Source organism: Promicromonospora sp. NPDC019610 (genome assembly GCF_044389365.1).
In the GTDB taxonomy this organism is placed as follows: domain Bacteria; phylum Actinomycetota; class Actinomycetes; order Actinomycetales; family Cellulomonadaceae; genus Promicromonospora.
Genome location: NZ_JBIRXX010000002.1, coordinates 1,477,345 through 1,590,024, shown reverse-complemented (window position 1 = coordinate 1,590,024; position 112,680 = coordinate 1,477,345). Strand labels below are relative to the sequence as shown.

Genomic DNA, 112,680 nt, shown 5'->3' with positions numbered 1-112,680 from the left:
GTCGAGCTGTACGGCGACCGCCGCGACGTGGTCGTCGTGCGCGTGGACGGCGAGCTGTGGGACCTCGACCGCGAGATCCCGGCCGGCCACAAGGTCGAGCCGGTGACCATCGGCGAGCCCGACGGCCTCGCCGTGCTGCGGCACAGCGCCGCGCACGTGCTGGCGCAGGCCGTGCAGCAGGTCAACCCGGACGCGAAGCTGGGCATCGGCCCGCCCGTCACCGACGGCTTCTACTACGACTTCGACGTCGAGACGCCGTTCACGCCCGAGGACCTCAAGGCCCTCGACAAGACGATGGCCCGCATCATCAAGGAGGGCCAGACCTTCCGCCGCCGCGTCGTCACCGAGGACGAGGCGCGCGCGGAGCTGGCGAACGAGCCGTACAAGCTGGAGCTGATCGGGCTCAAGGGCGGCGCGGCCGACGGCGACAGCACTGCCAACGAGAACGGCGAGGCCGTCGAGGTGGGTGGCGGCGAGCTGACCATCTACGACAACGTGCGCGGCGCCGGCCGCGAGAGCGAGACCGTGGTCTGGAAGGACCTGTGCCGCGGCCCGCACCTGCCGAACACCCGCCTGATCGGCAACGGCGTGCAGCTCATGCGCAGCGCCGCCGCCTACTGGCGCGGCAGCGAGAAGAACCCGATGCTCCAGCGTGTCTACGGCACGGCGTGGCCGTCCAAGGACGAGCTGAAGGCGTACCTGGAGCGCCTGGCCGAGGCCGAGCGCCGCGACCACCGCCGCATCGGCGCCGAGATGGACCTGTTCAGCTTCTCCGACGAGGTGGGCTCGGGCCTGCCGCTGTTCCACCCCAAGGGCGGTGTGATCAAGCGGGTCATGGAGGACTACGTCCGCCAGCGCCACATCGAGGAGGGCTTCTCCTACGTCGGCACCCCGCACATCACCAAGGACGGGCTGTTCCACACCTCGGGCCACCTGCCGTACTACGCGGACACGATGTTCCCGGAGATGGACCTCGAGGGGTCCAAGTACCGGCTCAAGGCCATGAACTGCCCCATGCACAACCTGATCTTCGCCTCGCGCGGGCGCTCCTACCGTGAGCTGCCGCTGCGCCTGTTCGAGTTCGGGTCGGTGTACCGGTACGAGAAGTCCGGCGTGGTGCAGGGCCTGACGCGCGTGCGCGGCCTGACCCAGGACGACTCGCACTCCTACGTGACGCCCGAGCAGGCGCCCGGCGAGGTCAAGCACCTGCTCGACTTCATGCTCAGCGTGCTGCGCGACTTCGGCCTGGACGACTTCTACCTGGAGCTGTCCACGCGCGACGACTCCAAGCCCGACAAGTTCGTGGGCTCCGACGAGGACTGGGCCGCCGCCACCGAGATCCTGGAGCGGGTGGGCCGCGAGACCGGCCTGGAGCTCGTGGCCGACCCGGGCGGCGCCGCGTTCTACGGCCCCAAGATCTCCGTGCAGGCGAAGGACGCCATCGGCCGCACCTGGCAGATGGGCACCGTGCAGTACGACTTCAACCAGCCCAAGGGCTTCGGGCTGGAGTACACCGCCGCGGACGGCACCCGCCAGCAGCCGGTCATGATCCACTCGGCCAAGTTCGGCTCCATCGAGCGGTTCATGGGCGTGCTCATCGAGCACTACGCGGGCCAGTTCCCGGCCTGGCTCGCGCCCGTCCAGGTGCTCGCCGTGCCCGTGGCCGACGCGTTCGACGACTACCTCAAGGACGTCGTCGCCCAGCTCCGCGCCCGGGGCATCCGCGCCGAGCTCGACCTGTCCGACGACCGGTTCGGCAAGAAGATCCGGAACGCGTCCAAGGAGAAGGTCCCGTTCGTGCTCATCGCGGGCGGGGAGGACGTCGAGGCGGGCGCCGTGTCGTTCCGCTTCCGCGACGGCACCCAGGAGAACGGGGTGCCGGTCGCCGAGGCGATCGAGCGGATCGTGAAGGCGGTCGACGACCGCGTGCAGGTCTGACCGGCCCGAAGGTCGTCCTCGGATGAACAGCGAGCCCCTTCCCGAGTCGCCGACGGCGTTCGGTCCCTCCGACGACGGCCTGCAGCGGCTCTGGACGCCGCACCGCATGGTCTACATCGGCGGGCAGGACAAGCCGGCCGACGGGACCACCCAGCAGTGCCCGTTCTGCCGCATCCCGGCGGGCGACGACGAGCAGGGCCTCGTCGTCGCCCGCGGGGAACGGTGCTACGTGGTGCTGAACCTGTATCCGTACAACTCGGGGCACATGATGGTGCTCCCGTACCGGCACGTCTCGGACTACACGGACCTCACCGAGGCCGAGACGGTCGAGCTGGCCCGGATGACTCAGCAGGCCATGCGCGTGTCGCGCGCCGTCCACGCGCCCGCAGGCTTCAATCTTGGTATCAACCAGGGCGAGGTCGCCGGTGCGGGCATCGCGGCGCACCTGCACCAGCACGTCGTACCGCGCTGGCTGGGCGACGCCAACTTCCTGCCCGTCGTGGGCCAGACCAAGGCGTTGCCCGAGCTGCTGGCGGACACCCGTCGTCGGCTCGCGGAGGCCTGGGAGACCGCGGGGGGCGGAGAGGAGAACTGATGTTACGGGGCCTGCGCTCCTTCATGACCACGCTGTTCACCCCGTTGGCGCGCCTGCTGCTGGCCCTGCGGGTCTCGCCGGACGCGGTGACGATCGCCGGCACCGTCGTGGTCACCGCGGTGGCCCTGACGCTGTTCCCCACGGGGCACACGCTCGTGGGCGGGCTCCTGATCGGCTTCTTCGTCCTCTTCGACTCGCTCGACGGGGTCATGGCGCGCCAGGCCGGGCGCTCGGGCCCGTGGGGCGCGTTCCTCGACTCCACGCTCGACCGCGTGTCCGACGGCGCGGTGTTCGCCGGCATCACCCTCTGGTTCGTGCTGCACCCTGCCGAGCACCACGGTCTGTGGGGCACGGCGGCCGCGCTGGCCTGCCTGGTGCTCGGCAGCGTCGTCCCCTACGCCCGCGCCCGCGCCGAGAGCGTCGGGGCAACCGCCCAGGTCGGCATCGCCGAGCGTGCCGACCGGCTCCTGCTGGCGCTGGTCCCGTTCACCTTCCTGCAGGTGGGCCTGCCCGTCGTCGTGCTGGAGGTCGTGCTCACCCTGCTGGCGCTCGCGAGCCTGGTGACCGTCTTCCAGCGCATCGCCACCGTGCGGGCGCAGCTTTCCCGACAGGGACTGGAGCAGCGCGACGGACCGCTGGCCGGGCAGGGCGCCTGATGGACGTCGCGGCGGCCTACACGTTCGCGTGGCGCAACGCCACGAAGATCCCCGAGCCCGTGCTGCGGGCCGTGTTCACCGCGGTCGCCGACGTCACCTGGCTGCGGCGCGGCAAGAGCGTGCGGCGCATGGAGAGCAACTACGCGCGGGTGCGGCCCGACCTGGACGCCGCCGCGGTCCGCCGGCTGTCCCGCGTCGGCATGCGCAGCTACATGCGCTACTTCCGGGAGGCGTTCACCCTCCAGGGCGTCACCTCCGAGAAGCTCCGGGCGCGCGTGCGCCTGGAGGGCTACGACGAGCACGTGCGGCCCGTGATCGCCGACGGCGGCGCGGTCTCGCTCGCCCTCGGCCACCTGGGCAACTGGGACCTGGCCGGCGCCTACGCCTCCCAGAACCTCGCGGGCGTGCTCACCGTCGCCGAGCGGCTCAAGCCCGACGAGCTGTTCGAGGAGTTCGTGCGGTTCCGCGGCTCCCTCGGCATCGACGTGCTGGCCCTCGGCAACGGCGACGTGCTGGGCGCCCTGGTGCGCGGCGCCAAGCAGGGCGGCCGGCTCATCCCGCTGCTCAGCGACCGCGACCTCACCTCGACCGGCATCGAGGTCGACCTCGCCGGGCACCGCGCCCGCGTGGCCGCCGGCCCGGCCCTCCTGGGCCTGGAGGCAGGTGTCCCCGTGCACGCCGTCGGCATCACCTACGAGCGGCTGCGGGGCGACCGCCGCCGGGCCGCCGGCACGCCGTGGGGCATCGTCATCCACTTCTACCCGCCCCTGCCCGTGCCCGACGTCGGGCTGCCGCGTGCCGAGCAGGCGCGGATCCTCACGCAGGGCTGGGTCGACCAGCTCACCGGGACGATCGTGGAGCACACCCACGACTGGCACATGCTCCAGCGCGTGTTCGTCGCCGACCTGGGCCCGGCGCGGCAGCGGGCGGCAGGGCGGGCGGCACAGCGGTCCGTGCCCCCGCCCGACCTGACCCCCGCGCCGGACGAGTCCGTGCCCGACCCGGCCCCCGCGCGGGACAACGGATGAGAGGCGCGCGGCGGCGCGGCCACCGCGCCCTGCGGGTCGGCATCGTCTGCCCCTACTCGTTCGACGCCCCCGGCGGCGTCCAGTTCCACGTGCGCGACCTCGCCGAGGCGCTGCAGGCCGCGGGCCACCAGGTCTCGGTGCTGGCCCCCTCCAGCGACGACACCGAGCTGCCCGACGTCGTCACGGCCGCCGGCCGCGCCGTCCCCGTGCCGTACAACGGGTCGGTCGCGCGCCTGACCTTCGGGCCCCTGACCGCGACGCGGGTGCGCCGCTGGCTGGAGGGCGGCATCGGCGGCAGCCCGTTCGACATCGTCCACCTGCACGAGCCGATGGTCCCGTCCCTGTCGATGCTCGCCCTGTGGCAGGCCACCGAGCCGGTGGTCGCCACCTTCCACACCTCCCAGGTGCGCTCGCGGGCGCTGCAGGTCGCCTACCCGCTGGTGCGGCAGTCGCTGGAGAAGATCGCGGCCCGGATCGCCGTGTCCGAGGACGCGCGCCGCACCCTCGTGGACCACCTGGGCGGCGACGCCGTCGTCATCCCGAACGGGGTGTACACGCAGGTGTTCGCGAGCAGCGGCCGGCGGCCGGAGTGGACGGGCACACCCGACGCGCCGACCATCGCCTTCCTCGGCCGGCTGGACGAGCCGCGTAAGGGGCTGAGCGTGCTGGTGCAGGCGGTCCCCGCGATCCTGGACCGGGTGCCCGGCGCGCGGTTCCTCGTGGCCGGGCGTGGCAACGGGATCGTCGCCGAGACGCGGGAGGCGCTGGGGGAGCGGGCGTCGTCCGTCGAGTTCCTCGGCGCGGTGTCCGACGCCGAGAAGGCGGCGCTGCTGGCGTCCGCCGACCTGTACGTGGCCCCGCAGACCGGTGGCGAGAGCTTCGGCATCGTGCTGGTGGAGGCGATGAGCGCCGGCTCGGTCGTGGTGGCCAGCGACCTGGGCGCCTTCCAGCGCGTCCTGGACGACGGCGCCGCGGGCGCGCTGTTCCGCACCGGCGACCCCGCCGACCTGGCCGCGACCGTGCTGGACCTGATCGCCGACCCGGCGCGGCGCGACGCGTACCGCGCCCACGCGGCGCAGTGGGTCCAGCGGTTCGACTGGTCCGGCGTGACCGAGCAGGTCCTGGCCGTCTACGAGATGACGCTCGACGCCGACCACGCCATCGCCGGCGACGCCGTGGGCCGCATCATGGGGCTGTTCCCGCGCCGGGTCGGGGGTGACGCGTGACCTGGTCGGAGATCGCGCTGATCGCCCTGGCGGCCGTCGTCGTCGGCCTGATCTTCGCCTGGCAGGGCGCCTCCCGGCTCGACCGGCTGCACCGCAAGGTCGCGGCGTCGCGCATCGCCCTGGACGCGCAGCTCGTGCGGCGGGCCTCGGCGGCGGTGGAGCTGGCGGCGTCGGGCGCCCTCGACCCGGCCAGCTCGGTGCTGGTGGCCGACGCCGCGTACACGGCGTCCGACGCCGGACCGGTCACCTCGCCCGCCGCCGCGCTGAAGATGGACGGGCTGGACTCGGCGCGCGAACGGGCCGAGTCGGGGCTCACGGCGACGCTCCGGGAGGCGTTCGGCTCGCCCGAGGCGGTGCGGGAGCTGCGGGCCGGCCCGGCCGGCGAGGTCGTGGCCGGCCTGGCGTCCGCCTGGTACCGGGTGACGCTGGCCCGGCGCTTCCACAACGAGGCCGTGGCGCAGGCCCGGCGGGTGCGCAGGCTCTGGTACGTGCGCCTGTTCCACCTGGCGGGCCGCGCGCCGATGCCGCGCACCGTCGAGCTCGACGACGCCCTGCCGCCCGGGCTGGAGCCGGCCGCCGGGTGACCGCTTTGTCCAGCAGGTGACCGTTCTGCGGGCGGCGGCGGGGACGCCGCAGACCGGGCGATAAGATCGAGCCAGGGCGCCGACCGCGCCCGGAACGACCGTCGTCGATCCCACCGGCGAGAACTATGCGAGGTAACCGTGACTGAATCCGTGACCGGCGAGAACACCGTGGGCACGGTCGGCACCGCGCGCGTCAAGCGCGGCATGGCCGAGATGCTCAAGGGCGGCGTCATCATGGACGTCGTCACGCCCGACCAGGCGAAGATCGCCGAGGACGCGGGCGCGGTGGCCGTCATGGCGCTCGAGCGGGTGCCCGCGGACATCCGTGCGCAGGGCGGCGTGTCGCGCATGAGCGACCCCGACATGATCGACGGCATCATCGAGGCCGTCTCGATCCCCGTGATGGCGAAGGCGCGCATCGGGCACTTCGTCGAGGCGCAGGTGCTGCAGTCGCTCGGCGTCGACTACATCGACGAGTCCGAGGTGCTGACCCCGGCGGACTACACGAACCACATCGAGAAGTGGAACTTCACCGTTCCCTTCGTGTGCGGTGCGACCAACCTGGGCGAGGCGCTGCGCCGCATCACCGAGGGCGCCGCGATGATCCGTTCGAAGGGCGAGGCCGGCACCGGCGACGTCTCGAACGCGACCACGCACATGCGGCAGATCCGTCAGCAGATCCGCCACCTCACGTCGCTGCCCGAGGACGAGCTGTACGTGGCCGCCAAGGAGCTGCAGGCGCCGTACGAGCTGGTCAAGGAGATCGCGACCACCGGCAAGCTGCCGGTCGTGCTGTTCACCGCGGGCGGCATCGCCACCCCGGCGGACGCCGCGATGATGATGCAGCTCGGCGCCGAGGGCGTCTTCGTCGGCTCGGGCATCTTCAAGTCGGGCAACCCGACGCAGCGCGCCGAGGCGATCGTCAAGGCGACCACGTTCTTCGACGACGCCGACGTGATCGCCAAGGTCTCCCGCGGTCTGGGCGAGGCCATGGTCGGCATCAACGTCGACGAGATCCCGGAGCCGCACCGGCTGGCCGAGCGCGGCTGGTGAGCTGAACCGTCGTCGAAGGGCCCCGCGGACCTGATGTCCGCGGGGCCCTTCTGCTTCGGGTCAGCAGGGCTCCGGGACTGTTGGCTGACTCGCGTTCAGCAGGCTGGTGCAGAGCCATAAGTCAGCCGATCACAGCCGTCTGGTGCCTGCTGAACCAAGGTCAGGGGGCACCGGGCAATCGGGGCTGCCCTCCTGTGCACCCTGACGTGTACGTCTGATGAGACGTGTCCGGCAGAACGACCACGATCCTTGCGGCAAAACGACCAGGCGAGCAGCGGCAAGACGACGACCTGTGTCCCGGACTCGGGCTGAGCTCTTCCATTACAGGACGCGGGACCAGGTTGAGGTCGACATCGTCCTGGAGAATCGCCGGGGCGAAGTGATCGCGATCGAGGTGAAGTCGTCGGCGACGCCGTCGACCAAGGATTTCCGCGGCATCCGGCACCTCCATGAACGGGGTGGGTGCCGACCTTGTTGCAGGCTACGTCCTCCACGCGGGACCGCACACGCTGCCGTTCGGTGACAAGTACCTGGCGGTTCCCATCAGCGCGATCTGGGAGACGGCGTCTGCCTGAGCCTGTTGTCCGAGCGCGGCGGCTCTGTCGAAGGAAGCGGTGCGTCCGCGGGGCCCTTCTGCTTGGGTCGGTCCGTCGGCTGACTCGCGTTCAGCAGCCTTGGCAGAGCAGTGATCGAGCAACCTGTGGCCGCCTGGCGCCTGCTGAATCAAGGTCAGGAGCCTGCTCCTACCAGGGCGACGGCTCGTAGTCCTTGAGGAAGCAGCCGTACAGGTCGGTCCCGGCCTCGCCCTGGACGATCGGGTCGTAGACGCGGGCGGCGCCGTCGACCAGGTCGAGGGGCGCGTGCCAGCCCTCGGCAGCGATCCGCAGCTTCTCCTGGTGCGGGCGCTCGTCCGTGATCCACCCGGTGTCCACCGCGGTCATCAGGATGCGGTCCTTCTCCAGCATCTCGCCGGCCGAGGTCCGGGTCAGCATGTTGAGGGCGGCCTTGGCCATGTTGGTGTGCGGATGCCCCGCGCCCTTGTACCGCCGGGAGAACTGCCCCTCCATCGCCGACACGTTGACGACGTACCCGCGCCGGGCCGTGGCCGTCGCGGCCCGCATCGCCGGCCGCAGCCGGGAGATGAGCAGGAACGGCGCGATCGCGTTGCAGAGCTGGACCTCCAGGAGCTCCAGCGGGTCGACCTCGTCCACGACCTGGGTCCACGAGTTGTTCTTCTGCACGTCGGGCAGGAGCCCGCCGGCGTCGACCGCCGTGCCGGCCAGGTGGGCGTCCAGGGAGGCCGAGCCGGCCCTCAGGGCCAGCGCCGTCAGGGACGCGGCGGTGTGCGTCGCGACGGCGTCGTCCTGCGACTGCCCCTCGTGGTGGGCGACCGACAGGGCGGCGAGCGCGCCCGCGATCGCCGCGGGGTGCGCCTCTGAGACGTGGTCGAACGTGACCATCTCCGGCGGCCGGAGGCCGAGGGGGAGCGGCGCGACCGGCGCCGACTCGCCCGTGACGAGCTGCGAGTAGGCCCCGGGGGAGCGGCGGACCGTCTGGCACGCGTTGTTGATCAGGATGTCGAGCGGGCCCGCCGCGGCGACGTCGTCGGCCAGCGCGATCACCTGGGTGGGGTCGCGGAGGTCGATCCCGACGATCTTGAGCCGGTGCAGCCAGTCGGCGGCGTCGGGCATCGCCGAGAAGCGCCGCACCGCGTCCTTCGGGAAACGGGTGGTGATCGTGAGGTGGGCGCCGTCGCGCAGCAGGCGCAGCGCGATGTACATGCCGATCTTCGCCCGGCCGCCGGTGAGCAGCGCGCGGCGGCCGGTCAGGTCGGTGCGCTGGTCGCGCCGCGCGTGGCTCTTCGCGGCACAGTCCGGGCACAGCCAGTGGTAGAACGAGTCGACCAGGGTGTAGTCCGTCTTGCAGATGTAGCAGCCGCGGGCGGTGCGCAGCTCCCCGGCGAACGCCCCCGGCGCGGAGGAGACCAGCGGGATGCCCGCGGTCTCGTCGTCGATCCGCGCCGCCGAACCGGTCGCCGTCTTCTCGATGATGCTCCGGTCGTGCGCCTGGATCTCCTCGCGGACCGCGGCCTTGCGGGACTTCTTGAGCAGCTTCCACATGTAGCCGGTCGCCCGTTTGACCGTCTGGACGTCGGGATGGTCGGGCTCGAGGTCATGGAGCTGGCCCAGCACCCGGAGGGTGGTCGCGAGCTCGTCCGGGTCGATCCCCGCTTTCGTTGGCACCGCCGAAGGATATCTGGCGCCCTGTGCCGCACGACCACCCGTTGCTAGGGTGCACGGGACGTTTGCGACAAATCGGCACCCCGATGTGACGAAGCTCCACCTGCCGCGACACTGCGCCGCCCTTCGAGAGGAACTCGCCATGAACCTGAGCCGCAAAGAGATGCTGAGACTGATCGGGACGGGCGCCGGGGCGCTGGCGCTCGGGTCCGCGGCGACGAGCACCGCAGCGGGCGCGGAAGCGGGCGGCGGAGGCGACATCGTGCGCGACGTCGTCGTGATCGGTGGCGGCGCGGCCGGGACGTACGCGGCGATCCGGCTGAAGGAGCTGGGGCAGAGCGTCGTCGTGGTCGAACGCAACGGGCGGCTCGGCGGCCACACGCAGACGTACACCGACCCCGCCACGGGCGCCACCGTCGACATCGGCGTCGTCGTCTGGCACGACCAGCCCCTGGTGCGGCAGTGGTTCGAGCGCTTCGACATCCCGCTGCAGAAGGCGTCGTTCAGCGCCGGGCAGACCATCTACGCCGACTACCGCACGGGCCGCGAGGTCCCGGGCTACTCGCCGCCGAACCCCGCCGCGGCACTGGCCCTGTACGGCGAGCAGCTCGCCAGGTTCCCCTACCTGGAGTACGGCTTCGAGCTGCCCGACCCGGTGCCGGCGGACCTGCTCCTGCCGTTCGGCGAGTTCGTGCGCCGGTACGGCCTCGACGAGGTGGTGCCGACGGTCGTCCAGTTCGGCCAGGGGCTCGGTGACCTGCTGCGCCAGCCGACCCTGTACGTGATGAAGAACTTCGGCTCGGACATCCTGCGCAACCTCCAGACCGGCTTCCTCAGCACCTCGCGCCGGAACAACAGCGAGCTCTACACGAAGGCGCGTACCGAGCTGGGCGACGACGTACTGCTGAACAGCCGGGTCGTGTCCACCGAGCGGGACGGGGCGCGGCACGCCGCCGTCCGCGTCGACACGCCCGCCGGACGGCGGACGATCCGCGCACGGAAGGTCCTGGTGACGATCCCGCCCCTGCTCGGCAACCTGGACGGGTTCGACCTCGACGGCCTGGAGCGCGACCTCTTCGGCCAGTTCCGCAACAGCGCCTACTACACCGGCGTGCTGCGCGACTCCGGGCTCCCCGACAACCTGTCGGTGCGCAACGTCGGCCTGGACACCCCCTACAACACGCCCCAGCTCCCGGGCGTCTACGTCATCTCCCCGACCGGCCTCCCTGGCCTGCACAACGTCAAGTTCGGCAGCCCCGTCGCGCTGTCGGACCGCGCGGTGCAGGACGAGATCCGGGCGAGCGTCCTCCGCCTGGGCGAGGCCGGCACCGTACCGACCACGCGCCCCGACTTCGCCACCTTCGCCAGTCACACCCCGTTCGAGCTGACGGTGCCGGCCGCCGCCGTCCGCGCGGGCTTCTACCGCCGGCTCGCCACGCTCCAGGGCCGCAACCGCACCTACTACTCGGGGGCGGCCTTCCACACCCACGACTCGTCCCTGATCTGGCAGTTCACCGAGACGCTGCTGCCGCGTGTCGCCGCCTGACCGGACGTCCGGGCAGGTCGGCGGTCCGGACCGGGATCAGCCCACCGGGACGATCCCGGTCCGTCCCGCCCACGTGCCGTGCTCCGCGAGCGGGCGGAACCGGAACGTCGCGAACTCGTGGTGGAAGTCGCGGCGCCGCCGCTCGACCATGGCGTCCGCGTGCCGCCGGTCCGCGGGCGCCTCACGGGGCGCGTGGGCGGCGCGGCCGTGCACCATGGACTCCATCTCGCGCACGGTGCGCCACACGGAGAACGTGGAGATGGTGCCCGGCGGCCGGTAGGCGGCCAGGGCGAGCGTGGTGCCGGGATGGTCGCGCACCTGGCGTTCGACGGGCCTGCCCCATCGCAGGAACCGGGGCACCTCGGGCAGGCGCATCCGCGCGACGGTCACCGCGACCACGGGCTCGTCCTGGTCCCACTCACCGGTCCGGGCGGGCAGCCCGGGCAGGGCCGCCAGCCGGGACCAGCGGCGCAGGTACTCCAGGCGGACGTGCCAGCCGGTCGCCAGGTGGCGGCCCAGGACGTCGTCGGACAGGAAGCGGTCCACGGCGTCCTCGTCGCGCCACTGCGCGAAGACCGCGATCCGCCGCAGCTGCAGCCGGTCCGGGGAGACGACGGGCGCCCCCAGGCGCATGAGCGCCAGGCACTCGGCGTGGTCCAGTCCGGGCGTCGTGCTGCCCGACGGCGGTCGCAGCAGGGCGCGGGCCGTCACGGCGCCGGGCAGCTCGGCGAGGTGGAAGGTGTGCATCATCGGGCGCGCTCCGTCGTGTCGCGGTCCATCTTGTAGTGCAGACGCATCATCCAGGTGCGCCACATCCGCAGCTCGTGGTCCGTGCGGAGCACACCGTACGGGTCGACGTACAGGCGGAACGTCTCGTGGAGCGGGACGCGCGCCGCGAAGTCCCGTCCGCCGTCGCGCGCGACGACGTACGCGCCGTCCTGCCCGAACCGGCCCGGGGGCGACTCCAGGACGAGCCCGCCCTCGGTACTGACGGCCGGGCGCAGGAACACCTGGACGTTGCCGGACTCGAGCGGGAACGCGACGTGGACGCTCGGCTGCGCGCTGCCGGGGAGCCGGCGCGCCGAGTAGCAGCCGCTGAACACGTAGCGGCCCGACGGCCGGAGCGTCCGCAGCCACGCGGCGCCCACCTGCGCGCCGTCCCGGTCGCGGAGCACGCGGACCCGGCTGTCCATCCCGTGCGCGACGTCGAGCGGGCGCATCGGGAGGGAGAGCTGCTCCACCCGGTGGGCGAACAGCCGCGCGATCAGCTCGCCGGCGGGCCAGAACAGCGGCGACCACCCGCTCCACACCTCCATGTGCCAGGCGGCGGTGTGCTCGTAGAAGTCGCGGATCCGGGGGTCCAGCCGGGCGGCGTCGAACCCGGGGCCGTCGAGCACCGACATCGCCGGGAGCAGGCCCGGCGCCCGGGCGGGCGGGGGATCGGCGGACGTCGCGTCGTCGTCGACCGTGCCGCCGTGGTGCGCGGCCTCGGCGGCGAGCCAGCCGTCCCCGACGGTGGACGAGCTGCTCACCGGGGCGCGCAGCCAGGAGTGTTCGCCGGCGAGGTCGACGGGCCGGCCGACCAGCCGCCAGAACTTCCGGGACCCGAGGTCCAGCAGATGGTTCACGAGAACGCATTGTCGCAGGGTGTCCGCCGGTTGCGGTCGGGAGTGCCGACCCGTCCGGAGCCGCCGTCGCCCCGTCGTCCTGCAGGTTCCTGCAACCTGCTCGCCGGCCCCGGGTATCAACTGTGGTCATGCGAAAAGACCGACAGATCAAGCGCATCCTGACCGCGGTTCTCGGCGTGGCCCTGGGGACGACCATGTTCGTCGCCTCGCCGGCGGTGGCGGCCGAGCAGATCGCGCACAGCTGCGAAGGGGACCAGTCCGGCGACCAGATCCTCCGGTGCGCCAACGTGGAGATGTCGTCCGCGGGGGTGTTCAACGCCCATGCCCGGGTGGCCGACCGGGCCGGCGGGAACAACTACAGCGTCCAGGTCGTCGAGGTCCGCCTCCAGTACAGCTCCAACGGCACCTGGTTGAACCTCCGGGACAGGTTTCCCGCAGACAGCTGGGCTTCCGAGCAGGATGTCGAGCGCACCACCTCGTGGTCGTGCGGTTCCTCCGCGCGCAAGCTCGTCCGGGCGCAGGCGTACGTGCAGTGGCAGCGGTCCGGCTCCGTGGGCGGGGACTGGGTCACCACGGGGTCGGTGTACGTCTGCCCGCGAAGCTGACCACGTCGCCGGGAACGCCCGGTCGCCCCGGACCGCGGCGACCGGGCGCTCCCGGCGCGCGGGAAGCTCAGGAGATCCGGACCGAGTCCGCGCTGTTGTTGAAGCCGTACACGTTCAGGTTTGCGGCCTGATCGATGAAGGGCGTCGAGCTGCCCGAGAAGTTGGTGCCGTTGTACAGCTTCACGTCGCAGCCGTGGTAGGTCTTCACCGAGTTGATGTCGTTCCGGTGCGCCGCGCCGAGGTTGAAGCGCCCTTCGTTGTCCCCGGTGCCGCTGGTGCAGCCGACGGAGTATCGCGGGTTGTAGATGACGATCTGGAAGCCCTCGACACCGTTCCTGGTGACGTTGAAGTCGCTGTACTGGTAGAGCCGCGCCACCACGAGCCCGCTGCCGACCGGGTAACCGCTCTGGCAACCGGTCGTCCCGTCGAGCACCGCGCAGTAGTAGTAGGTCTGGGCCTGGGTACCGACCTCGCCGGACGCTGCTTCCTTCGCCAGGACCTCCTCGATGGTGAGCGTCTCCGTGGCGGGCAGCGCCTGGGCTGCGCTCATGGGCGCGGCGAACAAGAAGGCGGAACAGAGGACGGCGATCGCGGCTGCGACGGGACGGTGGATCCGCATGGTGTTGCTCCTCGCATCTCGATGTATCCCCGCTGTCCGGGGAGACGGACGAGCAGCATCGTGGCGCAGCCCGGCACCGGCACCTTGCAGGAATCTGCAACGCGCGCCCCTCCTGGACCGGCGGCGTGCTTCGACGCCGTGGGTGCGGGTTCCCGGGTGATGATCGGTTAGCGTCAGGGCGTGCTGCTGCCCGAGTCGACGGTCCCCGGGGCGGACCTGCCCGTCCGGGCCGTCCTGCCCGCCACCGTCGACGCCGTGCGGTCGAGCGGTACCGCCGTGCTGGTCGCGCCGCCCGGGTCGGGGAAGACGTCGCTGCTGCCGCTCGCCCTCGCCGACGCCCTCGCGGGCACCGTCGTCGTGGCCGAGCCACGCAGGATGGCGACCCGCGCGGCCGCGACCCGGCTGGCGACGCTCGTCGGCGAACCGCTCGGGCAGCGGATCGGCTACGCGATGCGCGGCGAGCGCAGCGGCGGCAAGGGCCTGCGCGTCGAGGTCGTGACGACGGGGCTCCTCGTGCGGCGCCTGCAGCAGGACCCGGAGCTGCCTGGTGTCTCCGCGATCGTGATCGACGAGTGCCACGAGCGGCACCTCGACGCCGACCTGCTGCTGGCGCTCGCGATCGACGTCCGCGCGAACCTGCGCGAGGACCTGGCGCTCGTCGCGACGTCGGCCACGGCGGACACCGTCCGGCTGAGTCGCGCCCTCGGCACGGACGCGCCGGCGCCCGTGGTCACCGCGTCCGCCGCGCTGTTCGACGTCGCGGTCGAGTGGGCCCCGCCGCCGGTCCCCGCACCGCTGCTCCCCGGCGGGCGGGTCGACCCGCGCCTGCTGGACCACGTCGCCGCCGTCGTCCGGCGGGCGCTGGCCGAGAACGACGGCGACGTGCTCGTGTTCGTGCCCGGCGAGGCCGAGATCAACGGCGTGACCCGCCGGCTGGCCGGCGAGAACGTGCTGCCGCTGTTCGGCCGCCAGTCCCGGGCCGAGCAGGACCGCGCGCTGGCGCCGTCCGCCACGCGCCGGATCGTGGTCACGACGTCGGTCGCGGAGAGCTCGCTGACCGTGCCCGGGGTCCGGGTCGTGGTCGACTCGGGCCTGTCCCGGGAGCCGCGCACCGACCAGTCCCGGGGCCTCGGCACGCTGGTCACCGTCCGGGTCTCGCGATCGTCGGCCGACCAGCGGGCGGGGCGCGCCGGGCGGGAGGCGCCCGGCCGGGTCTACCGGTGCTGGTCCGCGACCGACCACGGCCGGCTCGACGACCACCCGGCGCCGGAGATCGCGATCGCCGACCTGGCCTCCTTCGCCCTGGACCTCGCGGCCTGGGGCGCGCCGGGCGGCGCCGGTCTGGCCCTGCTTGACGCGCCGCCCGCACCCGCGCTGAGCGCGGCCACCGAGCTGCTGGATCGGGTCGGCGCCGTGGACGACGCCGGACGGATCACCGAGCGGGGCCGGCGGATGGCCGCGATCGGGGCGCACCCCCGCCTGGCCCGTGCGCTGCTCGACGGCGCGGCGCGGGTCGGTGCCGACCGGGCGCGGGAGGTCGTCGCGCTGCTGTCGGACGACTCCGGTCGCGGCGCCGGCGACGACCTGCCCGCCCGCTGGCGGGCCCTGCGCCTGGGCGACGACCGCGGGGCCACGGCTCGCTGGCGGGAGGAGGCGAAGCGTCTCGGCCGGGGCACGCCGGCAGGCGGCGCGCCGGCAGGCGGCGCGCCGGACGGGACACCGGCGCGTGGGGTGCCGGACGATCTGGCGATGGGGATCGTGGTGGGGCTGGCGTACCCCGAGCGGATCGCGCGGGTCCGGGGGAGCGACTCGGCGACCTACCAGATGTCCGGGGGCACGGGTGCTGCGCTGGACCCGCAGTCGCCGCTGCGGTCCACGACGTGGCTGGCGATCGCGGTCGCCGACCGGGCGCCCGGACGCGCCGACGCCAGGATCCGGTCCGCGGTGCCGATCGACGAGGCCACGGCGCGGGACGTCGCGGGCGACCTCGTGGCGACGACCGACCAGATCCGCTGGACCGACGGCCGCGTCGTGACGCGCCGCGTCGAGACGCTCGGCGCGATCGTGCTGGCCGACGTCCCGCTGGCGAAGCCCGACCCGCTGCTCGTCCAGGCCGCCGTCCGCGACGGCATCCGGCGGGAGGGCCTGTCCGTGCTGCGCTGGTCGGAGGCCGCGCTGGCCCTGCGGGGACGCCTGGCGTTCTGCCACGCCCACCTCGGCGCCCCGTGGCCCGCCGTCGACGACGAGGCGCTGCTGGCCGGTCTCGACGAGTGGCTGGGCACCGAGCTCGCCTCGGTGCGGGCCGCACGCGACCTGGCCCGCATCGACGTCACCTCGGCCCTGCGGCGCCTGCTGCCCTGGCCGGCCGCGGCCCGGCTGGACGAGCTCGCGCCGGAACGGCTCCGGGTCCCGTCGGGCTCGCAGGTCCGGCTGGCGTACGACGGCGTCGAGCCGCCGGTCCTCGCCGTGAAGCTGCAGGAGGTCTTCGGCTGGACCGCCACCCCGGCCGTCGCGGACGGTCGCGTCCCGGTCGTGCTGCACCTGCTGTCGCCCGCGGGCCGCCCGGCCGCGATCACGAGCGACCTCGCCTCGTTCTGGAAGCAGGGCTACCCCCTGGTCCGGGCCGACCTGCGGGCCCGCTACCCGCGGCACCCGTGGCCGGAGGACCCGCTGACGGCGGCGCCGACCAGGCGGGCGAACCCGCGGCGGTGAAGCCGCTGGGCGGCGGTGTCGTGCTGTTGGTCGCGGGACCTGCGGAAACCCCGTTGACGCTCGGTCAGACGCTTCGGTTGACTGCGCGCATGCTGATCGCCCAGGTCCAGGACCTCGTGAGAACCCACTATGTCTTTCCCGACGTGGCGGTCGGCATCGCCGACGCTCTCGACGGGCTCACCACCGATGCGGCTGACGAGCCCGCGTTCGCCGAGGCCGCCACGACGGTCCTCCAGTCGGTCAACGGCGACCGGCATCTGCGGGTCCGGCACTACCCGGAGGGCGTGCCACCCGAGAAGGACGAGGACGAGGTGCGCGCCTACTTCGCCACCCTGGCCCGGGAGAGTGGACCCGCGATCAGCGAGGTGCGCCGCCTCGACGGCAACGTCGGGCTGCTGACGATCGGCCCGCTGATCCTGCCGCCGGAGTACGTCCGTCCTGCCGCGTCGGCGGCGTTCACGCTGCTGCAGGGCGTGCGTCGGCTCGTGATCGATCTGCGTGACTGCGTGGGTGGCGTGCCCGAGTCCGTGGCACTGCTGGTGAGCCACCTGCTCGGCGACGAGCCGGTGCACCTCCTCGACCTCGTGCACCGGGACGGCACCGTCGAGCCGTCGTCCACCACGCCGGACGTTGCCCCGCGACTGCCGGATGTGCCGGTCGTCGTCCTCACGAGCAGCCGGACGTTCAGCGGCGGTGAGGAGCTCGCCTACGACCTGCAGGCGCTCGGCCGGGCGGTCGTCGTCGGCGAGACGACGATGGGCGGGGCTCATCCCCGCGAGGCGTTCGACCTCACCGCCCACCTGCAGCTCCACGTGCCGATCGCCCGGTCGGTCCACGCCGTCACCGGCACCAACTGGGAGGGCGTCGGGGTCGTTCCCGACCATCCGTGTGCCGCGGAGCGGGCGCTCGACCTCGCGCTGGCGCTGTGACGCCGAGCCGCCGAGCCTGTGCGCTCGCCTCCGCCCGCCTGACGCGGGCGCGGGAGGTCCGGCTGGACCTCCTGCGGCGGCAGGTCGGACCGCGCTGCACCGACGGGTGCGGGGGGTAGTTTGTGGGGACCGGCCGGTCCGCCCGCGGCGGACCGGCCGGTCCCCACAAACGCTCAGCACCAGGAGGTCGCATGACCGGGTTCCCGTCGGAGACCGCCGACCAGCACCGGCCCGTTGTGCCGCCCGAGGTCGGGCCCGGCACCACCTCCCTGGGGGACGACTGGGTCCCGGGACCGGACGGCGTCCGCGAGCGCTCGGCGGCGCGCGTCATCCTGATGGACGACGCCGGCCGCGTGCTCGTGATGCGCGGGCACGACGTCAACCAGCCGGAACGGTCCTGGTGGTTCACGGTGGGTGGCGGCATCGACGCGGGGGAGACCCCGGTGCAGGCCGCGCTGCGCGAGACGCGCGAGGAGGTGGGCATCGAGCTCGCCGCCGGCGACCTCGTGGGACCGGTGCTCACGCGCACGGGCATCTTCGACTTCTTCGCCGAGACGTGCCGCCAGTTCGAGGTGTTCTACCTCGCGCGGATCCCGGACGCCGTCGAGGTCACGGCCGACGGCTGGACGGACGCCGAGCGTGAGCTGCTCGACGAGATGGCGTGGCTGACGGCGGCCGAGCTGCGCGCGCAGCCGCTGGAGGTCTTCCCGCCGGAGCTGCCCGACGTCGTCGACGCCCTGGTGGCCGGCTGGACCGGCGAGGTGCGGCACCTGGGCGAGCAGTTCGACGACTGAGGCCGGTGGGTCCGCAGCACGGCCGTCCCCTCCGACGGCTCGGGGGTCAGGGCCGGTGGCCATTTCTCGTGGCCTTTCGTGTTGCTGGACATATCGATGTCTCAGGCATTGTTCGCCGATAATGTGGTGCCGTTTGAATGTATATCGACGCCCGGTTTGGCGACCATCGGCGCAGGTCCATCCACTTTCATGGTGACGCCAAACCCCCTGAATGCGGGGTGGTTCCGGCGAGTCAGACGCCCTTGGCCGTGAATTGCGGGTGAAAAAATGAGAATACTGAGTTACGTCGCGCGCATTGGTGATGCGCTGCCTAACGTCGACGGCGCAGGGGGAATTCTGACGGAAGGCACCTGTCATGGAAAGACTCACCAAGGCTGCGCTCGCGACCGGCGGCGCCGCCGCGATCCTGCTCGGCGGAGCAGGGACGCTCGCGTTCTGGACCGACGAAGGAATCTCGACCGGGACCGACGTCACCTCGGGCACGCTGGCGGTGACCGACGGCGCGTGCGGCGACTGGACGCTCGACGGCGGAGGTGCCGTCACCGAGGGCATCGTGCCGGGGGACACCGTCACCACCGACTGCGCGCTGACGGTGGGCGGCACGGGCGACCACCTCGCGCTGGGCGACATCACGGTGACCGCGCCGACGTGGGCGGAGACCAACGCGCTCACGGCCGTGCTGGCGGTGGACGTGGCGAGCGCGACGCTCGACGGCGCGGAGCTTACCCTCCCGCTCGCCGACCCGGTGCCGGTGGAGGCCGCCTCCGACCTCGTGGTCACGGTCTCCGCCGAGTTCCCGGAGGACTCGGGCAACGAGACGCAGGCTCTCACCGCGACCTTGGACAGCGTGGCGGTCCAGGTCACGCAGGCGCACCTCGTCCCGGCGCCCTGATCGCTCAGAACGCGGCCGGAACCGTGCGGACAGCGACCCGGTTCGTGGGGCGCGCGCTCGCCGTCGTCGTCATCGCGGTGGCGGGCGCCGCGCTCGTGCTCGGGGTGATCGTGCCCCGGGTGGCGGGCGCGACCCCGTACGTCGTGCTCACTGACTCGATGGAGCCCACCTACCCGGTGGGCACGCTGGTCGTGTCACGGCCGGTGGCGCCCGAGCAGATCCGGACGGGCTCGGTGATCACCTACCAGCTGCGCTCGGGACAGGAGCAGCTCGTGACGCACCGGGTCGTGGGGGTCGGCATCACGGTCGGTGGGGAGCGGACCTATCTCACCCGGGGTGACTCGAACGACGTGCCGGACGCGCGGCCCGTGCGCGAAGCCCAGGTACGGGGGGCCGCCTGGTATCACGTGCCGTACGCCGGGTACGTCGCCGGCGCGTTCACCGGACAGCGGGAGGGGATCGGCCTCGCCGTCGCCGTGCTGCTGATCGGCTACGCCATCTGGCAGGTCCTGCGCTCCGCCCGCGAGCGTGCGGCTCGTGGGCGCAGCGCACCAGCAGGGACCGATGCGTCCCGGACAGGTTCGACCCAGGAGGGCATGCTGTGAGAAGACCGGCACGATGGACCGCTCTGGTGGCGCTGCTCCTCGTGGGAACAGCAGTCGGCGGCCCCGCGGCCGCGCGCCCGGGGACCGCGGTGGTCCCGGCGGACACCGGTGACGAGCTCCTCCTGAGCGTCGACGGCAGGACATGGGCGCCGGACGTCACGACGCCGCTCATCGACCCGGACCTCGTCTGGGTGCCTGGCGACGTCGCCACGGGCAGGCTGTACGCGCGCAACGCGTCCGTCGACGAGGCCAGCGCGGTCGCGACGGTGGTCCTCGGGACCGGCGAGGGAACCGCGCTCGCCTCGCAGCTGCACGTCAGGACCCGGCTGGGCGCGGGCCCGTGGACCGACGGCCTCAGGTCCGGTGCCACCGACCTCGCGCCGGGCGAGGTGGTCCCGATCGGGCTCGAGGTGGCGTTCGATCCCGCCGCGACCAACGCGTCGCAGCGACAGCGCGTCGAGGTCGACGTGGTCGTGACGCTCTCGGGCGCCGGGCAGGACGAGCCCGGACCGGGCGACGCCGGTGCGGACGGGCCGGGCGTCCTGCCGCGGACCGGGGCGAACCTCCTGCTGCCGACACTGGTGGCCGCAGGAGCGGTCGTGCTGGGCGTCCTGCTGCGCCGAAGGGCCCGTCGTGGCTGACCGGCGCCGGCCCGCGGGGCGGGGACTGGCTCACCGTGCCGTCGTGGTGGCACTGACCACGCTCGCCCTGTGCGTGGGCGGCGGCGCCGCATGGGCCTTCTGGGCCGACGGCGGGCTCGCCGCCGGTCCAGGAGGCCCGATCACTGCCGGCGTCCTGCCGGCCGCGGACACGGTCTGCACCGATACCGACGGTCAGCTGTTCGAGACGGCGCAGGTGACGTGGCCGGAGGTCAGCGCGCCCCGTGCGCTCGACTACACCGCGACGATCAACGACGAGCCGGTGGCGGTCACGGACAACGGGACGACCCGGGCCGTCGTGATCGACCAGACGGTCCTGGAGCAGCTCTTCGGCGGCTTGGCCGACGGCACCCTGACGGTCGAGGTGACGGGCTCGCTGCCCGGCACGGCCTGGACCGCGCCCGTCGCGACCGAGACGGTCCAGGCGGGCGTCGTCGTCCTGCCGCCGGGACTCACGCTGGAGTGCACCCCCTGACGTCCCTGCCAGGCAGGCCGCCGCCGTAAGATGGACGGTTGTGAGCAACCCGACCATCGGCGTCCTGGCCCTGCAGGGTGACGTCCGCGAGCACCTGGCCGCCCTCGAGTCCGTCGGCGCGCACGGCGTGACCGTGCGCCGTCCGGGGGAGCTGGCCGCGGTCGACGGGCTCGTGCTGCCCGGCGGCGAGTCCACGACGATCGACAAGCTGCTGCGCATCTTCGAGCTCCGCGACCTGCTGCAGGCCCGGATCAAGGAGGGCCTGCCGGTGTACGGCTCGTGCGCGGGCATGATCCTGCTCGCCGACCGGATCCTGGACGGGACCGCCGACCAGCAGACCGTCGGCGGCATGGACGTCGTCGTGCGGCGCAACGCGTTCGGCCGGCAGGTCGACTCGTTCGAGACCGACCTCGACTTCGCAGGGATCTCCGACGTCGACGACGGCGGCCCGGTGCGCACCGCGTTCATCCGTGCCCCGTGGATCGAGGAGGCCGGGCCTGAGGTCGAGGTGCTGTCCCGCATCCCGGCTGTGGATACGCAGGGCCGTCCTGTGGCGGCCGCCGGTAGGATTGTCGCAGCACGGCAGGGGTCGCTGCTCGCCACCGCCTTCCACCCCGAGATCACGGGGGACGCGCGCGTGCACGGGCTGTTCGTCAGCATGGTCGCGGGCGGCTGAGCGGGTTCCCTCGCCGTTCGTCAGCCAATTGATAAGAGCCATCGAAATGCAAGGAGTCAGGTAGAGGCATGTCAGGTCACTCCAAGTGGGCCACGACCAAGCACAAGAAGGCCGCGATCGACGCCAAGCGCGGCAAACTCTTCGCGAAGCTGATCAAGAACATCGAGGTCGCGGCGCGGACGGGCGGCGGCGACCTCGCCGGTAACCCGACGCTGTTCGACGCGGTCCAGAAGGCGAAGAAGTCGTCGGTCCCGAACGACAACATCGACCGCGCGCTGAAGCGCGGTTCGGGCGAGGGCGCCGACGCCGTCGACTACCAGACGATCATGTACGAGGGCTACGGCACCAACGGCATCGCCGTCCTGGTCGAGTGCCTCACCGACAACAAGAACCGGGCGGCCTCCGAGGTGCGCCTGGCGTTCTCCCGCAACGGCGGCAACCTCGCCGACCCGGGCTCGGTGTCGTACCTGTTCTCCCGCAAGGGCCTGATCGTGGTGCCGAAGGCCGACGGCGTGGGCGAGGACGAGGTCATGCTCGCCGCTCTCGACGCCGGCGCCGAGGACGTCACCGACCAGGGCGAGGTCATCGAGGTCCTCACCGAGGCGACCGACCTGGTGCCCGTGCGTACGGCCATCCAGGAGGCCGGCATCGAGTACGACTCGGCCGACGTGATCTTCCACCCCTCCATGCAGGTCGAGGTGGACGTGGAGGGTGCCCGCAAGATCATGCGCCTCATCGACGCGCTGGAGGACAGCGACGACGTGCAGAACGTCTACGCCAACTTCGACGCGAGCGACGAGGTCATGGCGGCGCTCGACGAGGAGGAGTAGGCACCTCCCGGCCGTGTCCGCCCGGGTGCCGGAACCGCACGTGAGAGGGTTTCTCCGTGCGCGTTCTCGGTGTTGATCCCGGTCTGACCAGGTGCGGCGTCGGCGTCGTCGACTCGCTGCCCGGGCGGCGGGCCCGGATGGTCGCCGTCGGCGTCATCCGCTCGGACGTGGACCTGTCCACGGACCTGCGACTGCTACGCATCGCGGAGGGCCTCGACGCGTGGCTCGACGAGCACGTGCCCGACGTGGTGGCGGTCGAGCGCGTCTTCGCGCAGCACAACGTCGGCACGGTGATGGGGACCGCCCAGGCGGCGGGCCTGGCCATGGTGGCCGCGGCCCGCCGCGGTGTGCCCGTCGCGCTGCACACCCCGTCGGAGGTCAAGGCGGCCGTGACCGGGTCGGGGCGCGCCGACAAGGCGCAGGTGACGACGATGATCACCCGCATCCTCGACCTCGACGAGGCCCCGCGGCCCGCCGACGCCGCCGACGCGCTCGCGCTCGCCGTCTGCCACCTGTGGCGCCCCGCCGGGGCCCTGCAGGGCGGCGACCGGCACGAGCTCACGCCCGCGCAGCGCGCCTGGGCCGCGGCCGAGCAGGCCGCCAAGCAGCACCCCCGCCGCTGACGGCGTGCCTCCCCGGAGGGCACCCCACGCTTGTTAGGCTCCTCGCACGAACGTTCGATACCGGAACATCCGGCGAGTGAACATCCAGCAAGGAGGGGGAGCCCGTGATCGCCTCGCTGACGGGGACCGTGGCCTACGTGAGCCTGGACCGCGCGGTGGTCGACGTCGGCGGCGTCGGCTACCTGGTGCACGCCACGCCCGCCACGCTGGCCGCGCTGCGCGTCGGCGAGACCGCCGGCGTCGCCACGAGCATGGTGGTCCGCGAGGACTCGATGACGCTGTACGGGTTCGGCGACCCCGACGAGCGGGACGTGTTCGAGGTGGTGCAGACCGTCTCCGGCGTCGGGCCGCGTCTGGCGCTCGCCATGCTCGCGGTGCACACCCCGGACGCCCTGCGCCGTGCCGTCGCCGGCGAGGACCTCGCCGCGCTGACCCGCGTCCCGGGCATCGGCCGCAAGGGCGCCCAGCGCATCGTGCTGGAGCTCGGCGACCGGCTCGGGCCGCCGTCCGGCACCGGCGTGGCGGAGCCCGCGCCCAGCGCCGCCGCTGGGGCCACCGACCACTCCGAGCGAGTCGTGGAGGCCCTCGCGGGCCTGGGCTGGCCCGCCAAGCAGGCCGACGACGCCGTGGCGAAGGTGCTCGCCGAGGCGGGCGCCGACACCGTGGCGGCCGACGAGGTCGCCTCGACGCTGCGCGCGGCCTTGCGTGTGCTGGGAGGCCACCGTGGCTGACGTCTCGACCGAGACGGAGGGCGGCGGCCGCATCGTCGCCCCGAGCGCCGACGAGATCGAGCGGGCCGCCGAGGCCGCGCTGCGCCCCAAGCGGCTCGACGACTTCGTGGGCCAGCGCGTGGTGCGCGACCAGCTCTCCCTGGTGCTGCAGGCCGCGATGGCGCGCGGCAACCCGCCCGACCACGTGCTCCTGTCCGGCCCGCCCGGCCTCGGCAAGACGACGCTGGCCATGATCATCGCGGGCGAGCTCGAGTCGCACCTGCGCCTGACCAGCGGGCCCGCCATCCAGCACGCGGGCGACCTCGCCGCCGTCCTGTCCTCCCTGGAGGAGGGCGACGTGCTGTTCATCGACGAGATCCACCGCCTCGCGCGTCCCGCCGAGGAGCTGCTCTACGTCGCCATGGAGGACTTCCGGGTCGACGTCGTGGTCGGCAAGGGCGCCGGGGCGTCCGCGATCCCGCTCGCGCTGCCGCGGTTCACCGTGGTCGGCGCCACCACGCGTTCCGGCCTGCTGCCCGCCCCGCTGCGCGACCGCTTCGGGTTCACCGGGCACATGGACTACTACTCGCCCCAGGAGCTGGAGCGGGTCATCCTGCGCTCCGCCGGCCTGCTCGGCGTGCACCTCGACCACGCCGCCGCGCACGAGATCGCCGGCCGCTCCCGTGGCACGCCCCGCATCGCGAACCGGCTGCTGCGCCGCGTGCGCGACTGGGCCCAGGTGCGCGGCGACGGCCGGCTCGACCTGAACGCCGCCCGGGCCGCCCTGGAGGTCTACGAGGTCGACCTCATCGGCCTCGACCGGCTCGACCGCGCCGTGCTCACCGCCCTGTGCACCCGGTTCGGCGGCGGACCCGTGGGCCTGTCCACGCTCGCCATGACCGTGGGGGAGGAGGCCGAGACCGTCGAGACCGTCGCCGAGCCCTACCTCGTGCGCGAGGGACTGGTCGGGCGCACCCCGCGCGGCCGCGTCGCGACCCTCGCCGCGTGGGAGCACCTGGGCCTCACGCCGCCCCCGCAGGCGACCGGCAGCACGGCCGGGACGACGACCGGCCCCGCGACCGGGACCACCGGCCCGGGAACTTTGCTCGACCCCTGACGTTGTCGTTGTGGCGCCCCCGCAGCGGGCAGCCCGGGGATCCACGCCCGAGCACTACACTGGTTGGGATCCTCGTCGTGCGCCACGAACGTGCGCAGCACATCCGACACAGCAATCGAACAGGGACCTCACCGTGGAAATGCTCATTCTCGTCGCGATCCTCCTCGTGGCGATGTTCTTCATGTCCTCCCGCACCCGCAAGCAGCAGCGCGCGGCAGCGGAGTTCCGGAACAACCTCACGGTCGGGGCCAAGGTCATGACCGCCTCCGGGATGATCGGGACCGTCGTCGACGTGGACGAAGCGAACGACCAGGTGACCATCGAGTCCGTCCCCGGCAGCCAGACCACCTGGCTCCGTGCCGCCATCTCCAAGCAGGTCGAGGAGCCCGTCGCCGACGACGCGGACACCGACAACACGGCAGATGAGGCCGACGTCACAGCAAAGAGCGAAACGGGAAGTACGATCAGCCCCGACGCGACCGACGTCCCCGACGATCTGTCTGGCCTCGACACCGCCCAGCGCGAGTACCGGGAGCAGCAGCGACGGGACGCCGACGCAGACGGCAAGTGACGGCCGCGCCGTCCGGTGACCCCGGACGGCGCCGAACCCGCGCCGGACGTACCCCGGCGCGCACACGAGAAGAGACAGACGTTGGCGACTGACACCCGGCGCTCGCGGCCGGTTCGCACGATCGTGCTCCTGACGATCCTGACGATCCTGCTGCCCTTCGGCGCCCTCTTGGCAGGTTGGCAGCTCGACGGAAAGTCGAGCGACAATCCGGACGGCGCGAGCCTCGCACCCGGTCTGGCCCTCGACCTCCAGGGCGGCACCCAGGTCATCCTGAAGGCCGTCACCTCGGACGGCTCCGAGATCACCCCGGAGGCGATGGAAGAGGCCATCGGCGTGATCCGGCAGCGGGTGGACGCCAACGGCGTGACCGAGGCCGAGATCGCCAGCCAGGGCAACAACCAGATCGTGGTCGAGATCCCCGGCCAGGTGGACGACGAGACCGTCGCGCTGATCTCCAAGGCCGCGCAGATGAAGTTCCGCCCGGTCCTGGCCATCGGCAACCCGGTCCCGACGACGCAGCCCTCGGCGAGCCCGTCGGCGTCCGCGGACGGCAAGGGCGAGGACGCCTCCGCCGACGGCGACGCTGCCGCGGCGGACGAGCCGACCAAGAAGGAGCTCGCCGAACAGGACGAGGCCATCAAGGCGGCCACCGACCCGTCCGACCTGGCGCAGATCACGCCGTCGGTCCAGGCCGAGTACGACGCGCTGGACTGCACCGACCCCAAGAACCTCGAGGGCGGCGGCGGGGACAACCCCGACCGGCTGCTCGTGACGTGCGACCAGACCGGCGCGGCCAAGTACATCCTGGGCCCCGTCGAGGTGGACGGCACCAACCTGACCAGCGCGTCGTCGGGCCTCATGCCCGGCGCGAACGGGACGGTCACCAACGAGTGGGGCGTCAACCTCGACTTCAACTCGCAGGGCACCAAGGAGTTCCGTGAGACCACGGAGCGCCTGGTGAACCTGGAGCAGCCGCGCAACCAGTTCGCCATCGTGCTGGACGGCCTGGTCGTCTCGGCGCCGAGCACGAACGTCGCGATCACCAACGGCCAGGCGCAGATCTCGGGTTCCTTCACCCAGGAGTCGGCCGCCACGCTGGCCAACCAGCTGAGCTTCGGCTCGCTGCCGCTGACCTTCCAGGTCGAGGGGCAGAACCAGATCTCCGCCACGCTCGGTTCCGAGCAGCTCCAACGCGGCCTGTTCGCCGGCCTGATCGGCCTGGCGCTGGTCGTCGTCTACTCGCTGTTCCAGTACCGCGCGCTCGGCCTGCTCACCGTGGCCTCGCTGGTCGTGGCCGGCGCCATGACCTACGTGGTGATCGCCCTCCTGAGCTGGGGCATGGGCTACCGCCTGTCCCTGCCGGGTGTCGCCGGTCTGATCGTGGCCATCGGCTTCACCGCGGACTCGTTCATCGTGTACTTCGAACGTATCCGGGACGAGCTACGCGACGGCAGGACCCTGCGGCTGGCGGTCCAGCGCGGCTGGGTCCGCGCGCGCCGCACGATCTACGCCGCCAAGGCCGTGAACCTGCTGTCCGCCGTCATCCTGTACTTCATGACCGTGGGCGGTGTGCGCGGCTTCGCGTTCACCCTCGGCCTGACCACGATCATCGACGTCATGGTGGTCATCTGGTTCACGCACCCGGTGATGGAGCTGCTCGCCAAGGTGCCGTTCTTCCGTGACGGGCACAAGGCCTCCGGCCTGTCCCCGGACCGGATCGAGGTGACGCCGCGGTACCGGGGCGCCGGCCGGCTCTCCGGCGGGAAGCCCGACGCGACGAGCGACGTCCCCGACTTCGGCACCGCCGAGCCCGACCGGGAGCTGGTCACGGCGCAGTCCGTGACCCCGGCGCCGCGCACCGCCGAGGACGGCCGCAGGATGACGATCGCGGAGCGGCGTGCCGCCGAGCGCAAGGCTGCCGCAGGGTCCGCAGACGCGACCCAGCAGGCTCAGAACGAGGAGAACAGCTGATGGCGCGGGGTGGCTTCGCTCAGTGGGGTAACGACCTCTACACCGGTCGCAGGTCGTACCCGATCGTCCAGAAGCGTCGGCTCTGGTACACGATCGTCGGGGTGTTCTCGGTCGCGTCGATCCTGGTGCTGGGCCTGCAGGGCCTCAACCTCGGTATCGACTTCCGCGGTGGCTCCGAGTTCACGGTCTCCGGCGCGTCGACCACGGACGAGGACGTCGCGATCGAGGCGGTCGCGACGGTGGCTCCCGGCGAGGAGCCCCACATCAGCCAGGTCGGCGCGAACGCCGTCCGCGTCCAGGTCTCGCAGCTCGACAACGAGCAGACCGACCAGGTCGGCCAGGCGCTCGCCGATGCCTATGGCGTCGACGTCAGCGAGGTCACGTCGAACTTCATCGGCCCGACCTGGGGCCAGTCCGTGAGCATGCGGGCCCTGTGGGGCACCGTCGCGTTCGTGCTGGCGGCCGCGGTCTTCATGGCGATCTACTTCCGCGCCTGGCGCATGTCGGTGGCGGCCGTCGTCGCGATGCTCACCGACGTGCTGGTCTCGGCCGGCGTGTACGCGGTGATCGGCTGGGAGGTCACGCCGTCCACGATCATCGGCTTCCTGACCATCCTGGGCTTCTCGCTGTACGACAAGATGGTCGTCTTCGACAAGGTGCGCGAGAACACGGCCGCGGTGACCGAGCAGACCCGCAGCACCTACGCCGAGCGGGCAAACCTCGCGGTGAACCAGACCCTGGTCCGGTCCATCAACACCTCCGTGGTGGCGCTGCTGCCGGTCGCGGGCATCCTCTTCGTGGGTGGCTTCCTGCTGGGCGCCGGCACGCTGAAGGACATCTCGCTGTCCCTGTTCGTCGGTATCGCCGCGGGCGCGCTGTCGTCGCTCTTCTTCGCGACGCCGCTCGACGTGACGCTGCGGGAGCGCGAGCCCAAGATCGCGGCCCACACCAAGAAGGTCATGGACCTGCGCGCGGGTCTCGTGGCCGAGGGTGCGGACGAGGGCATGCTTGCCGCCGCCGCGTCCGGTTCGGCCCAGCTTGTCCCGGGTCACCACCAGGGACAGGCCGCTCAGCCCAGGCGTCGCCGGTAGGCTCACGCCTCGTGGCAGACGACATGACCGACGTCGCCCTCTCCGGCCTGCTGCCGGAGAGGGCGACGCGCGTTCGCGACCTGATCGCGGACGTCCCGAACTTTCCCTCTCCCGGTGTGCTGTTCAAGGACATCACGCCCCTGCTGGCCGACGCCGAGGGCCTGGCCGACGTCGTGGAGGCGTTCACGCGCCTCGCGCTGGCCGACGGCGTCGACGTGGTGGCCGGCATGGAGGCCCGCGGCTTCCTGCTGGGCGCGCCCGTGGCCCACGCGCTCGGGCTGGGCTTCCTGCCCCTGCGCAAGGCGGGCAAGCTCCCGCCGCCCACGCACAGCGTGTCGTACGACCTGGAATACGGCTCCGCGGCCATCGAGCTGCGCTCGGGAACACTCACCCCCGGTGCGCGCGTTCTCATCATCGACGACGTTCTCGCCACGGGCGGTACCGCGGCGGCCGCAGCAGAGCTGGTGGAGCAGTGCGGTGGAGTCGTCTCCGGGCTCGCCTTCCTGATCGAGCTGGAGGCGCTTCACGGGCGCGACAGGCTCCAGGGCCACAACGTCGATACTCTCCTGCGGGTGGACACCCTGTCCGGTCAATGATCGGGTCGGACGGCGAATAGAGGTCCAGGGCTAGACTGGCGACTCCGGGTCTCAACCCGGGGAAGGAGGCGCGTACATGGCGGAGAACACGGTGTCACGCGCTCCGGTGCCCGAGAAGAACCCGCCCACCCCTCCGGGCGGCAACCGGATGCGCAACCGGCTGGTGCGTCTGGGCGTGCGCAGCATCGGTGGCGGCACCCCGGCGGCGATCGAGCCGCTGCTGCAGGCGATCCGCAGCAACCACCCCAAGGCCGACGTCGCCCTGATCGAGCGCGCCTACGTGGTGGCCGAGAAGGCCCACCGTGGGCAGATGCGCAAGAGCGGCGACCCCTACATCACGCACCCCGTGGCGGTCTCCACGATCCTCGCCGAGCTCGGCTTCGAGGGCACGACGATCGCGGCCGCGCTGCTGCACGACACGGTGGAGGACACCGACTACTCGCTGGACACGCTGCGCGCGGACTTCGGTGACGACGTCGCGCTGCTCGTGGACGGCGTGACCAAGCTCGACAAGGTGAAGTACGGCGACGCGGCCCAGGCCGAGACCGTGCGCAAGATGGTCGTGGCCATGGCCAAGGACATCCGCGTGCTGGTCATCAAGCTGGCCGACCGCCTGCACAACGCCCGCACCTGGAAGTACGTGCCGTCCAAGTCGGCGGAGCGCAAGGCGCGCGAGACGGTCGAGATCTACGCGCCGCTGGCCCACCGGCTGGGCATGAACACGATCAAGTGGGAGCTGGAGGACCTCTCCTTCCAGACCCTGTACCCCAAGGTGTACGACGAGATCGTGCACCTGGTGGCCGAGCGCGCCCCCGCCCGCGAGGAGTACCTCGGCGTGGTGCGCGGGCAGATCGAGTCGGACCTGCGCAGCGCGAAGATCAAGGCCACCGTGACGGGCCGGCCGAAGCACTACTACTCGATCTACCAGAAGATGATCGTGCGCGGTCACGACTTCGCGGAGATCTACGACCTCGTCGGCACGCGCGTCCTCGTGGACACCGTGCGCGACTGCTACGCGGCGCTCGGCGCCATGCACGCGCGGTGGAACCCGGTCCCTGGCCGGTTCAAGGACTACATCGCGATGCCGAAGTTCAACATGTACCAGTCGCTGCACACGACGGTGATCGGCCCGGGCGGCAAGCCCGTGGAGATCCAGATCCGTACGCACGACATGCACCGGCGCGCCGAGTACGGCGTCGCCGCGCACTGGAAGTACAAGGAGAAGACGCCGGCGGCGGGCGGCAACGACCCGAAGAACCAGGACATGGCCTGGCTGCGCCAGCTCGTGGACTGGCAGCGCGAGACGGCCGACCCGGCGGAGTTCCTCGACTCGCTGCGGTTCGAGATCGGCGGCGACGAGGTCTACGTCTTCACGCCGAAGGGTTCGGCCATGGCGCTGCCCGGCGGCGCCACGCCGGTCGACTTCGCGTACGCCGTGCACACCGAGGTGGGCCACCGCACCATGGGCGCGCGCGTGAACGGCCGGCTGGTGCCGCTGGACTCCCCGCTGGAGAACGGCGACGTCGTCGACATCCTCACCTCCAAGTCGGAGACCGCGGGGCCGAGCCGCGACTGGCTCGGGTTCGTGAAGTCGCCGCGCGCGCGCAACAAGATCCGGCAGTGGTTCACCAAGGAGCGCCGCGAGGAGGCCGTCGAGACCGGCAAGGACTCGATCGCCAAGGCCATGCGCAAGCAGGGCCTGCCCATCCAGCGCCTCATGTCGCACGAGACCCTCGTCGGGGTCGCGGACGAGATGAACTACCAGGACGTGTCCGCGCTGTACGCGGCCGTCGGCGAGGGCCAGATCTCCTCGGCCCACGTGGTCGAGAAGCTGGTCAAGGCGCTCGGCGGGGCGGACGGCGCGGAGGAGGACGTCGCCGAGGCGGCCCGGCCCGGCGGCCTCACCGCCCGGCGCGTGCGGTCGGGCGACCCGGGCGTCATGCTCAAGGGCTCCGAGTCCGCCGACGTGTGGGTCAAGCTCGCCAAGTGCTGCACCCCGGTGCCGGGCGACGACATCGTCGGCTTCGTGACCCGCGGCCAGGGCGTGAGCGTGCACCGCACCGACTGCGTGAACCTGGACGGGCTGCGCAAGCAGCCGGAGCGCCTGGTCGAGGTGGAGTGGACGCAGGGCGCGAACACGATGTTCCTGGTGCAGATCCAGGTCGAGGCGCTCGACCGCTCGCGGCTCCTGTCGGACGTCACCCGCGTGCTGTCCGAGAACCACGTGAACATCCTCTCCGCGTTCGTCTCGACGTCGGACGACCGGCTGGCGGTCTCCCGGTTCATCTTCGAGATGGCCGAGCCCGCGCACCTCGCGACGGTGCTGTCGGCCGTGCGCAAGGTCGAGGGCGTGTTCGACGTGCACCGCATCACCGGCACCAAGCCGGTCGAGCGGCCGCAGCTGCCGGTCTGATCCGTCCTGTCAGACGTACAGGTCTCGGGTGACCTGTACGTCTGACACGTCAGGACGTCCCCGGAGCCCCTGGCAGCAGCTCGCCCAGGTCGAAGCTGACCGGCTCCTCGAGCTGCTCGTACGTGCAGGACGCCGGCTCGCGGTCCGGACGCCAGCGCTTGAACTGGGACGTGTGCCGGAACCGGGAGCCCTCCATGTGGTCGTAGCCCACCTCGAGCACCCGCTCGGGCCGCAGGGGGGTGAACGACAGGTCCTTGCCCGAGCTCCAGCGCGACTGCGCGCCGGGCAGGCGGTCGCCCTCCTCGGCCTTCGTGGGGTCGGTCCACCCCTGCCACGGGTGCTCCTCGGCCGCGGGCGTCCCGGGCTCCACGACGAGCGGCGCGAGCTCCGCGATCAGCTCGGCGCGCCGGGTGGCCGGGAACGACGCGGCGACGCCGACGAACTGCAGGCGTGGGCCGTCGTCGGTCTCGTCCCACAGGCCGAGCAGCAGCGAGCCGAGCAGCGGTTGCTCGGCGCTCGAGGTCTTGTGCAGCCGGTAGCCGGCCAGCACGACGTCGGCGGTCCGGGTGTGCTTGATCTTGAGCATGGTGCGCTTGTTGGGCGCGTACGGGCCGTCCGCGAGCTTGGCGACGACGCCGTCCAGGCCCGCGCCCTCGAACGAGCCGAACCACTCGGCGGCCTCGGCGGCGTCCTGGGTGCGGGGTGTCGCGAACACGAGCGGACCGGTCAGGCCGAGGCCGTCCAGGGCCGCGATCCGCTCGGTCAGCGGCCGGTCCATGAGGTCGTCGTCGCCGAGGGCCAGCACGTCGAACACCACGAGCGCGGCGGGGGTGGTCTCGGCGAGCATGTTCACGCGGGACTCCGCGGGATGGATGCGCTGGGACAGCAGCTCGAAGTTCAGGTGCGCGGCGCCGTGTCCGGGCCGCTGGGCGATGACGATCTCGCCGTCGACCACGCACCGTTCGGGCAGGGCCTCGCGGACGGCGGCGACGACGTCCGGGAAGTAGCGCTCCATCGGCTTGGCGTTGCGGGAGTCGATGCGTACCTCGTCGCCGTCGCGGTAGACGATGGCGCGGAACCCGTCCCACTTGGGCTCGTAGACGTACGCGGGGCCGGCGTCGTCGCCGGCGGGCTGGGCAGGCACCGAGGGCACGCTCTTGGCGAGCATCGGCCGGACCGGGGGCTGCACGGGCAGGTTGAGTGTGGTCACGGGTACGAGCCTGCCTCAGCGCGGCGCGTAGCGCAGGTAGACGCAGCCGCTGTCGAACGTCCGCGAGTCCACGAGGCGCAGCCGCAGCCGGGCGTCCCGGGGCAGGGCCGGCAGCCCGCCACCCACGACCTCGGGGTAGACCACGAAGCGGAAGTCGTCCACGAGGCCCTCCCGGATGAACTCCGCGGCCACGGTGGGCCCGCCGATCGAGACGACGCCGGGCGCGCAGTTCACGATGCGTCGCAGCTCGCCGGGCTGCAGGTCACGCACGAGCCGGGTCCGGGCCGACGTCACGGCGTCCTGCGGCAGGGACGACGACGCGACGATCTTGTCGACGCCCTGCCAGATCTGCGCGTACCGGTCCATGTGCGGGTTCGGGTCAGGCCCGGGGTCGTGCGTCTCCCAGTAGACCATCGTCTCGTACATGCGCCGGCCGTGGACGTAGACGGCGACGTCCGACTCGTTCTCGTTGACGAACGCGAGGAGCTCGTCGGTCGGCTGCGTGAAGTCGAAGCTTCCCTCGGCGTCGACCGTGTACCCGTCGGCGGACATGTTCGCGGTGTAGCGCAGCGTTCCCATGCCCATTCGACGCCGGACGCGCGCCGGACTCATCGGCCCGTGCACGTGCGAGCGGGGTGAGATCGGGCGAGGGTGGAGAAGAACGACCAGCACCGTCGGGAGGATCGACCATGCCGAAGCGTGACCCGGGACCGAGCGTCAAGGACAAGGAGCTGTACGAGAAGCTCCGCGACGAGGGCAGCTCCAAGGAGAAGTCCGCCCGCATCGCCAACGCGGCCGCGAACACGTCGCGCAAGAGCGTCGGCCGCAAGGGCGGGAAAGCGGGCGACTACGACGACTGGACGGTCGAGAAGCTGCGCAAGCGGGCCGCCGAGATCGGCATCGAGGGCCGCTCCACGATGCGCAAGGACGACCTGATCAAGGCGCTGCGGTCGCACTGACGGCCGCACCGTCCGTGGCGTGGCCCCGGCGCGGCCGTGGGGTGATCACTCCGTGACGGCGTCCTTGCTGCGGTCGCGGTCCTTGTCGCGGCTGGGCTGGACCCGCTTCGGTTCGCCCGGCATCTTCGGGTACTCGGGCGGGTAGGGGAGGTCCTCCAGGCCGTCCGACTCGTCGCGCGCCGCCAGGTCGAGGGCGGCGTCGAGCGAGCAGTCCAGCGCCGGGTCCCGGTCGGCGCGCAGCGCGGCGAACAGGTCGCCGCGCTCGGCGAACCGGCCGGGTGCCGTGAGCACGTCGAAGTCGTCGGGGTACACGTCGGCCACCTCGTCCCAGTCCAGGGGCATCGAGACCGTCGCCCGGCCGTTCGCCCGGATCGACCACGCGGAGGCGATGGTGCGGTCGCGGGCCATCTGGTTGTAGTCCACGAAGATCGCCTCGCCGCGCTCCTCCTTCCACCAGCGCGTGGTGACCTGTCCGGGCAGCCGGCGCTCCAGCTCACGCCCGATCGCGATCGTCGCCCGCCGCGCCTCGATGAACGTCCACCGCGGCTCCAGCGGCACGAACACGTGCAGCCCCCGGCCGCCGGACGTCTTGGGGTACCCCCGCAGGTCCAGCTCGCCGAGCAGCTCCCGCAGGTGCGGCGCCACGGCGGCGGCGTCGGAGAAGTCCGTGCCGGGCTGCGGGTCCAGGTCGATACGGAGCTGGTCCACCGCCTCGACGTCGTCCCGTCGCACCGGCCAGGGGTGGAACGTGAGCGTGCCCATGTTGGCCGCCCACGCCACCACGGCGGGCTCCGTGGGGCAGACCTCGTCCGCCGTCCGGCCCGACGGGAACGCGATGGTCGCGGTCTCCACGTAGCTCGGCGCGCCCCGCGGGATGCGCTTCTGGTAGAAGCCGTCTCCCTTCGGGTCGTCCGGCTTGGGCATGCGTGTGGCGAGGTGCGCGCCCTCGTGCCACCCCTTGGGCCAGCGCTCCAGCGTGGTGGGGCGGTGCAGCAGGGCGCCGGTGATGCCGTCGGCGACGGCGACGAAGTACTCGACGACCTGGAGCTTGGTGATGCCACGGGGGAAGACGACGCGGTCCGGGCTCGTCACGCGCACGGTACGGCCCGCGACGTCGAGCTCCACAGCGGGTGTCTTGGATCCGGCCATGGACCGAACCTAGCCCGCCAGCAGCTCCTGCGCCGCAGAAAGGGCCCGGTGCGCCGCCGGCCGGCCGACCACGCGGGCCCGCCGGTCCAGCAGTGCGGCGGCCTGCCGCAGGTCCGTCCCGGCCCGCGCCAGGGCCACCAGGACGGGCACGGCGGCCTCCTGTGGCGCGGTACAGGCGACGTCGACGGCGGTCCGGGCGCGGCTCGTCACCGGCACCCCGGCATGGTGCTCGGTGTCCCGACCGAGAGCCGGCGCGCGGCGCGCGACCTGGCCGGGACGCGGCACGGGCCGGTGGGTGTCGGGGGAGTAGGCCAGCTCGACCGGGGCGTCCTCCGGCCAGGACGGCGCGGCGACGCCGTCGTACAGGCCCGTGTGGACCCACGCCGCCGTGGCGGCGCCCAGGACGCAGCGCGCGGGCACCTCGCCGGCGAGCGCCAGGGCGCGGTGCGCCGGACCCACCACCGAACCTGCGCCGACCGCCGCGCCGTCGTGCAGCTCGACCAGCGCGCCCGCCCGCCGCAGCTCCGTCCACGCCACCGGCCCGCCCACGTGCGCCGGGGTGAGCACGAGCGGCGGCGCCGTCGGCTCCGGATCGAGCAGCGCGGCGAGGGACGGGAACGGCATGCGCAGAACCTACGCGCAGCGGGCCCGGTCGCGCACTGCGCGACCGGGCCCGCTGTGGACAAGCTCAGCCCCGGGAGTCCTCCGCGGCCTTGACGACCTGCTCCAGCCACGAGCGACGGGCCGCCACGGCGGCCTCCAGCTCGGCGACCTTGCGCTTGTCGCCCTTGGCCTGAGCCTCCGCGAGGTCCGCCTCGAGCGCCGCGATCGCGGCCTCGAGCTGCGCCGCCGCACCCTCGGCGCGCGCCCGCGTCTCCGGGTTGGTGCGCTTCCACTGCGCCTGGTCGGCGTCGCGGACCGCGGTCTCGACCGCACGCAGACGGGCCTCGATGCGCTGGATGTCGCCGCGCGGAACCTTTCCGGCCTCCTCCCAGCGCTCCTGCAGGCTGCGCAGGGCGGCCTTGGCCTTGTTGAGGTCCTTGACCGGGAGGAGCGCCTCCGCCTCCTCCAGCAGGACCTCCTTGACCTTCAGGTTCTCGCTGTACTCCGCGTCGATCACGGCGTTCTCGGCGTCCCGGGCCTGGAAGAACCGGTCCTGAGCGGCCCGGAACCTGGCCCACAGCGCGTCGTCGTCCTTGCGCGACGCCCGACCGGCCGCCTTCCAGCGCGTCATGAGGTCGCGGTACGCGCCCGCGGTGTAGCCCCAGTCCGTGCTGTTCGACAGCGCCTCCGCCTCGGAGACCAGCTTCTCCTTCTCCGTCTTCGCGGCGCTGTTGCGCTGCTCCAGGTCGGCGAAGAAGTGCCGGCGCTCGCGGTCGAACGCCGTGCGGGCGTGGCTGAACCGCTTCCAGAGCGACTCCTCCGTGGGGCGGTCGATGCGGGGCCCGGAGCGCTGGGCCTCCTTCCAGCGGTCCAGCAGCGCGCGCAGCTCCTCGCCCGCCGGGCGCCACTGCATCTTGCTCGGGTCGGTCGCCGCGATCTTCTCGGCGGCCTCCACGATCGAGGTGCGCGACGCGACGGCCTCCGCCTTGGCGGCGGAGCGCGCCTGCTCCAGCGCGGCACGGCGCTCCGCGGCGCGACCCCGCAGGGCCTCGACCCGGGCCCGCAGACCTGCCAGGTCGCCGACGGCGGCGGGCTCGGCGGTCTCCTCGCCGAGCTTCTGCAGCGTCTGGTCGATCTCGCGCACCGACAGGTCCGCGCTCTCCAGCCGGGCCTCGAACAGGCCGACCTTCGCGCTCAGGTCGAGGTAGCGGCGCACGTACAGGGCGAGCGCCTCCTCGGTGGTGACACCGGGGAACTGGCCCACGACGCGCTCGCCGTCACCGTCGTTGACGTAGACGTTGCCCTCGTCGTCGACGCGACCGAACTTCTCGGCCTCCGCGTGCGCGACGGCGTCCGCGGCGGCGGGAACCACGGGTGCGGGCGCCGCCGGGGCAGCCTGCGCCGCGGGGGCGGACGGCGTGCCCGGCCTGGGCGCGCGCGGCCGGGCGAGCGCGGCGGGCGAGGGGATCGCCGACGGCTTCGGGGTGGCGGGCTTCGGGGTGGCCGGCTTCGGAGCGGGCGTGGCTGCCGCGGCGGGGGTCTCCGCCGCGGGGGCCGGGGTCTCCTCGGCCGGGGTCTCCTCGACGGGAGCCTCCTCGACGGGAGCCTCCTCGGCAGGAGCCGCTTCCGCGGGGGTCTCGGTCTCGGCGGCCGGGGCCTCCGCTGCCGATGCCTCCACTGCCGGGGCCTCCTCGGCAGGTGCGTCCTCGGCGGGGGTCTCGGTCGCGGCGGTCGCGTCGGCGAGGGCCCCGTCCGCAGCGGTCTCCCCGGCGTCGGCCTCGGCAGCCGGGGCCTCCTCGGCGGGCGCGTCCTCGGCAGGCGTCTCGGCCTCGGCGGCAGGAGTCTCCTCGGCGGCGGCCTCGGTCGCAGCGGCTTCCCCGGCGGGAGTCTCGGCCTCCGCGGTGGGCGCCTCCTCGGCGGGAGCGTCCTCGGCGGGAACCTCGGCCTCGGCCTCGGGAGCCTCGGCGGCGGCCGTCTCCTCAGCGGGGGCCTCGGGGGCCGCCTCGGCGGCGCCCTCCGACGCGTCCGCCCCGGCGCCTGCCTCGGTCGCCTCGCTGACCGCCTCGGCGGGTGCCTCGGCTGCGGTCGGAGTCTCGGCCACGGGCTCGACGGGCGCGTCCTGCTGGACGGGCTCGGTCGAGCGAGAAGTGGGTTCGCTCACTGGGTCTCAACTCCTTCGATGGTGACCGGGGTGGCAGGCTCACCGTCTGGTGCTCCGTCTACCGCGCCCGTGTCAGCGACTGCTTGGACAAAGTCCAGGCCGGATGTGATCGTGCCGAAGACCGTGTACCCGCCGGCTGTGTCGGAGGGGATGGTCGAATCCTCGTAGACGAGGAAGAACTGGGAGCCCATGGACTCGGGGTCGTCGCCGCGCCGCGCCATCGCGACGGTACCGGCGGGGTAGCGGTCGTCCTCCGGGGCGTTCTCGATCGGCCCGAAGGAGTAGCCCGGGCTGCCGGAGCCCGTGAAGGTCGGGTCGCCGCACTGGAGCACGAAGATGCCCTGCGTCGTGAGGCGGTGGCAGCCGGTCCCGTCGAAGTAGCCACCCTGGGCGAGCGTCACGAAGCTGGCGACCGCCTGCGGTGCGGCCGCGCCGTCGAGCTCGAGCACGATGTCCGCGGTCGTGTCGCCCGAGCAGGCCTGCAGCGTGACGGTCCAGGTGCGGTCCTCGGCCACCGACGGGTCGGCGAGCTCGTACGTGTCCCGCGCCTCCTCGACGCCGGCCGGGCAGGCGTCGGAGCCCGCCTCGGGGGTGCCGGAGCCGATCAGCGCGGCGACCACGAAGGCGCCGACGAGCGCGAGCACCGTGAACAGTGCGACCAGGGTCCACAGGCGCTGCTTCTGCGCGCGCTTGGCCGCCTGCCGCTGCGCCCGCTTGTCGGCCTGCCTGGCCTGCTGCGCGCGCTGCCGCTGCTTGGTGGAAGCCACCGCGTTCCCTTCCCCGTGCTCTCTCGTGCTCACCCCGACCCGGGGCGCGGTCACGCTGGACCGATTCACCTGATGGATCCGGGGCGAATCACCCCGTGCGGGGACAGTGTAGGCATCGGATGCCAGGTCATACTGTCTGAGCGCCCCCGGCGACGGGTGAAGAAGGCTCTGCCAGGGCCGACGGGAGCCGTTAGCGTGGGTCGCGTGGAGCTTCGTGTCGTGGTCGCGCCGGTCTTCGGGACCAACTGCTGCGTGGTGTCCGCCGGTGCCGACTGCGTGGTGGTCGACGCGGGTGCGGGGGTCGCCGACGCCGTCGCACGCCTGGTCGACGACGCCGGGCTCAAGCCGCGCGCCGTCCTCGCCACGCACGGCCACGCCGACCACACCTGGGACGCCGGGGCCCTGTGCGCGCGGTACGGGATCCCGATGCGCCTGCACGAGGCCGACGCCTACCGCCTGGCCGACCCGTTCGGCACGCTGAGCCCCGCCCTGGAGACCGCGCTCGGGTTGCACCGCGACGACTACCGGGCGCCCGACCTGGTCGAGCCGTTCTCGACGCCCGGCGGATCCGCCGAGCTCGCGTTCGGCGACGTCACGCTGCACGCCGTGCACGCGCCGGGCCACACCGAGGGGTCCACCCTCTACCGCCTCGACGACGAGGTGGTCCTGACGGGCGACGTCCTGTTCGCGGGCTCGATCGGCCGCACCGACCTGCACGGTGGCTCGGACCAGGAGATGGGCGCCACACTGCGCGACGTCGTGCGCGGCCTCGACCCGGCGCTCGCCGTCGTCCCGGGGCACGGCCCCGCCACCACCCTGGCCCGCGAGCTGGCGACCAACCCGTTCCTCGCCGTGGACGGCGCGTAGGGCGAACGTCGGTACGCGCGGAGATGGCCGACGACGCCTGGTGCGCGATGGACGTGGCCGCTGACCCGACGCACCGACGTCGCCGAGTCAGCGCCCTGGTCGGACCGGGCGGCTGACTCGGCGACGTCGGTCTGGTGGGGACGTCGGTCCGGTGGGTCTGTGGAAAACCCGGGCTGACGGGTCGCCGCTCGTGGGAAGATCTGAGGCATGGCAAAGCCCACTCCTCTCTCCGGTTTCCCCGAATGGCTCCCTGACGGTCGCATCGTCGAGCAGCACGTCCTCGACACGCTGCGGCACACCTTCGAGCTGCACGGGTTCGCCGGGATCGAGACGCGGGCCGTCGAGCCGCTGGACCAGCTCCTGCGCAAGGGGGAGACCTCCAAGGAGGTCTACGTCCTGTCCCGCCTCCAGGAGGAGGACGGCGCCGCGCGCTCCGGGTCCGAGAAGCAGCTCGGCCTCCACTTCGACCTGACCGTCCCGTTCGCCCGCTACGTGCTGGAGAACGCCGGCCGTATCGCGTTCCCGTTCCGCCGCTACCAGATCCAGAAGGTGTGGCGCGGCGAGCGCCCGCAGGACGGCCGCTTCCGCGAGTTCGTCCAGGCCGACATCGACATCGTGGGCGCGGGCGAGCTGCCGTACCACTTCGAGGTCGAGGCGCCGCTGGTCATGGCCGAGGCGCTCGGCGCGCTGGGCGAGATCGGCCTGCCGCCGGTCCGCATCCTCGTGAACAACCGCCGCGTCGCCGAGGGCTTCTACCGCGGCGTCGGGCTGGACGACGTCGAGGGCGTGCTGCGCCAGATCGACAAGCTCGACAAGATCGGGCCGGAGAAGGTCTCCGAGCTGCTCGTGACCGAGTGCGGAGCTACCGACGACCAGGCCAAGGCCTGCCTCGCACTGGCGTCGATCTCGGGGTCCGACGTCGGCGTGATCGACGAGGTGCGGGCCCTGGCCGAGTCGTACGGCGCCGTGACCGAGCTCCTGGAGACGGGACTGGCCGAGCTCGGTGCGCTGATCGCCGCGGCGGCGCAGCGCGCCCCGGGCGTGGTCGTGGCCGACCTCAAGATCGCGCGGGGCCTCGACTACTACACCGGCTCGGTGTACGAGACGGTGCTGGTGGGACACGAGCAGCTCGGTTCGGTCTGCTCGGGCGGCCGGTACGACACGCTCGCGTCCGACGGCAAGAACACCTACCCCGGCGTGGGCCTGTCGATCGGCGTCTCGCGCCTCGTCTCGCGGCTGCTGTCCGCCGGCCTGGTGGAGGCGACGCGGTCGGTGCCGTCCGCCGTGCTGGTCGCGGTGTCGTCCGAGGAGGAGCGTGCGACGTCCGACGCCGTGGCCGCCGCGCTGCGCGCCCGGGACATCCCGGTGGAGGTCGCCCCGAGTGCCGCCAGGTTCGGCAAGCAGATCAAGTACGCCGACCGGCGCGGCATCCCGTTCGTCTGGTTCCCGGGCTCCGCGGGGGAGGACGGCGTCGTGGGCGCCGACCAGGTCAAGGACATCCGTTCCGGCGACCAGGTCGACGCCGACGCCGCGACGTGGGAGCCGTCTGCCGAGGACCGCTGGCCGCGGGTGGTCCCGCAGGCCTGACCGCCGGCCGGCCTGAACCTTGCGCACCCGCCCCGCACGACGAGGCGGGTGCGCGAGGCTCGGGTCACCAGATCGACTCGGCCCACTCCGGGTGGTCGATGAACGGGTTCCGGTTGTGCTGCCAGTCGGAGTAGATGATGTCGTTGCGGCGGGTCTCCGCCGCCGACACGGGGTCGGCGGCGTGCCAGGCGAGCAGCACGGAGATCTTCCCGTGCAACGGCACCGAGCCGTTCGAGGTCGACTCGTTCAGCTCGAGGTTCGGCCAGCCGTCGTCGCCCTCGTACCGGATCGCCATGTAGAAGAGCGCGCGTGCGACGTCGCCCTTGAACTGGTCGGCGGGTTCGAACGAGTTGGAGTCGGTGAAGCAGTCCGGGCACTCGGCGACGGCCGAGCCGCCGTTGTCGAAGTCCTTGTTGCCCCGGGTCGAGTTCACGGTGACGTCAGTGGGCCGCAGATGGTGCAGGTCGGTGCCCGGGCCGGTGGCGGTGCCGAAGTCGCCGTGGCTCTGAGCCCAGGTGTGCTCGCGGTTCCAGTCGTCGGGGTCGCCGCCGTTGAGCGTCTTCGAGATCGACTCGCCGGAGTAGAACTCGATGACGTTGTTCGGGTTGCTCGGGTCCTCGTCGGTCTCCTGGAGTGCGGTCCAGACGGTCGCGTAGCTCACGCCGGTGTGGTCGTCGATGATGCCGTGCAGGGCCGAGCGCAGCGCGGTGCCGGTCCGACCCGCCGCCGCGTCGTAGTAGCCGGCGGGGACCTCACCGCCACCGCCCCCGCCGCCATCTCCGCCGCCGCTGCCGACGACGGCGAACGCGGTGCCGTCCTTGAGCCCCGGGTGGGTGAAGTACGCCGTCAGGGCACCCGTGACGTCGAGCTGCTTGCCCATGAGGCCGGGGTTCGACGCAAGACCGAAGGCACTGCGGAATGCGGCGGGGATCTGCACGTAGACCATGCGCGAGGTGCTGCTCTCGCCGGGGGCGTCGGCCAGGGCAAGGGCGTAGTCGTTCGGGAATCCGCTGGTCACGACCGTGCTGGTGGCGGTCGGCTGTCCGACGACGTACCCGCGCACCGTCGCCGACGAACCGTTCTGGGTGGCGATCGCCGAGGCTACCGTGATCGGGGTGGCCGCCTGGCCGGACGTGGCCAGGCGGACCTGGGTTGCTGTGACCAGCACCAGGGTCAGGGCGAAGCACACCAGGGCGAGCGCCGTCGAACGCGTGGTCATTTTCTGCATCTACCGACCGTAGCGGGGTAATTAATGGCAGTCATGGCCTATACGTAAAATCTACGCAAAAAGGCGTGAATGCTGCGCGGGTGACCTCGTGGGTGAACTGGAGCACGTTGTCCGGTTTGCCCGGCGTACTGAACGCGCCTTCGGTTAGCCTCGCGTCGGGTCGATGAGACCCCGTAGGTGAATGACGCCGCCGGCCGCCGCTCGGCCCGCGGCGGGCCGAGGGGACAGCCGATGACAGGTTCGGGACGCGTCGACGACGGAGTGCTCGGCGAGCACTGGGAGCAGTCGCTCGTCGGGGTGACGGGGCCGGTCGGCGGGCCGGGCGTGGCGCCCGTGAGACGACGTCGCATCCGAGCCGCCGCGAGGCTGGTCCGGACGCGGTGGGCGCGGAACCCGCACCGCGCTGTGCGTGAGCACGCGGGCACTCCGGACGACAACCGGCTGCACGCGCCGCGCCGGGCGCGCCGCCGGTTCTTCGTGCCTGCCATCGTGCTCGGCGCAAGCCTCGCGGGATCCACGGCCGTGCTCGCGCTCAGCCCGGTCGAGGCCGAGCGCGTCGCGCTCGTCTGTCCGGCCGGCGTGTCCGCAGCCTGGGTGGACCAGTACCGCGACGTCCTCGGTCTGCGCCTGCCCGACCCACGGGACCACCTCGCGGTCACGGCGGCGGCCGGCTCGGTGGTCGCCGTGACCTTCACCGACGCCGCCGGCGTCGCCTACCCGACCGTCCGCGACACCGTGCCCAGCGGCGGCGGCGCCGACGGCGTCCTGACCGTGGAGCCGCCGCGCGCCCTGTCCGCGGCCGAACGCGCGCAGTGGCGGGTCGAGGCCGTGGTGTCGGCCGACGGTGTCCAGTCGGCGACGTGCGAGGCGCCACTGCTCTGACCGGCTCGTTCCCGCGCACCGGTCCCGACGGCCTGTGGACAGCTTGACGTCGGCTCGAACGAGTGTTCGAATCGGATCATGCGTTGGCAAGGTCAGGCGATCTCGAACGACGACGGCGCGCTGCCCGGGCTCGAAATGCCCGGGCTGCGCGGCGCCGGGCTGCTGCGTACCGTCCGGTCGCCCGAGTTCGCGGGGGTGACGTTCCACGAGGTGCTCGCCAAGAGCGCGCTGTCGAAGGTGCCGGCGGCGTCCCAGATGCCCTTCCGCTGGACGGTGAACCCGTACCGGGGATGCAGTCATGCCTGCACCTATTGCGTGGACCCGTCGACGCTCGTGCTGCTGGCCGACGGGCGCCAGCGGCCGATCCGGGACCTCAGAGTGGGGGACCGGATCGTCGGGACCCGGCGCGAGGGGTCCTACCGGAGGTTCGTGGAGACCGAGGTGCTGGCACGCCGGGGCACCACCAAGGCCGCCTACCGGGTGACGCTGGAGGACGGCACGGAGATCGTCGCCAGCGCGGACCACCGGTTCCTCACCGAGCGCGGGTGGAAGTACGTCGCCCCGCGGCCCGACGGGGACGGGCAGCGTCCGTACCTGACGACCAACAACCGGCTGCAGGGATTCGGTCTGGGGATGGTCACCGACGCCTACGCGGCGCCGCCCGAGTCCGCTGACTACCGGCAGGGGTACCTCACCGGGATGATCCGCGGCGACGGGATGCTCTTCGACAAGACCTATCCGAGTGGTCGGATCACCATGTTCCGCCTCGCCCTGGTCGACGACGAGGCGCTGATCCGCTCCCAGGGCTACCTCGCCACCGCGGGTGTGGCCACCAATCGCCGTCCCCTCTCGGCCGCCGCCGAGAGACGGCAGGCGATCGACGGGATCTTCACGTCCAAGCAGGCGACCGTGACGGCGATCCGGAAGATGATCGAGTGGCCGAGCCGGCCGACCACGGAGTGGCACGCAGGCTTCCTCGCCGGCATCTTCGACGCGGAGGGCACCTGCGACGGCCAGATCCTGCGCATCTCCAACTCGGACGAACGCATGCTCACCATGACCACGGAGGCCATGGATGTGCTGCGCATCCCGTACGTCAGGGAGCCGGCGAACAAGATCGGTGTCGCGAACATCCGCGTCATCGGTGGGCTGTCGAGCCGCCGCAGGTTCTTCGCGCTGACCACCCCCGCCATCACCCGGAAGCTCAAGATCATCGGGGCGGCCGTCAAGACATCGGTCTCGTTGCGGATCGTCTCCGTGGAGAGTCTGGGCGCGGAGTCGGAGATGGTCGACATCACCACGGGCACCGGCGACTTCATCGCCAACGGCGTGATCAGCCACAACTGCTTCGCACGCCCGACCCACGAGTACCTCGATCTCGACGCCGGCCACGACTTCGACTCCCAGGTGGTCGTCAAGGTCAACGCCGACCAGGTGCTCCGGGCCGAGCTGGCCAAGCGTTCCTGGAGCCACGAGGCCGTCGCGCTCGGCACCAACACCGACCCGTACCAGCGGGCCGAGGGACGCTACCGGCTCATGCCGGGCATCATCTCGGCGCTCGCGGACTCGGGCACGCCGTTCTCGATCCTGACCAAGGGCACGCTGCTGCGGCGCGACCTGCCGCTGCTCGTCGAGGCCGCGCAGAAGGTCGACATCGGCCTCGGCGTCTCGCTCGCGTTCGCCGACACGCCGTCGGGCAAGGAGCTGCAGCAGGCCGTCGAGCCCGGCACCCCGACGCCGAGGGCCCGGCTCGACCTGATCCGCGCGATCCGGGCGACCGGCCTGCCGTGCGGCGTGATGGTGGCGCCGGTGCTGCCCTGGCTGACCGACTCCCTCGCACCCCTCGAACGGTTGCTCGACAACCTGGTCGAGGCCGGCGCGACCGGCGTCACCGTGCTGCCGCTGCACCTGCGGCCCGGCGCCCGCGAGTGGTACCTCGGCTGGCTCGGACGAGACCACCCGCACCTCGTCGAGGGCTACGGCCGTGTGTACGCGCGGGGCGCCTACGCGCACCAGGGCTACCGCGACTGGCTGTGGGAGCGGGTGCGACCCCTGATCCGCGAGCGCGGACTCGGCGGGGCCGCGATGCACCGGACACGCGCCCTGTCCGGCGCCGCTACCGACGACCAGCACGCCGAGGGGGACTACCCGCGCGGCGCGTTCACCGGGGTGCGGTCCGACGGCGCCGGCGCGGCGTCCATCGGCGCCGACGTCGGGAACGAGACCCTCTTCTGATGCAGCCCCCGACCCCGCGTGTCGACCCACGCCTCCCCGGGTACCTCCTGGAGCCGCTGACGGGCGGATGGTCGGGGGAGACGTTCCTCGCGTCCCCGTCGCCCGGTGCGCGGGGAGGGGAGCGGCTCGTGGTCCGCTTCTTCGCCGACGCGCGGCATGCCCCGGACGCCGCGCGGACCCAGGCGGCGCTGCTCGACCGGGTCCGCGCCGTCCTGCCGGTGCCGGCCGTCCGCGCGGTGCACGACGGCGACGGCGAACTGCCCGGGGCGCTCGTCACCGAGCTGTTGCCGGGGGAGCGGGGCGACCTGGTGCTCGCGCGCCTGGTCGCGGAGGCCCGGGAGGACGGGCGCCGGGACACCGCGCTCGGTGCCCTGGGCGCCGGGCTCGGCCACGTCGCCGGAACGCTCGCCGCGACGCCCATGCGGCGCACCGGGCTGTTCGCCGGCCCGGACCTGCGGATCGAGCCGTTCGACCTCCGGCTGCCCGACTGGGTCGACGACCACGCGCCGCGACTGATCGCGGGAGGCTGGTCCGACGGCGAGGTCGCCGCCCTCCGGAAGGTCGCCGAGCGGGCCGCCGTCGACCTGGAGGCTGCCGCGCCCTGCCTGGTGCACAGCGACCTGAACCCCAAGAACGTGCTGGTCGACCCGGCCACGCTCCAGGTCACCGGCGTGCTCGACTGGGAGTTCGCGCACGCGGGGCACCCGGCCACCGACCTGGGCAACCTGCTGCGCTTCGACCGGGAGCAGACCTACACCGAGGGCGTGCTGGACGGCTGGTCCGCGGCCGTCGGCGCGGGTGGCTCCGACCGGCGCCGGGCCGTCCACCTCGCCCGGTCCGCCGACCTGGTCGCACTGGTCGAGCTCGCCGCCCGCGCGGAGACGAACCCGGTGGTGCGCCAGGCTCGTGCGCACCTGCGCGCCATCGCCCGCACGGGCGACGTCCGCGCCGCCCCCTGACCACTGGACTCCTGCGGTCGCCGACCCGGTGTCGGCGCAGGGCGAACCGGACCTATCGTGTCGGCATGGCTGAGCTCGCCCCGTACACGATCACCCCGGGCACCCTGGCGGCGCTGGCGCAACCCACGCTGACCCTCCCGGGCGGCGCACGGATGCGGCCCTGGAGCGACGGCGACGCCGACGCCCTCCAAGCCGCCTACGCGGACCCCGACATCCAACGTTGGCACGTCCGCCGGATCGACTCATCGGTCGAGGCGCGCGGCATGATCGAGGGCTGGCGGCGGGCCTGGGCGCAGGAGCGCCGCCTCGAGTGGGCGGTCGCCGCCGCCGACGGGACGCTGCTCGGCCGGCTCGCGCTGAAGGACCTCGAGCTGTTCGACGGCGTCGCCGAGATCGCCTACTGGACCGTCCCCGCCGCCCGGGGCCGGGGCGTGGCGCCGCAGGCGGTCACGGCGGCGTGCACCTGGGCGTTCGACCTCGGGTTCCGGCGACTGGAGCTGGAGCACTCGACGCTGAACCCGGCCTCCTGCCGCGTCGCGCAGAAGGCCGGGTTCGTCGCGGAGGGGACCCGTCGCCGGGCCGCCCGGCATGCGGACGGCCACCACGACATGCACGTCCACGCCCGGTTGGCCGACGCCGAGGGCACCCTCCCCTTTGAGGCCTAGGTTTCTTCGCTCTGCGGCCCCGCAAAGCGAAGAAGCCCGGGCCTCAAAGGGGAGGTCGGTCGCCGCCGTCAGGAGGGGAGGTCGGTCGCCGCCGTCAGGCCCGCACGTCCTCCAGGTACTCCGCGATGCGGCCGATCGCCTCGGTGAGCACGTCGACGTCGGGCAGCGTCACCAGGCGGAAGTGGTCGGGCTCGGGCCAGTTGAAGCCCGTCCCGTGCGTCACCAGGATCTTCTTGGCGCGCAGCAGGCCGATCACGAAGGCCTCGTCGTCCTTGATCGGGTACATCTCGGGGTCGAGGCGCGGGAAGCAGTACAGGGCACCGCGCGGCCGCACCGACGTGACGCCCGGGATCTCGTTGAGCAGCTTGTCCGCCAGCATGGCCTGCTCGTAGAACCGGCCGCCGGGCTGGATCAGGTGCTCGATCGACTGGTAGCCGCCGAGCGCCGTCTGGATGGCGTGCTGCGCCGGCACGTTGGCGCACATGCGCATGTTCGAGACGAGGGTGAGGCCCTCGATGAAGTCGGCGGCGCGGTGCTTCGGGCCGGAGATCATGGCCCAGCCCGACCGGTAGCCGCAGATGCGGTAGGCCTTGGACAGGCCGCTGAACGTGATGCACAGGACGTCGTCGGCGGCGAACGTCGCGGTGTGGTGGTGGGTGGCGCCGTCGAACAGGATCTTCTCGTAGATCTCGTCGCTCAGGAGCACCAGGTCGTGCTTGCGCGCCAGGTCCGCCAGCCCCTTGACCGTGCCCTCGCTGTACACCGCGCCGGTCGGGTTGTTCGGGTTGATGATCACGAGCGCCTTCGTGGCGGGCGTGATGCGGGACTCGATGTCCTCCAGGTCCGGGTTCCACCCGTTGGACTCGTCGCAGCGGTAGTGCACGGGCGTGCCGCCCTGCAGGCTCACGGCCCCCGTCCACAGCGGGTAGTCCGGCGCCGGGACCAGCACCTCGTCGCCGTCGTCGATCAGGGCCTGCAGCACGATGCTGATCATCTCGGAGACGCCGTTGCCGATGTAGACGTCGTCCACGTGCGTGTCGATGCCGTGCGACTGGTAGTAGTGCGCCACGGCCGTGCGCGCCGAGTAGATGCCGCGGCTGTCGCTGTACCCCTGCGCCTGCGGCAGGTGGTGGATCATGTCCGCCAGGATCGCCTCGGGCGCCTCGAACCCGAACGGCGCGGGGTTGCCGATGTTCAGCTTGAGGATCTTGTGACCCTCGGCCTCCAGGCGGTACGCCTCCTCCAGGATCGGACCCCGGACGTCGTACCGGACGGACTTCAGCTTGCGGCTCTGCCTGATCTCTCGCACCCGCTCATGGTCGCAGGTCCGGTGCAGTGCGCGCGCACCGTCACCTGGGGTCGAGATGACCGTTCCGGGTGCTTTCGGGAAGTTCACCCGGGTCAGGGCCCGATTTCGCCCGGGCGACGCCCCCGACGCCAGTAATCTCCGGTCGGGCACCGACGCCCCCAGGATCTCGACCCCCCCCGGACAGGTAACCGATGGCCACCACACGCGACGCGGCGCCGACCGCGACCTTCTTCGACCCGCTGGCCCACGTGCCCGACGGCGCCGCCCTGCGGGCGGCCCGGGACGCGCGCGACCCGGCGGCGGCGCTCGCGGTGATCCGCGGCCTCACGGCGCACGACGACATCGCCGCCGCGCTGTGGGCGTTCGCCGACACCGAGGCCGGGGTCACGGACGAGGGCCGGCGCCTCACGGCCGCGATCGAGGCCGCCGACGATGGCACGCCGGCCGCGCGCACGCTGCGCGCCGTCCGGTACGTCACGGTGGGCTGGGCCATCCGGTCGCACGCGCGCGCCGAGCACGTCTCGACGGGCCAGTTCGAGCAGTTCCACGACTGGCTCCGGCGGGCCGAACGCGTCCTGTTCGACCTGTGCTCGGAGCACCCCGGCTATGCGCCCGCCTGGGAGCCCCGGATCACGACCGCCCGCGGCCTGCAGCTGGGGCACGGCGAGGCGCGACGCCGGTACGACCGCCTCGCGGCCCTCGACCCGCAGTTCTTCGCCGCGCAGCGGGTGTACCTCCAGCAGATCCTGCCCAAGTGGAGCGGCTCGTGGGAGGACGCCTCCCGGTTCGTCGAGGAGTGCGCCGCCGGTTCCGCGCCGGGAGCGCTCGGACCCGCGCTCGTCGTCGACCTCGCGCTCGAGCGGTGGGCCGACGGCGAGAAGACCGTCCCGCCTGCCATGCTCGACCGCGTCCGCGGTGTGGCCGCCGCCACCGTACTGCACCCCGACCACGCGAAGACGGCGGCGACGGCGACCACCCACGCGAACCTCGCCCTGTTCTTCACGATCGCCAAGCAGCCGGCCGAGGCCTGGCCGCACTTCGAGGCGCTCGGCGACAGCCCCGTCGAGGGCACCTGGGGCTACTACAACGGGGCCGAGAAGATGTACCGCGCCAAGCGCGACGAGGCGGCGAAGGCCGCCACCAGGTCTGCCGGCACCCCCACGGGCGCACGCGCATGAGCGCCCCCACGCTGCCGGACCTGACCGGGTTCCCCGGCGTCGCCCTCGCCCAGGTCGACGGCGTCCCCGTGCTCCTCGCACCGCGCGACGGCAACGTCAGCGCAGGCATCGTCTTCCGCGTCGGCTCGGCGCACGAGACGCTCGCGACCTCCGGCATCACGCACCTCGTCGAGCACCTCGCCCTCCGCGGCCAGGTGCTCAGCGAGGCGCACCTCAACGGGCAGACGCACGCCGACGTGACCGTGTTCCACGTGACGGGGCCGGCGGCCGACGCCGTCGCCTACCTCAACGACGTCTGCGCGTCGCTGCGGGACCTCCCGCTCGACCAGGCCGAGACCGAGAAGGAGATCCTGCGGTCCGAGGCCGACGGGAAGAACGTGGGCTTCACCGGGCAGCTGCGGATCAACCGGCACGGCGCTAGCGGCCACGGGCTCGTGGGGTACGGCGAGCGCGGCCTGGACCGGATCACGACCGACGAGGTGCGGGACTGGGCGGCCACCTGGTTCACCCGCGAGAACGCCGTCGCCTGGATCACCGTGGACGCCGTCCCGGACGGTCTCGACCTGACCCTCCCTGCGGGTCGGCGCATGCCCGCGCCCGCCGTGACGGACGTCCTGCAGGGCACCCCGGCGTACCTGACGGGCCTGCGGGACGGCGTCGCGGTCGACGCCGTGGTGCCGCGCGGGGACGCAGGCACCGTGGCGACCTGGGTGATCCGGGAGGTCCTGCACCGGGACCTGCGCCAGGCCGCCGACATCGCGACCAGCGTGGACGCGGGCCACGACCTCCTGAACGCCGAGCAGGCACGCGTCTCCGCGGTGGTCCAGGCCGCCGAGGGCAAGCAGGACGCCGCGGCCGGCGGCCTCGCGGACGCGCTGAGCGGCCTCCGGTTCCACGTCGCCGACGACGACCTCGCCGCGGCGCGGGCCGGTGCGCTCGACGAGGTGGCCGAGCTCGCCGCGGCGTCCCCGGCGGACCTCCTCCCGTCGCTGGCCTACCGGACGGTCACGGGGCGGCACCTCGAGGGGCCCGCGCAGATCAGGGCGCGGGTCGAACGCGTCACGGCGGACGACGTCCGCGCCGTCGCCCGGGAGATCTGGGCGAACGCGCTCTGGTACGGCCCGGCCGCCATGGACTGGGCGGGCCTCGTGCCCGCGCTCCGGTGGTCGCCGGCCCGGGCCGAGGGGCGGGCCTACCCGCGCATCGACGCGCCCGACGTCTCCCTCGTCCTCGCTCCCGACGGCGTCGGGCTGGTCGCGCCCGACGGCGCCGTCACCGTCCGCTTCGCTGACTGCGTGCTCCTGGAGAGCGTGCCCGACGGCGCACGCGTGCTCACCGGGGCCGACGGGTTCCGGGTCGTGATCGAGCCGACGCTGTACCAGGGCCTTACCGCCGAGGACGTCACGGCGCACGTGGACCCCCGGGTGCCCGAGGACCTCGTCGTGCACCACCCGGCCCGGGCCCCGGGCGACGTCCCGGTCGCCGAGCCGCCGCGACCCGAGGTCGGGCAGCAGGCGGGGAAGCCGTCCGTGTGGGGCACGATCGTGCGCGTCGCCGGGCTCTGGGTCGCCGGGGTGCTCCTGCTCGGCGGCGGTCAGCTGGCTGCCGAGAGCTTGTTCGGCACCGAGATCCGCCTGGGCTTCCTCCCGGTGCTCGCCCTCGGTCTCGCCTCGGTGGCACTGGTCCGCAAGCGCCACGGGAAGGGCGACCGATGACGGCGGTCACGGGCCACGAGCCGGTGCGCACCCTGTCCGCGCGCCGCCCCGGCCGCACGACCGCCGGCCTGGTGTTCCGCGTCGGGCTCGCCGACGAGACGCTGGCCACCAGCGGCATCACCGCGCTGGTGGTGGCGCTCGCCCTGCGCTCGGTGGAGCGGCCCGGCCTGGACGTCAGCGCCTCGGTCGGCTCCGTCGTGACCCACGTGCGGGTGGGCGGCACCGCCGAGCGGGTGCGGACGACGCTCCGGGACCTGACGCGGGCCCTGGCGGACCTGCCGGTGCAGCATCGCGAGAGCGAGACTCGTGTCCTGGACGAGCGGGAGACGGAGGCCACCGGCGTCCTGGCCTGGCGGTACGGGTTCCGGTCCTACGGCCTCGGGCCGGGACAGCAGGTGGGACTGCACCGGACCACCGCCGCCGACCTCCGGGCCTGGGCGGCCGACCGGTTCGCCGCCTCCAACGCGGTCGCCTGGTACTCGGGCGAGGAGGAGCCGGACCTGGACCTGGCGCTGCCCGCCGGACCGGCCGCGGCCACGCCGTTCCCCCCGCCGGTCGTCCCGGACCCGGTGATCGCGCTCCCCGCCGAGGCGCCGGCCGGCGGCCCGAGGGTCGTCTGGGAGATCGTGGCGCCGGACGTCCCCGCGCTCCAGGTGCTCGCCGAGGTCGCGCGGCGGGCGCTGTTCCAGCGCCTGCGCCAGGACCAGGGCTGGACGTACGACGTGTCCGCCGTGACCGGCATGCTCGACGGGCGGCAGGCCACGCTCCAGATCGCGGCGGGCCTGCGGCCGGAGACGGCGGCGGAGGCCACCGGCGAGTTCCTGGACACCCTGGGCCGGCTGCGGCACTTCGTGGCCGACGACGACGTGGCGGCGGCGCGCGCCCACCTGCTGATGGCGTTCGACGAGCCACACCAGGACGCGATGTGGCTGATCGACGACGCCGTGCTGACCCTGCTGGGGAAGCCGGTCCCGTCCCCGGGCGAGCGCCGTGCGGCGCTCGCCGCGGTCACCGCCGCCGACGTCGTGTCCCTGGCCCGTGGTTCCTGGGAGTCCGGGCTGCTGGTCGCGCCCGCCGGTTCCGGCTGGGCGGGGACCACCGTCGCGCAGCGCGGGACGGGTGAGCCCGTCACGGGCCGCGCCTTCGAACGCCTCGACGTCGACGCGACGATCGTGGTCGGGGAGGAGGGCGCCACCCTGCGCGACGGCCGCACCCGGACGACGGTCCGGTTCGACGAGACGGCCGCGCTGCTGGCCCACCCCGACGGCGGGCGCCTCCTGGTCGCGCTGGACGGGGCGCGGATCCCGTTCGAGCCGACCCTGCACGACGACCTCGACGCGCGCGCCGTCGCCGAGCTCGTCGACCGGCACGTACCCGAGGAGCTGGTCGTGCCGGTGCCCCGCGCGGCGGCACCGGAGCGTCCCGACAAGGAACGCATCAAGCAGGCGGGCCGGGCCCGCGCCGACCGGGAGGTCGAGGAGGACGGGATCCTGCGCACCGCCGGAGCCGCGGTGGCCGGCACCGGCAAGGCCGTGCTCGCGTTCGGTCAGCTGATCGGCGTCCTCGCGCTCGGCCTGCTGCTGCTCGCCGCGACCGGTGCCACGCTCTTCTCCGGCGCGCTCCTGCTCGGTTTCGTGGGCAGCCTGCTGGACGGCGAGCCGGACTGGCCGACGCTCGCCGTGGTCCTGCCGGCGGGCCTGGCCTGTGCGGGCATCACGTGGCTCACCTACCGGGCCGTCATCAAGATGGGCGGCGAGGACAAGGAGCAGGCGGACGACGCCGGCTGACGCCCGGTGGCGACGGGCGGGTCAGCCCTCGGCGAGCCGCGCCGGGAACCCGCCCGTCGCCACCGGACCCCAGCGCTCGATCGTGATGCGCACGAGCGACTTGCCCTGCTCGATCATCGCCGCACGGTACTCGTCCCAGTCCGGGTGCTCCTTGCCGGCCGCCGCGCGGAAGTAGTCGACCAGCGGCTCCACCGACTCGGGGACGTCCAGCACCTCGGCCGTGCCGTCCACCTGCACCCAGGCGCCGCCGAAGTCCTCGCCGAGCGCCAGGAAGGACGCTGCGGGCCGCGCCTTCAGGTTCCGCGCCTTGGCCCGCTCCGGGTACGTCGAGACGACGACCCGGCCCTGCGGGTCCACGCCGTACGTCACGGGGCTGAGCTGCGGGGCGCCGTCGGCCCTGCTGGTCACGAGGATCCCGTCGCGGCGCGAGCGCAGGAACTCCAGCAGCTCGTCCCGGGTCACGGTCGTGGTGGTCGCGATAGTCCTGGCCATGGGCGTCAGGTTATCCCCGGGCCCGGCTCGTCCGTGCCCCGGGCGGGCCTCAGGCGGGCCGCAGGCAGAAGGGGTGCCCGGCCGGGCTGGCGTAGACCCTGCCGCTCGGCGGCGCGGCGGGGTCGACGTCGCCGGTGGGCCGCAGCCGACGGGCACCTGCCGCGAGGGCCTTCCTGTCGGCCGACGCGAGGTCGTCCGTCGTGAGGTCGACATGCATCTGCTGCGGGTTCCCGTCCGGCCAGCCCGGCGGGACGAGCCCCGGGACGAGCTGGACCACGAACACCGGGAACCCGTCCGCCCGCAGAAAGTGATGGGTCGGGGTCCGGGTGACCGAGCCGCCCAGGAGCCCCTGCCAGAACGTGCTCTCGAGGTCCAGGTCGGGGGCGTCGAAGCTGACCGCGCCGAGGTTGATGCTCATATCGTCGGGATGATGCCGCCGTCGACACGGAACTGGGCTCCCGTGATCCACTTCGCCCGGTCGGACGCCAGGAACGCGATCATCTCCGCGACGTCCTCGGGGTCACCGGGCCGGCCCATCGGCATGCCGAGGTGGTCGACGATCTGCTGCTGCACCTCACCGAGGCTGACGCCCCGCTGGTCGGCCATCTGCTGGTGGTGGGCACGGGCACCCTCCGTGACCACGAAACCTGGCAGGACGCACACCACACGGACGCCGTGCTCGCCCACCTCCGTCGCCAGCCCGCGGCTGTAGGCGTTGAGCGCCGCCTTGGCCGCGGCATACGGGGCCTCGTCGCGTTGCGGCAGACGGCTCGCGATCGACGACACGTGCACGACGACGCCCGAGCCGCGCTCGACCATCCCGGGAACCAGCGCCCGGTCGAGGCGTACCGCCGCGAGCAGGTTCATCTCCAGGTCGGAGCGCCAGGACTCGTCGGACCGCTGGAGGGTCGGTGTCGGCGTGGTCGCGGCGCCGGCGTTGTCGACCAGGACGTCGACGCCGCCGACGGCGTCGATCACCCGGCGGCCGAGCTCGGCGACACCCTGCTCGGTGGCGAGGTCCGCGGGGACGTGAGTGGCGCGCAGACCGTCCGGGGGTGCGGTGCGTGCGGCGGTGAGCACTGTCGCACCGGCGTCGGCGAACCGCTGGGCGGTCGCTCTGCCCAGCCCGCGGCTGCCGCCGGTGACCAGCACGCGCAGGCCTTCGAGTCCTTCGGCCGGAACAGGCACAGGGGTCTCCTTCTAGTAAGATGAACCAGGTTCCGGAAACAGTACACCTAACATGAACGTGGTTCACCTTACGGAGGTCCAGATGTCGTCGCCACGCCCCCTGCGCGCCGACGCGCGACGCAACCGGGAAGCGGTCCTGACCGCGGCGCGGGACGCCTTCCTCGCCGGGGAGGCAGGCATCCGCGTCGAGGAGATCGCCCGCCGGGCAGGGGTGGCGGTCGGAACGCTCTACCGTCATTTCGAGACGCGGGAGGCCCTCGTCGAGGAGGTCTACCGCCACGAGGTCGACGAGCTGTGCTCCGCGCCCGCGGCACTGCTCGACCAGTACGCCCCCGACGAGGCCCTGCGGCGGTTCCTGCTCCTGCTCGTCGAGCACGCCGCGGTGGGCAAGGGGATGGCCGTCGCGCTGGAAGCCATCATGGCCACCGACTCGCCCGTGTTCGGCGACGCCCGGGCCCGGATGGCGCAGGCGCTCGACCGTCTCCTGGCCGCAGGCGCCGCCGCCGGCGCCGTCCGCGGCGACGTCGAGGGGCGGACCCTCCTGCGCGCCCTGGGCGGGATCTGCGGGATGCGCGCCACCGACGGCTGGCAGGACGAAGCCGTGCGCATCACGGGACTCCTCTTCGACGGCCTGCGGTTCGGCGCACAGGACGCAGCCCCGACCGCCGTCACGCACTAGACTCGCTGCGCGCCCTGCGGCGCCCACCCACCGCCGTCCCGCCCGCCAGGGTGCCCGGCGGCGGGAACACGTCTTCCGTCATGAAAGGACCTCTCCGTGCTCCGCACCCACACGGCCGGCTCACTGCGGGCCGAGCACATCGGCCAGACCGTCACCCTCACGGGCTGGGTCGACCGCCGCCGTGATCACGGGGGAGTGGCGTTCATCGACCTGCGCGACGCGTCCGGCATCGCCCAGGTCGTCATCCGCGACGAGGAGATCGCCCACCCGCTGCGCGCCGAGTTCGTGCTGCAGGTCACCGGCGAGGTCGGCCGCCGCCCCGAGGGCAACGCCAACCCCAACCTCGCCACCGGCGAGATCGAGGTCGTCGCCACCGAGGTCGTCACCCTCAACGAGTCCGCGCCGCTGCCGTTCCAGGTGTCCACGGCGCTCGCGGACACCGAGGTGATCGGCGAGGAGGCGCGCCTGAAGCACCGCTACCTCGACCTGCGCCGTCCGGCCCCCGCGCACGCCCTGCGCCTGCGCGCCAAGGCCAACCAGGCCGCGCGCCGCGTGCTCGACGAGCAGGACTTCGTCGAGATCGAGACGCCGACCCTGACCCGGTCCACCCCGGAGGGCGCCCGCGACTTCCTGGTCCCGGCTCGCCTCGCGCCCGGCTCCTGGTACGCGCTGCCGCAGTCGCCCCAGCTCTTCAAGCAGCTCCTGATGGTGGGCGGCATGGAGCGCTACTACCAGATCGCGCGCTGCTACCGCGACGAGGACTTCCGCGCGGACCGGCAGCCGGAGTTCACGCAGCTCGACGTCGAGATGAGCTTCGTGGACCAGGAAGACGTGATCGCCCTCGGCGAGAAGATCCTCCAGGCGCTCTGGGCCCTGGTCGACGTCGAGATCCCGACGCCGATCCAGCGCATCACGTTCCACGAGGCCATGCGCCTGTACGGCACGGACAAGCCCGACCTGCGGTTCGAGAACCCGATCGTCGAGCTCACCGACTACTTCACGGCCACGCCGTTCCGCGTGTTCCAGGCCGAGTACGTGGGCGCCGTCGTCATGGCGGGCGGGGCGGCCCAGCCGCGCCGGCAGTTCGACGCCTGGCAGGAGTGGGCCAAGCAGCGCGGCGCCCGCGGCCTCGCGTACGTGACGTTCACCGAGGACGGCGAGCTCGGCGGCCCGGTCGCCAAGAACCTGTCCGACGACGAGCGTGCGGGCCTCGCCGCCGCGACCGGCGCGCAGCCGGGCGACGCGGTCTTCTTCGCCGCCGGCAAGACGTCGGAGGCGCGAGCGCTGCTCGGCGCCGCCCGTCTGGAGATCGCGCACAAGACCGGCGCCGTCGACGAGGACGCCTGGTCCTTCGTCTGGGTCGTGGACGCGCCCCTGTTCAAGCCGGCCGGCGAGGACGACGACGTCGACCTCGGCTCGTCCGCCTGGACCGCCGTGCACCACGCGTTCACGTCGCCCACGCCCGAGTGGATCGACTCGTTCGAGAAGGAGCCGGGAGAGGCCCTGGCCTACGCCTACGACATCGTCTGCAACGGCAACGAGATCGGCGGCGGCTCGATCCGTATCCACCGCCGGGACGTGCAGGAGCGCGTCTTCGAGGTGATGGGCATCGGGCATGAGGAGGCGCAGGAGAAGTTCGGCTTCCTGCTCGACGCCTTCGCGTTCGGCGCCCCGCCGCACGGCGGCATCGCGTTCGGCTGGGACCGCATCGTGTCCCTGCTGACGAAGTCTGCCTCGATCCGCGACGTCATCGCCTTCCCGAAGTCGGGCGGCGGGTTCGACCCGCTGACGGCGGCGCCGGCGCCGATCACGCCGGAGCAGCGCAAGGAGGCCGGCGTCGACTTCACGCCCGAGGCCGCTCCCGTGGCGGCCCCCACGGCGTGACGCGGCTCGGCGGCCACGGGCTCGACCACGTCTTCCACCGGGCGCGCTCCGACTTCTTCGAGGTCACGCGTTCCTGGACGGACGAGACGGGTCCGGACGACGCCGGCGCGGCCGCCGTCGTCCAGCTCGCCGACCCCACGGGGGAGCGGCCCGGCCGGTGGCTCAACGCCGTCGGCCGGACCGACCGGCTGGCCCGTCTACTGACCACGGTGGTGCCCGACGGCGACGTCGTGGCCGCCACCGTGACCCGCGGCACGGGGGCCCTGGCCGGCGAGACGCTTGCCGGCTGGGGCCTCGTGCCGGACGCCACCTGGGACCGCATGGTCACGGAGATCGCGCCGCGCGTGGACGCCGGGGCGCCGACGGTCGAGGTGCTGGAGCTGGACCGGCACACGGACGAGATCGTCGACCTGCTCGCCCGGGCGAACCCCGGCACGCGGTCCGGCGCCCAGGGGCCCAGGGCCCGCCTGGCCCGCTGGTACGGGGTGCGCGTGGCGCCGACGTCGCCGGGCGCGCGCGCCGGTGCCCTCGTCGCCGTCGGATCCGCGACCGCGACCGCGACCGGGTCGGTCCACCTGGGGTCGATCGGCACGGACCCGGCGCACCGTGGGCAGGGTCTGGGCAGCGCCCTGACGGCCCGGATGATGGCGGACGGCGTCGCGGAGCGCGGGCTGGTGACGCTCGGCCTCTACGACGACAACACACCCGCGCGCCGCGTCTACGAGCGCCTGGGCTTCGTGCTGGCGCACGAGGTGGAGACCTGGCGCCGCGGGTGAAGGTCCCGCCGCCCGCGCAGGTCCGCGTCATCCCTGGTTAGGTGGAGGTGGGACGCCGGTCCCGGTGCTCCCAGCTCCCTGAACTGGAAGGGAAGGCAGCCTCATGACCGAGAACGAGGGCGGTACGCCGCGCGATCCCCGCGATCCCCAGCCGGAGACGCCGCCTACGCAGCCGTTGCCCGGGTCGACCCCCGTGCAGGGCTCGGACCCGACACCCACGCAGCCTCTTCCGGGCGAGCCGTACCGGGCGGAGCAGCAGCCCACCCCGCCGCAGCCCGCCGGACAGCAGGGCCCGCCGTACGGGCAGCAGGGCGCACCGACGCCCTACAGCCAGCCCGGTGCCCCGGCCGCACCGCAGTACGGGTACGGGCAGACGCCGCCCAAGAACGACCTGGGCGTGTGGGCCCTGATCACGGGCATCCTCAGCTACGTGTTCTGCCCGCTCCTGCTCGGGATCGCGGCGATCATCACGGGCACCATGAGCCGCCGGGCCGCCGACGAGGGCCTGGCGAACAACCGCGGCATGGGAACCGCGGGCCTGATCCTGGGCTGGATCAACGTGGCGCTGGTCGTGCTCGCCATCGTGTTCTTCGTGATCGCGCTGGCGGTCGGGCTCATCTCCGGCGGCCTGAACGGCTGGGGCGACATGCCGAACTCCAACGACTGGAACTACTGACCCTGCGCACGTCGAACACGGGTAGGTCTCCCCGCGCGGTTTTCCTGCCGCGCGGGGCGTCCTACCTGTAGGTTTGGCACCTCCGGGCCGGACCCGTCCCCCGGCTCACCGCAAAGCAGAGAGGTAGCACGATGACCCAGCCTGACGGCGGCCAGTCGCCCTACGACCCGCCGCAGCAGCCGCCCGAGCAGGGACAGCCGGCGACGCCCGCGCCGGGCTCGGTCCCCGGCCAGCCCGCCCCGTACCAGCAGGCGCCGTACGGGCAGCAGCCCTACGGCGAGCAGCAGCCGGTCTACGCGCAGGGCGGTCAGCCCGCCTACGGTGCGCCGCTGCCGAAGAACAGCCTCGGCGTCTGGTCGCTCGTGCTCGGCATCCTGTCCGTGCTCGGCTGCGGTCTGCTCACCGGTATCGCGGCGATCATCACCGGCACCAAGTCCCGGCAGGCGCAGCGCGAGGGTCTCGCGGACAACGGCGGCATGGGCCTCGCCGGCCTGATCATGGGCTGGATCGGCACGGTGCTGATCACGCTCAGCCTCATCGGGCTCATCGTTTTCTCGGTCGCTCTGGCGAACTCGCCGGACTTCCAGGAGGGCTTCGAGCAGGAGATGCAGAACAGCTACGAGCAGGAGCTCGGCGACTCCGGCGCGACCATGGACCCTGAGCTCCAGGAGCTCATGGACGAGCTCGAGAACAGCTGAACCACTCCCCAGCCGTCGGCCGGCCCGCCGCACCCGAGGTGAGCACTCCCTCCGTGGTGGGGCGGGCCGACGCGTCGTCTCCCGCCCGCGCCCCGTGGCGCGCCCGAGCATGGAAGGCAGCACGATGACCCAGCCCGACGACGGGCCCGGCCCGCAGGAGCCGAACGACCAGCAGGCCGCCCCGCCGGCGCCGGAGCAACCGGCCGGGCAGCCCGTGCCGGAGCAGCCCGCGCCGGAGCAGCTCGCGCCGGAGCAGCCCACGGTGGAGGAGCCGACGGTGGACCTGCCCGCGGGCGCGCCGGCGCCCCCGGCGCCGCCCGCCGGACCTGCGTACGGGTACCCCGCCCAGCACCCGTCGGGTCCGCCGGTCCAGCACCCGGGCCAGCCGGCCCAGTACCCGTCCGGCCAGTACGCCTCGGGCCAGGTGCAGTACCCGTCGGGCCAGTACGCCACGGGCCAGGGGCAGTACCCCTCCGGCCAGTACCCCTCCGGCCAATATTCTTCCGGTCAGGTGCAGCCGTACCCGCCGCAGGCTCCCGCCGCGTACCAGTACGGCGCTCCGCCGCAGTACGGCTACCCGGTCGCGCCCCCGAAGAACGACCTGGGTGTCTGGTCGCTGATCACGGGCATCCTGAGCTGGATCCTCTGCCCGCTCATCCTGGGCATCGTCGCCATCGTGACCGGGAACGCCAGCCGCAAGGCGATCCGCGAGGGCCTGGCGAACAACTCCGGCATGGCGACGGCGGGCCTGGTGCTCGGCTGGATCAACGTGGCGCTGACCGGCGCCGGGGTGCTCATCTGGATCGTCTTCGTGGTGGTCGGGCTCCTCGGGGCGGCGTTCACGGTGACCCAGGTATGACCGCGCTCCGGCCGTCCGCCGCGGCACGCGGCAGCTCGCGCAGCCCGGAGGTGGCGGCATGACCCAGCCGGACGAGTGGAAGTCGCCGTACGACCCGCCGAAGCAGCCGGACGCCCCGCAGAGTCCCTACGGGCAGCCGTACCAGCAGCCCGATCAGCAGCCCCAGCAGCAGTGGGACCAGCAGGGACAGACGTACCCGGGACAGCCGTACCCGGGACAGCCGTACCCGGGACAGCAGCCCTACCCGTACGGCGCGCCCTACGGGTACGCGGCCCCGCTCGAGAAGAACGCGCTCGGGGTCTGGTCCCTCGTGCTGGGTATCCTCAGCGTCTTCCTGCTGTTCACCTGCGGCATCGGGTTCCTGGCCGGCATCCCGGCGGTCATCACCGGCCACCTGAGCCGCAAGGCGCAGCGCGAGGGCCAGGCCGACAACGGCGGCCTGGCCCTGGGCGGCATCATCACGGGCTGGGTCACGATCGGCCTGACGCTGCTCGCGGTCGTCGGGCTCGTCGTCCTGTTCAGCATCCCGGAGTTCCGCGAGGGCTTCTTCAGCGAGACCACCTCCGAGTACTGAGCCGGCACGCGGCCGCCCGGCCGTGGGTCACTCTCCCGCGGCCGCGCCGGCCACGTAGCCGTCGGGCCGTACCAGCAGGGCGGTCGCGCCGCCGTCGGACCGGCGGACGACGACACGCTCGGCCGGGTCGACCTCGCCGGGCGCGGCCGGCAGGCCGGGCGCCGGCGCCCCCGCCGGGGCGACCAGCACGAACCGCCCGGCGCGGAGCGCCTCGGCGAGGCGCGACCCGCCCTCCAGCGGGAGGTCCCGCGCCCTCGTGCCGACCAGCGGGTGCGCCCCGCGCGGGCGCGGGTAGGCGACCCCCAGGGCGGAGATGGTCAGCGCCGCCCGCCGCCGGACCGGGGCCACCCGGGACACCAGGCCGACGACGCCGCGCCGTGCCGCCGCGACCAGGGGCCCCGGCAGCGTGGCGACCCGCAGGATCCCGCCGCTCGTGCGCAGCACCTGCTTCCCCACGGGGTGCCGTTCGGCCTCGTAGCCGTCGAGCACGGCGTCCGCCGCGGCGTCCGGCAGGCGCAGCGCGGCGGCGAGCCGCCAGCCGAGGTTCGCGGCGTCCTGCATGCCGGTGTTCATCCCGAGCCCGCCCGCGGGGCTGTGCACGTGCGCGGCGTCACCGGCGAGGAGCACGCGGCCCGCGCGGTAGGCGGGCGCCTGTCGCTCGTCGGCGTGGAACCGGGACAGGAAACGCGTCTCGGTCATGCCGAAGTCGTCGTGCAGGGTGGCGCGGGCGATGGCGCGCACCTCGTCGAGGTCGACCGGCTCGTCCTCGCTCACGTCGCGGTCGCCGTGCCAGCCGATGAACCGGTACCAGCCGTCGCCGAACGGGGCGAGGAAGCCGAGCGAGTCGTTCGCGGCGGCGACCGTGAGCAGGTCGGCGGGCTGCCGCGCCAGCCGCACGTCGGCCAGGACCATCGACCGGATCACGGCCCGGCCCGGGAACGGGATGCCGACGGCGTCGCGCACCGTCGACCGCGCGCCGTCGGTGCCGACGACGTACCGGGCGCGCAGGGGAGGGCGGTCGGCGGTGGTGACCGTGACGCCGTCGTCGTCCTGGGCCAGGGCCGTGACCCGGGTGTCGTGCCGGAAGACGGCGCCCGCCTCCTCGGCGCGGCGGCGCAACAGGCGCTCGACCTCGTACTGGGGCGTGACGAGCACGTACCGGAACCGGGACGGCAGGTCCCCCAGGTCGACGGTGAGCCGCTGGAAGAGCCGGAGGCTGGTGACCTGCTGCCCGCGGGTGAGCAGCTCGTCCGCCAGGCCACGGGCGTCGAGCACCTCCAGGCTCCGCGCGTGCACGGCGAACGCGCGGGTCAGGTTGCTCAGGCCGGCCGGCCGCTTCTCCAGGACGGTGACGCGCGCCCCGGCCGTGGCCAGGTCCCCCGCGAGCAGCAGGCCGGTCGGGCCGGCCCCGACAACGACGACGTCCGTGTCCATGATGTCCTCCTGGGATGCGGGGTCAACGGTTGTTTGCCAACGCTTGTTGACCAAAGTAGCGGTCGGCCCGGCGAAGGTCAACGGATGTTGGCATACAGTTGTTGGCATGACAGGCACGGATGCTCCGCGGCGGCGGTCGGACGTGACCCGCGCGTCGATACTGGACGCGGCCCGGGCGCGGTTCGCGGCCGACGGCTACGAGCGCGCCACGGTGCGCGCCATCGCGCAGGACGCCGGCATCGACCCGTCGATGGTGATGCGCTACTACGGCTCCAAGGAGGGCCTGTTCGCGGCCGTCATCGACGTGGAGCTGGTGCTCCCGGACCTGGCCGCGATCCCCGTGGACGACGTCGGGGCGGTGCTCGTGGGGCATTTCCTCGACCTCTGGGAGCACGGCAGCGTGCTGCAGACCCTGCTGCGCGTGGGGGTGACGAACGAGGCCGGGGCCGCGCGGATGCGCGACGTGTTCGCCGGGCAGATCCTGCCGCTCGCACAGCGGTTCGTCGGGAGCGGCGAGGACGCGGCGCGGCGCGCCGCGCTGGTCGCCTCGCAGGTGCTCGGCATGGCGCTGGTGCGGTACGTGCTGCGGTTCGGCCCCGCCGCGGACCTGACCCGGGCGGACGTCGTCGCCTGGCTGGGGCCCACGGTGCAGCGCTACCTCACGGCGCCGGAGCCCTGACCGGCGGGCGTGGCCAGCTGCGGCTGCCCGTGGTTGCCCGTCGCTGTCGAACCGTCGCTGTTAAACGGTTAGCGCCGTGTTCTCCGGACCGGCCGCGCCGTACGTTTCCGGGACCGCGCCGCCGACGTCGCAGAAACGGAGACCACGCCATGTCCCTCGATACTTCCGGCTCCACGCGCACTCCCGCCCGCACCAGCGCCCGTACCCCGGCCCGGACCGTCCGGCCCCTCGTCGAACGGGCGGCGCCCGTCGTCCGCCGAGCGGCACCCGTGCTCGGGTGGGTGGTCACGCTGGCCGTCGCGGCGCAGCTCGCCCAGGGCGCCTATGGCCAGCTCACCGAGTCCGAGCGGTCGGTCGGCATGTTCGAGGCCATCGGCTACCCGGCCTCGGCGGTCCTCCTGATCGGCGTGCTGCAGGGGGCCGCGGTGCTGCTCTACGTGGTGCCGTGGACGGCGTTCCTCGGCGCGCTGCTCCTGACCGCCTACCTGGGCGGCGCCGTGGCCGCGCACGTCCGCCTGGAGGACTCCCTGGCGCACACGCTCACGCCCGTCTTGTTCGCGGTGGGCATCTGGGCCGCGCTGTTCCTGCGCAGCGAGGGCATCCGCCGGGCCGTGCTCACCGGGCGGTGACCCGCGTCGGGGCGTGCCGTGATTCACGTTGCGCCCCGGCGTCGTCCCATGTCAGGCTGTGTGCGCTCCTGCGGGTGTGCCGCGCGTGTGAGGGAGCTACGGACAAGGACTGTGATGACGGGCATCTCCCGGTACGAGACCACCTCGCGCTGACGCCTGCCCTCCACGAGGGCACCGGGCGTCGGCACCACGCCACCTCCCGGGAGTCCCTGCTGTGTTGTCCAACCCTTCTGTCGTGCTGCACGACGTCACCTTTGCCTGGCCCGACGGCGCCGTCGCGCTCGATCACGTCTCCGGTGCCTTCGGTCGCGGCCGCACCGGCCTGACCGGCCTCAACGGGGCCGGCAAGTCCACCCTGCTGCGCGTCGTCGCCGGCCTCCTCGCGCCCACCTCCGGGCGGGTCGCCCTCAGCGGCACCGCCGACTACCTGCCGCAGCGCATCACGCTCGACGTGCACGCCACGGTCGCCGACCTGCTCGGCATCACGCCCGTCGTGCGGGCGCTGCGCGCCATCGAGTCGGGCGACGTCGACGAGGCGCACTTCGACGTCGTCGGCGACGACTGGGACGTCGAGGAGCGGGCCGTCGCGCTGCTGTCGGCGACCGGCCTGCCCACGGGCCTCGACCGCTCGGTCGCCACCCTGTCCGGCGGCGAGACGATGCTGACCGCCATCACGGGCGTGCGGCTGCGCCAGTCCAGCGGGGCCGCCGCCGTCGCACTGCTCGACGAGCCGACGAACAACCTGGACGGCGCCGCGCGCGAGCGCCTGTACGAGCTGGTCCGCGGCTGGCGGGGCGCGCTCGTCGTCGTCTCGCACGACCTGGCCCTGCTGGAGCTGATGGACGACACGGCCGAGCTGCGTGCCGGGTCGCTGACGACGTTCGGCGGCCCGTACTCGGAGTACCGGGCGTGGCTCCAGGTGCAGCAGGAGGCGGCGGCGCAGACGCTGCGCGCGGCCGAGCAGACGCTGCGCCGCGAGAAGCGGCAGCGGATCGAGGCGGAGGAGCGCATCGCGCACAGCGAGCGCAAGGGCCGCAAGGACGTCGCGAACAGCAAGTACGTCAAGGCCGTGATCAACGACCGGCGCAACAGCGCGGAGAAGTCCGCCGGTGCGCGGCGCGGGATGCTGGACGACAAGGTGGACGCGGCGCGCGCCGCCGTCGACCTGGCGGAGCGCGCGGTGCGCGACGACGACCGGATCTCCGTGGACCTGCCGGACCCGGGGGTGCCGGCCGGGCGGCGGCTGGCGGTGCTGCGGGGCGCGGACGGCCGGGAGGTGGTGATCCAGGGGCCGGAGCGGATCGCGCTGACGGGCCCGAACGGCGTCGGCAAGACGACCCTCCTGGAGCGCCTGCTCGCCGCCCCCACCTCGTTGAGTGCTGGGTATTTGTCGGGTCAGACCCCCTCCGAGCCGCAGATAGCCAGCACTCAGCGAGACGGCGTGGACGGAACGGGGTTCGCTTCCGGGGAGCTGCTGACCGAGCGCGCGGCGTACCTGCCGCAGCGGGTCGACGTGCTGCCCGACGCCGCCTCCGTGCTGGACGCCGTGCGGGAGGGCGCGCCGCACGTGCCGCCGGGGGAGCTGCGCAACCGGCTGGCACGGTTCCTCGTGCGGGGCGCGGCGGTGGACCGGCCGGTGTCGACGCTGTCGGGCGGCGAGCGGTTCCGGGTGGCGCTGGCGCGTCTGCTGCTGGCGGACCCGCCGGCGCAGCTCCTGGTGCTGGACGAGCCGACGAACAACCTGGACATCGCGAGCACGGACCAGCTCGTGGACGCGCTGACGGCCTACCAGGGCGCGTTGCTCGTGGTGAGCCACGACGGCGCGTTCCTGGAGCGGCTCGGTCTGGACGCGGAGATCCGGCTGGACGCGGAGGGGAACCTGACCCAGGTGCGGCGTTGACGTGTACGGGTTAACCCTGATGCGCCATTTTTCACCCGCTGTGTACGGTCTGCGTACGAATCCGACCGACATCTTCGGGAGACGACGATGCAGACCAACCCGAGGCGCCTCGCCCTGCTCAGCTCAGTGACCGCGATGGTCCTGGCGGCCGGCGGCATGGTCGGCGCCGCCGCGACGGAGGTCGCCGGAGCCCGGGCCGCCGGGCAGACCGAACCGCAGGCCGCACCGCAGGCCGTGGCGGAGAAGATGCCCGGCGCGCCCTATCTCTACCTGGGCTGGGGCGACCCGCAGAGCGCCACCTCGGTGATGAGCGAGACGGGGGTCTCGGCGTTCACCATGGCGTTCCTGCTGTCGTCCGGCGGCTGCACGCCCGCGTGGGACGGTCAGCGGCCGCTGACCGGCGGCGTCGACGAGCAGACGATCGACGCGATCCAGGCCGCCGGCGGCCAGGTGCAGATCTCCTTCGGGGGCTACTCGGGCAACAAGCTGGGCCCGAACTGCTCCAGCCCGGAGGAGTTCGCGGGGGCCGTGCAGCAGGTCATCGACGCGCACGGCCCCGACGTCGTGGACTTCGACATCGAGAACACCGACGAGTACGAGGACTACGCCGTCCAGGACCGGATCCTGCAGGGGATCGCGATCGTCAAGCAGAACAACCCCGGCGTCAAGGCCGTGGTGACGATCCCGACCACCACGACCGGCCCGGGCGGGGCGGGCTCGCGCCTCATCACGCGTGCCGCCGAGCTGGGCACCCCGATCGACAACTACACGATCATGACGTTCGACTTCGGCGGCTCCGACATGGTGGCCGACACGATCAGCGCGGCCCAGGGCCTGAAGGACCAGCTCAAGGCGGCGCACGGCTGGTCCGACGCCGAGGCGTACTCGTACTCCGGGATCTCCGGCATGAACGGGCTGTCCGACGTCGGCGAGACCACCACGCCCGCGCAGTGGACCGAGATCCGGGACTGGGCGAACGCCCAGGGCCTGTCCCGGTTCGCGTACTGGGCGGTCAACCGGGACCGCGGCTGCGAGGGCGGCGGCGTGACGTCCGACTGCAGCGGCATCGCGCAGCAGGACCTCGAGTTCACGCGGATCACCGCGGGGTTCTGAGTCCCCTCCCTTGCGGTCGGGCACCGGTTCGCCGTCGGCGAGCCGGTGCCCTTCGCCGTCCGGCGGCTGCTCGACGGCGCCGGCCGGCCGAACCTGTGTGGTCCCTGTACGGGTTAGCCCCAATGTTGCGGGTGGCAAAGAAGTCGTACGTTCTCCTTACTTACAGGCTTGAAAGTTCATGAGGAGGACGACCATGCAAGCACGTCAACGGCGCCATGCTCTTCTACGGCGTGGTCTCGGTGGCCTCGCGGCACTGACCCTGGCCCTGGCCACCGCGCTCACGCTCGGTGGCGGCGCCCAGCCCGCGCAGGCGGCGACGGGAGCGATCACCGGGTACGGCGGCAAGTGCGTCGACGTCGCGGCGGCGAGCTCCGCGAACGGCACGCAGATCCAGCTCTACGGCTGCAACGGCACGAACGCGCAGAGCTGGGACGTGCGCACCGACGGCACGGTCCGCGCGCTCGGCAAGTGTCTCGACGTCGCGGACGCGAGCACCGCCAACGGCACCCGCATCCAGCTCTGGGACTGCAACGGCAGCGCCGCGCAGACCTGGACCGCGGGTGCGGACGGCACGCTGCGCGCCCTCGGCAAGTGCCTGGACGCGACCGGCCCGAGCTCCGCGGACGGCACGCCGCTGCAGCTCTGGGACTGCTTCGCGGGCGCCAACCAGCGCTGGACGCTGCCGTCCGGCGGCGGCAACCCGCAGCCGAACCCGGCGAAGATGCCGGGCGCGCCCTACCTGTACCTGGGCTGGGGCAACCCGCCGAGCGCCACGTCGGTGATGAGCCAGACGGGCGTGCGGGCGTTCACCATGGCGTTCATCCTCTCGTCCGGGGGCTGCAACCCCGCGTGGGACGGCAGCCGCCCGCTCACCGGCGGCGTCGACCAGCAGACCATCAACGCGATCAAGGCCGCGGGCGGCCAGGTGCAGATCTCGTTCGGCGGCTGGTCCGGCAACAAGCTCGGCCCCAACTGCTCGACGCCGGCCGCGTACGCCGGGGCCGTGCAGCAGGTCATCAACGCGCACCAGCCGAACGTCGTCGACTTCGACATCGAGAACTCCGACGAGTTCGAGAACTACACCGTGCAGGACCGCATCCTGCAGGGCCTGACCATCGTCAAGCAGAACAACCCGAACGTGAAGATCGCCGTCACGATCGGCACGGGCCGCGGCGGCCCCGAGGGCGCGGGCACCCGGCTGATCAACCGGGCCGCGCAGCTCGGCGTCCCGATCGACAACTACACGATCATGCCGTTCAACTTCGGCTCCTCGAACATCGCGCAGGACACGATCAACGCGTCCGAGGGGCTGAAGAACCAGCTCAAGTCGGCCCGCGGCTGGACGGACGCGCAGGCGTACGCCCACATGGGCATCTCCGGCATGAACGGGAGCTCCGACCAGGGCGAGATCACCACGACCGCCGCCTGGACGCAGATCCGTGACTACGCGCGGAACAACGGCCTGACCCGGCTGGCGTTCTGGTCCGTCAACCGGGACCAGCCCGGGTTCGAGTTCACGCGCATCACGGGAGGCTTCTGATGAGGGTCCGCACCGCCAGGACCCGCACCCTGGTCGTGCTCGCGGTCGCCGTGGGGCTCGCCGTGCCCGCGGCCGCCGCGGGCACGGCGAGCGCCGCGCCCGGGCCGCGCGCCGCCGTCGGGCAGCAGGCGCCCGCTCTCCCGGACGCGGTCTCGGACGCGGTGCCGGACGCCGGGGCCGACGCCGCTCCGGGCGCCGCTGCCGCCGACGTGCCCGCGGCGTTCACGCACCCGGGCGTGCATGTGAGCGCGCCGCAGCTCGACTTCGTCCGGCAGCAGGTGCAGGCCGGCGCGCAGCCGTGGCGCAGCGCCTACGACTCGATGATGGGCAGCCGGTACGCGTCGCTGTCCTACACGCCGCACCCGCGGGCCGTGGTCGAGTGCGGGTCGTACTCCAACCCGAACTACGGGTGCACCGACGAGCGGGAGGACGCGATCGCGGCGTACACCCACGCCCTGGCCTGGTCGGTCACCCGGGACACGCGGTACGCGAACAAGGCGATCTCGATCATGAACGCGTGGTCGCCGGTGATCCGGGACCACACCAACTCCAACGCGCCGCTGCAGACGGCGTGGGCCGGGTCGGTGTGGCCGCGGGCCGCGGAGATCATCCGGTACACGGGCGCGGGCTGGGCCGCGGCCGACGTCGACCGGTTCGAGACGATGCTGCGCAACGTCTACCTGCCCGAGGTGATCAACGGGTCCAACAGCAACGGCAACTGGGAGCTGTCGATGATGGAGGCCGCTGTCGGCATCGCCATCTTCCTCGACGACCGCAGCGCCTACGCCTCGGCCCGCCAGCGGTTCCTGGTGCGGGTGCCCGCGTTCATCTACCTGACCTCCGACGGGTCGGTGCCGCGCACCGTGCCCGGGTCCGGCCGGGACACGCCGGACCAGATCTTCGCGTACTGGCACAACCAGCGCACGCTGGTCAACGGCCTGGCGCAGGAGACCTGCCGGGACTTCACGCACACCGGCTACGGCATCTCGGCGATCTCCCACGTCGCGGAGACCGCCGCGATCCAGGGTGACGACCTCTACCCGCAGGTGGGGGAGCGCCTGCGGCACGCGCTCGGGTTCCACTCGACCTACCAGCGCGGCACCGCGGTGCCGTCCTGGCTCTGCGGCGGGTCGGTGCACCTGGGCCTCGGCCCGATCACGGAGGTCGGGTTCAACGCCCTGCACAACCGGCAGGGGTTCGCGATGAGCAACACCCAGGCCCTCACGGAGTCCACCCGCCCGGCGGGCACCAACAACCTGTTCGTGGCCTGGGAGACCCTGACCCACGCGAACAACCCGAACGTCCTGCCCTGACGGGCTGAGCGGCGCGCGCCGACAGTCGGCACCGCGGCGTGGGTCGGCAGTCTGCTCGCGGGGTGGGTCGGCAGTTTGCCCCACGAACTCGGCAGTCTGCATCGAGATCGGCACAGGCCTGTGCCGATCTCGATGCAGACTGCCGACCCGGTTGCCGGACTGCCGACCTCGTCGCCGTGCGTGGCGGGCGGGTTCAGGGACGCTGCGTGTAGCGGGTGTGCAGCACGTAGTCCTTCAACGGTCCTGTCACGTGCCAGGTCAGCTCCCACTCCGGGGTGGGGACGGCGGCCACGGACAGGCCGCCCGCGTACAGGTCCCGGCCGCACAGGTGCTCGACGGCGCCCGGCGTCCACGGGTGGAAGTCGCGGCCGTCCTCGAAGGTCACGCGCCAGCCCGTCCCGGGTCCGGCGGCCGGCTCGTCCCGGACCAGGAACAGCGTGCGCGCCACCGGCGTGCTGCCCCCGGCCCAGCGCAGCGTGCCGTGCTCCGCCCAGCGCACGCGGCCGTCGTCCTCCGGGGAGAACCGGGCCTCGCCGTCCGCGGTGTACGCGGCGCCGTCGGCGTGCTCGATCTCCCGCCGGAAGTCCCAGGTGCCGACGAGGCGGAACGGATCCACGCCCACGACCCTAACCGCTGCGCGCGCACGGAAAGAGCGCGTCCGCGGGGCGGCTGATGGGCGAGGATGTTCCCCATGACCTCGACCCATGAGACCACCGCGCCCGCGGACCTGGACCCGGCCAACCCGTTCGCCGCCCCGTCCACCCTGCCGTACGGCCTGCCCGACTTCGCCGCGATCCGCGAGGAGCACTACGAGCCGGCGATCCTGGCCGGCATGGCCGCGCACCGCGCCGAGGTCGAGGCGATCGCCACGAACCCGGAGCCCGCCACGGTCGAGAACACGCTGGAGGCGCTGGAGCGGGCCGGCCAGCTCCTGGGCCGCGCCGCCCGGGCGTACTACAACCAGCTCCCGTCCGACTCCACCCCGGGGCTGGAGGACGTCCAGGAGCGGCTCGCGCCGGTGTTCGCCGCCCACCAGGACGCGATCAACATGGACGCGCGCCTCCACGCGCGGGTGCGCGCCCTGGCCGACGCCGCCGCCGCGGGCGACCTCGACCTGGAGCCCGACACCGCGTACCTCGTCGAGAAGCTGCTGACGCGGTTCCAGCGCTCCGGCATCGAGCTGTCGCCCCAGGACCAGGACACGCTGCGCGACCTCAACGCGCGCATCACGTCGCTGGAGGCCAGCTTCGGGCGCAAGCTCCTGGCCGGCGCCAACGAGGCGAGCGTGCTCGTGACGGACGAGGCGGAGCTCGCCGGCCTGACCGCCGACGCCCGAGCGGGCGCCCGGGCCGCCGCCGAGGCCCGCGGCCAGGACGGCTGGCTGCTGGAGATGCAGCTCTTCACGCACCAGAACGTGCTCGCGTCGCTGGAGAACCCGGCCACCCGCGCACGCGTGCAGGCCGCCTCCATGGCACGCGGTGCCACGGGCGGCGAGAACGACACCCGCGAGGTGCTGCTGGAGCTCGCCCGCCTGCGGGCGGAGCACGCCCAGCTCCTCGGTTACGAGCACCACGCGGCCTACATCGCCGCGGACGCGACTGCGGGCACCACCGAGGCGGTCAACGAGATGCTCGGGCGCCTGGCACCCGCGGCCGTCGCCAACGCCCGGCGCGAGGCGGGCGAGCTCGCGAAGGTGAGCGGGGCGCCGTCGGGCAGCGGCGCGGACAGCGTGGCCGCCGCCGACTGGTCCTACCTCAACGAGGCCGTGCGCAAGGAGCGCTTCAACCTGGACGACGCCGCCCTGCGCCCCTACCTCGAGCTCGAGCGCGTGCTGCACGACGGCGTGTTCCAGGCGGCCGGCCTGCTGTTCGGCCTCTCGTTCGTCGAGCGTCCCGACCTGCCCGGCTACCACCCGGACGTGCGGGTCTTCGAGGTGTTCGACGCGGTCGAGCCGGGGGAGCCGGGCGCCGGCCTCGGGCTGTTCCTCGCCGACTTCTACACGCGCGAGTCCAAGCGCGGCGGCGCCTGGATGGACAGCCTCGTCGTGCAGAGCGGCCTGCTGGGCGAGAAGCCCGTGGTGGTCAACAACCTCAACATCGTCAAGCCGCCGGCGGGCGAGCCCACGCTGCTCGTGTGGGACGAGGTGACCACGCTGTTCCACGAGTTCGGGCACGCGCTGCACGGCCTGCTCAGCGACGTCCGCTACCCGTCGCAGTCCGGCACCTCCGTGCCCCGCGACTTCGTCGAGTACCCCTCGCAGGTCAACGAGATGTGGTCGTGGGAGCCGCGGATCCTGAAGTCGTTCGCCGTCCACCACGTCACCGGCGAGCCGATGCCGGCCGAGTGGGTCGACACCATGCTCGCCTCCCGGGTCTGGGGCGAGGGCTTCTCGACCACCGAGTACCTCGCCGCCGCGCTCCTCGACCAGGCCTGGCACCAGCTCACGCCGGAGCAGGTGCCGACGTCCGTCGAGGACGTCCTGCCCTTCGAGGCGGCGGCGCTCGCCGCGGCCGGCGTCGACTTCGCGTCCGTGCCGCCGCGGTACCGCAGCACGTACTTCAACCACATCTTCGGGGGCGGGTACTCGGCCGGGTACTACTCGTACATCTGGTCCGAGGTGCTCGACGCGGACACCGTGCAGTGGTACGCCGAGAACGGCGGACTGACCCGGGAGAACGGCGAGGCGTTCCGACGCAAGCTGCTCGCCCGCGGCGGCTCGCAGGACCCGCTGGCCTCGTTCGAGGACCTGCGGGGGCGCGCCGCCGAGATCACGCCGCTGCTGGAGCGCCGCGGCCTGGTCTGACGCGCCGCCCGGGACCCGCCCGCTGACCCGCCACGCCAGATGCGCCGAGTCAGCGCCCTGGCCGGACCACCACGCTGACTCGCGCAGCGTCGCCTCGCGAGTCAGCGCGGTGGTCTGAGGTGTGAGACGCGGGGCCACGGTGGACCGGCCGCCTCGTGCGGGCGGTTACCGTGGGCCCTGTGACTGAGACTGTTCCCACCGCCGCGCCCGTGCCCACCGCCGCCGACGAGGTCATCCGGATCTGTCAGGAGCTGATCCGGTTCGACACGTCGAACTACGGCGACAACGAGGGCCCGGGGGAGCGTGCCGCGGCCGAGTACGTGATGGAGCTGCTGCACGAGGTCGGCCTGGAGCCCGAGCTGTTCGAGTCCAGCCCGGGGCGGGCCTCCGTCGTCGTCCGGCTCGAGGGGCAGGACCGCAGCCGGCCCGCGCTGGTGCTGCACGGGCACCTCGACGTGGTGCCCGCCGCGAAGGACGACTGGAGCGTGGACCCGTTCGGCGCCGAGCTCACGGACGGCCTGCTGTGGGGCCGCGGCGCCGTCGACATGAAGGACATGGACGCCATGATCCTGGCCGTCGTGCGGCAGATGGTGCGCGAGGGCCGCAAGCCCGCGCGCGACGTGGTGGTCGCGTTGTTCGCCGACGAGGAGGCGGGCGGCGTGCACGGCGCCCGCTGGGCCGTGGACCACCGCCCCGACCTGTTCGAGGGCGCCACCGAGGCGATCTCCGAGGTGGGCGGCTACTCGGTCGAGGTGGGCGGCAGGCGCGCCTACCTGCTGCAGACGGCGGAGAAGGGCATCGCCTGGCTGCGGCTGATCGCCGACGGCCGGGCCGGGCACGGCTCGCAGGTCAACGAGGAGAACGCGGTCACCGAGCTCGCCGCCGCCGTCGCACGGATCGGGCAGCACGCCTGGCCCACCACGATCACCCCGACGGTGGACGCGCTGCTGCGCGGCGTCGGCGACCTGACGGGGCTGCCCGTCGACTACGAGGACCCGGCCACGATCGACGCCCTGGTGGCCGCGCTCGGCCCGGTGGCGAAGTTCGTGGGGGCGACGGTGCGCAACACGTCCAACCCCACCCAGCTCGCCTCCGGGTACAAGGCGAACGTGATCCCCGGCCGCGCCGAGGCGACCGTGGACGTGCGGCTCCTGCCGGGCCACGAGGAGGCCGGGATGGCGACGTTGCGCGAGCTGGCGGGGCCGAACGTCCGGATCGAGCCGATCCACCTGGACACGGCCCTGGAGGTGCCGTTCGGGGGGTCGCTGGTCGACGCGATGGTCGCCGCGATCGACGCCGAGGACCCGGGCGCGAAGGTGCTGCCGTACACGCTGTCGGGGGGCACGGACAACAAGTCGCTGCACCGCCTGGGCATCACCGGCTACGGCTTCGCGCCCCTGCAGCTCACGAACGACCTGGACTTCGCCGGCATGTTCCACGGCGTGGACGAGCGGGTGCCCACGGAGGCCCTGAAGTTCGGCACGCGCGTGCTGGACCGCCTGCTCGCCACCTGCTGACGTTCGCGGGTCGAGCTTGTCGAGACCGGTCTCGACAAGCTCGGCCGGCGGGCGCGGGCTCGGCCGGCGGGCGCGGGCTCGGCCGGCGGTCCGGCCTGCTCCTACGCCGCGAGCTCGGCGAGCAGCGCACGCGTCTCGGGCAGGTACGACCCGCCGAACAGCACGGCGTGCACGGCGAGCGGGTAGAGCTGGTGCAGGCGCACCCGGTCGCGCCAGCCGGGCGCGAGCGGGTGCGCCTCCTGGTACCCGGCGAGGATCTCGGGCAGGTGCGGTGCCCCGAAGAGCGCGAGCATCGCGAGGTCGGTCTCCCGGTGCCCGCCGTGGGCGGCCGGGTCGACGAGCACGGCCTCGGTCGCGCCGGCCGTCCCGTCCCCGACCCAGAGCACGTTCCCGGACCAGAGGTCCCCGTGCAGGCGCGCGGGACCGTCGTCGGCGGTGGCGCCCGCCAGGCGGGGCAGTCGGGCGCAGACGGCCTCGACCAGCGCGGCGTCGTCGGGGTCGAGCACCCCGCGGGCGCGGCCCTGGTCGAGCAGCGGGCGCAGCCGCGCCTCGGCGTAGAACTCCGGCCAGGAGCTCCACGCCCCGCCCACCATCGGCAGCGGGTCGCGCAGCGGACCGAACCACCCGCCGGGGTCGCCGGACCAGCCCCGGGCAGCGGGCGGCCCGGCGCCGAACGCGGCCGCGCCGGCGTCGTGCAGGGCGGCCAGGGCGCGCCCGAAGGCGCGCCCGTCCTGCGGGCGTGGCACGTCGGACGACAGGAGGTCCAGGTCGAGGTGCCCGGGCCCGACGTCGCGCACGCCGACGACGCGCGGACCGCCGGGGACGCGGAGCCAGTCGAGGCCGGCCGCCTCGCGGGCGAAGAACCCGGCCGGGGCCCCGGCGTCGGCCTTGCGGAACGTGTCAGGCCCCGGGCCGTCGTCCGTCACAGGGTGGAGGAGACCTTGATGATCTTGCGGCGGAGCCAGACCTTGCGTCTGCCGCCGATGTAGAGAAGGGTCCGAGCCAGTTCCCACCGGCCGTACTCGGCCTCGTCGGTGAGCGCCTTGCGGGCGTCCGGCACCGTGGTGTCCGGCTCGAAGGTCACGACACGGTACTCGTACTGACTGTTCTTGCGGAACACGGAGCCGTCTCTCGCCATCTGATGCACCGTCCTCGGGTCGCGGGTGAGGTCAGTTTATGCCGGTTTGATTGCAGACCGGTGACAGCAATGAATTTCGTCTGCCCATTGTGGCCCATGGGGCGCTACCTTCAAGGCATGACCGTTGAACCGCGTGCCGCGCTCGACCGCCTCGTAGCCGCACTCGAGGCCCACCACCACGCGGTCGCCACTCGCCGGAGTGACGACGACCCCGCCGTCGACGACGCCTACGACGTGCTCGCCGACGCCTACGAGGTGTACGAGGACTCCCTGGCCACGGTGTTCGGCGAGGTGACGCCGTTCTACCTGGCCGACGAGGTGGACGAGGACGACGACGAGGACGACGAGTCGGACGAGGACCTGGAGGACCTCGAAGACCTCGACTTCGACGACGACCTGGGCGAGGTCGAGGAGTCGGAGGACCAGCCGCAGCCTGCGCAGCAGCGCTGACCCGGCGCGGGCTCAGGCCCGGGCGGGCGCACGGTCACCAGCGTTCCGGATAGCCGATCTCCGGGGCGGAGACGTCGTCGAGCGCGGCGTGCACCTCGTACGGCAGCTCGAGGGTCACGGCCGCCAGCGACGAACGGAGCTGGGCGGGCGTCCGCGCGCCCACGATCGCGGACGCGATGCCCTCGCGCTCCAGGAGCCAGGCGAGCGCCACCTCCCCGGCGGCGCGGCCCAGTCCCTCGGCCGCGGTCGCCACGGCCTCGACGACGGCGGACGCCGGCCCCTCCAGGTACGACTGGACGAAGCCCGCCAGTGCCCCGGCGGCCCGGGAGTCGGCGGGGATGGCGCGCCGGTACTTGCCGGTGAGCACGCCGCGCCCGAGGGGCGACCAGGCCAGCAGCCCGGCACCCAGGGCGTCGGCGGCCGGGACGACGTCGCGCTCCACGCCGCGCTGCAGCAGCGAGTACTCGAGCTCGACGGCGGCCAGGCCGACGTCCGGCTCCAGCAGCGTCGCCACGCGCGCCGTCGCCCAGCCGGGGTGGTTGCTCAGGCCCACGTACCGGGCGCGCCCGCTGGTCACCGCGATCCGCAGCGCGTTGCAGGTCTCCTCCAGCGACGTGTTGGGGTCGGGGCAGGCCACGAGGAACAGGTCCACGTGGTCGGTGCCCATGCGCACCAGCGACTCGTCGAGGCTGTCGAGCAGGGCGCCGCGGGAGGCGTCCACGACGCGGCCCGGGCCGCCGTCGGGGCGCGACTCCGACCGGATGCCCGCCTTGGTGGCCAGCACCAGCTCGCTGCGCGCGACCTTGCCGGACAGGAGCGTGCCGATCACGCGCTCGGCGTCGCCGTCGGCGTAGCTGGCCGCGGTGTCCACGAGGGTGCCGCCGGCGTCGAGGAAGTCCCGTACCTGCTCGGCCGCGTCGATCTCGTCGGTGTCGCGGCCCCATGTCATGGTGCCGAGCCCGAGCTCCGAGACCCGCAGGCCCGACCTGCCCACCCGGCGTCGTTCCATGTGCGGCAGACTAACCGCGGCGCAGGCGGGTGCGTCAGGAGGCGCGCCGTGGGGTAGTGTCACGGCCCGTGACTGCGTGGGAAGCCATCCTTCTGGGCCTGGTCCAGGGCCTGACCGAGTTCCTCCCGATCTCGTCGTCGGCGCACCTGCGGATCGTCGGTGAGCTGATCGGGTCGAGCGACCCCGGCGCGGCCTTCACGGCCATCACGCAGATCGGCACCGAGGCCGCGGTGATCATCTACTACCGCAAGAAGATCGGCGTCATCCTCGTGGCCTGGTTCAAGGCCCTGACGGGAGCCCACGGCCGGGGCTGGCGCGCCCGCGCGGGCCTGGGGCCGCGGCCCGGCTCCGTCGACGTGCGGCACGGCCGCCCCGGCCAGATCGCCGACCCGGACGCCGCGATGGGCTGGTACATCATCTTCGGCTCGGTCCCGATCGTGCTGCTGGGCCTGCTGTTCCAGGACTACATCGAGACCACGCTGCGCAACCTGTGGATCACCGTGTTCACGCTCGCGTTCTTCGCGATCCTGCTGCTCCTGGCGGACATCTACGGCCGGCGCGAGCGCGAGCTGACGTCGCTGACCGGTCGCAGCGCCATCGGCTTCGGGTTCGCCCAGGCCCTCGCGCTCGTGCCGGGCGTGTCCCGCTCCGGCGGCACCATCACCGCCGGCCTGGCCATGGGCTTCACCCGCAAGGCGGCGGCGGACTACTCGTTCCTGCTGGCCATCCCGGCCGTGCTCGGCTCGGGGTTCTACCAGCTCGTCAAGACGCTCGGCGAGCCGCTGCCGGCCGGGTCGCCCGGCTGGGGCGCCATCCTGCTGGCGACAGTCGTCGCGTTCGGCGTGGGCTACGCGGTGATCATCGGGTTCCTCAAGATCATCGGCAACTACTCCTACAAGCCGTTCGTGTACTACCGGCTCGTGCTCGCCGCCGTGGTCGTCTACCTGCTGATGTCGGGCACGATCGACGCGCAGGGCGGCGTCGCGTAGAACACACGCCGCGGGGCCCTGACATGGTCGGGGAGTGTCACAGCCTGCGGTTATCGTTGGTCGCGTGCACGCCTGGCCCACACCCCAAGTCCCGCTGCTCCCCGGCTCTCCCGCGCCCGCCCCGGTGCGGGTGCACGACTCGTCGACGGGTGAGCTCGTGGAGGCGGCGCCGGGTCCGCAGGCGCGGCTGTACGCCTGCGGCATCACGCCGTACGACGCCACCCACATCGGGCACGCCAACACCTACGTCACGTTCGACCTGCTGGTGCGCGCCTGGCGCGACGCCGGCAAGGACGTCACCTACGCCTCGAACGTGACCGACGTCGACGACCCGCTGCTGGAGCGCGCCGCGGCCACCGGCATGGACTGGCGCGAGCTCGCGGCCTCGCAGATCGCGCTGTTCCGCGAGGACATGACGGCGCTGGGCGTGATCCCGCCCGCGACGTGGACGGGCGCCGTGGAGTCGGCCCCCGACGTCGCCCGCGCCGTGGCGACCATGCTGGAGTCGGGCGCCGCCTACCGGGTCTCGCTGGAGCCGGGCGCCGGCGGGTCCACGCCGGAGCTGGGCGACGTCTACGCCGACCTCACGGCCGACCCGCGCTTCGGCGCGGTCGCGCACCTGGACCGCGAGCAGGCGCTGGCCACGTTCGCGGAGCGCGGCGGGGACCCGGACCGGGAGGGCAAGAAGGACCCGCTGGACCCGCTGCTGTGGCGGCGCGAGCGCCCGGGTGAGCCCGCGTGGGACGGCGGGCCGCTCGGCACCGGCCGCCCGGGCTGGCACATCGAGTGCGCGGTGATCGCGCGCGACGGGCTCGACGTGGCGGCGGGGGAGCGGTTCGACGTCCAGGGCGGCGGCTCGGACCTGCTGTTCCCGCACCACGAGATGTCGACGTCGCACCTGCGCGTCCTGTGCCCGGCGCCTGCCGACGGCGACCCGGCCGGCGCCCGCACGCACGTCCACGCCGGCCTGGTCGCCTACCAGGGCGAGAAGATGAGCAAGTCGCTGGGCAACCTGGTGCTGGTCTCCCGGCTGCGGGACGAGGGGCACGACCCGATGGCGATCCGCCTGGCGCTCCTGGCCCACCACTACCGCACGGAGTGGGAGTGGGACGAGACGTCGCTGCCGGCGGGCGAGGCGCGGCTCGTCCGGTGGCGCGACGCGGTCTCAGGCAACGGCGGTCCGTCGGCCGACGCGACCCTGTCCGCGGTCCGCGCGGCCCTGGCGGACGACCTCGACGCGCCGGCCGCGCTGGCCGCCGTCGACGCGTGGGCTGAGCGTTCCCTGGACGCGTCGCGGGACACCTCCGCCGACGAGGAGGGCGCCCCCGGGATCATCGCCCGCACGGTGAACGCCCTGCTCGGAGTGCGTCTTTGACCCCTCGGGCACCCGATTCCGGGCCCGTTTCGGCGAGGTAGGCCAGCACCGCGCCGGGCGCCCACCAGGTTAGTTTTGACCCCTGCTTCCGTTTGCATTTAACCCGGGGCAGGATGGGGAGCATGACGGAGTACGAGGAAGACTTCACGGGTGAGACCCGGGTCACCGTCACGACGGCGCCCAGGTGCAGCACGCGATACCGAGTGGTACGTAACGGACCGGGATACGCACCGGTCTACGACCGCGTCGAGGACGCCGCACGGTGTCTCGAGACATGGGTGGGCTTCCACGGGCCGGACGCAGGTGTGCGGATCGAGCCCATCTCCAGCAGCGCGTGACCGTCACGCCGGACCGAACGTCAGAGGCCTGAACCCCGTGGGGGCTCAGGCCTCTGTGCTTGGCGCGCTGTCCCGGGCCCGGGCTCAGAGCCGCTCGGGCCCGCTGTCCTTGCCGCCGCCGTCGCGCCGGCGCAGGTAGCGCTCGAACTCGCGCGCGATGGCGTCACCCGACGCCTCGGGCAGCTCGGCGGTGTCCTTGGCCTCCTCGAGCTGGGCCACGTACTCGGAGATCTCCGAGTCCTCGGACGCCAGCTCGTCCACGCCGTGCTGCCAGGCCGCGGCGTCGTCGGGCAGCTCGCCCATCGGGACCGTCTCGCCCAGGATCTCCTCCACGCGCGTGAGGATCGCGAGCGTCGCCTTGGGCGACGGCGGGTTGGCCACGTAGTGCGGCACGGCCGCCCACAGGCTGACGGACTGCAGGTTGCGCTCCGCGGCCTCGTGCTGGAGCACCCCGACGATCCCCGTGGGTCCCTGGTAGGTGTTGGCCTCGATGTCCAGCACGGACTGCAGGCCCACGCTGTCCGAGGTGGCGGTCATCGGGATGGGCCGGGTGTGCGGGACGTCCGCCAGGAGTGCGCCGAGCGTGATCACGGTGCGGACGCCCAGCTCGTCCGCCACCCGCAGCAGCTCCTCGCAGTACTTGCGCCAGCGCATCGACGGCTCGACGCCGTGCACCAGCACGACCTTGCGCTCGCCCACCTGCGCGACCGAGATCGTGGTCGTGGGCCAGGTGATGGAGCGTTTTCCGTCGTCGTCCAGCGAGATGTACGGGCGGTTGACCTGGAAGTCGTGGAACTCCTCGGGGTCGAGCTCGGTCACCTTCTCGGCGCCCCACACCTCGGCCAGGTGCGTGAGCGCCGTCGTCGCGGCGCTCCCCGCGTCGTTCCAACCTTCGAAGGCAGCGAGGAGCACGGTCTGGCGAGGCGAGGCCTGCTCCGGCTGCTCGTGATGCGCGTCGGTCATCCCCCCACCCTAGGGTGTGCGGCGCTCGACGTGACCAGGGGCACGGCCGCGTTCGCGGACGGGCGAATCCACCGCGCGACGGCGTGTCGGTGCCGGGCCGCGGGCTCAGAACACCGGGACGCCGGCGCGGAGCGCACCGCGCACCTGCACCTCGACACCGCGCCACTCGCCCGACCACAGCGTGTAGCCGGGGTTCATCATCCGCTGGTCGATGGCGTGGTCCAGGCCCAGCGCCCGCGCGATGCTCTCGCCGTCGTCCAGGTGCCAGGGCTGCAGGCACACGCGCTCGGGCGTGACCGTCAGGACCTCGATCCAGTCCGCGCGGACATGCCGCAGCAGGTCGATGACATCGCCAAGACGTTCTGTGACCGACTGCGAGGCAATGGGGTTCACGAGGCTCTCCGGGACACGGGTCGGACAGGTGGACTAGCTGATACCACTGTGCGCCGGGCACATGGGACGTGCCATCGGCAGCGCCCGGGACGTTTCGGTGATAGATACGTCCCTTGAGGGGGTGAGATGACACGTGAGAAACCAACGACTGGTCGCGGCGATGAGCCAGGCCGGCCTGAGCCAGGTCCGGCTCGCGGCCGCCGTCGGCGTCGACCCGAAGACCGTGGAACGCTGGGTGGCGCAGGGGCGCACGCCGCACCCACGCCATCGCGTCGCGGTCTCCGAGGCGCTGGGCTGCGACGTCGCCGCACTGTGGGGTGACGTCGACCGGGCGGAGGCCGCCGCCCAGGAGATCGTCGGCGTCTACCCGGCGCGGCGCGCCGTGCCGTCCGGGACCTGGCGGGCCTTCCTCGCCGGCGTGGAGCAGCGGTTCGAGCTGCACGCGTTCGCGGCGACGTTCCTACCGGACCAGACCCTGGACCTGACCACCGAGATCGTCACCATGGCGGCGCGAGGCGTGCAGGTGCGCCTGCTGCTGGGCGACCCGGAGGGCAGCGCCGTCACCGTGCGCACCGCGGAGGAGGGCGGCACGGGCCTCGCCGGGCGCATCGCCCTGGTGCTGGCCTACCTGGCCCCCGCGCTCGGCACGCCGGGCGTCGAGGTGCGGCTGCACGACAGCACGCTCTACGCGACGACCTTTCGGTTCGACGACGACCTGCTGGTCAACACGCACGTCTGGGGCTCGCCCGCGGGCGCGAACCCGCTGCTGCACCTCAAGGACGGTCCCGAGGCGTCGATGGCGCCCGCCTACCAGGCGGGCTTCGAGCGGGTGTGGAACGCCGCGACGCCGTTGACGGTCTGGCCGCGGACGGAGGACCCGGACGAGGTGTCGTGATGACGCGCCTGGACTACTTCGACGACCCGGCCGCACCGGCGGTGAACTCGGTGGTGCCCTCGGTCACGGTGGCGGTGCGTGACGACGGCGGGCGCCTGCTGCTCATCCACCGCACCGACAACGACCTCTGGGCGCTGCCGGGCGGCGGGATCGACCCGGGGGAGACCGTGCGCCAGGCGGGCGTCCGGGAGACCGAGGAGGAGACCGGCTACCGCGTGCGGATCACGGGCCTGGTGGGCATCTACACCGACCCGCGGCACGTCATCGTCTACTCGGACGGCGAGGTCCGCGCGCAGTTCTCCATCTGCATGCGCGCCACGGTCACGGGCGGCGCCGTCCGGACCTCGCACGAGTCCAGCGAGGTGGTGTGGCAGCCGGTGGACCGGCTCGGTGAGCTGGCGATCCACCCGTCGATGCGGCTGCGCATCGACCACGCGGTGGACCCGTCGCGCACCGAGCCGTTCCTGACCTGAGCGGTCTCGCCGGGCCTACCCGGCCGGGCCGCCCTCAGCCGCGCCGGAGGCGCTCGTCGACCGCGGACACGAGCCGCCGCAGCTGCGGCTCCGCGCGGTGGATGCTGCGCGAGACGAGGTGGCCCGGTGCGTAGCGGTCGTAGATGCAGTCCAGCCGCTCGTCCACGCTGACAGGGCGGCCCTGGGCCGAGGTGGTCATGTCGCAGTAGGTCAGCAGGTCCAGCAGGTCGCTGTCCGTCGGCACGGGGAACTCGCCCCGCAGGTGCGCGTCGAGGTGGCGCTCGCCCGCCTCGACCAGGGCCGACGTGTGGTGCGCGACCAGGCTCGTCAGCTCGTCCGGCGCGCCCAGGCGGCGCAGGTAGCGGGCGCCGTCGAGCTGGTGCAGCCCGGTGTCGCGAGCCGCGGCGGCGTAGCCGATGTCGTGCAGGTACGCCGCGGACACGAGCAGGTCGGACCGGCCCAGCACACGGGCGACGTGCTCGGCCCGCCGGCCGACCCCGAGCGAGTGGGCCAGGCGGTCGGTGCTGGGCTCGAAGACCTCGGCCAGGAGCGCTCGCGCACCCGTGGGACCGAGGTCCCGCGGGGTGGTTCCGTGCATCGGTTCACCGTAGGCCGGTGGGCCGTGGACGGCGCGGCGTGCGGCGCGGCGCCCGGTGAAGAGGGCGGTCAGAGAAGGCGTGCTGGTCTGCATCATGGCTCTCCCCCTGCGTCGTCGGAGCTGCGTGCCCCGGAGCTGCGTGTCTCAGAGCTCCGGGCGGCCCTTCGTGATCCACTCGCGCACCAGCGCCGTCGCGCGCCGGTGCCCGGCCAGCGCGTCCTCCCGCGTGGCGTGCATCTCGGCGTACTGCTCCGTGCAGTCGAGGAGCTCGTCCTCGGAGAGCACGCCGTCCGGGTCGAGCCGTTCGACGAACACCATCGTCTCGTAGATGAGCGGGGTGTGGTCGTCGTCGTCCTCCAGGGGCGCCGCGGTGTCGATACCCGTCCACACGGTGGACACGTGGTAGATCCCGAGGTGGTCGCGCGCGATGTGCGCGGCCCCGGCACCGAGCCGCAGCACCGACCACTGGTCCTGGGTGATCGGGTGACCGTCGAGGTCGTAGTACATCCGCTGCGAGAGCCGCTCGAAGAAATCGGGTCCGAACACGGTCTGTCTCCCCCTTGGTCGCTGCCGGGTCTCGGCGGCCTGAACCGTCGATCGAGGGCCAGCATCGCGCAGGACGACGCGACGCGCGCGGCGGGGGCGTGGTGGGTGTGCCTGCGGGGCCGGCCGCTTCCCGGCGGTTCGTGCGATCGGGGCGTTCTCCCAGCACACGGGCCCGGAACTTCGCTATCGTCGCGAACCGTGACCAGGGGGCGGCAGGGTGACACGACGCGCGGGAGCCTCGACCATCTGACGGGGGTCGTGCGCGGGCTGACCGGGCGCGGCGGCACGCCGGGACGCCGCGGGGCCGGTCTGGACGGCTGGCGCGTCCAGGACTGGCACGCCGCGCTCCTCGACGTCCCGCTCGACGAGCGGGCGTACGCGGACCGGTTCCAGGTCACCCGCGAGCGGGAGATCGAGCTGCTGTGGGCCTGGTGGACCGGGCGGGCCGATACCGTCGCGGTCGGGGAGGCCGGTGCGGTGGAGCCGCGCACCGCCGGCTACCTGGGGTACTACCTGCTCACGCTCGTCGCCATGCACAGCTCCGACCGGATGCGGTTCCACGGCGACGCGCCGTGGGACGTCGCGGTCGCCGGACGTCCCGCGGCCGACGTCAGCCGCGCGCTCGTGGCGGACCCCGACGTGCGGCGCGCCCTCGCCGCGCTCCACGACCCGGGCCGGGCGGACGGGCCCGGCTCCGGCTCGGGCTCGGACGCCGCGGGAGCGGACGCCGCGTCCACGGGCACGTTGTCGGAGTGGGCGGCGCTCGACCTCACGAGCCTGGAGTTCTACCGGCCCGGCACGACGTCGATCATCCTCACCGGGCGCCTCGCGCAGCCGTCCCGGGGGCGGACGGCGGCCTTCGTGCTCAAGTGCGTCATCCACCCGTACCTGACCATCCCGGCGATCGTGGCGGGGACCCGCGGGTACCTGGCCGAGCACGGCCGCCCTGACGCCGACGAGCCGTCCCCGGCGGTGCCCGTCTGGGCGAGCCACGACAGCTGGATCCTCATGGACCTGGTACGCGGCCGCACGATGGGGGAGTACCTGGCCCGCCGCGCCGCGGAGCAGCCTCCGCCACCCGCACGGGAGATCCTGCGGCCGGTGGACACCCCGGCGCTGCGCGAGCTGGGCGGCGCCCTGCTGAGCGCGCTCGCGGACCTCGAGCGCGACGGGCGGCGGCACGACGACCTCACGCCGTCCAACATCATCGTCCAGGACGAGCAGACCGGGCGGATCCGGCTGCGGTTCGTCGACCTCGGCGTCAACCACCTCCACGCCCGGTCGATCACGGGTCAGGGCCAGGGCGAGGAAGTGTTCGCCGCGCCGGAGGTGCGCCGCGACGGCGTCGGGCACCCGCTGGCCGACCTGTACTCCCTGGGCGCGCTGCTCGTCGCGATCGCCGGGATACCGCACAACCCCGACGGCACGGTGCCCGACCAGTTCTACGTGGCGTCGGTCGGCCTGGCCCGGCTCCTGGAGGACCTGACCGACGCCGACCCACGCCGTCGCCTGCTGGTCACCCCGGTCGATCCGACGGCCCCCAGGTTCGAGCAGATCGGCCGGGTGTTCGGCGACGAGGTGGCGATCCTCGAGCAGGACGGCCGGGAACGGCCGCGCAGCGCCTGGCAGAGGCTGCGCGACCTCTCGCCGGGGGCCGGGACGGTGGCGCGCCAGCGCCGCATGCTGCAGGTGCGCACCCGCCAGGTCCGGGACGCGACGGGTGCGGCGCACCTGCGACAGGCCCGCCGGCTCCAGCGCTGGGCGTGGCTCTTCGCCGTGCTGGTGTGGTCCGCCACCGCGCTGGTCGTGACGTGGTGGTCCCGCGATCTCGGGCTGTCCTGGCAGGCCAAGTGGTTCGAGATGGCCGACGAGGTGTTCGGCCGCTCGGGGGCCGGCCTGGTCTTCCTGGACGACGTCCGTGCCGACGACTACCCGATCCCTGACCCGTGGGGAAACCTGCCGGTGCGTCTGGTGACGTTGACGTTCGCGCTGGTCAGTGCCCGCCTGTACCTCAATGTCTTCGCCGAGCTGAGCACGGTCTGGGCCGTGCCCACGGGTCGGGGTGCCCGGCTGCGGGCGGTGACCGCGGAGGTGGGGCTGCGCTCGCTGGCGGTGCTGCCGGTGGTCTACGTGGTGCTGCCGACGCTGGTGCAGCGGGACTGGTGGCCGCTGGGCACCCTCGTCGGTCACGTCACCTTCGCCGTCGTGGTCCAGGCCTGCCTGTGGTTCGCGTGGGACACGAACGCGCGTGCCCGCGCGGCGGGCCTGACGTCGGTGCCGCGGGGCGAGATCGCGACGCTCGGCCGGCTCGCCGCCTGGCAGCCCACCGTCGCCGTCTACCTGGTGCCGATCATCGGTATCGGCACGCTGCTGTCCCTGGGTCTGGTGCAGGACGAGCTGGTCTACGCGTCGTTCGTCGCCCTCATCAACCTGGGCATCTTCTATCCCAAGAGCGCGGGCACGGACGCGCCGTACATCCGGGCCGGGATGAACCGCGCGGCCCTGGCCGCCGAGCGGCTGGAGCACCTGCGGCGCATGCGCGAGTGACAGCGAGCGACAAACGTGTGACCGGAATAGGCTGATATGCCCGTTAGTTCCGTCGCGGATCACACTCGCCGGCGCGCGGAACGCCCCAGGTCCGGGTGACGATGAACTCATGCTCAACCTGCGAAATCACCGGGTCCTGCTCTCCGCCGTCGGTGCGCTCGTCGTCGCCGGCGCCGGCAGCGGCATCGCCTGGTCCCAGGCCGAGCGCACCAGTGAGCCCGCTGACGTGCTGCTCGACGCCGTGGAGCACAGCGAGTCCACGATGCGTGACTACATCGACGAGGTCAGCGGACGGTTCGACGAGATCGAGGCCACGTCCGACGTCGACACGAAGGAAGAGCTCGCCGCGGCGCTCATGACCGACGTGCCCGACCTCGCCGAGGAAGCCCGGTCCGGCGTCCTGTCCGCCAAGGAGGACGCCCAGGCGGTGCCGCTGTCCGACGGCAGCCGGCTCGACGCGGCCCGCGACGCCTACGTGGCGCACATGGACGCCTGGATCGCGGAGTACGAGCGGGCGATCGTCACCCCGGCGAGCGTCGTCGAGATCGAGCCGCGGGTGAACCGCACGTTCGACAAGGCCGTCGCCGCGTTCGAGAAGACCGACCTCGACGCGGGCCAGGAGGAGCGGGCCGAGGAGCTGCTCGCGGACTGACCCCCCGCCCACCGGGCTGAGTCGGCGCGGCCCCCGGCCCGCCGGCTCAGTCGCGCCAGCTCATCGGGGACTGCGTGAGCGCGGCGTCCGCCACCCGTCTCGCGGCGTCCGTGCCGAGCGCCGCGTAGGACGAGTCGATCCACTCCTGCACACCGTCCTGGCCGCCGTGCCGGTACTCGACGGCCTGGACGAGGCACTCGAGCTTGTCCGCGTCGCGGGCGCAGCGCGCCTCCGGGGTCTCCTGCGCCTCGAACTCGGTGACCGCGCCGAGCACCGTGGCCGCCGCGGCGTCCGGCAGCGGGGCCACCTGGTCCCGCGTGACCGCGACGTTGTCCGGCTTGGTGACGTACGGCCGGGCCGTGTGCGGCAGGTCCGTGATGCGCGTCTCCTGGGAGTCGTGCCACAGCGCGAGGTAGGCGGCGCGCGCCGGGTCGGCGCCCTCCTCGGCTGCCAGCAGGGCGGCGAGCTGCGCGACGCGCAGGCTGTGCTCGGCCACGGACTCCGGGTCGCGCACCCCGACCTGCCACCAGCCTGAGCGGCGCAGGCGCTTGAGCACGCCCATCTCGAAGGTGAAGGCGGCGATGCCGGAGGCGGCGGTGTGTGTCATGGCGCTATCGTCCGGCATCCGGCAGGCATCGTCCGGCCATCCGGCCGGCCCGGACCTGCCCCGGACGTTCCCCGCTCGTTACCGGCCGTTCCATGTCGCCACCTAGCATGTGTCGGTGCCCCGCGAATCCTCTGCCCTGCCCGCCGCCGTCCTGTTCGACATGGACGGCACCCTCGTCGACTCCGAGGCCTACTGGATGCGCGCCGAGCACGAGATCGTCGTCGCGCACGGGGCCACGTGGACGCACGAGGACGCGCTCGGCGCCGTCGGGCAGGCGCTGCTCACCACGGGCGGCATGCTGCACGACGCCGGCGTCCCGCTGGAGCCGGCCGAGATCGTGGCCTGGCTCGTGGCCCGGGTCAACGAGCAGCTGCGCGAGGCCGTGCCGTGGCGGGCGGGGGTCCTGGAGCTGCTGGAGGACCTGCGGGCCGCCGACGTGCCGTGCGCCGTCGTCACCATGTCCTACCGCAGCCAGGCCCAGGTCGTGGCCGACGGCGCCCCCGCCGGCACCTTCGCCCACCTGGTGACCGGCGACGAGGTGACGCACGGCAAGCCGCACCCCGAGCCGTACCTGGTGGCCGCCGGCCTGTTCGGCGTGCGGGCCGAGGACTGCGTGGCGATCGAGGACTCCGGCCCTGGCATCACCTCGGCGCTCGCGTCGGGCGCCCGCACCCTCGGCGTGCCCGCCGAGGTGCCGGTGCCGCCGCGTCCGGGGCTGAGCCGGGCGGCGTCCCTCAAGCAGGTCGACCTCGACCTGCTCGGCCGGATCGCGGCGGGGGAGGTCGTCGACCTGCTCGGCGCGGGGGACCTGCCCGGCTGACGCGGGCGCACCCGAGCCCGCGTCAGCCGGGCAGGCCCCCCACGGTTCGTCCCGGCCGGCCGCGCGTCAGCCCGTGATGCCGAGCCGCAGCGCGACGGCGCCCTCCGGGATCTCCGGCGGCGTGCCCCCGAACTCGGGGCACATCGCCTGGTGGGCGCACCAGCCGCACAGCTTGGACCGGCGGGGCTTCCACTCGCCCGTCCGGGCGGACTCCTCGATGCCGGACCAGATCGCGCGGATCTTCTGCTCCGTGTGCTCCAGGTGCTCGGTCGTCGGCTCGCCGCGCAGCACCTGGCCGTCACCCAGGTACACGAGCTGCAGCATCTTGGGCAGCACCCCGCGCTCGCGCCACAGCACCAGGCCGTAGAAGCGCATCTGGAACACGGCCGACGTCTCGTAGCCGGGCCGCGGTGACCTTCCCGTCTTGTAGTCGACCACCCGCAGCGCGCCGTCGGGCGCCACGTCCAGCCGGTCCACGATGCCGCGCAGCAGCGGCCCGCCGTCGAGCTGGGACTCGACCAGGAGCTCCCGCTCGGCCGGCTCCAGCCGGTTCGGGTTCTCCAGCGTGAAGTACGTGCCCAGCAGGGAGCCCGCCCCGGCGAGCCAGCCCGCCCGGTCCTGGCCGTCCGGGCCGACCCCGTCGGTGAACAGCGACGCGTACCGCTCGTCGGCCTCCAGCAGCCGGTCCCACTCGCCGGGCAGGAGGTCGTGCGCCGCGGCCAGCGACCGCTCGCCCAGCGGGGCGTCGTACAGCCGCTCCAGCACCGCGTGCACGAGCGTGCCGCGTGCGGCGGCCGCCGACGGCGGCTCCGGCAGCCGGTCCACCGCGCGGAACCGGAACAGCAGCGGGCACTGCATGAAGTCGTTGGCGCGCGACGGGGACAGGGCCGGCGGTCGCGAGGGCGCGCGCACGGCCGGCGCGGCCTCGGCCGCCTCCGTCGCCACGTCCTGCTCCGGCCCCTGCGTCAGCTCCGTCGTCGTCATGGCCCCAACCCTAGGGGCGGGCACCGACATCCCCCGGTAGTTGTCCACAGCGTGCCGTCACCCGCAGGCCCCGCGGCCGGTTAGGTTTGTCTGGTGACCACCTCGGAGCCTGCCTCCCCGCCCGCACCCGCCCCGGAACGCTCGAAGGGGTTCGTCATCGGACGGGTCGCCGGCGCACCGGTGATCGTCACCCGGTCCTGGTTCCTCGCAGCCCTCGTCCTGACCATCCTGTTCGTGCCCGCCATCGAGGCGCGTGCGCCGGGGCTCGGCGGGGGCGTCTACCTCGCTGCGTTCGTGTTCGTGCTGCTCCTGTTCGGGTCGGTATTCCTGCACGAGGTCGCGCACGCGCTGGTCGCCCGGGCGCGCGGCCAGAACGTGACCGAGCTCGCCGTCACCCTCTGGGGCGGCCACACCGCCTATACCGGCGGACTCGGACGCCCGCTCGACGGCTTCCTGGTCGCCGTCGTCGGACCGGTGACGAACCTGGTGCTCGCGGCCGGGTTCGGGTTCGCCTACCAGCTCGCGAGCCAGGCCTCGGCGGTGCAGAACCTGCCGACCGTCCTGCTGGGCCTGGCGGCCGTCTCCAACGCCTTCGTCGGCGCGTTCAACCTGCTCCCGGGCCTGCCGCTCGACGGCGGCCAGATCCTCGAGTCGCTGGTCTGGGCCGTGACGGGCAAGCGTTCTACGGGCACCATCGCGGCCGGCTGGGTGGGCCGCGTCGTCGCCGTCGGCGTGCTGCTCTGGGCGTTGGTGCTGCCGCTCGTGCTGGGTGCTCGACCGAGCCTCACCACGGTGCTGTGGTCGGCGCTGATCGGCGCGTTCCTCTGGGCGGGTGCGGGGGCGGCGATCACCAACGGCCGCCGCCGGGAGGCCGTCGCGGCGCTGTCCGCGAGCGGGCTCGCACACCCGGCGCTCACCGTCGCGTACGGCTCCACCGTCGACGAGGCCCTGTCCGCCCGGGCGGCGGCGACCGCCGCGGGCGTCCCGGACGCCGCCGGCCACCGCCTGGTCGTGGTGGGTCAGGGCAACGAACCGATCGGCGTGATCGACGACGACGCCGTCGCCGCGGTACCCGCCGCTGCCCGGCACACGACGCCGGTCGACGCCGTGGCAGTCCCGTTCGTGCAGGGCAGCGCCGTCCACCCCGCGACGTCGGGCACGGAGCTGCTCAACCACCTGGCCACGCGGTCCGGCGGCGCCCGGCTGGTGCCGGTGGTCGACGGGGACCGGGTCGCGGGCGTGCTCGACCTCGCCGACGTCGCCCGGGCGGTCCGGGGCACCTAGACTGGTCGGTCGTGACCACACCCACCGATGCCCCTACCGCCACCGGCGCCGAGCTGCGCCGCGGACCGTTCCGCGTGGGCGACAAGGTCCAGCTGACCGACCCCAAGGGCCGCCTGCACACCATCACGCTGCGGCCGGGCGGCACCTTCCACACGCACAAGGGCTACTTCAAGCACGAGCAGATCATCGGGCAGCCGGAGGGCTCGGTGGTGGTGAACACGGCCGAGATCGAGTACCTCGCGCTGCGCCCGCTGCTGGCCGACTACGTGCTGTCGATGCCGCGCGGCGCCGCCGTGGTCTACCCCAAGGACGCCGGGCAGATCGTCGCCATGGCCGACATCTACCCGGGCGCCCGGGTGGTCGAGGCCGGCGTCGGGTCCGGCGCGCTGACGATGTCCCTGCTGCGCGCCGTCGGCGACGCCGGGCACGTGCACTCGATCGAGCGGCGCGAGGACTTCGCCGCGATCGCGCAGGGCAACGTCGAGACCTTCTTCGGCGGCCCGCACCCCGCCTGGAACCTGTCCGTGGGCGACCTCGCCGACGTGCTGCCCGAGGTGGCCGAGCCCGGCACCGTCGACCGCGTGGTCCTGGACATGCTCGCGCCGTGGGAGAACGTCGACGCCGTCGCCACCGCGCTCGCGCCCGGTGGGGTCCTGGTCTGCTACGTGGCCACGACGACCCAACTTTCGCGCACAGCGGAAGACCTTCGTTCCGACGGCCGGTTCGCCGAGCCGGCCGCCTTCGAGACGATGGTCCGCGGGTGGCACCTGGAGGGTCTGGCGGTCCGTCCCGAGCACCGGATGATCGGGCACACCGGCTTCCTCATCACCACCCGTCGGCTGGCCGACGGCGTGGTCCCGCCCGAGCGGAAACGGCGTCCTGCCAAGGGTGCGTACCCCGTGACGGCCGAGGCGGAGTGGTCGCCGGAGGAGCTGGGGGAGCGGGCCATATCGGACAAGAAGATCCGCAAGGTGCGACGTGACCTGGGGGTTGCGCCCGAGGCGGGGAACACCCCGTCTGCGTGAACGGCCTGTAACGATCGGGTACCCCGGACGTCTCAAACGGGTGTTCTTACTCCCGGTGTGTCAGTGACTGTGCTTAGAGTGCTGTTCTCGGAGGCGATTGCGTCATATGGTCGCCTCTCGGGCACTACGAGAGGGGATGTCATGACCGAGAACACGTCAGGATACAACCATCCCGAGCACGAGCCTTTGCCAAGCCGCGACTACGAGCGCCAGATTGCCCTCCTCTCAGCAAAGAACGAGCGCCTTGCGGAAGCACTCCGTGCGGCGCGTGATCAGATAGTCGAGCTGAAGAAACAGCTCGACGACCTGGCCAAGCCACCGGGCACCTACGCCGTGTTCCTGGGGGCTCATGCCGACGGCTCGGTGGACATCTCGTCCGCCGGTCGCAAGATGCATGTCTCCGCGAGCCCCAGCCTGGACGTGACCCGGCTGAGCCCCGGCCAGGAGGTCAAGCTCAACGAGGCCATGACCGTGGTCGGCGCGGGCGACTACGAACGCACCGGCGAGCTGGTGACCGTCAAGGAGATGCTGGGCGGCGACCGCGTGCTCGTGGTGGGCCGTGCCGACGAGGAGCGCGTGGTGCGCCTCGCCGGCTCGGTGATGGACGTCCCGCTCCGGGTCGGGGACTCGCTCACGGTCGACACGCGCAGCGGCTTCGTGTTCGAGATCGTGCCCAAGTCCGAGGTCGAGGAGCTGGTCCTCGAAGAGGTCCCGGACATCGAGTACGAGGACATCGGCGGCCTCGGGCCGCAGATCGAGGCCATCCGGGACGCGGTCGAGCTGCCGTTCGCGCACCCCGACCTGTTCCGGGAGCACGGGCTGCGCCCGCCCAAGGGCGTGCTCCTGTACGGCCCGCCCGGCTGCGGCAAGACGCTCATCGCCAAGGCCGTGGCCCACTCCCTGGCCGGGATGGTGGCGCGCGCCAACGGGGGCAACCCCGAGGTGAAGAGCTTCTTCCTGAACGTCAAGGGCCCGGAGCTGCTCAACAAGTACGTCGGCGAGACCGAGCGGCACATCCGGCTGATCTTCGCCCGGGCACGGGAGAAGGCCAGCCAGGGCATGCCGGTCGTCGTCTTCTTCGACGAGATGGAGTCGCTGTTCCGCACCCGCGGCACCGGCCTCTCCTCCGACGTGGAGACCACCATCGTGCCGCAGCTCCTCGCCGAGATCGACGGCGTGGAGCGGCTCGACAACGTCATCGTCATCGGCGCGTCCAACCGCGAGGACATGATCGACCCGGCCATCCTGCGCCCGGGGCGCCTCGACGTGAAGATCAAGATCGAGCGGCCCGACGCCGAGGGCGCCAAGGAGGTCTTCGGCAAGTACCTCACCAAGGAGCTGCCGATCCACGCGGACGACCTGGCGGAGTACGGCGGCAACGTCTCCGAGGCGCTGGACGGCATGATCACCTCGGTGGTGGAGCGCATGTACTCCGAGGACGAGGAGAACCAGTTCCTGGAGGTCACCTACGCCTCCGGCGACAAGGAGACCCTCTTCTTCAAGGACTTCAACTCGGGCGCCATGATCCAGAACGTGGTGGACCGGGCCAAGAAGAACGCGATCAAGGACTTCCTGGCCTCCGGTCAGAAGGGCATCCGCGTGGAGCACCTGCTGACCGCGTGCGTCGACGAGTTCAAGGAGAACGAGGACCTCCCGAACACGACCAACCCCGACGACTGGGCGCGCATCAGCGGCAAGAAGGGCGAGCGCATCGTCTTCATCCGCACCATCGTCCAGAAGAAGGGCGAGGGCGCCACGCCCCGCACCATCGACACCGTCCAGAACACCGGCCAGTACCTCTGACCACAACCGGGCAGGTCCGCGTCCGTCGACCGGGCGCGGACCTGCCCGACCAACGGGACTACTCCGGCATAGGGTGGTGGACGTGAGCGTGCGTCGTGTGATGGGCATCGAGACCGAGTACGGAGTGCTGCAGCCTGGCCGGCCCCTGGCCAACCCCATGCTGCTGTCGAGCCAGGTGGTGACCACCTACCGGGCCATCTCCACGCGGGCCGAGGGTTCGGGTGGCAAGGCCCGCTGGGACTACGACGACGAGGACCCGCTGCAGGACGCGCGCGGGTTCCACCTCGACCGCGCCTCGGCACAGCCGTCGATGCTGACCGACGACCCGGCGCGGCCCGCGCCGTCCGGGCCCGTCACGGGCCAGGTGCCCGTCGTGGAGCCCGGCCTGCCGGGCCGTGGCCGGCGCCGTCCGGGCTCGACCCAGGAGGTCGAGCGGCCGGCCGCCGACGAGTACGACGACCCGAGCGCCGCCAACGTGATCCTGACGAACGGCGCGCGGCTCTACGTGGACCACGCCCACCCCGAGTACTCCTCGCCCGAGGTCATGACGCCCGAGGACATCGTGCGCTGGGACGTCGCCGGCGAGCGCGTCATGCTCGCCGCCCTGCGGGAGCTGTCCGGCTTCCCGGGCAGCGAGGTGGTGCTCTACAAGAACAACGTGGACGGCAAGGGCGCCAGCTACGGCACCCACGAGAACTACCTCGTGGACCGCGCGCTGCCGTTCACCACGCTGGCCGAGCTCATCACGTCGTTCCTCGTCACGCGCCAGGTGTTCACCGGCTCCGGCCGGGTGGGCCTGGGCGCCACGAGCGGCACGGCCGGGTTCCAGATCTCGCAGCGCGCCGACTACATCGAGGCCGAGATCGGCCTGGAGACCACGCTGCGCCGCCCGATCGTCAACACCCGCGACGAGCCGCACGCCGACCGGCAGCGGTGGCGCCGCCTGCACCTGATCCTCGGGGACGCCAACCTGATGGAGGTGCCCACCTACCTCAAGACCGGCACGACGTCGCTGGTCCTGTGGGTGCTGGAGCACCTGGACGAGCTGGCCGACGCCGGCGTCGACGCGCGCGCCGAGCTCGGCGCCCTGCGGCTGGCGTCACCCGTGAGCGACGTGCAGAAGGTCTCCCGCGACCTCGACCTGACCGCCGCCCTCGAGCTCACGGACGGCCGCACCATGACGGCGCTGCAGATCCAGGCCGAGGTGGTCGACGTCGTGCGGCGCTCGCTCAAGGTGCTCGGCACCGACCCGGAGTCGGACGCCGTGCTCGACCGCTGGGCGTCCCTGGTCGAGCGGCTCGGCACCGACCTGGCCGGGTGCGCGCGCGAGGTGGAGTGGGTCGCCAAGCTGCGCCTGCTGGAGCGCCTGCGCTCGCGCGACAACCTGGAGTGGGACCACCCGCGGCTGCACGCGATGGACCTGCAGTGGTCGGACGTGCGCCCCGAGCGCGGCATCTACCACCGGCTGCTCGCCAAGGGCGCGGTGGACCGGATCGTCGACGAGGAGAGCGTGGCGCGCGCGGTGCAGCACCCGCCGACGGACACCCGTGCCTACTTCCGCGGCGAGGTGATGGCGCGCTACGGCAGCCAGATCTCCGCGGCGAGCTGGGACTCGGTGATCTTCGACGTCGACGGCGCGCAGGCGCTGCAGCGGGTGCCGATGCTCGACCCGACCCGCGGCACGCGGCGCCACATCGGCGCCCTGCTGGACGCGAGCCCGGACGCGGGGGCGCTGCTCGCCGGACTCTCCGGGCGAAGATGACCCTCCGTGTCGGTGTCACCGCCTAGGGTCAGTCTCTAGGGTCAACACCAAGCCTCAGGGCCTAGGCTTCAAGACCAGCACTACGTCAGAGAATCACCAGGAGGCGATCATGGCCGGTCAGGAAAGAATCAACCCGTCACACGAGGACCGCACTCCCGACGACGACGCCGAGACGCCGGCGCCCGCCGCTGCGGCAGCGCAGAAGGACGACGACGAGGTCGACGCCCTGCTCGAGGAGATCGACGAGGTGCTGGAGACCAACGCCGAGTCGTTCGTGCGTGGATTCGTCCAGAAGGGTGGGCAGTGAACCTGAACGCAGACCGCACCGCAGGACGACTCCCGGACGCCTTCCTGCGTCCGGGATCGTCGTCCTTCGTGGACTTCCTGGCCGAGCACGCCCCCGACCGGCTGCCCGGGAACCGGACCCTGCCCGCGGGCACGACCGACCCGGCGACCCTGTCCCCGCACGCCACCACGATCGTGGCGCTGACCTTCGACGGCGGCGTCCTGCTGGCCGGTGACCGGCGCGCCACGGCCGGCCCGATGATCGCCAGCCGCACCATCGAGAAGGTGTTCCCGGCCGACGAGTACTCGGCGGTCGGCATCGCCGGCTCGGCGGGCATCGGGCTGGAGCTGGTCCGGCTGTTCCAGCTCGAGCTGGAGCACTACGAGAAGATCGAGGGCTCGCTGCTGTCGCTCACCGGCAAGGCGAACCGCCTGGCCACGATGCTGCGCGGCAACCTGTCCATGGCGATGCAGGGGCTGGCGGTCGTGCCCCTGTTCGCGGGCTACGACCTCGACAAGGACACGGGCCGGATCTTCAGCTACGACGCCACCGGCGGCCGGTACGAGGAGCACGAGCACCACGGCGTGGGCTCCGGCTCGCTCTTCGCGCGCGGTGCGCTGAAGAAGCTGTGGCGCCGGGGCATGGACGCGGACGCCGCGGTCCAGGTCGCGGTCGAGGCACTGTACGACGCGGCCGACGACGACTCGGCGACCGGCGGGCCGGACACGGTGCGCGGCATCTTCCCGGTGGTCGCCACCGTGACCGTGGACGGATACCAGCGCATCGAGGACGCGGAGATCTCCCGCGTGGCGGAGCAGATCGTGGCGCAGCGCCGCGAGAGGGGGTCGATCGCATGAACATGCCGTTCTACGTCTCGCCCGAGCAGCTGATGAAGGACCGGGCGGACTTCGCCCGGAAGGGCATCGCGCGCGGCCGGTCCGTCATCGTCCTCGCGTACGAGGGCGGGATCGCCTTCGCCACGGAGAACCCCTCGCGGGCGCTGCACAAGATCTCGGAGATCTACGACCGCATCGCGTTCGCGGCCGTGGGCAAGTACAACGAGTTCGAGAACCTGCGGGTCGCCGGCGTGCGGTACGCCGACATGCGCGGGTACTCCTACGACCGGTCCGACGTGACGGCGCGCGGCCTGGCGAACGCGTACGCGCAGACGCTCGGCACGGTCTTCATCACCGAGTCCAAGCCGCTCGAGGTGGAGATCGTCGTCGCCGAGGTGGGTGCCCAGGCGGCGGACGACCAGATCTACCGGCTCACCTACGACGGCACCGTGGCCGACGAGCACGGCTTCGTCGTCATGGGCGGGCAGGCCGAGCAGCTCGGCCGGCGCGTCAAGGAGGGCTGGCGCGCGGACCTGTCGCTGGGGGAGGCGCTGCGGCTCGCCGTGGCGGCCCTCGGCTCGGGCGACGGTTCGACGCCGCGCACGATCGAGGCGGCGCAGCTCGAGGTGGCGGTCCTGGAGCGGGACCGCCCGCGCCGGGCCTTCCGCCGGCTGAACCGGCAGGTCCTGGCCGACCTGCTGGCCGAGGGTGCGCCGCCATCGGGCGAGCCTCCCGCCGACGACCTCCCGCCCGCGGGCGACGTCGCGGTCGGGGCGGCGACCCCGGGCCTGGGGACGCCGGACACGGTCCCGCCGGAGACACCCGCCGACCAGCCCGCCGACGAGCCGGCGGACCAGCCCGCCGAGGACTCCCCGACTCAGGAGAAGCCGGACGAGGGGCCGGACGCCTCCGGCACCACGCCCGGCGCCGACCGATAGCACCAGGTTCCGCGAACAGGGAGGGGAATCCATGGACCGCAGGATCTTCGGTCTCGAGACCGAGTACGGCGTCACCTGTGCGGCCGACGACGGGCGTGGCCTGTCGGCAGACGAGGTCGCCCGCTACCTGTTCCGGAAGGTGGTGGCGTGGGGCCGTTCCTCGAACGTGTTCCTGAGGAACGGCTCCCGCCTCTACCTCGACGTCGGCTCGCACCCGGAGTACGCGACGGCGGAGTGCGACGACGTGCGCCAGCTCGTCTCGTACGACCGGGGCGGCGAACGCATCCTGGAGGGCCTCGTGGCCGACGCGCAGCAGCGTCTGGAGCACGAGGACCTGCCGGGACGCATCCACCTGTTCAAGAACAACACCGACTCGGCGGGCAACTCCTACGGGTGCCACGAGAACTACCTGGTGCGGCGGTCGGGCGACTTCTCGCGCCTGTCCGACGTGCTCGTGCCGTTCCTCATCACCCGCCAGATCCTGGTCGGGGCGGGCAAGGTGCTCTCGACGCCGCGTGGCGCGGTGTTCTGCCTCTCGCAGCGCGCCGACCACATCTGGGAGGCCGTCTCCAGCGCCACGACCCGGTCCCGGCCGATCATCAACACGCGCGACGAGCCGCACGCGGACGCCGAGCTGTACCGCAGGCTGCACGTCATCGTGGGCGACTCGTCGATGGCGGAGCCCACCACGATGCTCAAGGTGGGCAGCACCGACCTGGTGCTGCGCCTGGTCGAGGCGGGCGTCCCCATGCGGGACCTCACGCTGGAGAACCCCATCCGGGCCATCCGGGAGATCAGCCACGACCGCACCGGCAAGCACGCCGTGACGCTGGCCAACGGCCGGACCATGACGGCGATCGAGATCCAGTCGGAGTACTACGAGCGGGCCCGTGAGCTCGTGGAGGCCAACCTCGAGGTCACCCCGGTGGTCAAGCAGGTGCTCGACCTGTGGGAGCGCGGGCTGCGCGCGCTGCAGGCGGAGAACCTGTCGCTCGTGGACCGGGAGCTGGACTGGGTCATCAAGCTCAAGCTGATCCGGCGCTACCAGGAGAAGCACGACCTGGGGCTCGACGACCCGCGCATCGCCCGGCTGGACCTGGCCTACCACGACATCTCGCGCACCGAGGGCCTGTACAACCTGCTCGCGGCGCGCGGCATGGTCGAGCGGGTCACCACCGACCTGGAGGTGTTCGAGTCGACGGCGCTGCCGCCGCAGACCACCCGGGCCAAGCTGCGCGGTGACTTCGTGCGCGCGGCGCAGGAGGCGCGCCGCGACTACACGGTCGACTGGGTGCACCTCAAGCTGAACGACCAGGCGCAGCGCACCGTGCTGTGCAAGGACCCGTTCAAGAGCGTGGACGACCGCGTGGAGCGCCTCATCGAGAGCATGTGACGTCCCCGGCTCCGCCCCGGGACCGGCCGACGCGCCGGTCCCGGGGCGGAGCCGTTACAGGACCACCGTTCCGGGGCTGCTGCCCCGGCGTGGGAGACTCTGCGGGTGAGTTCCTGGGTACGCGTCCTCGTCGGTGCGCTGGCGGCGGCGGCGGTGGCCCTGACGGCCGCGTGCGCGCCGGCCTCGCTCCCGGTGGAGGTGGGTCCCGCCCCGACGTCGTCGGCGTCGCAGCAGCCGCTGCAGGTCACGGGCGCGAGCGGCGCCCCGCCCACGCTCGAGTACGAGAAGCCGTTCACGGTGGTGCGGCCGGGCGCGCGCATGATCTGGCCCGGCACGGGGGACGTCCTGGAGCGCGACGACCCGGTGCTGCTGAATCTCTACGCCCAGGACGGGCGCGACGGCACGGAGCTGCAGAACACGTTCCGCACCGCGCCCGCCGGGTACACGATGACCGAGAAGTCGCTCGGCAACCACCTCTTCGCCGCGCTGGAGGGCCGCCGCGTCGGCACGCGCCTGGCGCTCATGGAGGAGCAGGACGGCGTCCCGGTGCTGCTGGTCGTGGACGTGCTGCCGGCCCGCGCGGCGGGCCGGGAGGGCGCACCGCCGGGCAAGGACCTGCCGCAGGTGCGCCTCGACGACCTCGGCGCCCCGACCGTGCGCGTCCCGCGGGGCGTGCAGCCGCCGTCCGACCTGGTGGTGCACCCGCTGCTGCGCGGCACCGGCCCCCAGGTGCGGGCCGGCCAGATCCTCACCGTGGAGTTCACCGCCGTCCGGTGGAGCGACGGCAAGGTCGTCGACACGACCTGGACCGAGGGCACCCCGCCCCAGTCCGCCGAGATCGGCATCGGGCGGCTCGTCGACGGCTGGGACCAGGGCCTCCTGGAGCAGACCGTCGGGTCCCAGGTGATGCTGGTCGTGCCGCCGGACAGCGGGTTCGCGAACACCGCCAGCGAGCTGGCCGGCGAGACCATGGTGTACGTGGTCGACATCCTCGACGCGCACCAGGCGATCGCCGAGGACGACGAAGCCACGACGAAGGACACGAAGAAGAAGGAGGGCTGATGTCCGTCGCGATCCGAGTGATCCCGTGCCTGGACGTCGACGCGGGCCGAGTGGTCAAGGGCGTCAACTTCGCCGACCTGCGCGACGCCGGGGACCCGGTCGAGCTCGCGGGCCGGTACGACGCCGAGGGCGCCGACGAGCTGACGTTCCTGGACGTGTCGGCCTCGTCGGGCGACCGCGAGACCATGGTCGACGTGGTGCGACGCACCGCCGAGCAGGTGTTCGTGCCGCTCACGGTGGGCGGCGGCGTGCGCTCCACGGACGACGTCGACCGGCTGCTCCGGGCCGGCGCCGACAAGGTGGGCGTGAACACCGCGGCCATCGCGCGCCCGGAGCTCATCTCCGAGATCGCGCAGCGGTTCGGCTCCCAGGTGCTGACCCTGAGCGTCGACGCGCGCCGCGTCACCGGCGACGTCACGACGCCGTCCGGCTACGAGGTCACCACGCACGGCGGGCGGCGCGGCACCGGGATCGACGCCGTGGAGTGGGCCGAGCGCGCCGCGAAGCTGGGTGCGGGCGAGATCCTGCTCAACTCGATGGACGCCGACGGCACCACCGCGGGGTTCGACCTGGAGATGCTGCACGCCGTGCGCGAGCGCGTGCACGTGCCGCTGGTCGCCTCGGGCGGCGCGGGCACGCCGGAGCACTTCGTGCAGGCGGCCCGGGCGGGCGCGGACGCCGTCCTCGCGGCGTCGGTGTTCCACTTCGGCGCGCTCACGGTGGGCCAGGTCAAGGACGCGATGCGCGCCGCGGGCCTCGACATCCGCTGAGACGCCGCCGGGACGTCCGGGGGGCCGTTCGCCGGGGCCGTCCCGGGACTTCCTTGACCTCGACCGACGTTGAGGTCGTAGCGTCGGCGACGCCCCGGGCGTAAATCCGTCGAATCGATTCCCGCGCCATGAGAAAATTGTGCGGTCCCCCCCAGGAAGCGAGGTCTTGCCGTGCCCCCAGATGCCCCGCGACCCACCCCGATGGCCCTCACGGGCTCTCGCGTGCGCCGGTCGATCTCGCTCATGTGGCGGGGGATGCGCTCGCACCCCGGCATCTACCTGCTGGCCGTGGGCGCCTCCGGGCTCTTCGGCGCCCTGACCGTCGGCGTGAGCCGCGCGGTCGGCTGGGCCACCGACTCCGTCGTCGTCCCGGCCATCGCGGGCGACGAGGCCGCCCGCGACCGGGTCTGGCTCGCGGGGCTCGTGCTCGGGGCCGTCGCGCTCACGCTCGCGCTCTCCGTCGCCGGCCGGCGCATCTGGGCGGGCTACGGCGTCGTCCGCATCCAGGCCGACCACCGCACCGCGCTGACCCGGCAGTACCTCCGGCTGCCCGGTTCCTGGCACCGCTCGCACCCCGCCGGCCAGCTCCTGAACCACACCACCTCGGACACCGAGGCCGCCACCGGCGTCTTCAACCCGCTGCCGTTCGCGCTCGGCGTCGTGGTCATGATCGGCGTCTCCGTGGTGCTGCTCGTGTCGATCGACCCGTGGCTGGCACTCGCGGCGCTCGCCGTCATCCCCGTCACCGTGGCCGTCAACGCCGTCTACCAGCGGCACATGTCCCCGGCCGTGACCCGGGCGCAGCGCCTGCGCGGCGACGTGGCCGACGTCGCGCACGAGAGCTTCGAGGCCGCCCTGCTCGTCAAGGCGCTCGGTACCGAGGACCGCGAGGAGAGCCGGTTCGGCGCCCGCACGCAGGAGCTGCGCGCCGCGAACGTGCGGGTCGGCATCGTCCGCTCGCTGTTCGACCCCGTGATCCAGACCCTGCCGTCGATCGGCACCCTGCTGGTGCTCGGCGTCGGCACCTGGCGCATCTCCGCCGGCGCCGTCGAGCCGGGCGACCTCGTCACCGCCGCCTACCTGCTGACCATGATGACCGTGCCCGTGCAGGCGTTCGGCTGGGTGCTCGGCGAGCTGCCGCGCGCCCTGGTCGGTTACGAACGCATCGCGGCCGTCGCCGACGCGACCGGCGCCCTCGAACACGGCGACACCCGCCTGCCGCGGGCCGACCGCCCGGCCGGCATGGCGGTGCGCCTGGCGGGCGTGGGCGTCGACGTCCCCGCCGTCAGCGGGGCGGTCGGCCGCTCGATCACCCTGCTCGACGGCGTGGACGTCGACGTCCGGCCGGGCGCCACGGTCGCCGTCGTCGGCACCACGGGCGCCGGCAAGACCACCCTCGTGAGCCTCCTGGCCCGGCTGTCGGACCCGACGCGCGGGCAGGTGCTGCTCGACGGCGTCGACGCCCGCACCCTGGCCGACGGCGAGATCCCCGCCCACGTCGCGCTCGTCACGCAGTCCACCTTCATCTTCGAGGACACCGTGCGCGGCAACGTGACGCTCGCCGACGCGGGCGCCCCCGGGGCGCCGTCCGACGACGAGGTGTGGGACGCCCTGCGCCTCGCCCGCCTGGACGAGACCGTGCGCGACATGGCCGGCGGCCTCGACGCACCGCTGGGCGAGCGCGGCGCCAACCTGTCCGGCGGACAGCGACAGCGCCTCGCGATCGCGCGCGCCCTGGTGCGCAACCCGCGCCTGCTCGTGCTCGACGACGCGACCAGCGCCGTCGACCCCCGCGTGGAGCAGGAGATCCTGCGCGGCCTGGCCGCGCGGACGGACGCCGCGGCCGACGATGCGGCCGACGATGCAGCCGACGATGCAGCCGGCGCCGCCGACAACGATCCAGCCGGCCCCGCCACCCCGGGCACCACCGTGATCATGGTCGCCTACCGCATGTCGTCGGTGGCGCTCGCGGACCGCGTGGTCCATGTCGACGGCGGCCGCGTGGTCGACGTCGGCACGCACGACGAGCTCATGGTGCGCGACCCCGGCTACCGCGCGCTGGCCACGGCCTACGAGGCCGAGACCGAGCGCCGCGCGCAGGAACGGGCCGACGAAGCGGCCGCCGGGACGCTGGACGACGAGCTGGAGGAGGTGGCCCGATGACCGCGGTGACGGACGAGCCCGACGTGACCGACGTGCCCGAGGACCTGCTCGACGCCGACGGCGCCCGCATCGAGTCGGCCAGCAGCCTGGGCGTGTTCGCGACCCTGCGCCGCGGCATCGAGATCAGCCCTGAGATCACCCGCGGCCTCTGGGTCACGCTCCTGCTCGCGTCCCTCGCGGCCGCGGGCCGCGTGGTGGTGCCGCTCGCGGTGCAGCAGACGATCGACGTCGGCATCCTGGCCGACGGCGGGCCCGACGTCGGCCAGGTGGCGCTGCTCGCGTCCCTCGCGACGGGGGCGCTCGTGCTGGCCGCGCTGTGCGCCGCGCTCGTCAACGTGCGCCTGTTCCGCTCGGCCGAGGCCGGGCTGGCGACGCTGCGCGTCAAGGCGTTCCGGCACGTGCACGACCTGTCGACCCTCACGCAGAACACCGAGCGCCGCGGGGCCCTGGTCTCGCGCGTGACCAACGACGTCGACACGGTCTCCCTGTTCGTGCAGTGGGGCGGCATCATGCTGCTCGTCAACGTGCTGCAGGTGCTCGTGGCGACCGGGCTGATGCTGGTCTACTCGCCGATCCTGACCGCCGTGGTCTGGATCGCCTTCGTCCCGATGTTCCTGGTGATCCGGTACGGCCAGAAGTACGTGAACCGCGCGTACACGCTGGTGCGCGAGCGGGTCGGCGCGATGCTCGGCGCCATCTCCGAGTCCGTGGTGGGCGCCGAGACGGTGCGCGCCTACGGCGTGGCCGAGCGCACCGGACGCCGGATCGGCGGCGCCGTCGAGGCGACCCGCAGCGCCCAGGCCCGGTCCCAGGTGCTGGTCGCGGCGACGTTCTCGTCGGGCGTGCTCATCTCCAACCTGGTGCTCGCCGTCGTGGTGGTCGTGGGCACGCTGCTGGGCGTGGGTGGCGGCCTGACGGCGGGCCAGCTCGTGGCCTTCCTGTTCCTGGTGCAGCTCTTCACCGGCCCGGTGCAGATGGCCACCGAGATCCTCAACGAGCTGCAGAACGCCGTGGCCGGCTGGCGGCGCGTCATCGCCGTCATCGAGACGCCGGTGCAGGTCGCCGAGAAGCCGGACGCCGTGACCCAGGAGCGCGGGCCGGCGCACGTGACGCTGCGCGACGTCCGGTTCGCCTACCCGGGCGGCCCCGAGGTGCTGCACGGCGTGACGCTGGACCTGCCGCCGCGCACCAAGGTGGCCGTGGTCGGGCAGACCGGCTCGGGCAAGACGACGATCGCGAAGCTCGTCACGCGCCTGATGGACCCCACGGCGGGCGCCGTCGAGCTGGACGGCACGGACCTGCGCGACCTGAGCTTCGCCTCGCTGCGCGAGCGCGTGGTGCTGGTGCCGCAGGAGGGCTTCCTCTTCGACGGCACCGTGCTCCAGAACGCGGCCTACGGCCTGCGGGCGCCGCTGGAGGCGCCGTCCGGGCAGGAGGCCGAGGACGACGGCGAGCCGGCCGCCGGCCACCGCGTGGCGGTCGAGCGGGCCTTCGCCGAGCTCGGTCTGGCCGACTGGGTGGCGGACCTGCCCGACGGGCTCGAGACGGCGGTCGGCCAGCGGGGCGAGGCGCTGTCCGCGGGGGAGCGGCAGCTCGTCGCGATCGCCCGCGCCTACCTGGCGCAGCCGGACCTGCTGGTGCTCGACGAGGCCACGTCGGCCGTGGACCCCGCGACCGAGGTGCGCATCGCGCGGGCCCTGGACTCGCTGACCGCGGGCCGGTCCACGATCACCATCGCGCACCGGCTCTCCACCGCCGAGGCGTCCGACCTGGTGGTCGTGGTGGACCAGGGCCACGTCGCCGAGGTCGGCTCCCACACGGAGCTGGTCGCGGCGGACGGCGTCTACGCCCAGATGCACGCGAGCTGGGTGGCCCAGACCCGGTAGCACCGGTCGGCCGGGGTAACGGTTCGGGGCCGGCGGCGGACATCACATCGCCGTCGGCCCACGACGTGGCAGGATTCTCAGGTGCCCGAAGTTCTCGACCCCACGATCTCCGCCCGACTCAAGCGCGACGACGCCGGCCTGGTCGCCGCCGTGGTCCAGCAGCACGACACGGGCGAGGTGCTCATGGTCGGCTGGATGGACGACGAGGCCCTGCGCCGCACCCTCACGCAGGGGCGGGTGACGTTCTGGTCCCGCAGCCGCGAGGAGTACTGGCGCAAGGGCGACACGTCCGGCCACGCCCAGTACGTCAAGGCGGTGAGCATCGACTGCGACGGCGACGCCCTGCTGGTCCAGGTGGACCAGGTGGGCGCCGCGTGCCACACCGGAGCGCGCACGTGCTTCGTCGCCGGGGGAGACCTGGGCGCCGTCGTCGGCGACCGCGACCAGGGCGACCGCGACCGGGGCGACCGCAGCAAGGGCGACCACAACCAGCAGACCGAGGAGACCCGGTGACCCAGCTCGACAGCCAGCCCGACACCCACGAGGCCCGCGCGGCGACCGCACCCGCCGACCTGCCCTGGGGTCGCACCTGGCCGAGCCTGCCGGAGTTCCGGGAGATGGCCGCCGACCGCCGGGTGATCCCCGTGGTCCGCCCGCTGCTGGCCGACGACACCACGCCCGTCGGCCTCTACCGCACGCTGGCGCAGGGCCGGCCCGGCACATTCATCCTGGAGTCGGCCGAGTCCGGCGTCTGGGCGCGCTGGTCGTTCGTCGGTGTCGCCTCGCGCGCGACCCTGACCAGCGACGGCGGCCAGGCCGTGTGGACCGGCGACGTGCCCGTGGGCATCCCGACGCGCGGCGACGTCGTCGACGTGGTCGACGCGGCGCTCACCGCCCTGCGCACCCCCGGCGTCGCGAACCTGCCGCCCCTGACCGGCGGCCTGGCCGGCGTGCTGGGCTGGGACGTCGTGCGGCACTGGGAGCCCACGCTCCCGGCGACCGCACCGGACGAGACGGGCGCGCCCGAGCTCGCCCTGTGCCTCGCCACGGACCTCGCGGTGGTGGACCACCGGGAGGGCACGGTCTGGCTCGTCGCCAACGCGATCAACGCGGACGCCACGGACGAGCGCGTCGACGAGGCGTACGCGGACGCCGTTGCGCGGCTCGACGCCATGCAGGCGCAGCTCGCGGCGGGGGCGCCGCCCGTCACGTCCGTCGTCGCGCAGGACCTGCCCGAGCCGCAGCTCGAGTTCCGGTCCACGCGCGAGGAGTTCGAGGACGCGGTGCTCGCGGGCAAGGAGGCGATCCGGGACGGCGAGGTGTTCCAGGTGGTGCTCTCCCAGCGCCTGGACCTGGACTGCGCGGCCGACCCCCTGGACGTCTACCGGGCGCTGCGCACGATCAACCCGAGCCCGTACATGTACTACTTCCACCTGGCCAAGCCCGACGGTGCCGAGTTCGCCGTCGTGGGCTCCAGCCCGGAGACGCTCGTCAAGGTGGACGACGGCCACGTCACGACCTACCCGATCGCGGGCTCGCGGCCGCGCGGCGCCCACCCCGAGGAGGACGCCGAGCTCGGCGAGGAGCTCCTGGCCGACCCCAAGGAGCGGGCCGAGCACATCATGCTCGTCGACCTGTCCCGCAACGACATGGTCAAGGTCTGCGAGCCCACCAGCGTCGAGGTGGTCGAGTTCATGAAGGTGCGGCGGTTCAGCCACATCATGCACATGTGCTCCACCGTCGTGGGCCGGCTGCGCCCGGGCTTCGGCGCCCTGGACGCGCTGCGGGCGACGTTCCCGGCCGGCACCCTCTCCGGCGCGCCCAAGCCCCGGGCGATCGCGCTGATCGACGAGCTGGAGCCCGCGTCGCGCGGCATCTACGGCGGGGTGTGCGGCTACTTCGACTTCGGCGGCAACATGGACATGGCGATCGCGATCCGCACCGCGTACATCGCGGACGGCCGCGCCAGCGTGCAGGCGGGCGGCGGCATCGTGGCCGACTCGGTGCCCGCGCTGGAGTACGCGGAGTCGCGCAACAAGGCCGCCGCGGCGGTCCGCGCCATCCAGCTCGCGTCGCGCCTGACGCCGCTGCGCCCCGCGCCGTCGCGGGCGGCGGAGCCGCGGACCGCGGGGGGCGACCGGTGACCCGCACCCGCACCGTCCTCGCCCTGCTCGTGCTGGGCGCGCTGACCTTCGGCACGGGCTCGCCCACCTGGATCACCACCACGGTCGCCACGGCGCTGCAGCCCGAGGTGGCGGTCGCCGCGTCCGGCACCTCGGCCGCGCCGGGCGTGGGGGCGGGCGCCCTCGTGCTGCTGGCGGCAGGCATCGCCTGCGCGCTCACCGGACGCGTCGCCCGGTACGTGGCGCTCGTGGTCGCCGCGGCGGCCGGCGTCCTGGTCGTGGGCAGCACGCTCGTCGTCGTCCAGGACCCGACCCCCGCCGCCACCGCCGCGGCGTCCGCCTCGAGCGGCGTCACCGAGCTGACGTCGCCCGTCGTGCTGACGGCCTGGCCCTGGGCCGCGGTCGCCACGGGCGTGCTGGCCGTGGCCGTCGCCGTGTGGGGCGCCGTCGCGGCCCGCGGCTGGACGGCGACGTCGGGCCGGCACGAGCGCGCGGGCCAGGCCCCGGGCGCCGGCACGGCCACCAGCACCGAGGCCACCAGCACCGAGGCCACCAGCACCGCCGGACCGGCGACCCCCGCGACGGCGCCGGGAACGGCCCCCGAGCCGCCGGACGACGACGAGATCGACCCCCACGACGCCTGGGACGCCCTGTCCCGCGGCGACGACCCGACGGGCCGCTGACCCGGCCGCGAGCGGTTAGGCTGGGCGCGTACCGCACGACACGAAAGGCATCAAACCTGCGATGACCGAGAACAAGCCTGAGATCGCCTACCTCCCGCCGGGCGTCCCGCCGACCAACCACGGCCACACGGTCGCCGCGTGGGTCACGATGGTCGGGATCACGCTGGGTGTGCTGATCTCCTCGTGGGGCGTCGTGGTGGCCCAGTCGTGGTCGGCCTGGCTGGTCCTGTTCGTGCTCGGCTTCGTCGTGGTCGGGGCCTCGCTCGTCATCGGCCTGGTCCTGCGCAACCTGGGCCTGGGCCAGAAGACGGTCCAGCGGTAACCGGTGCCATGACCGCCCTGGAGATGGCCGCGCCGTCCGCCGCCTACCCCCGCAACAACCTGGGGGTCTGGTCGCTCGTGCTGGGCATCGCGTCGATCGTGCTGCTGCTGGGCGCCCTCACGGGCATCCCCGCGATCATCATCGGCAACCAGGGCCGCCGCGCCGTCCGCGCCGGCGACGCGAACAACGAGGGGACGGCGCTGGCCGGCGTCGTGCTGGGCTGGCTGTCGCTCGCGATGCTGGCCGTCGTGATCGGGCTCGTCATCGTCCGCTTCCTGGCGGGTGGGTCGCATTCCTGAGACGACCGTCCGGCCGGCGGCGCCCGCCCTGCGGGCGCCGGTCCTGGCCGGGGCGGCCGTCGGTGCGGCCACCCTCCTGGTGGCGCTCCGCGACCCGCACGTGGCCGGCTCCTACGGGTTCTGCCCCCTGCTGGAGCTGACCGGCCTGGCCTGCCCACTCTGCGGCGGGCTGCGCGCCACGCACGACCTGGCGCACCTCGACCTGGCGGGCGCCTGGTCGGCCAACGCCCTGTGGACGGTCACCGCCCCGGTGGTCGTGGTCGTCTGGCTGGCCTGGCTCGTGGCCGCGGCCCGCGGACGCCCGTTCCGCGGCCTGTCGAGCACCGCGGGCTGGGTCACGCTCGGGGTCGCGCTCGCGTTCTTCGTGGCGCGAAACCTGCCCGGGCTGCAGCAGTACCTGACCCCCTGGCTCTGATCCCGGCCCTGATCAGGCGATCTTCAGGGATCTCCACGGAAACGAGGCGGACGGCGGTCGCCCGGGATCTGACGGGCCGTCGTCTCACGGTCCGGGAGTGGTCAGGACCACACCCTGGATCCGCCTACCATGGCCATGGGGCACACGTCCCAGCAGTCGTAGGGCGTGATCAGGCGCACGAGGCCGCATGCCGAGGGCAGAGCGAGGGCACGGGGAGGCTCATTACATGTCGGTCCTGGAGGACATCGTCGCGGGGGTACGCGAGGACCTCGCGGAGCGTGAGGCACGCGTGCCTCTCGACGCGCTCAAGGAGCGCGCCAACGCGGTGCCCGGGGCCCTCGAGGGTCTCGGCCGCCTCAAGCAGGCGGACGCCGTCTCGGTGATCGCCGAGGTCAAGCGCTCGAGCCCCAGCAAGGGTTCCCTGGCCCAGATCGCCGACCCGGCGGCGCTCGCGGTCGAGTACGAGACCGGCGGGGCCTCCGCGATCTCCGTGCTCACGGAGCAGCGCCGGTTCCACGGCTCGCTGGCCGACCTGGACGCGGTGCGCGGTCGCGTGGACGTGCCGGTGCTGCGCAAGGACTTCGTCGTCACGCCCTACCAGGTCTGGGAGGCGCGCGCGCACGGGGCGGACCTGGTGCTGCTCATCGTGGCCGCCCTGGAGCAGACGGTGCTCGAGTCGCTGGTCGAGCGGGTGCACTCGCTGGGCATGACCGCGCTCGTGGAGACGCACAACCTCGAGGAGGTGCGCCGGGCGGTCGACGCCGGGGCGCGCGTCGTGGGCGTCAACGCCCGCAACCTGAAGACGCTCGAGCTGGACCGCGGCCTGTTCCGCAGCCTCGCCGAGTACATCCCGGACGACGTGGTCAAGATCGCCGAGTCCGGCATCCGTGGACCGCACGACGTGATGGAGATGGCCCGGGCCGGGGCGGACTGCGTCCTGGTGGGCGAGGCGCTCGTGACCGACGGCGCCCCGCGCGCCTCGGTGGCCGACCTCGTCGCCGCGGGCTCGCACCCGTCGCTGCGCTCCGTCCGTCCGGCCTGAAGGGATCCGAGGTGACCGACGTGAAGCTTTCCGACGTCTCCGGCCCGTACTTCGGCCAGTACGGCGGGCGCTTCGTGCCCGAGGCGCTCATCGCCGCGCTCGACGAGCTCGACACGGAGTTCCGCAAGGCTGCCGACGACCCCGCGTTCGCGGCCGAGCTGCAGCGCCTGCACCGGGAGTACACCGGCCGGCCGAGCCCGCTGACCGAGGTGCCGCGGTTCGCCGCGCACGCGGGCGGCGAGTCGGGCGGCGTACGAGTGTTCCTCAAGCGGGAGGACCTCAACCACACCGGTTCGCACAAGATCAACAACGTGCTGGGCCAGGCCCTGCTCGTCAAGCGCATGGGCAAGAAGCGCCTCATCGCCGAGACGGGGGCGGGCCAGCACGGCGTCGCCACCGCCACCGCGGCGGCCCTGATGGACCTCGAGTGCGTGGTCTACATGGGCGAGGAGGACACCCGGCGGCAGGCGCTGAACGTGGCGCGGATGCGCCTGCTCGGCGCCGAGGTCGTGCCGGTCAAGATCGGCTCGCGCACGCTCAAGGACGCGATCAACGAGGCGCTGCGCGACTGGGTCGCCAACGTCGAGACGACGCACTACCTGCTGGGCACCGTCACCGGCCCGCACCCGTTCCCCGAGATGGTCCGCCAGTTCCACCGCATCATCGGCGAGGAGGCGCGCGAGCAGCTCCTGGAGCGCACCGGCCGCCTGCCCGACGTCGTCGCGGCGTGCGTGGGCGGCGGCTCCAACGCGCTGGGCATCTTCAACGCGTTCCTCGACGACAAGGACGTGGAGCTGCGCGGCTTCGAGGCCGGTGGCGAGGGCATCGAGTCGGGCCGGCACGCGGCCCGGTTCAGCGGCGGCGCGCTGGGCGTGCTGCACGGCGCGCGCTCGTACCTGCTGCAGGACGACGACGGCCAGACCCTGCCCAGCCACTCGGTCTCCGCAGGCCTGGACTACCCGAGCGTCGGCCCGGCGCACGCCTGGCTGCACGACCTGGGCCGGGCCACGTACGAGCCCGTGACCGACGACGAGGCCATGGAGGCGTTCCGCCTGCTGTGCCGCACCGAGGGCATCATCCCGGCCATCGAGTCGGCGCACGCCCTCGCGGGCGCGCTGCGCGTGGGCCGGGCCGCGGCCGCCGAGGGCCGCACCGGCCCCGGCGGCGAGCCGCTCCTGCTGCTGGTGAACCTGTCGGGTCGCGGCGACAAGGACGTGGCGACGGCGGCCCGCTGGTTCGGGTTGCTGGACGGCGCGGACAACAACGTCGCGGCCGAGGAGCTCGAACGACAGGAGGGCCGGGGATGACCACGGTGACGCAGCAGGCCACGGGTCCGGACACGCACTCCGGCACCGCCGACCTGATCGCCCGCCTGCGCACGCAGGAGAACCGGCCCGCCCTGGTGGGCTACCTGCCGGTGGGCTACCCGACGGTCGACCGGTCGATCGAGGCGCTGAAGATGCTCGTGGACCACGGCGTCGACATCATCGAGCTCGGCATCCCGTACACCGACCCCGTCCTCGACGGCCCGGTGATCCAGGCGGCCGCGCAGGGCGCGCTCGACGCGGGCGCGCGGGTGCACGACGTGTTCCGCGTGGTGCGCGAGCTGACGCAGTACGCGCCGCACGTGCCCGTGCTGGTCATGACGTACTGGAACCCGGTGCTCAAGTACGGCCCGGACGCGTTCGCGCGCGACCTGGCCGCCGCGGGCGGCGCCGGGCTGATCACGCCCGACCTCATCCCCGACGAGGGCGCCGACTGGATCGCGGCGAGCGAGGCGCACGGCCTGGACCGCGTGTTCCTCGTGGCCCCCAGCTCGACGCCGGAGCGGCTGCGCCTGACCGTCGGCCAGTCGCGCGGCTTCGTCTACGCGGCGTCGCTCATGGGCGTCACGGGCGAGCGCAACCAGGTGGGCTCGCGCGCCGAGCAGCTCGTGACCGACACGCGCGCCGCCGGCGCGCCGAACGTCTGCGTGGGCCTGGGCGTCTCCACGGGGGCGCAGGCCGCCGAGGTCGGCCGCTTCGCCGACGGCGTCATCGTCGGCTCGGCGCTGGTCCGCCCGCTCCTGGCGGAGGGCCCGCTGCCGGACGACGAGTGGGCGGTCCGTCTCACGAATCTGGCCGGCGTGACGGAGGACCTCGCCGCCGGGGTACGGTCGGCTCGCGCTTCCGCGCCCACCGACCCCCCTACCGCCACGCCTGGCGGTGCGACCCCCTCCGGAGAGGCCCTGTGACGCTGCTGACCGCACTGCCGGCCGCTCTGTCCGTGGAGCTGCCTGCCGCGTTGTCCGCCGCGCTCCCCGGAGCTCCCGCCGTCTCCCAGATCCCCAGCCCGGCCCAGCACACCTGGTACCTCGGGATCTTCCCGCTGCGCGCCTACGCGCTGGCCATCCTCGCGGGCATCGTGCTCGCCGTCTGGCTCACCGCCAGGCGGTGGAAGGCGCGCGGGGGCAGCCCGGACGACGTCCTGGAGATCACCTTCTGGGCGGTGCCGTTCGGCATCGTCGGGGGCCGGATCTACCACGTCCTCTCGTCGCCCGACCGGTACTTCGGCGAGAACTTCTCGGGCGGGGGTGACCCCGTCCAGGCGCTCTACGTCTGGGAGGGCGGCCTCGGCATCTGGGGCGCCGTGGCGCTCGGCGCCGTGGGCGCGTGGATCGGCTGCCGCCGGCAGGGCGTGCGGCTGTCGTCGTTCGCCGACGCCGTGGCGCCGGGCCTGCTGATCGCGCAGGCCGTCGGCCGCCTCGGCAACTGGTTCAACCAGGAGCTGTACGGACGGCCGACCGAGCTGCCCTGGGGCCTGCACATCGACGCCGAGTACCTGGTGTCGAACCCGGCCACGGGAGTGGCGTACCCGGAGGGCACGCTCTTCCACCCGACGTTCCTGTACGAGCTCCTGTGGAATCTCCTGATGGCCGGAGTTCTGCTGTTTCTCGACCGTCGGTTCAGGTTGGGTCATGGGCGGGTATTCTGGGCGTACGTCCTGCTCTACACTCTCGGACGGGTCTGGATCGAGATGCTCCGCATCGACGATGCGGAGCAGGTGCTGGGGCTCCGCCTCAACGTCTGGACCTCGATCCTGCTGGGCCTTGCGGCCCTGGTGGTCTCGATCGTGCTGGCTCGAAGGTTCCCCACCAGGGAGGAGTCGGTGCGGTTGCGACCACAGGACGACGAACCGCCGGCGGGCCCACGGGCCGAGCCGGAGCCTGACCCAGGAGTCGAAGGGACCGGCGAGGCCGCGGCCGAGCCGGAGGAAGTGAAGACAGCTGCACAGGAGGAGTCCGACGCGGACGCCTCCGTGCGCACCTGAGGGGCACGACCGCCGGGACCACCGGACGACGAGCCCCCTGACCGACCGGGCCGCCGTCGTCCCGGACCACCGCAAGGAACTGCGCTCGGCTGCGGCCGAGTGCCTGTGAGGACCCATGACCAAGCCGTTGCCGACACAGAGGGTTGGGCTGCCCACGCAGACGTTTGAAGGCGGCCTGTACGACCCGGCGGCCGAGCATGACGCGTGCGGCGTCGCCTTCGTGGCGACCCTGCGCGGCACGCCCGGGCGCGACATCGTCGATGCCGGGCTCACCGCCCTGCTGAACCTCGACCACCGCGGCGCGGTGGGAGCGGAGGAGGACAGCGGCGACGGCGCCGGCATCCTCACCCAGATCCCCGACGCGTTCGTCCGCGACGTCGTGGGGGTGGACCTGCCGCCCGCCGGGATGTACGCGATCGGTACGGCGTTCCTGCCGACCGACGAGGCCGAGCGCGACGCCGTCGTGGCCCGCGTCGAGGCGCTGGCCGCCGAGGAGAAGCTCGACGTGCTCGCGTGGCGCGACGTCCCGGTCGACGCCGGGATCGTGGGCCCGACGGCGCGCGCCTCGATGCCGGTGTTCCGCCAGATCGTGGTGGCCGACCCCTCGCGGAGCCTGTCCGGGATCGACCTGGACCGCCGCTGCTACCGCCTGCGCAAGCGGGCGGAGAACGAGGTCGGGCTGTACTTCGCCTCGCTCAGCGCCCGCACCCTGACGTACAAGGGCATGCTGACGACGGCGCAGCTCGAGCCGTTCTTCCCCGACCTGTCGGACCCGCGGTACGCCACCGAGCTCGCCCTGGTCCACTCGCGGTTCTCCACGAACACGTTCCCGTCGTGGCCGCTGGCCCAGCCGTTCCGGCTGCTGGCCCACAACGGCGAGATCAACACCGTGCGCGGCAACCGCAACTGGGTCGCGGCGCGCGAGGGCACCATGGAGTCCGACCTGCTGGGCGACCTCGCGCCGCTCCAGCCGGTCTGCTCGCCCGGCGCGAGCGACTCGGCGAGCTTCGACGAGGTGCTGGAGCTGCTGCACCTGTCGGGTCGGTCCCTGCCGCACTCCGTGCTGATGATGGTGCCCGAGGCCTGGGAGAACAACCCGGGCATG

110 protein-coding genes (2 of these 110 cut by a window edge) are annotated in these 112,680 nt (G+C 73.0%); 84 read left to right on the top strand and 26 right to left on the bottom strand.

Annotated elements, in window-relative coordinates:
- The 8 genes from thrS to ACH45N_RS18715 form a co-directional block, all read left to right on the top strand.
- Positions 1–1,938: the 3' portion of a threonine--tRNA ligase gene (gene thrS / locus ACH45N_RS18750; RefSeq protein ID WP_397396557.1), read on the top strand. Its footprint begins 105 nt before the window's first position; only the last 1,938 of its 2,043 coding nucleotides appear in the window; its start codon lies off the left edge, out of view; the stop codon is at positions 1,936–1,938.
- 22 nt (positions 1,939–1,960) lie between these two features.
- A complete protein-coding gene (locus tag ACH45N_RS18745) occupies positions 1,961–2,533 on the top strand; it encodes an HIT family protein (protein ID WP_397396555.1) in 573 nt (190 codons plus the stop codon).
- Positions 2,533–3,189, top strand: coding sequence for a phosphatidylinositol phosphate synthase (pgsA, locus tag ACH45N_RS18740; RefSeq protein WP_397396553.1), 657 nt, complete (start codon positions 2,533–2,535; stop codon positions 3,187–3,189). The genes ACH45N_RS18745 and pgsA overlap by 1 nt, the downstream gene beginning before the upstream one ends.
- The gene (locus ACH45N_RS18735) at positions 3,189–4,217 is read left to right on the top strand and encodes a phosphatidylinositol mannoside acyltransferase (protein WP_397396551.1); all 1,029 of its coding nucleotides are present in this window, start codon (positions 3,189–3,191) and stop codon (positions 4,215–4,217) included. The genes pgsA and ACH45N_RS18735 overlap by 1 nt, the downstream gene beginning before the upstream one ends.
- Before the next feature lie 29 nt (positions 4,218–4,246).
- Positions 4,247–5,443, top strand: a complete 1,197-nt coding sequence (locus ACH45N_RS18730) for a glycosyltransferase family 4 protein (RefSeq protein ID WP_397397518.1) — start codon at positions 4,247–4,249, stop codon at positions 5,441–5,443.
- Complete coding sequence (locus ACH45N_RS18725) at positions 5,440–6,027, top strand: hypothetical protein (RefSeq protein WP_397396549.1); 588 nt, start codon at positions 5,440–5,442, stop codon at positions 6,025–6,027. Before ACH45N_RS18730 ends, ACH45N_RS18725 begins: the two co-directional genes overlap by 4 nt.
- Before the next feature lie 138 nt (positions 6,028–6,165).
- On the top strand, positions 6,166–7,080 hold the full coding sequence (gene pdxS, locus ACH45N_RS18720; RefSeq protein ID WP_397396547.1) for a pyridoxal 5'-phosphate synthase lyase subunit PdxS: 915 nt from the start codon (positions 6,166–6,168) through the stop codon (positions 7,078–7,080).
- 217 nt (positions 7,081–7,297) lie between these two features.
- On the top strand, positions 7,298–7,603 hold the full coding sequence (locus tag ACH45N_RS18715) for a DUF4143 domain-containing protein (protein WP_397396545.1): 306 nt from the start codon (positions 7,298–7,300) through the stop codon (positions 7,601–7,603).
- A 220-nt stretch (positions 7,604–7,823) separates the two neighbouring features.
- Here ACH45N_RS18715 and ACH45N_RS18710 read toward each other — a convergent pair whose 3' ends face one another.
- Entirely contained in the window at positions 7,824–9,323 is a 1,500-nt protein-coding gene (locus tag ACH45N_RS18710) for an SDR family NAD(P)-dependent oxidoreductase (protein WP_397396543.1), read from the bottom strand.
- A 139-nt stretch (positions 9,324–9,462) separates the two neighbouring features.
- Between ACH45N_RS18710 and ACH45N_RS18705 the strand changes: the two genes are divergently transcribed.
- The gene (locus ACH45N_RS18705) at positions 9,463–10,866 is read left to right on the top strand and encodes an FAD-dependent oxidoreductase (RefSeq protein ID WP_397396541.1); all 1,404 of its coding nucleotides are present in this window, start codon (positions 9,463–9,465) and stop codon (positions 10,864–10,866) included.
- Positions 10,867–10,902: 36 nt separating this feature from the next.
- Here the strand turns inward: ACH45N_RS18705 and ACH45N_RS18700 are convergent, their stop codons facing one another.
- Both ACH45N_RS18700 and ACH45N_RS18695 read right to left on the bottom strand, forming a co-directional pair.
- Positions 10,903–11,616, bottom strand: a complete 714-nt coding sequence (locus tag ACH45N_RS18700; RefSeq protein ID WP_397396539.1) for a hypothetical protein — start codon at positions 11,614–11,616, stop codon at positions 10,903–10,905.
- A complete protein-coding gene (locus tag ACH45N_RS18695; protein ID WP_397396537.1) occupies positions 11,613–12,494 on the bottom strand; it encodes a hypothetical protein in 882 nt (293 codons plus the stop codon). The genes ACH45N_RS18700 and ACH45N_RS18695 overlap by 4 nt, the downstream gene beginning before the upstream one ends.
- Before the next feature lie 128 nt (positions 12,495–12,622).
- Here ACH45N_RS18695 and ACH45N_RS18690 point away from each other — a divergent pair, with 128 nt between their 5' ends.
- A complete protein-coding gene (locus ACH45N_RS18690) occupies positions 12,623–13,099 on the top strand; it encodes a hypothetical protein (protein WP_397396535.1) in 477 nt (158 codons plus the stop codon).
- 67 nt (positions 13,100–13,166) lie between these two features.
- Here ACH45N_RS18690 and ACH45N_RS18685 read toward each other — a convergent pair whose 3' ends face one another.
- Positions 13,167–13,649 (bottom strand): hypothetical protein, encoded by a 483-nt coding sequence (locus tag ACH45N_RS18685; RefSeq protein WP_397396533.1) that lies wholly within the window; start codon positions 13,647–13,649, stop codon positions 13,167–13,169.
- A 249-nt stretch (positions 13,650–13,898) separates the two neighbouring features.
- Here ACH45N_RS18685 and hrpB point away from each other — a divergent pair, with 249 nt between their 5' ends.
- From hrpB to ACH45N_RS18600, 17 genes are all read left to right on the top strand, one after another.
- Positions 13,899–16,430 carry an ATP-dependent helicase HrpB gene (gene hrpB, locus ACH45N_RS18680; RefSeq protein WP_397396531.1) on the top strand — a complete coding sequence of 844 codons (2,532 nt, stop codon included), beginning with the start codon at positions 13,899–13,901 and terminating at the stop codon, positions 16,428–16,430.
- Positions 16,373–17,359 carry a S41 family peptidase gene (locus ACH45N_RS18675; protein ID WP_397396529.1) on the top strand — a complete coding sequence of 329 codons (987 nt, stop codon included), beginning with the start codon at positions 16,373–16,375 and terminating at the stop codon, positions 17,357–17,359. Before hrpB ends, ACH45N_RS18675 begins: the two co-directional genes overlap by 58 nt.
- A 191-nt stretch (positions 17,360–17,550) precedes the next feature.
- A complete protein-coding gene (locus ACH45N_RS18670) occupies positions 17,551–18,153 on the top strand; it encodes an NUDIX hydrolase (RefSeq protein ID WP_397396527.1) in 603 nt (200 codons plus the stop codon).
- Positions 18,154–18,508: 355 nt separating this feature from the next.
- Positions 18,509–19,045 carry an alternate-type signal peptide domain-containing protein gene (locus ACH45N_RS18665; protein ID WP_397396525.1) on the top strand — a complete coding sequence of 179 codons (537 nt, stop codon included), beginning with the start codon at positions 18,509–18,511 and terminating at the stop codon, positions 19,043–19,045.
- 23 nt (positions 19,046–19,068) lie between these two features.
- Entirely contained in the window at positions 19,069–19,650 is a 582-nt protein-coding gene (locus ACH45N_RS18660; RefSeq protein ID WP_397396523.1) for a signal peptidase I, read from the top strand.
- Complete coding sequence (locus tag ACH45N_RS18655) at positions 19,647–20,291, top strand: hypothetical protein (protein ID WP_397396521.1); 645 nt, start codon at positions 19,647–19,649, stop codon at positions 20,289–20,291. The genes ACH45N_RS18660 and ACH45N_RS18655 overlap by 4 nt, the downstream gene beginning before the upstream one ends.
- Before the next feature lie 43 nt (positions 20,292–20,334).
- A complete protein-coding gene (locus ACH45N_RS18650) occupies positions 20,335–20,784 on the top strand; it encodes a hypothetical protein (protein WP_397396519.1) in 450 nt (149 codons plus the stop codon).
- Between the two features lie 40 nt (positions 20,785–20,824).
- Positions 20,825–21,460: a pyridoxal 5'-phosphate synthase glutaminase subunit PdxT gene (pdxT, locus tag ACH45N_RS18645; RefSeq protein WP_036963115.1), complete on the top strand. Its 636-nt coding sequence runs from the start codon at positions 20,825–20,827 to the stop codon at positions 21,458–21,460.
- Positions 21,461–21,528: 68 nt separating this feature from the next.
- Positions 21,529–22,290 carry a YebC/PmpR family DNA-binding transcriptional regulator gene (locus ACH45N_RS18640; RefSeq protein ID WP_285102438.1) on the top strand — a complete coding sequence of 254 codons (762 nt, stop codon included), beginning with the start codon at positions 21,529–21,531 and terminating at the stop codon, positions 22,288–22,290.
- 56 nt (positions 22,291–22,346) lie between these two features.
- Positions 22,347–22,913, top strand: coding sequence for a crossover junction endodeoxyribonuclease RuvC (ruvC, locus tag ACH45N_RS18635; RefSeq protein WP_397396516.1), 567 nt, complete (start codon positions 22,347–22,349; stop codon positions 22,911–22,913).
- A gap of 104 nt (positions 22,914–23,017) precedes the next feature.
- Positions 23,018–23,644 (top strand): Holliday junction branch migration protein RuvA, encoded by a 627-nt coding sequence (gene ruvA, locus ACH45N_RS18630; protein ID WP_397396514.1) that lies wholly within the window; start codon positions 23,018–23,020, stop codon positions 23,642–23,644.
- Positions 23,637–24,740 carry a Holliday junction branch migration DNA helicase RuvB gene (ruvB, locus tag ACH45N_RS18625; RefSeq protein ID WP_397396512.1) on the top strand — a complete coding sequence of 368 codons (1,104 nt, stop codon included), beginning with the start codon at positions 23,637–23,639 and terminating at the stop codon, positions 24,738–24,740. The genes ruvA and ruvB overlap by 8 nt, the downstream gene beginning before the upstream one ends.
- A gap of 139 nt (positions 24,741–24,879) precedes the next feature.
- Complete coding sequence (yajC, locus tag ACH45N_RS18620; protein WP_397397516.1) at positions 24,880–25,311, top strand: preprotein translocase subunit YajC; 432 nt, start codon at positions 24,880–24,882, stop codon at positions 25,309–25,311.
- A gap of 81 nt (positions 25,312–25,392) precedes the next feature.
- The gene (gene secD, locus ACH45N_RS18615) at positions 25,393–27,282 is read left to right on the top strand and encodes a protein translocase subunit SecD (protein ID WP_397396510.1); all 1,890 of its coding nucleotides are present in this window, start codon (positions 25,393–25,395) and stop codon (positions 27,280–27,282) included.
- Positions 27,282–28,373, top strand: coding sequence for a protein translocase subunit SecF (secF, locus tag ACH45N_RS18610; protein ID WP_397396508.1), 1,092 nt, complete (start codon positions 27,282–27,284; stop codon positions 28,371–28,373). The genes secD and secF overlap by 1 nt, the downstream gene beginning before the upstream one ends.
- Positions 28,374–28,396: 23 nt before the next feature.
- Positions 28,397–28,969, top strand: coding sequence for an adenine phosphoribosyltransferase (locus ACH45N_RS18605; RefSeq protein WP_397397514.1), 573 nt, complete (start codon positions 28,397–28,399; stop codon positions 28,967–28,969).
- A 76-nt stretch (positions 28,970–29,045) separates the two neighbouring features.
- Positions 29,046–31,382 carry a RelA/SpoT family protein gene (locus ACH45N_RS18600; protein ID WP_397396506.1) on the top strand — a complete coding sequence of 779 codons (2,337 nt, stop codon included), beginning with the start codon at positions 29,046–29,048 and terminating at the stop codon, positions 31,380–31,382.
- Positions 31,383–31,431: 49 nt separating this feature from the next.
- On the opposite strand, the gene ACH45N_RS18595 is transcribed toward ACH45N_RS18600, so the two are convergent.
- Together ACH45N_RS18595 and ACH45N_RS18590 are read right to left on the bottom strand one after the other, a co-directional pair.
- Positions 31,432–32,592 carry an ATP-dependent DNA ligase gene (locus tag ACH45N_RS18595; protein WP_397396504.1) on the bottom strand — a complete coding sequence of 387 codons (1,161 nt, stop codon included), beginning with the start codon at positions 32,590–32,592 and terminating at the stop codon, positions 31,432–31,434.
- 15 nt (positions 32,593–32,607) lie between these two features.
- Positions 32,608–33,171, bottom strand: coding sequence for a dihydrofolate reductase family protein (locus ACH45N_RS18590; RefSeq protein ID WP_397396502.1), 564 nt, complete (start codon positions 33,169–33,171; stop codon positions 32,608–32,610).
- A gap of 110 nt (positions 33,172–33,281) precedes the next feature.
- Between ACH45N_RS18590 and ACH45N_RS18585 the strand changes: the two genes are divergently transcribed.
- Positions 33,282–33,551, top strand: a complete 270-nt coding sequence (locus ACH45N_RS18585; protein WP_397396500.1) for a Rho termination factor N-terminal domain-containing protein — start codon at positions 33,282–33,284, stop codon at positions 33,549–33,551.
- Between the two features lie 45 nt (positions 33,552–33,596).
- Here ACH45N_RS18585 and ACH45N_RS18580 read toward each other — a convergent pair whose 3' ends face one another.
- From ACH45N_RS18580 to ACH45N_RS18565, 4 genes are all read right to left on the bottom strand, one after another.
- Positions 33,597–34,700 (bottom strand): DNA polymerase domain-containing protein, encoded by a 1,104-nt coding sequence (locus ACH45N_RS18580; RefSeq protein WP_397396498.1) that lies wholly within the window; start codon positions 34,698–34,700, stop codon positions 33,597–33,599.
- A gap of 9 nt (positions 34,701–34,709) precedes the next feature.
- Complete coding sequence (locus ACH45N_RS18575; protein WP_397396496.1) at positions 34,710–35,324, bottom strand: hypothetical protein; 615 nt, start codon at positions 35,322–35,324, stop codon at positions 34,710–34,712.
- Between the two features lie 64 nt (positions 35,325–35,388).
- Positions 35,389–37,464, bottom strand: coding sequence for a DUF349 domain-containing protein (locus ACH45N_RS18570; RefSeq protein ID WP_397396494.1), 2,076 nt, complete (start codon positions 37,462–37,464; stop codon positions 35,389–35,391).
- Positions 37,461–38,231, bottom strand: a complete 771-nt coding sequence (locus ACH45N_RS18565; protein ID WP_397396492.1) for a peptidylprolyl isomerase — start codon at positions 38,229–38,231, stop codon at positions 37,461–37,463. Before ACH45N_RS18565 ends, ACH45N_RS18570 begins: the two co-directional genes overlap by 4 nt.
- A gap of 204 nt (positions 38,232–38,435) precedes the next feature.
- On the opposite strand from ACH45N_RS18565, the gene ACH45N_RS18560 reads away from it, so the two are divergent.
- Both ACH45N_RS18560 and hisS read left to right on the top strand, forming a co-directional pair.
- Positions 38,436–39,098 (top strand): MBL fold metallo-hydrolase, encoded by a 663-nt coding sequence (locus tag ACH45N_RS18560; RefSeq protein ID WP_397396490.1) that lies wholly within the window; start codon positions 38,436–38,438, stop codon positions 39,096–39,098.
- A 207-nt stretch (positions 39,099–39,305) separates the two neighbouring features.
- Positions 39,306–40,685: a histidine--tRNA ligase gene (gene hisS, locus ACH45N_RS18555; protein WP_397396488.1), complete on the top strand. Its 1,380-nt coding sequence runs from the start codon at positions 39,306–39,308 to the stop codon at positions 40,683–40,685.
- 64 nt (positions 40,686–40,749) lie between these two features.
- Here the strand turns inward: hisS and ACH45N_RS18550 are convergent, their stop codons facing one another.
- Positions 40,750–41,904, bottom strand: coding sequence for an endonuclease (locus ACH45N_RS18550; protein WP_397396486.1), 1,155 nt, complete (start codon positions 41,902–41,904; stop codon positions 40,750–40,752).
- A 240-nt stretch (positions 41,905–42,144) separates the two neighbouring features.
- Between ACH45N_RS18550 and ACH45N_RS18545 the strand changes: the two genes are divergently transcribed.
- From ACH45N_RS18545 to ACH45N_RS18530, 4 genes are all read left to right on the top strand, one after another.
- A complete protein-coding gene (locus tag ACH45N_RS18545; protein ID WP_397396484.1) occupies positions 42,145–42,795 on the top strand; it encodes a hypothetical protein in 651 nt (216 codons plus the stop codon).
- Between the two features lie 78 nt (positions 42,796–42,873).
- On the top strand, positions 42,874–45,030 hold the full coding sequence (locus tag ACH45N_RS18540) for an intein-containing Rv2578c family radical SAM protein (protein WP_397396482.1): 2,157 nt from the start codon (positions 42,874–42,876) through the stop codon (positions 45,028–45,030).
- Positions 45,030–45,989 carry a phosphotransferase family protein gene (locus ACH45N_RS18535; protein WP_397396480.1) on the top strand — a complete coding sequence of 320 codons (960 nt, stop codon included), beginning with the start codon at positions 45,030–45,032 and terminating at the stop codon, positions 45,987–45,989. The genes ACH45N_RS18540 and ACH45N_RS18535 overlap by 1 nt, the downstream gene beginning before the upstream one ends.
- A gap of 65 nt (positions 45,990–46,054) precedes the next feature.
- A complete protein-coding gene (locus tag ACH45N_RS18530; protein WP_397396478.1) occupies positions 46,055–46,654 on the top strand; it encodes a GNAT family N-acetyltransferase in 600 nt (199 codons plus the stop codon).
- A gap of 94 nt (positions 46,655–46,748) precedes the next feature.
- Here ACH45N_RS18530 and ACH45N_RS18525 read toward each other — a convergent pair whose 3' ends face one another.
- A complete protein-coding gene (locus ACH45N_RS18525) occupies positions 46,749–47,963 on the bottom strand; it encodes a pyridoxal phosphate-dependent aminotransferase (protein ID WP_397396476.1) in 1,215 nt (404 codons plus the stop codon).
- A gap of 191 nt (positions 47,964–48,154) precedes the next feature.
- Between ACH45N_RS18525 and ACH45N_RS18520 the strand changes: the two genes are divergently transcribed.
- From ACH45N_RS18520 to ACH45N_RS18510, 3 genes are read left to right on the top strand one after another with little or no spacing between them, the layout of a single operon-like run.
- Positions 48,155–49,141, top strand: a complete 987-nt coding sequence (locus ACH45N_RS18520; RefSeq protein ID WP_397396474.1) for a hypothetical protein — start codon at positions 48,155–48,157, stop codon at positions 49,139–49,141.
- Entirely contained in the window at positions 49,138–50,856 is a 1,719-nt protein-coding gene (locus tag ACH45N_RS18515) for an insulinase family protein (RefSeq protein WP_397396472.1), read from the top strand. The genes ACH45N_RS18520 and ACH45N_RS18515 overlap by 4 nt, the downstream gene beginning before the upstream one ends.
- Positions 50,853–52,643: an insulinase family protein gene (locus ACH45N_RS18510; protein ID WP_397396470.1), complete on the top strand. Its 1,791-nt coding sequence runs from the start codon at positions 50,853–50,855 to the stop codon at positions 52,641–52,643. The genes ACH45N_RS18515 and ACH45N_RS18510 overlap by 4 nt, the downstream gene beginning before the upstream one ends.
- Before the next feature lie 21 nt (positions 52,644–52,664).
- Here ACH45N_RS18510 and ACH45N_RS18505 read toward each other — a convergent pair whose 3' ends face one another.
- From ACH45N_RS18505 to ACH45N_RS18495, 3 genes are read right to left on the bottom strand one after another with little or no spacing between them, the layout of a single operon-like run.
- Positions 52,665–53,135: a PPOX class F420-dependent oxidoreductase gene (locus ACH45N_RS18505; RefSeq protein WP_397396468.1), complete on the bottom strand. Its 471-nt coding sequence runs from the start codon at positions 53,133–53,135 to the stop codon at positions 52,665–52,667.
- A gap of 49 nt (positions 53,136–53,184) precedes the next feature.
- Positions 53,185–53,553, bottom strand: a complete 369-nt coding sequence (locus ACH45N_RS18500; protein ID WP_397396466.1) for a VOC family protein — start codon at positions 53,551–53,553, stop codon at positions 53,185–53,187.
- On the bottom strand, positions 53,550–54,323 hold the full coding sequence (locus tag ACH45N_RS18495) for an oxidoreductase (protein WP_397396464.1): 774 nt from the start codon (positions 54,321–54,323) through the stop codon (positions 53,550–53,552). Before ACH45N_RS18495 ends, ACH45N_RS18500 begins: the two co-directional genes overlap by 4 nt.
- Positions 54,324–54,405: 82 nt before the next feature.
- Here ACH45N_RS18495 and ACH45N_RS18490 point away from each other — a divergent pair, with 82 nt between their 5' ends.
- From ACH45N_RS18490 to ACH45N_RS18460, 7 genes are all read left to right on the top strand, one after another.
- Positions 54,406–55,002: a TetR/AcrR family transcriptional regulator gene (locus ACH45N_RS18490; RefSeq protein ID WP_397396462.1), complete on the top strand. Its 597-nt coding sequence runs from the start codon at positions 54,406–54,408 to the stop codon at positions 55,000–55,002.
- A 96-nt stretch (positions 55,003–55,098) separates the two neighbouring features.
- Positions 55,099–56,886: an aspartate--tRNA ligase gene (gene aspS, locus ACH45N_RS18485; RefSeq protein ID WP_397396460.1), complete on the top strand. Its 1,788-nt coding sequence runs from the start codon at positions 55,099–55,101 to the stop codon at positions 56,884–56,886.
- Entirely contained in the window at positions 56,883–57,662 is a 780-nt protein-coding gene (locus tag ACH45N_RS18480) for a GNAT family N-acetyltransferase (protein ID WP_397396458.1), read from the top strand. The genes aspS and ACH45N_RS18480 overlap by 4 nt, the downstream gene beginning before the upstream one ends.
- A gap of 103 nt (positions 57,663–57,765) precedes the next feature.
- Positions 57,766–58,338 (top strand): DUF4190 domain-containing protein, encoded by a 573-nt coding sequence (locus tag ACH45N_RS18475; RefSeq protein ID WP_397396456.1) that lies wholly within the window; start codon positions 57,766–57,768, stop codon positions 58,336–58,338.
- Positions 58,339–58,469: 131 nt separating this feature from the next.
- On the top strand, positions 58,470–59,036 hold the full coding sequence (locus tag ACH45N_RS18470) for a DUF4190 domain-containing protein (protein WP_397396454.1): 567 nt from the start codon (positions 58,470–58,472) through the stop codon (positions 59,034–59,036).
- Between the two features lie 124 nt (positions 59,037–59,160).
- Positions 59,161–59,895 (top strand): DUF4190 domain-containing protein, encoded by a 735-nt coding sequence (locus ACH45N_RS18465; protein ID WP_397396452.1) that lies wholly within the window; start codon positions 59,161–59,163, stop codon positions 59,893–59,895.
- Between the two features lie 58 nt (positions 59,896–59,953).
- On the top strand, positions 59,954–60,469 hold the full coding sequence (locus ACH45N_RS18460; RefSeq protein WP_397396450.1) for a DUF4190 domain-containing protein: 516 nt from the start codon (positions 59,954–59,956) through the stop codon (positions 60,467–60,469).
- 27 nt (positions 60,470–60,496) lie between these two features.
- Here the strand turns inward: ACH45N_RS18460 and ACH45N_RS18455 are convergent, their stop codons facing one another.
- Complete coding sequence (locus ACH45N_RS18455) at positions 60,497–61,903, bottom strand: FAD-dependent monooxygenase (RefSeq protein WP_397396448.1); 1,407 nt, start codon at positions 61,901–61,903, stop codon at positions 60,497–60,499.
- A 106-nt stretch (positions 61,904–62,009) separates the two neighbouring features.
- On the opposite strand from ACH45N_RS18455, the gene ACH45N_RS18450 reads away from it, so the two are divergent.
- The 6 genes from ACH45N_RS18450 to ACH45N_RS18425 all read left to right on the top strand — a co-directional run bounded on the left by ACH45N_RS18450 (position 62,010) and on the right by ACH45N_RS18425 (position 69,077).
- A complete protein-coding gene (locus tag ACH45N_RS18450; protein WP_397396446.1) occupies positions 62,010–62,582 on the top strand; it encodes a TetR family transcriptional regulator in 573 nt (190 codons plus the stop codon).
- A gap of 149 nt (positions 62,583–62,731) precedes the next feature.
- Positions 62,732–63,211, top strand: coding sequence for a DoxX family protein (locus ACH45N_RS18445; protein WP_397396444.1), 480 nt, complete (start codon positions 62,732–62,734; stop codon positions 63,209–63,211).
- 235 nt (positions 63,212–63,446) lie between these two features.
- On the top strand, positions 63,447–65,111 hold the full coding sequence (locus ACH45N_RS18440; RefSeq protein ID WP_397396442.1) for an ABC-F family ATP-binding cassette domain-containing protein: 1,665 nt from the start codon (positions 63,447–63,449) through the stop codon (positions 65,109–65,111).
- An 87-nt stretch (positions 65,112–65,198) separates the two neighbouring features.
- Entirely contained in the window at positions 65,199–66,224 is a 1,026-nt protein-coding gene (locus ACH45N_RS18435) for a chitinase (RefSeq protein ID WP_397396440.1), read from the top strand.
- Positions 66,225–66,417: 193 nt separating this feature from the next.
- Positions 66,418–67,764: a ricin-type beta-trefoil lectin domain protein gene (locus tag ACH45N_RS18430; protein ID WP_397396438.1), complete on the top strand. Its 1,347-nt coding sequence runs from the start codon at positions 66,418–66,420 to the stop codon at positions 67,762–67,764.
- The gene (locus ACH45N_RS18425) at positions 67,764–69,077 is read left to right on the top strand and encodes an alginate lyase family protein (RefSeq protein ID WP_397396436.1); all 1,314 of its coding nucleotides are present in this window, start codon (positions 67,764–67,766) and stop codon (positions 69,075–69,077) included. Before ACH45N_RS18430 ends, ACH45N_RS18425 begins: the two co-directional genes overlap by 1 nt.
- A 193-nt stretch (positions 69,078–69,270) precedes the next feature.
- On the opposite strand, the gene ACH45N_RS18420 is transcribed toward ACH45N_RS18425, so the two are convergent.
- The gene (locus ACH45N_RS18420; RefSeq protein WP_397396434.1) at positions 69,271–69,693 is read right to left on the bottom strand and encodes a DUF6314 family protein; all 423 of its coding nucleotides are present in this window, start codon (positions 69,691–69,693) and stop codon (positions 69,271–69,273) included.
- 75 nt (positions 69,694–69,768) lie between these two features.
- Here ACH45N_RS18420 and ACH45N_RS18415 point away from each other — a divergent pair, with 75 nt between their 5' ends.
- Both ACH45N_RS18415 and ACH45N_RS18410 read left to right on the top strand, forming a co-directional pair.
- Entirely contained in the window at positions 69,769–71,880 is a 2,112-nt protein-coding gene (locus ACH45N_RS18415; RefSeq protein WP_397396432.1) for a M3 family metallopeptidase, read from the top strand.
- Between the two features lie 179 nt (positions 71,881–72,059).
- On the top strand, positions 72,060–73,397 hold the full coding sequence (locus ACH45N_RS18410; protein ID WP_397396430.1) for a M20/M25/M40 family metallo-hydrolase: 1,338 nt from the start codon (positions 72,060–72,062) through the stop codon (positions 73,395–73,397).
- A gap of 101 nt (positions 73,398–73,498) precedes the next feature.
- Here the strand turns inward: ACH45N_RS18410 and ACH45N_RS18405 are convergent, their stop codons facing one another.
- Together ACH45N_RS18405 and ACH45N_RS18400 are read right to left on the bottom strand one after the other, a co-directional pair.
- On the bottom strand, positions 73,499–74,323 hold the full coding sequence (locus tag ACH45N_RS18405; protein ID WP_397396428.1) for a fructosamine kinase family protein: 825 nt from the start codon (positions 74,321–74,323) through the stop codon (positions 73,499–73,501).
- Positions 74,320–74,535 (bottom strand): DUF5703 family protein, encoded by a 216-nt coding sequence (locus ACH45N_RS18400; RefSeq protein ID WP_020014707.1) that lies wholly within the window; start codon positions 74,533–74,535, stop codon positions 74,320–74,322. Before ACH45N_RS18400 ends, ACH45N_RS18405 begins: the two co-directional genes overlap by 4 nt.
- Positions 74,536–74,652: 117 nt before the next feature.
- On the opposite strand from ACH45N_RS18400, the gene ACH45N_RS18395 reads away from it, so the two are divergent.
- Complete coding sequence (locus ACH45N_RS18395; protein WP_397396426.1) at positions 74,653–74,985, top strand: primosomal protein; 333 nt, start codon at positions 74,653–74,655, stop codon at positions 74,983–74,985.
- A 34-nt stretch (positions 74,986–75,019) separates the two neighbouring features.
- Here ACH45N_RS18395 and ACH45N_RS18390 read toward each other — a convergent pair whose 3' ends face one another.
- Complete coding sequence (locus tag ACH45N_RS18390) at positions 75,020–75,994, bottom strand: aldo/keto reductase (protein ID WP_397396424.1); 975 nt, start codon at positions 75,992–75,994, stop codon at positions 75,020–75,022.
- 68 nt (positions 75,995–76,062) lie between these two features.
- On the opposite strand from ACH45N_RS18390, the gene ACH45N_RS18385 reads away from it, so the two are divergent.
- The 3 genes from ACH45N_RS18385 to ACH45N_RS18375 all read left to right on the top strand — a co-directional run bounded on the left by ACH45N_RS18385 (position 76,063) and on the right by ACH45N_RS18375 (position 78,696).
- On the top strand, positions 76,063–76,983 hold the full coding sequence (locus ACH45N_RS18385; RefSeq protein ID WP_397396422.1) for an undecaprenyl-diphosphate phosphatase: 921 nt from the start codon (positions 76,063–76,065) through the stop codon (positions 76,981–76,983).
- 64 nt (positions 76,984–77,047) lie between these two features.
- Complete coding sequence (gene mshC, locus ACH45N_RS18380) at positions 77,048–78,358, top strand: cysteine--1-D-myo-inosityl 2-amino-2-deoxy-alpha-D-glucopyranoside ligase (RefSeq protein ID WP_397396420.1); 1,311 nt, start codon at positions 77,048–77,050, stop codon at positions 78,356–78,358.
- Between the two features lie 122 nt (positions 78,359–78,480).
- Positions 78,481–78,696, top strand: coding sequence for a hypothetical protein (locus ACH45N_RS18375; RefSeq protein WP_285102381.1), 216 nt, complete (start codon positions 78,481–78,483; stop codon positions 78,694–78,696).
- Positions 78,697–78,780: 84 nt separating this feature from the next.
- Here ACH45N_RS18375 and ACH45N_RS18370 read toward each other — a convergent pair whose 3' ends face one another.
- Positions 78,781–79,659 (bottom strand): PAC2 family protein, encoded by an 879-nt coding sequence (locus ACH45N_RS18370; protein ID WP_020014713.1) that lies wholly within the window; start codon positions 79,657–79,659, stop codon positions 78,781–78,783.
- A 105-nt stretch (positions 79,660–79,764) separates the two neighbouring features.
- Positions 79,765–80,052, bottom strand: a complete 288-nt coding sequence (locus tag ACH45N_RS18365; RefSeq protein ID WP_397396417.1) for a hypothetical protein — start codon at positions 80,050–80,052, stop codon at positions 79,765–79,767.
- 133 nt (positions 80,053–80,185) lie between these two features.
- On the opposite strand from ACH45N_RS18365, the gene ACH45N_RS18360 reads away from it, so the two are divergent.
- Complete coding sequence (locus ACH45N_RS18360) at positions 80,186–80,947, top strand: helix-turn-helix domain-containing protein (protein ID WP_377232958.1); 762 nt, start codon at positions 80,186–80,188, stop codon at positions 80,945–80,947.
- Positions 80,947–81,420 carry an NUDIX hydrolase gene (locus tag ACH45N_RS18355; RefSeq protein WP_397396415.1) on the top strand — a complete coding sequence of 158 codons (474 nt, stop codon included), beginning with the start codon at positions 80,947–80,949 and terminating at the stop codon, positions 81,418–81,420. Before ACH45N_RS18360 ends, ACH45N_RS18355 begins: the two co-directional genes overlap by 1 nt.
- 34 nt (positions 81,421–81,454) lie before the next feature.
- On the opposite strand, the gene ACH45N_RS18350 is transcribed toward ACH45N_RS18355, so the two are convergent.
- Both ACH45N_RS18350 and ACH45N_RS18345 read right to left on the bottom strand, forming a co-directional pair.
- Positions 81,455–82,018 carry an HD domain-containing protein gene (locus ACH45N_RS18350; protein WP_397396413.1) on the bottom strand — a complete coding sequence of 188 codons (564 nt, stop codon included), beginning with the start codon at positions 82,016–82,018 and terminating at the stop codon, positions 81,455–81,457.
- A 144-nt stretch (positions 82,019–82,162) separates the two neighbouring features.
- Positions 82,163–82,564 carry a hypothetical protein gene (locus tag ACH45N_RS18345; RefSeq protein WP_397396411.1) on the bottom strand — a complete coding sequence of 134 codons (402 nt, stop codon included), beginning with the start codon at positions 82,562–82,564 and terminating at the stop codon, positions 82,163–82,165.
- Between the two features lie 198 nt (positions 82,565–82,762).
- Here ACH45N_RS18345 and ACH45N_RS18340 point away from each other — a divergent pair, with 198 nt between their 5' ends.
- Both ACH45N_RS18340 and ACH45N_RS18335 read left to right on the top strand, forming a co-directional pair.
- Entirely contained in the window at positions 82,763–85,111 is a 2,349-nt protein-coding gene (locus ACH45N_RS18340) for a hypothetical protein (protein WP_397396409.1), read from the top strand.
- A 109-nt stretch (positions 85,112–85,220) separates the two neighbouring features.
- Positions 85,221–85,763 carry a hypothetical protein gene (locus ACH45N_RS18335; protein ID WP_397396407.1) on the top strand — a complete coding sequence of 181 codons (543 nt, stop codon included), beginning with the start codon at positions 85,221–85,223 and terminating at the stop codon, positions 85,761–85,763.
- A 46-nt stretch (positions 85,764–85,809) separates the two neighbouring features.
- Here the strand turns inward: ACH45N_RS18335 and ACH45N_RS18330 are convergent, their stop codons facing one another.
- Positions 85,810–86,370, bottom strand: a complete 561-nt coding sequence (locus ACH45N_RS18330; protein WP_397396405.1) for an HD family hydrolase — start codon at positions 86,368–86,370, stop codon at positions 85,810–85,812.
- A gap of 115 nt (positions 86,371–86,485) precedes the next feature.
- On the opposite strand from ACH45N_RS18330, the gene ACH45N_RS18325 reads away from it, so the two are divergent.
- The gene (locus ACH45N_RS18325) at positions 86,486–87,190 is read left to right on the top strand and encodes an HAD family hydrolase (RefSeq protein WP_397396403.1); all 705 of its coding nucleotides are present in this window, start codon (positions 86,486–86,488) and stop codon (positions 87,188–87,190) included.
- 66 nt (positions 87,191–87,256) lie between these two features.
- Here ACH45N_RS18325 and ACH45N_RS18320 read toward each other — a convergent pair whose 3' ends face one another.
- Positions 87,257–88,174 carry a RecB family exonuclease gene (locus ACH45N_RS18320; protein ID WP_397396401.1) on the bottom strand — a complete coding sequence of 306 codons (918 nt, stop codon included), beginning with the start codon at positions 88,172–88,174 and terminating at the stop codon, positions 87,257–87,259.
- Positions 88,175–88,267: 93 nt separating this feature from the next.
- Between ACH45N_RS18320 and ACH45N_RS18315 the strand changes: the two genes are divergently transcribed.
- The 23 genes from ACH45N_RS18315 to gltB all read left to right on the top strand — a co-directional run.
- Entirely contained in the window at positions 88,268–89,458 is a 1,191-nt protein-coding gene (locus ACH45N_RS18315) for a site-2 protease family protein (RefSeq protein WP_397396399.1), read from the top strand.
- Between the two features lie 11 nt (positions 89,459–89,469).
- Positions 89,470–90,483: a tRNA (adenine-N1)-methyltransferase gene (locus tag ACH45N_RS18310; protein WP_397396397.1), complete on the top strand. Its 1,014-nt coding sequence runs from the start codon at positions 89,470–89,472 to the stop codon at positions 90,481–90,483.
- A gap of 141 nt (positions 90,484–90,624) precedes the next feature.
- The gene (gene arc / locus ACH45N_RS18305) at positions 90,625–92,286 is read left to right on the top strand and encodes a proteasome ATPase (RefSeq protein ID WP_377229032.1); all 1,662 of its coding nucleotides are present in this window, start codon (positions 90,625–90,627) and stop codon (positions 92,284–92,286) included.
- 100 nt (positions 92,287–92,386) lie between these two features.
- Positions 92,387–94,048, top strand: a complete 1,662-nt coding sequence (gene dop, locus ACH45N_RS18300; protein ID WP_397397512.1) for a depupylase/deamidase Dop — start codon at positions 92,387–92,389, stop codon at positions 94,046–94,048.
- 109 nt (positions 94,049–94,157) lie between these two features.
- Positions 94,158–94,355 carry a ubiquitin-like protein Pup gene (locus ACH45N_RS18295; protein WP_121383395.1) on the top strand — a complete coding sequence of 66 codons (198 nt, stop codon included), beginning with the start codon at positions 94,158–94,160 and terminating at the stop codon, positions 94,353–94,355.
- Positions 94,352–95,191, top strand: a complete 840-nt coding sequence (gene prcB, locus ACH45N_RS18290; protein WP_397396394.1) for a proteasome subunit beta — start codon at positions 94,352–94,354, stop codon at positions 95,189–95,191. The genes ACH45N_RS18295 and prcB overlap by 4 nt, the downstream gene beginning before the upstream one ends.
- On the top strand, positions 95,188–96,108 hold the full coding sequence (gene prcA / locus ACH45N_RS18285) for a proteasome subunit alpha (RefSeq protein WP_397396392.1): 921 nt from the start codon (positions 95,188–95,190) through the stop codon (positions 96,106–96,108). Before prcB ends, prcA begins: the two co-directional genes overlap by 4 nt.
- A 31-nt stretch (positions 96,109–96,139) precedes the next feature.
- Complete coding sequence (pafA, locus tag ACH45N_RS18280; RefSeq protein ID WP_182616863.1) at positions 96,140–97,501, top strand: Pup--protein ligase; 1,362 nt, start codon at positions 96,140–96,142, stop codon at positions 97,499–97,501.
- 105 nt (positions 97,502–97,606) lie between these two features.
- The gene (locus ACH45N_RS18275; protein WP_397396389.1) at positions 97,607–98,563 is read left to right on the top strand and encodes an FKBP-type peptidyl-prolyl cis-trans isomerase; all 957 of its coding nucleotides are present in this window, start codon (positions 97,607–97,609) and stop codon (positions 98,561–98,563) included.
- Complete coding sequence (hisF, locus tag ACH45N_RS18270; RefSeq protein WP_397396387.1) at positions 98,563–99,333, top strand: imidazole glycerol phosphate synthase subunit HisF; 771 nt, start codon at positions 98,563–98,565, stop codon at positions 99,331–99,333. Before ACH45N_RS18275 ends, hisF begins: the two co-directional genes overlap by 1 nt.
- Positions 99,334–99,588: 255 nt before the next feature.
- Positions 99,589–101,496, top strand: a complete 1,908-nt coding sequence (locus tag ACH45N_RS18265) for an ABC transporter ATP-binding protein (protein ID WP_397396385.1) — start codon at positions 99,589–99,591, stop codon at positions 101,494–101,496.
- On the top strand, positions 101,493–103,382 hold the full coding sequence (locus ACH45N_RS18260; protein WP_397396383.1) for an ABC transporter ATP-binding protein: 1,890 nt from the start codon (positions 101,493–101,495) through the stop codon (positions 103,380–103,382). The genes ACH45N_RS18265 and ACH45N_RS18260 overlap by 4 nt, the downstream gene beginning before the upstream one ends.
- An 81-nt stretch (positions 103,383–103,463) precedes the next feature.
- A complete protein-coding gene (hisI, locus tag ACH45N_RS18255; RefSeq protein WP_397396381.1) occupies positions 103,464–103,895 on the top strand; it encodes a phosphoribosyl-AMP cyclohydrolase in 432 nt (143 codons plus the stop codon).
- Positions 103,892–105,526, top strand: a complete 1,635-nt coding sequence (locus ACH45N_RS18250; RefSeq protein ID WP_397396379.1) for an anthranilate synthase component I — start codon at positions 103,892–103,894, stop codon at positions 105,524–105,526. The genes hisI and ACH45N_RS18250 overlap by 4 nt, the downstream gene beginning before the upstream one ends.
- On the top strand, positions 105,523–106,188 hold the full coding sequence (locus ACH45N_RS18245) for a Trp biosynthesis-associated membrane protein (protein WP_397396377.1): 666 nt from the start codon (positions 105,523–105,525) through the stop codon (positions 106,186–106,188). Before ACH45N_RS18250 ends, ACH45N_RS18245 begins: the two co-directional genes overlap by 4 nt.
- Before the next feature lie 61 nt (positions 106,189–106,249).
- A complete protein-coding gene (locus tag ACH45N_RS18240) occupies positions 106,250–106,510 on the top strand; it encodes an HGxxPAAW family protein (protein WP_397396375.1) in 261 nt (86 codons plus the stop codon).
- Positions 106,511–106,518: 8 nt separating this feature from the next.
- Complete coding sequence (locus ACH45N_RS18235) at positions 106,519–106,809, top strand: DUF4190 domain-containing protein (protein ID WP_397396373.1); 291 nt, start codon at positions 106,519–106,521, stop codon at positions 106,807–106,809.
- Positions 106,793–107,224: a DUF2752 domain-containing protein gene (locus ACH45N_RS18230; protein ID WP_397396371.1), complete on the top strand. Its 432-nt coding sequence runs from the start codon at positions 106,793–106,795 to the stop codon at positions 107,222–107,224. The genes ACH45N_RS18235 and ACH45N_RS18230 overlap by 17 nt, the downstream gene beginning before the upstream one ends.
- Positions 107,225–107,450: 226 nt before the next feature.
- Positions 107,451–108,266: an indole-3-glycerol phosphate synthase TrpC gene (gene trpC, locus ACH45N_RS18225; protein WP_397396369.1), complete on the top strand. Its 816-nt coding sequence runs from the start codon at positions 107,451–107,453 to the stop codon at positions 108,264–108,266.
- Between the two features lie 11 nt (positions 108,267–108,277).
- On the top strand, positions 108,278–109,573 hold the full coding sequence (gene trpB / locus ACH45N_RS18220) for a tryptophan synthase subunit beta (protein WP_397396367.1): 1,296 nt from the start codon (positions 108,278–108,280) through the stop codon (positions 109,571–109,573).
- Positions 109,570–110,499, top strand: a complete 930-nt coding sequence (trpA, locus tag ACH45N_RS18215; protein ID WP_397396365.1) for a tryptophan synthase subunit alpha — start codon at positions 109,570–109,572, stop codon at positions 110,497–110,499. Before trpB ends, trpA begins: the two co-directional genes overlap by 4 nt.
- Positions 110,496–111,575 carry a prolipoprotein diacylglyceryl transferase gene (lgt, locus tag ACH45N_RS18210; protein ID WP_397396363.1) on the top strand — a complete coding sequence of 360 codons (1,080 nt, stop codon included), beginning with the start codon at positions 110,496–110,498 and terminating at the stop codon, positions 111,573–111,575. Before trpA ends, lgt begins: the two co-directional genes overlap by 4 nt.
- A gap of 115 nt (positions 111,576–111,690) precedes the next feature.
- Positions 111,691–112,680, top strand: partial view of a glutamate synthase large subunit gene (gene gltB / locus ACH45N_RS18205; protein WP_397396361.1) — the start only. 3,594 nt of this gene lie beyond the right edge of the window; only the first 990 of its 4,584 coding nucleotides appear in the window; its start codon is at positions 111,691–111,693; its stop codon lies off the right edge, out of view.

Excerpts from the sequence above, each read along its gene's own strand:
- ACH45N_RS18745 (WP_397396555.1), top strand. The coding sequence starts at position 1,961 with ATGAACAGCGAGCCCCTTCCCGAGTCGCCGACGGCGTTCGGTCCCTCC.
- pgsA (WP_397396553.1), top strand. The coding sequence starts at position 2,533 with ATGTTACGGGGCCTGCGCTCCTTCATGACCACGCTGTTCACCCCGTTG.
- ACH45N_RS18735 (WP_397396551.1), top strand. The coding sequence starts at position 3,189 with ATGGACGTCGCGGCGGCCTACACGTTCGCGTGGCGCAACGCCACGAAG.
- ACH45N_RS18715 (WP_397396545.1), top strand. The coding sequence starts at position 7,298 with ATGAGACGTGTCCGGCAGAACGACCACGATCCTTGCGGCAAAACGACC.
- ACH45N_RS18705 (WP_397396541.1), top strand. The coding sequence starts at position 9,463 with ATGAACCTGAGCCGCAAAGAGATGCTGAGACTGATCGGGACGGGCGCC.
- ACH45N_RS18700 (WP_397396539.1), bottom strand. The coding sequence starts at position 11,616 with ATGATGCACACCTTCCACCTCGCCGAGCTGCCCGGCGCCGTGACGGCC.
- ACH45N_RS18690 (WP_397396535.1), top strand. The coding sequence starts at position 12,623 with ATGCGAAAAGACCGACAGATCAAGCGCATCCTGACCGCGGTTCTCGGC.
- ACH45N_RS18685 (WP_397396533.1), bottom strand. The coding sequence starts at position 13,649 with ATGAGCGCAGCCCAGGCGCTGCCCGCCACGGAGACGCTCACCATCGAG.
- ACH45N_RS18670 (WP_397396527.1), top strand. The coding sequence starts at position 17,551 with ATGACCGGGTTCCCGTCGGAGACCGCCGACCAGCACCGGCCCGTTGTG.
- ACH45N_RS18665 (WP_397396525.1), top strand. The coding sequence starts at position 18,509 with ATGGAAAGACTCACCAAGGCTGCGCTCGCGACCGGCGGCGCCGCCGCG.
- ACH45N_RS18640 (WP_285102438.1), top strand. The coding sequence starts at position 21,529 with ATGTCAGGTCACTCCAAGTGGGCCACGACCAAGCACAAGAAGGCCGCG.
- yajC (WP_397397516.1), top strand. The coding sequence starts at position 24,880 with ATGCTCATTCTCGTCGCGATCCTCCTCGTGGCGATGTTCTTCATGTCC.
- secF (WP_397396508.1), top strand. The coding sequence starts at position 27,282 with ATGGCGCGGGGTGGCTTCGCTCAGTGGGGTAACGACCTCTACACCGGT.
- ACH45N_RS18605 (WP_397397514.1), top strand. The coding sequence starts at position 28,397 with ATGACCGACGTCGCCCTCTCCGGCCTGCTGCCGGAGAGGGCGACGCGC.
- ACH45N_RS18600 (WP_397396506.1), top strand. The coding sequence starts at position 29,046 with ATGGCGGAGAACACGGTGTCACGCGCTCCGGTGCCCGAGAAGAACCCG.
- ACH45N_RS18590 (WP_397396502.1), bottom strand. The coding sequence starts at position 33,171 with ATGGGAACGCTGCGCTACACCGCGAACATGTCCGCCGACGGGTACACG.
- ACH45N_RS18585 (WP_397396500.1), top strand. The coding sequence starts at position 33,282 with ATGCCGAAGCGTGACCCGGGACCGAGCGTCAAGGACAAGGAGCTGTAC.
- ACH45N_RS18580 (WP_397396498.1), bottom strand. The coding sequence starts at position 34,700 with ATGGCCGGATCCAAGACACCCGCTGTGGAGCTCGACGTCGCGGGCCGT.
- ACH45N_RS18575 (WP_397396496.1), bottom strand. The coding sequence starts at position 35,324 with ATGCCGTTCCCGTCCCTCGCCGCGCTGCTCGATCCGGAGCCGACGGCG.
- hisS (WP_397396488.1), top strand. The coding sequence starts at position 39,306 with ATGGCAAAGCCCACTCCTCTCTCCGGTTTCCCCGAATGGCTCCCTGAC.
- ACH45N_RS18550 (WP_397396486.1), bottom strand. The coding sequence starts at position 41,904 with ATGACCACGCGTTCGACGGCGCTCGCCCTGGTGTGCTTCGCCCTGACC.
- ACH45N_RS18545 (WP_397396484.1), top strand. The coding sequence starts at position 42,145 with ATGACAGGTTCGGGACGCGTCGACGACGGAGTGCTCGGCGAGCACTGG.
- ACH45N_RS18540 (WP_397396482.1), top strand. The coding sequence starts at position 42,874 with ATGCGTTGGCAAGGTCAGGCGATCTCGAACGACGACGGCGCGCTGCCC.
- ACH45N_RS18535 (WP_397396480.1), top strand. The coding sequence starts at position 45,030 with ATGCAGCCCCCGACCCCGCGTGTCGACCCACGCCTCCCCGGGTACCTC.
- ACH45N_RS18530 (WP_397396478.1), top strand. The coding sequence starts at position 46,055 with ATGGCTGAGCTCGCCCCGTACACGATCACCCCGGGCACCCTGGCGGCG.
- ACH45N_RS18520 (WP_397396474.1), top strand. The coding sequence starts at position 48,155 with ATGGCCACCACACGCGACGCGGCGCCGACCGCGACCTTCTTCGACCCG.
- ACH45N_RS18515 (WP_397396472.1), top strand. The coding sequence starts at position 49,138 with ATGAGCGCCCCCACGCTGCCGGACCTGACCGGGTTCCCCGGCGTCGCC.
- ACH45N_RS18510 (WP_397396470.1), top strand. The coding sequence starts at position 50,853 with ATGACGGCGGTCACGGGCCACGAGCCGGTGCGCACCCTGTCCGCGCGC.
- ACH45N_RS18505 (WP_397396468.1), bottom strand. The coding sequence starts at position 53,135 with ATGGCCAGGACTATCGCGACCACCACGACCGTGACCCGGGACGAGCTG.
- ACH45N_RS18500 (WP_397396466.1), bottom strand. The coding sequence starts at position 53,553 with ATGAGCATCAACCTCGGCGCGGTCAGCTTCGACGCCCCCGACCTGGAC.
- ACH45N_RS18490 (WP_397396462.1), top strand. The coding sequence starts at position 54,406 with ATGTCGTCGCCACGCCCCCTGCGCGCCGACGCGCGACGCAACCGGGAA.
- ACH45N_RS18475 (WP_397396456.1), top strand. The coding sequence starts at position 57,766 with ATGACCGAGAACGAGGGCGGTACGCCGCGCGATCCCCGCGATCCCCAG.
- ACH45N_RS18470 (WP_397396454.1), top strand. The coding sequence starts at position 58,470 with ATGACCCAGCCTGACGGCGGCCAGTCGCCCTACGACCCGCCGCAGCAG.
- ACH45N_RS18465 (WP_397396452.1), top strand. The coding sequence starts at position 59,161 with ATGACCCAGCCCGACGACGGGCCCGGCCCGCAGGAGCCGAACGACCAG.
- ACH45N_RS18460 (WP_397396450.1), top strand. The coding sequence starts at position 59,954 with ATGACCCAGCCGGACGAGTGGAAGTCGCCGTACGACCCGCCGAAGCAG.
- ACH45N_RS18455 (WP_397396448.1), bottom strand. The coding sequence starts at position 61,903 with ATGGACACGGACGTCGTCGTTGTCGGGGCCGGCCCGACCGGCCTGCTG.
- ACH45N_RS18450 (WP_397396446.1), top strand. The coding sequence starts at position 62,010 with ATGACAGGCACGGATGCTCCGCGGCGGCGGTCGGACGTGACCCGCGCG.
- ACH45N_RS18445 (WP_397396444.1), top strand. The coding sequence starts at position 62,732 with ATGTCCCTCGATACTTCCGGCTCCACGCGCACTCCCGCCCGCACCAGC.
- ACH45N_RS18435 (WP_397396440.1), top strand. The coding sequence starts at position 65,199 with ATGCAGACCAACCCGAGGCGCCTCGCCCTGCTCAGCTCAGTGACCGCG.
- ACH45N_RS18430 (WP_397396438.1), top strand. The coding sequence starts at position 66,418 with ATGCAAGCACGTCAACGGCGCCATGCTCTTCTACGGCGTGGTCTCGGT.
- ACH45N_RS18425 (WP_397396436.1), top strand. The coding sequence starts at position 67,764 with ATGAGGGTCCGCACCGCCAGGACCCGCACCCTGGTCGTGCTCGCGGTC.
- ACH45N_RS18415 (WP_397396432.1), top strand. The coding sequence starts at position 69,769 with ATGACCTCGACCCATGAGACCACCGCGCCCGCGGACCTGGACCCGGCC.
- ACH45N_RS18400 (WP_020014707.1), bottom strand. The coding sequence starts at position 74,535 with ATGGCGAGAGACGGCTCCGTGTTCCGCAAGAACAGTCAGTACGAGTAC.
- ACH45N_RS18395 (WP_397396426.1), top strand. The coding sequence starts at position 74,653 with ATGACCGTTGAACCGCGTGCCGCGCTCGACCGCCTCGTAGCCGCACTC.
- ACH45N_RS18390 (WP_397396424.1), bottom strand. The coding sequence starts at position 75,994 with ATGGAACGACGCCGGGTGGGCAGGTCGGGCCTGCGGGTCTCGGAGCTC.
- ACH45N_RS18375 (WP_285102381.1), top strand. The coding sequence starts at position 78,481 with ATGACGGAGTACGAGGAAGACTTCACGGGTGAGACCCGGGTCACCGTC.
- ACH45N_RS18370 (WP_020014713.1), bottom strand. The coding sequence starts at position 79,659 with ATGACCGACGCGCATCACGAGCAGCCGGAGCAGGCCTCGCCTCGCCAG.
- ACH45N_RS18355 (WP_397396415.1), top strand. The coding sequence starts at position 80,947 with ATGACGCGCCTGGACTACTTCGACGACCCGGCCGCACCGGCGGTGAAC.
- ACH45N_RS18350 (WP_397396413.1), bottom strand. The coding sequence starts at position 82,018 with ATGCACGGAACCACCCCGCGGGACCTCGGTCCCACGGGTGCGCGAGCG.
- ACH45N_RS18335 (WP_397396407.1), top strand. The coding sequence starts at position 85,221 with ATGCTCAACCTGCGAAATCACCGGGTCCTGCTCTCCGCCGTCGGTGCG.
- ACH45N_RS18330 (WP_397396405.1), bottom strand. The coding sequence starts at position 86,370 with ATGACACACACCGCCGCCTCCGGCATCGCCGCCTTCACCTTCGAGATG.
- ACH45N_RS18320 (WP_397396401.1), bottom strand. The coding sequence starts at position 88,174 with ATGACGACGACGGAGCTGACGCAGGGGCCGGAGCAGGACGTGGCGACG.
- arc (WP_377229032.1), top strand. The coding sequence starts at position 90,625 with ATGACCGAGAACACGTCAGGATACAACCATCCCGAGCACGAGCCTTTG.
- dop (WP_397397512.1), top strand. The coding sequence starts at position 92,387 with ATGGGCATCGAGACCGAGTACGGAGTGCTGCAGCCTGGCCGGCCCCTG.
- ACH45N_RS18295 (WP_121383395.1), top strand. The coding sequence starts at position 94,158 with ATGGCCGGTCAGGAAAGAATCAACCCGTCACACGAGGACCGCACTCCC.
- prcA (WP_397396392.1), top strand. The coding sequence starts at position 95,188 with ATGAACATGCCGTTCTACGTCTCGCCCGAGCAGCTGATGAAGGACCGG.
- pafA (WP_182616863.1), top strand. The coding sequence starts at position 96,140 with ATGGACCGCAGGATCTTCGGTCTCGAGACCGAGTACGGCGTCACCTGT.
- hisF (WP_397396387.1), top strand. The coding sequence starts at position 98,563 with ATGTCCGTCGCGATCCGAGTGATCCCGTGCCTGGACGTCGACGCGGGC.
- ACH45N_RS18265 (WP_397396385.1), top strand. The coding sequence starts at position 99,589 with ATGCGCTCGCACCCCGGCATCTACCTGCTGGCCGTGGGCGCCTCCGGG.
- ACH45N_RS18260 (WP_397396383.1), top strand. The coding sequence starts at position 101,493 with ATGACCGCGGTGACGGACGAGCCCGACGTGACCGACGTGCCCGAGGAC.
- ACH45N_RS18240 (WP_397396375.1), top strand. The coding sequence starts at position 106,250 with ATGACCGAGAACAAGCCTGAGATCGCCTACCTCCCGCCGGGCGTCCCG.
- ACH45N_RS18235 (WP_397396373.1), top strand. The coding sequence starts at position 106,519 with ATGACCGCCCTGGAGATGGCCGCGCCGTCCGCCGCCTACCCCCGCAAC.
- trpC (WP_397396369.1), top strand. The coding sequence starts at position 107,451 with ATGTCGGTCCTGGAGGACATCGTCGCGGGGGTACGCGAGGACCTCGCG.
- trpA (WP_397396365.1), top strand. The coding sequence starts at position 109,570 with ATGACCACGGTGACGCAGCAGGCCACGGGTCCGGACACGCACTCCGGC.